Raw genomic sequence first — 112,637 nt, forward strand, 5'->3', positions numbered from 1 at the left:
TCCCGCAGATCCTGGCGGGCATCGCGAACGTCGCGTCGCGCGTCGCGCACGTCACGGCGGTCACCTTGACGCTGGGCGTTGCGAAGATCGCGCTGCGCCTTGTTCAATTCCTGCTGATCCTTGCGGATTTCGCGGGTCTGCGCCTGCGTGGCGGCCGGAACCATCATCGCGGCGATCAGGCCGGCGGCGAGAAATTTGCTCTTCATAATGCCATTCCTTTCAGTCGGTCAGGGGGAGGGGGATCTGCCCGATGACAAGGATGGATTTACGCGAGTCGATTTGAATTGTTCCGGAACGGTGCGTTTATTTTCAGGTCATTAGTGTCGCAATTTGTCGCGGTGATGCGGTGGCGTTGTGCAACATGCCGATGGAACTCCTCCGACGCAGCTTGCGCCCATGCGAAGGCAGGGCCCCATCACCCGAACTGTCGTGCCGGGAACGCCGCCGCGTAGAAACGGAGCGGCAGGAGAACGGCCCTTGCCTTCGCAGGGGCACAGCAGCTCCGAAGTTGCTTAAACCAGTTCGACCGCCACTGCGGTAGCTTCGCCGCCGCCGATGCACAGGCTGGCGATGCCGCGCGTCTTACCATGGCGTTGCAGCGCCGCGATCAGCGTCGTGATGATACGGGTGCCGCTGGCGCCGATCGGATGGCCCAGCGCGGTCGCGCCGCCGTGGACGTTGATCTTGTCGTGCGGGATGCCGAGGTCGTGCATCGCGAACATTGCGACGCAAGCGAACGCTTCATTGACCTCGAACAGGTCGACGTCGCCGATCGTCCAGCCCGCCTTGGCCAGCACCTTGTTGATCGCGCCGACGGGGGCAATCGTGAAATCCTTGGGCTCCTGCGCGTGCGCGGCGTGCGCGACGAGGCGGGCGACGGGCTTTGCGCCCTTCGCCTCGGCGACCGACTGGCGGGTCAATACCACCGCGGCGGCACCGTCCGAAATAGAGCTGCTCGTCGCGGCGGTGATCGTGCCGTCCTTGGCAAAGGCGGGCTTCAGCGTCGGGATTTTGTCGGGCATCGCCTTGCCGGGGGCTTCGTCGGTATCGACAACGATGTCGCCCTTGCGGCCCGCAATCGTCACCGGAGCGATTTCGGCGGCGAAGGCACCGTCGGTGATCGCGGCCTTGGCCCGGCTCAGTGAGGTCAGCGTGTAATCGTCCTGCGCCTGACGCGACAGCTGGTACGCATCGGCGGTATCCTGCGCAAAAGTCCCCATCGCGCGGCCCGCCTCATAGGCATCTTCCAGCCCGTCGAGAAACATATGGTCATAGGCGGTATCGTGCCCGATGCGCGCGCCGCCGCGATGCTTTTTGAGCAGATAGGGCGCGTTGGTCATCGATTCCATGCCGCCCGCGACGATCAGATCAACGCTGCCCGCGGCAAGCGCCTCGGCGCCCATGATGACGGTCTGCATGCCCGAACCGCACACCTTGTTGACGGTGGTCGCCTGCACCGACTTGGGCAGGCCCGCCTTGACCGCAGCCTGCCGCGCCGGTGCCTGGCCAAGCCCGGCGGGCAGGACGCAGCCCATATAGATGCGTTCGATATCGTCACCGGCGACGCCGGCGCGCTCGACCGCCGCCTTCACCGCGGTCGCGCCCAGATCGGTTGCGCTCGCGTCCGACAGGCTGCCCTGCATGCTGCCCATCGGGGTGCGGGCATAGGACAGGAAAACGACGGGATCGGTGGCGGTCATGGGACAAGACTCCGTAAGGGAAAACAGGATCGGCCGCCCGATTAGCGGAAATGCTGCAACTGCGAAAGGGGCTGAACCGAGATAAGCAGCCGGTTTCATCTTGCAACCCGCCGCGGCTCATGATCAAACACGCGCCATCACATCAGGGAGACGGGCAATGGCAACGGTCGCAAGCAATATCGCCGGGGAAACGCAGCGGATGAGCCAAGTGCTCGCCGCGCAAAAGGCGAGCTTTACCGCGGCGATGCCGGAGAGTCTTGCGGTGCGGACCGACCGCATCGACCGCGCCATCGCGCTGCTCGTCGACCATGCCGAGGATTTCGCCAAGGCGGTGAGCGAGGATTTCGGGCATCGCAGCCGCGAACAGACGCTGATGACCGACATCATGCCGTCGGTCAGCGCGCTCAAACATGCCAAAAAGCATATGGCGAGCTGGGCGAAGGGGGAGAAGCGCAAGCCGACCTTCCCGCTGGGGCTGCTCGGGGCCAAGGCCGAGGTAGTCTATCAGCCGAAGGGCGTCGTCGGCGTCGTCGCGCCGTGGAATTTCCCGGTCGGAATGGTGTTTGTGCCGATGGCGGGCATCCTCGCCGCGGGCAACCGCGCGATGATCAAGCCGTCGGAATTTACCGAGAATGTGTCGGCGCTGATCGCGCGGTTGGTCCCCGAATATTTCGACGAGACCGAAATGGCGGTGTTCACCGGCGACGCCGACGTCGGGGTCGCCTTCTCGAAACTCGCTTTCGACCATATGATCTTCACTGGCGCGACCAGCGTCGGGCGCCACATCATGCGCGCCGCGGCGGATAATCTGGTGCCGGTGACGCTGGAGTTGGGCGGCAAGTCGCCGACCTTTATCGGGCGCAGCGCGAACAAGGATCTGGTCGGACAGCGCGTTGCGCTGGGCAAGATGATGAACGCCGGGCAGATCTGCCTTGCCCCCGATTATCTGCTCGTCGCCGAGGATCAGGAGGGCGAGGTGATCGACAGCGTCACCAAGGGCGCGACCGCGCTCTATCCGACGCTCCTCGCCAACGACGACTACACATCGGTGGTCAACACGCGCAATTACGACCGCCTGCAATCCTATCTGACCGACGCGCGCGAGAAAGGCGCCGAGGTGATCGAGGTCAATCCGGGCGGTGAGGATTTCGCGAGCTCAAACGGCCACAAGATGCCGCTCCACATCGTGCGCAATCCCACCGACGACATGAAGGTGATGCAGGAGGAAATCTTCGGCCCGATTCTGCCGGTCAAGACCTACAAGACGATCGACGACGCGATCGACTATGTAAACGCCAACGACCGCCCGCTTGGCCTCTATTATTTCGGGCAGGACAAGAGCGAGGAGGACCGTGTGCTGACGCGGACGATCTCGGGCGGGGTGACGGTCAACGACGTCCTGTTCCACAATGCGATGGAGGATCTGCCGTTCGGCGGGGTCGGGCCGTCGGGGATGGGAAATTACCACGGCGTCGACGGGTTTCGCACGTTTAGCCATGCGCGCGCGGTGTATCGGCAGCCGAAGCTGGACGTCGCTGGGCTGGCGGGGTTCAAGCCGCCCTATGGCAAGGCGACGGCGAAGACGCTGGCGAAGGAATTGAAGAAGTAGAGACTATCCCGCGTCTCGTCATTGCGAGGAGCGAAGCGACGCGGCAATCCCCAGCCATCGGGATGCGCTAGCGCGATATCTGGAGATTGCTTCGCTTCGCTCGCAATGACGCGGTATTACGCAGTTGGCATCAATCCGCCCCGGCGATCTTGATGTCCTTGCCCAGCAACGTCTTCACATAGACCCGCTGCACCAGCACATAGACCACGACCGTCAGCGGCGCCGCCAGCAGCACGCCGAGGAAGCCGAACAGCACCCCCGCCGCGACCACCGCGAACAGTAGCACCGCGGGCGGCACGTCGACCGCCTGTTTCTGGATCATCGGTTGCAGGAAATTGCCCTGCAACTGCTGGATTACCAGGAACAGCACGAGCGTCCATAGCGCGGTGGCGGGCGAGACGGTGAAGGCGAGCAGCACTGCGGGGATGCCGGCAATGATGGGTCCGATCATCGGGATCACATCGAGCAGCCCGGCGATCAACCCCAGCCCGCCCGCGGCGGGCACGCCGAGCAGCGCCAGCCCGGCGCCGGTCAGCGCGGCGACGACGAGCGACGATACCGCTTGTCCGACCATCCAGCCCTTCAGCCCGCGCGCAGCGTCGTCGAGCGCCAGCGAAGCGGTCTTCTCGGCCTTGGCGGGCATCAGCAGCAACAGGCCGCGGCGATAGGTGGCGGGGTCGCTGGCGAGGAAGATCGCGGCGACCAGCACCAGCACGAAATCGGCGATGCCGCTGCCCGCCGCCAGCGCGTAGCCGCCCGCTTGCGACACAAGCTGCGATAGGTCGTTGCCGCCGACTTCGGCGAGGTCGCGCACCCGTTCGCCGAGGCCGTAACGGTCGAGGAATGCCTCCACGCCTTGTAAGGCGCGCGGCACCTGCTGGCGGATCGTGTCCACCTCATTCGCGAGCTGCGATCCGAACAGCACAAAGGCGCCGGTAAAGATGGCGATGATCCCGGCCACCGAGCCTGCAAGCGCGAAGCCCCGCCTCATGCCGGTACGACGCACGAGCCAGCTGGCGATGGCGTCAAAGATTGCGCCCATCACGATCGCGGCGAACACCAGCATGAAAAAGCGGGTGAGGGTGATCGCCAGCCACGCGACGGCGACGATCGCAATGACGATCAGCGCTGCCATCGCGATCCGGCCGGGGCCGAAAGGCGCGGCCGTGGGTGGCTGGACGCGGGCGGGCTTGGCGCCAGCGGTGCTGGATACGGGCGGGGTGAGGGCTGCCTTGCTCTTGTCGGTCATGGCACCGTCTTATGCACGATACTGCTTATCCACTAGACGAAATACATCTTTCTGTGGCAACGGCTGCCGCGCGGCGACCGAAAGCGGGGAATCACCATCCGCATCGGACGATGCCCACGGGCCCCTGTGGTGAAATTGGTAGACGCGCTCGACTCAAAATCGAGTTCCGCAAGGAGTGCTGGTTCGAGTCCGGCCAGGGGCACCATCATCCACAGAAATGTTTGATCGGCGTCGCCAGTGACGGCGTTGGCCGTCCCGCTTGGTTGCCTACGCCGCCGATTTCAGGAGTTCGGCCGTCCTATTCAGCCGATCCCGGATCCGCGTACTTAACACGGCGCCCATGGCTTGACCGGATGAGGACGAAAAACACGCCAATCTGGCGCTTAATGTCACCGCACTGGCGTCGTTAAAATGTGCAAATTGCAAGATTTATTCAGAGCTGGCCGCCATACAGGTAACGATATTCTGCGTCAGATAGTCAAGGTCACATTAACTACGCGCCGCAGAAGCATTGAATGGCAACGGTTTTTTTGATATTGGAGCCTTGGGTTGGTGTGCAAATTTTGCGACTTTTGGGACGACCGGCCAGCAGATGACGGCGTCGCCTCGACAGGACTGGCGGCATGACGCAGCGACATTTTTCCGTTCAGCCCGAAGACGACGGTGTTGGCGCGATCGGTCAGGACCGCCGCGGCGCCGACCGATATCGTACCGTTTGGCGGATCGCCAAGGTGATGCGGAACGGCGACGCCGGGCTGTGGCGGGTTCGCAACATGTCCGATCGCGGTATGATGCTTGCCGCCGACGTGCCGATCAGCGTCGGCGAGGCGCTGGAAATCGCGCTGTCGGACACTGTCGTCATCCGCGGCAAGGTCGTGTGGTCAGAGGGCGGACGCTGCGGCGTCGCATTCGACAAAGAGGTCGATGTTGCCGAGGTGCTCAAGCGATTGGCCGCAGAACAGCGCGCCACGGGTTATCGCCAACCGCGCCTGCCGGTGCATACGGTGGCAGAGGTCGTCACCGACGAGGGGTCGAGCCGGATCGAACTGGTCGACCTGTCGCAACATGGCGCTGGATTTGTCCACGACGGGCATTTTGAGGTCGGAAAAGAGCTTGATCTGGTGCTGGCCGGCGGCGTGAAACGCCGGGCGATCGTCCGCTGGTCGCGGGGCGAACGCGGCGGGTTTTGGCTGACGCAGCCGCTCGACCGTGCGGACCTGGAGAGCATCCGTCGCTTCGAGGGCTGACGCCGCGGTGCCGGATCAGACGTCCTCGACCAGCCGTCCGTAGAGCTGGGGCCGGCGGTCGCGGAAAAATCCCATCCCGGCGCGGTGCTTGGCAGCGCGGTCGAGGTCGATCGTTGCGATCAGCACGCCGGTTTCGCTGGCGCCAAACTCGTGGGTCAGATCGCCCCATTCGTCGCTGATAAAGCTGTGCCCATAGAAATGGGCGTCGCCCTCGGTGCCGATGCGATTGGCGGCGATCACCGGCATACAGTTCGACACCGCATGCCCCTGCATCGCGCGGCGCCACATCCGGCTGGTGTCGAGATCGGCGTCATAGGGCTCGCTGCCGATCGCGGTCGGATAGAAGAGCAATTCGGCACCCATCAGCGCCATTGCGCGCGCGCATTCGGGATACCATTGGTCCCAGCAGACGCCGATGCCGATCCGCGCCCCGAACACATCCCACACCTTGAAGCCGGTGTTGCCGGGGCGGAAATAATATTTTTCTTCATAGCCTGGACCATCGGGAATGTGGCTTTTGCGGTACGTCCCCATGATCGCCCCGTCGGGACCGATCATCGCGAGCGTATTGTAATAATGATGCCCTTCGCGCTCGAAAAAGCTGGTCGGAATCGCGACCTTCAGTTTCGCGGCGAGCGCCTGCATCGCGACGACGCTCGGGTGCTCGACGGTCGGACGCGCCGACGCGAACAGCGCTTCATCCTCGACCTGACAGAAATACGGGCCTTCGAACAATTCGGGCGGGAGGATGACCTGCGCGCCTTTCCCCGCCGCCTCCTCCACGAGCGCGGCGACGGCATCGATATTGGGCTGAACGGGGCCGGGCAGCGGAAGCTGCAATGCGGCGACGGTGATGGTGCGGGTCATGGATGCGCTATGCCGGAAGCTGCTGACTGGAGCAATGGAAGCTGCCGCCACCGCCGATGATGCCGAGCGCGGGGACGCCCACCGCACGGCGATCGGGGAACAGCGCGGCGAGCGCATCGATCGCCGCCTGATCGTTCGGGGCACCATAGGTCGGGACGACAACGACGCTGTTGCCGATATAGAAGTTCATATAGCTCGCCGCCGCGACCTCGCCGTCGATCTCGATCCGGCCGGGCGAGGGTAGGTCGACCACGTCGATGCCGCCAAATGCTGCGGCGCGGGCGCGGGCGTCGGCGTAGATGTGGGCGTTGGGATCGTCATTGCCGTCCGCGACGGGCAGCGCGAGGCGCCCTTCGCCGACGAAGCGCGCGAGATTGTCGACATGGCCGTCGGTATGGTCGCCGGCCAGTCCGCCACCGAGCCACAGCAGCCGGTCGATGCCGAGCGACTGGTGGAGGCGAGCCGCGATGTCCTCGCGCGTCAGCGTTGGATTGCGGTTGACGTTGAGCAGGCACTCCTCGGTCGTGACGCACAGGCCCGTGCCGTCGACGTCGATGCCGCCGCCTTCGAGCACCCAATCGAGGTGCTGCGTCGGCAGGTCCGCGTGCGCGGCAAGGATCGCGCCGATTTCCCGGTCGCCGGGCATCACGAACTTGTTGCCCCACCAGTTGAAGTCGAAATTGCGCGCCTCGCGCCTGGTGCCGGTGCCGACGATGATCGGCCCTGTGTCGCGCAGCCAGATATCGCCGAAGGGAGCGACGAGTAGCTGCACACCCTTATCGACGAGCGTCTCGGCAACGTCGGCGTTGGCATGATCACGCACGAGCAGATGCACCGTCTCGCCGCGTCCGCCGTCATGCACGGCGTTGGCAAAGGCCGCGACATCACGCCGCGCGGCGTCGATCTGCCCCGACCATTCGTCGGCAATATGGGGGAAGCCGATCCACACCGCCTCGTGCGGCGCCCATTCGGCGGGCATTTTCAGGGTCATGGGGTCTCGATCCTGCTCAGCATCGTCATTGCGAGGAGCCGAAGGCGACGCGGCAATCCAGCGCGGCCTAAACCGCTCTGGATTGCTTCGCTTCGCTCGCAATGACGATGCCTTATTTCGCAGCGCTGCGCGACTTGTCGCGGGCGGCGCGGAATTCGTCGCCTTCGACCCAGTTCGGCCACGCCTCGGTCATCGCCAGCATCCGGCCTGCGGCATAATAAAGGCGCAGGTCGGCCATCATCCCTTCCCAGTTGGTGATCGCCTCATATTCGTCGCCCGGCGCGTGATAGCGGTTCGTTTCATAATCCGCGGCGGCCTTCTCACCGGCTTCGATCCCGCCCTCGACCAGATCGTCGCCGCTGCCGAAATTGAACATCGGCACACCCAGCTTCGCAAAGCTGAAGTGATCCGAACGATAGTAGAAGCCCTTTTCGGGGGTCGGTTCGGGCTTGACCGTGCGGCCCGCCATCCTGGCGAGTTTTTCGACATAGGCGTCGAGCTCGGACTTGCCGCCGCCGACAACCACGATGTCCTTGGCCGGGCCGACCGAGTTGAGCGCGTCCATATTCACTCCGCCAACGGTCTGCGACAGCGGGAACACCGGGTTTTCGGCATAATATTTCGATCCGAGCAGCCCCGATTCCTCGGCGGTGACCGCCAGGAACACGATGCTGCGGTCGGGTGCGCCAACCTGCTTGAACGCTTGTGCCAGCGTCACGAGACCAGCGATGCCGGTCGCATTATCGACCGCGCCGTTGCAGATGTCGTCTCCATCGACGGGGGTACAGCGGCCCAAATGGTCCCAATGGCCGGTGTAAAGGACATATTCGTCAGGGCGCTTGGCCCCCGGCAGCACGCCGATAACGTTGCGCGACATTTTCTTCGAGATCTCATTGTCGAACGCGAGCGATGCTTTGACCCCGGTCAGCGCGACTGGCTTAAAGCCCTTCTTCTTCGCCGCATCGCGCAGCGCGTCGAAATCCTGTCCGGCGCTCGCGAACAATTCCTTCGCCTTGGGCAACTGGATCCAGCCGTTGGCGACGGTCTGGCTCGCGCCGCCGTCCTTGCTGTCGGCGAGATACTGCGTGCCCGTCCAGCTCGATTCGACGACGTTCCAGCCATAGGCCGCCGGTTCGGTGTCGTGGACGATCAGCGCCGCAGCGGCGCCCTGCCGCGCGGCTTCTTCATATTTGTAGGTCCAGCGACCATAATAGGTCATCGCGCGGCCGTTGAATTCGCCTTTGGCCTCGGCGGCCTGCCAGTCGGGGTCGTTGACCAGAATGACGACGGTCTTGCCCTTCACATCGAGCCCGGCATAATCGTTCCAGCCCTTTTCGGGGGCATTGATGCCATAGCCGACGAACACGACGTCGCTGTCCTTGACCGCGCTCTTGGGCTGGACGCGATAGCTGCCCGCGACATAGTCGGTGCCATATTGCAACGTCACCGGTGCCTTGCCGCCGGTGAAGGTCAGCGGGGTCGCGTTCTTCGCGGTGATCTCGACCAGCGGGACATCCTGCGTCCAGCTGCCGTTGTTGCCGGGTTCCAGTCCCGCTTCGGTGAATTTCTTGATCAGATAGGCAACGGTCTTTTCTTCACCGGCGGTGCCGGGCGCGCGGCCTTCATAGGCATCGAGCGACAGCTCCTTCGTGACTTCTTGCATCGTTGCGAGCGACAGTTCGGGAATTTCGACGTCGGGGATTGCGACCTGCGACGTGGCGTTCTTGTCGGACGCATTGCACGCGGCAACGGTCAACAGAAGCGCGAGCGCTGCGGTCGTTCGGGGAAAACGAAGCATGTCATATCCTTGGGGCTTGTTCGTGATGAACCGGCTTGTGCCAGCCGGGACGCGCGCATGCAAGAAGGGCGGCCCTTGCGGACCGCCCTTGATGAATTCGTTTCGGTGAAAACCGGATCAGCGCGAATAGAATTCGACGACCAGATTGGGTTCCATCTTCACCGGATAGGGCACTTCGTCGAGCGTTGGGACGCGGACGTAGGTCGTCTTGGTGCCATCGACGGCCAGATATTCGGGCAGGTCGCGCTCGGGCAGGCTCTGCGCTTCGGCGACCAGCGCCATTTCCTGTGCCTTCTTGCCCAGGGTGATTTCGTCACCCGGCTTCACCAGGCGGCTGGCGACGTTGCACTTCACACCGTTCACATAGACGTGACCATGGCTGACCAGCTGGCGGGCCGAGAAGATCGTCGGGGTGAACTTCGAGCGATAGACGACGGCGTCGAGGCGGCGTTCGAGCAGACCGATCAGGTTCTGACCGGTGTCGCCCTTCATGCGGCTGGCTTCGAAATAATTCTTCTTGAACTGCTTTTCGGTGATGTCGCCGTAATAGCCCTTCAGCTTCTGCTTCGCGCGCAGCTGGATGCCGAAGTCAGACACCTTGCCCTTGCGGCGCTGGCCGTGCTGGCCGGGGCCATATTCGCGGCGGTTGACCGGGCTTTTCGGGCGACCCCAGATGTTTTCGCCCATCCGGCGGTCGAGTTTATACTTGGCGCTCTGGCGCTTCGACATTGTTGTCTCCAATATGCTCTGGTGCCGAAGGATTTCGGCGGGTTCCCGGGTCGCACCATATGGGCCGAGCCATATGCGACCGCCGCTTCACCGGGGTGCGGGGTCCATTGCGAAGGCGCGCGGTTAGCCGGGGGGCGGTGCAAAGTCAAGCGCGCCGCATCGCTTGTGCACTGGTGCCTCGACAGCCCATGAAATTCCGCTAAACGCTCGCTCCATGACTGACATCAAACTCCCCGAACATTGTGAAACAATGATCGACGTGCGCGCCGGGGTCGACCACATCGACCGCGAACTTGTCGCACTGCTGGTGCGGCGATTTGCCTATATGGATGCCGCAGCGCGGATCAAAACCGACAAGGGCGCGGTGCGCAACGAGGCGCGCAAGGCGCAGGTGCTGGACAATGTTGCGCGCGAAGCCGAACTGGCAGGGCTACCGCCCGAGCGGGTAAAGGCAATATGGGATGAGCTGGTTGAGCAGTCGATCGCCTATGAAGGGGCGGCCTGGACGCGCATTCGCGCATAGCGCAAGGCCGGTTTGGCACCGCCTCCGCAGCCTTGGCTGCAACGGCGAGTCCGTTTACTTGGCGCCCTTCAGCTGTTGGCTGGTGGTATCGGCCTGACGGTCCCAGCTTTCCTGGGTGCGGCATTCCCGTTCGGGAAGACGGCTGCCTGTGTCGGCGATCCGGCGGCAGATCAGCTTGGGTTTGGTCTTTTCGGGCTTGGCAGCGGTCTCGGTAGTCGGCTGCGTAACGGGGGCTTCGGTCGTCGCTGCGGAAAGGGCCAGCGACATCATCAAGGTAAGCATGGACGATCGAACTCCAGGGAGGGGAAGCGCCTGTTATCGCGTCCGCGGCTTTCTGCCAAGAGCGGTGATGATCCCACGCATCATTCTGATATCATTATGCGACCAGCCGGTTTTGGTGAGCGTTGTGCGCAGCGTTCGGAGCGTCATCGTCCGGCGATCGGGTGGGAAGAAATAGCCGTTCGCATCAAGATCGCGGACGAGATGGTCGATCAGTCCTTCAAGCTCGCCATGCGGCGCGGGCGGATCGAGCGGCACCTCTGGCGGCTGCGCCAGCGCCCGGCCTTTTGACCATTCATAGGCGAGCAGAATCACCGCTTGCGCCAGGTTGAGCGATCCGAAATCGGGATTGATCGGAACGGTAACGATATTGTGCGCGAGCGCGACATCGTCGGTTTCCAGCCCTGAACGCTCGGCGCCGAAAATATAGGCCGAACGCGTATCACTGGCATGGACCTCCCGCGCAGCGGCCTCGGGGGTCAGCACGGGTTTGGTGACTCCGCGCTTGCGTACCGTCGTAGCATAAATGGTGGTGCAGTCCGCCACCGCATCGGCCAGCGTGTCAAAGACCGTCGCGTTCGCAAGCACGATGTCGGCGCCTGCGGCAGCAGGCCCGGCGTCCGGGTTGGGCCAACCGTCACGTGGCGCTACCAGGCGCAGGTCGGTCAGCGCAAAGTTCAGCATCGCCCGCGCCGCCTTGCCGATATTTTCGCCAAGCTGCGGACGGACGAGCACAATGACCGGAGGCGGGGCGGCCGCGCTCATTTTGCGGGCCGCGCTGCCTCGGTGATTGTCGAGGCGAACTCCTCGAAATCCTTGGCTTCGGTGAAGTCACGATAGACACTGGCGAAGCGGATATAGGCGACATTGTCGAAGCCCTTGAGTGCTTCCATCACCATCGCGCCGATCTGCTGCGCCTGGACTTCGTTATCGCCGGAGGTTTCGAGTTGACGCTGGATGCCCGACACCAGCCGCTCGATCCGCGCGCCGTCGATCGGTCGCTTGCGGCATGCGATCTGAACGCTGCGCATCAATTTTTCACGATCGAACGGCTCGCGGCCACCGCCGGCTTTCAAAACCGCGACTTCGCGCAACTGGATCCGTTCAAAGGTTGTGAAGCGCGCGCCGCAATCCTCGCACTGACGCCGGCGGCGGATCGCGGCGCCGTCCTCGGTCGGACGGCTGTCCTTCACCTGGCTGTCTTCATGTCCGCAATAGGGGCAACGCATCGGTCAGCGTTTCACCCGTGTGTAGAGCGCGATAGCGGCGCCAGCGAGCAGCCCGACGGGCCAGCTGATCACGGGCAGCACCGCCCCGGCAACCGCGCCGATGGCCCCGCCGGTCAGCACGGTGGGTGTCGAGGGATGCTTCATCCCCTCCTTACCCATCGCTTTGACCTCTTCGATCGTCAGTTCGACGAGCGTCGGCTCCTCGGGACTTTGCCGTGCCATGATCTCAACCCTGATAGATTGGGAAGCGCTCGCACAGCGCGCGGACGCGTTTGCGCACGTCAGCCTCGACATCGGCGTCACCATGCTCGCCCTTGTCGCGGAGTGCCTCAAGCACGTCGGCAACCATATCGCCGATTTCCTCGAACTCGGTGATGCCGAAACCGCGCGTGGTTCCTGCGGGCGAGCCGACGCGGATGCCGCTGGTCTTGACCGGCGGCAGCGGATCGAAGGGGATGCCGTTTTTGTTGCAGGTGATCGCCGAGCGCTCGAGCGCCTCGTCGGCATCGCGGCCGGTGACGCCGAGCGGGCGCAGGTCGATGAGGGCAAGGTGCGTATCGGTGCCGCCCGCGACGACGTCGGCACCGCGCGCTTTCAGCCGACCGGCCAGAGCCTGCGCGTTGGCGACAGTCGCTTTCGCATAGTCCTTGAAATCCGGGCGCAGCGCTTCGCCAAAGGCGACGGCTTTGGCGGCGATGACATGCATCAGCGGGCCGCCCTGTAGCCCCGGGAAGACCGCCGAGTTGATCCGCTTGGCGATCGCTTCGTCATTGGTCAGGATCATGCCGCCGCGCGGGCCGCGCAGCGTCTTGTGCGTCGTCGTGGTGACGACATGCGCGTGCGGGAGCGGCGAAGGGTGGACACCCCCGGCGACCAGCCCGGCGAAGTGCGCCATGTCGACCATCAGCAGCGCGCCGACATCATCGGCAATCGCCCGGAATCGCGCAAAGTCGAGTGTGCGCGGATAGGCCGAACCGCCCGCGATGATCAGGGCAGGGCGATGCTCCTTGGCCAGCGCCTCGACCTGGTCGAAATCGACGAGATGATCGTCAGCGCGCACGCCATATTGCACCGCGTTGAACCATTTGCCCGACATGGCGGGCGGGGCGCCGTGGGTCAGGTGGCCACCGGCGTCGAGGCTCATGCCCAGGATCGTCGCGCCGGGTTTGGTCAGCGCGAGCATCACCGCGCCGTTCGCCTGCGCCCCCGAATGCGGCTGGACGTTGGCATAGCCGCAGTCAAACAGCTGCTTGGCGCGGTCGATCGCCAGCGTTTCGACCTCGTCCGACGGAGCGCAGCCTTGATAATAGCGACGGCCCGGATAGCCTTCGGCATATTTGTTGGTGAAGACGCTGCCCTGCGCTTCGAGCACCGCCTTGCTGACGATATTCTCCGAGGCGATCAGTTCGATCTGATATTGCTCGCGTTCCAGCTCATGCTTCATCGCGGCCGCAACGGCGGGATCGACGGTGGCCACCCCGTCAACAAAATAACCGGCCGATTTGATAGGCTTGTCGAGCGTGTCTGTGGTCATCGGCTGGTCTCCAGTTGGGGCGGATTGGACAGTTTGTCGACGCGGCGCGCGTGGCGGTCGCCAGCGAAATCGGTGGTCAGAAAGGCGTCAAGGCACGCCTTGGCCATATCGATGCCAGTCAGGCGCGCGCCCATCGCGATGACGTTGGCGTTATTATGTTCGCGCGCCAGCTTGGCAGAAAGCGGTTCGGACACGAGTGCACAGCGCGCCGCGGGATTGCGGTTGACCGAGATCGAGATGCCGATTCCCGATCCGCACAGCGCGACGCCGCGTTCGGCGCGGCCCTCGGCGATCACCTGTCCCAGCGCATAGCCGAAATCGGGATAATCGACGCTGTCGGGGCCGTTGGTGCCGAGATCTTCGACCGCATGACCTTCGGCGCGCAGCCAGTCGGCGAGCAGCGCCTTCAGCTCATAGGCAGCATGGTCAGAGGCAATAGCGATGCGCATCGGCGCGGCTCCCGCAAGCTCAAGGGAATCGATGAGCGGCCTTTAGGCGAAGCGGCATGGATTGGCCATAAGCGAGGTGGCAAATTTGTGACGCGGCCGATAAAGCTGCGCCATGTCCGATACCGTCATATCCGTGCTGATGCTCACCGGGGTCGCCCTGACCGGCGGTGCTGCTTATGTCTTTCGCATGGGCGACAAGCGCCGCGCGCTGTTGATGCTGGTCGCGGCGCTCGTGATGTTCGCCAATGTCGCGGTGTGGCTGGTGCCCGTGAAATAATCGTCCCTGTGGCGAAGCCGCGGGGAGGTGGCAGCTCGCAGGGCTGACGGAGGGGCCATGGCGCACCGTCGTCGCCCCTCCACCATCGCCTGCGGCGACGGTCCCCCTCCCTATGGCTTCGCCACAGGGAGGATATTTGAATCAGCGGATCGGCGAATCCGGCGCCAGCCGCATATCCAGATAATTATCGAGCGACTTCATCAGCTGGTCGAGTTCATGCTCGAAGAAATGGTTCGCGCGCGGGATTTCGTCGTGATGGATCGTGATGCCCTTTTGGGTGCGCAGCTTGTCGACCAGCTTCTGCACCGCTGACGGCGGGACGATCTCGTCCTGCCCGCCCGCGACGATGATGCCCGACGAAGGGCAGGGGGCAAGGAAGCTGAAGTCATACATGTTGGCCGGCGGCGCGACCGACAGGAAACCACGGATTTCGGGGCGGCGCATCAGCAACTGCATACCGATCCACGCGCCAAAACTGAACCCTGCGACCCAGGTTGTCTGCGCCTCGGGATGGATCGACTGAACCCAGTCGAGCGCCGATGCGGCATCGGAAAGTTCGCCGATGCCATTGTCGAACGTGCCCTGGCTGCGCCCGACGCCGCGGAAGTTGAAGCGCAGCACCGCAAAGCCGCGCGCGACAAAGCTCTTGTACATCGCCTGCGTGATGCGGTCGTTCATTGTGCCGCCGCCCTGCGGATGCGGGTGCAGGATCATCGCAACCGGCGCGCGCGGGCGCGGCGGCGGCGAGAAACGGCCTTCGATACGGCCCTCGGGGCCGGGGAAAATCACGTCGGGCATGGAGGCACCTTTATGTCTTGAGGCTTGCCACCGATTCGCCGGACGGGCGGGGTGGCGGAGCGAAGATGGCGCCTATATAGAAAACGCGTAGCAACTTGCAACTTTTGCGAATCGCTCGCAACAAGGACGCTCTCGCGGAATGATTTATCTTGACTATCAAGCGACTACGCCGCTCGCTCTCGAAGCGCGCGAGGCGATGATGCGCTGGCTGGCCGGGCCGGGCGAAGGCGACGGTCTTGCGAATCCGTCGAGCACGCACAAGGCCGGCCGCGCCGCAGCGGCGGCAGTAGAGGTTGCGCGCGACCAGGTCGCAGCGTTGCTTCCCAAAGGCGGTCGGGTCTTTTTTACCTCGGGCGCGACCGAGGCGCTCAACTGGGCGCTGCTGCGCGGCGCTGAAGCGAAGCCGGGCGGCGTCGCGGGGCTCAGCATCGAACATGCGGCTTCGCTGCAATGTCTGGAGCGATTGCACGCCATGATTCTGCCGGTCGATGCCGCGGGTGTGGCGCTGTCCCCCGACCCCGCACTGATCCCCGAAAATGGCATCGTCGCAGCGATGCTGGTCAATAACGAGGTCGGGACGATCCAGCCGGTGGCCGAATACGCCGCCGCCGCGCATGCGAAGAACAGCTTGCTGCTCTGCGACGCGGTGCAGGGATTCGGGCGCGTCGCGATCCCCGAAGGCGCTGACCTGATCGCGATCTCGGCGCACAAGATTCACGGGCCGAAGGGTATCGGCGCGCTGTGGATCCGCGACGGCATCGACCTGCCGCCGCTGATGTTCGGCGGCGCGCAGGAACAAGGTATGCGCTCGGGCACCGTCTCGCCCGCGCTCTGTGCGGGTTTCGGTGCCGCCGCGGCGCTCGCGGCCGAGCGCTTCGACAGCGACGCCGCGCATGTCGAGCGGCTGTGGTCGCTGGCGCGCGACATGCTGCCCGAATGGACGATCAATGGCGCGGTCGACGCGCGCTACCACGGCAATCTCAACATCCGGCGCGAGGGCGTGAACGGCCTGCGCCTGATGTCCGACGCCCGCAACGTCGCCTTCTCGCTGGGAAGCGCCTGCGGAAGCGGGTCGGGCAAGGTCAGCCATGTGCTGCGCGCGATGGGGGTGAGCGAGGCCGACGCGCGCTCGTCGATCCGCCTTGGCTGGGGGCGTTATACGAGCGAGCAGGAATTACGCGACGGCCTTGAAGCGATCAAGGCTGCGGCACGGCTGCAAAGGGTCAATTGATGCGCGTCACTTTCGTTCACGCCGACGGCAAGGGGCGCACCGAGGCGGAGGCGGAACCGGGCAGCATCCTGCTCGACGTGGCGCAGGCTTATCTGATGCCGCTGGAGGGGACGTGCGAGGGTCAGATGGCCTGCTCGACCTGCCATGTCATTGTCGCCAAAGAGGATTTCGAGCGGTTGCCGCCCGCGACCGAGATGGAAGAGGATATGCTCGACCTCGCCGCCGGGGTGCGCCGGACAAGCCGCCTCGCGTGCCAGATATTGCTGACCGAGGCGATGGACGGGCTGACCGTGTGCATCCCGGGCGAAAGCCGAAATATGCAGGGGCCGCGCTGACCTCTATTTCGTCATTGCGAGCGAAGCGAAGCAATCCAGAGTGTGACAAGCCGCTCTGGATTGCTTCGCTTCGCTCGCAATGACGCGGACTGCGGCAGCTGACTTGCATTTCCCTTCATCCCCCGCCATATGCGCCGCGGAAGTCGGGCGGACGTGGTCTTCGCCAACCCGGTCAGGTCCGGAAGGAAGCAGCCGCAACGAATTCGCCGCGGGTCGTTCCGGCTTCCACCCATTTCCCCCTTCGACAAGAGCGCAGCCGCCCCCTAAGACGGGGCAATGAGCGATTCCGCCGATGACGAACCGACGATGCTTGGGATGGACCTGCCCGAGGTGAAGCCGCAGGCTTCCAGCGGCCCGTACCGCGTTCTCGCGCGCAAATATCGTCCGCAAACCTTCGCCGAACTCATCGGGCAGGATGCGATGGTGCGCACGCTTGGCAATGCGATCGCACGCGATCGTCTGGCGCACGCGTTTCTGATGACGGGTGTGCGCGGGGTCGGCAAGACGTCGACCGCGCGCCTGATCGCCAAGGCGCTCAACTGCATCGGTCCCGACGGGCAGGGCGGCCCGACGATCGATCCGTGCGGCGTCTGTGAACCTTGCCGCGCGATCACCGAGGGTCGCCATATCGACGTCATCGAAATGGACGCCGCGTCGAACACCGGCGTCGACGATGTGCGCGAGATTATCGAAGCGGTGCGCTATGCCGCGGTGTCGGCGCGCTACAAAATCTACATCATCGACGAAGTGCACATGTTGTCGCGTAACGCCTTCAACGCACTGCTGAAAACGCTGGAAGAGCCGCCGCCGCACGTCAAATTCCTGTTCGCGACGACCGAAGTGAACAAGGTACCGGTGACGGTACTGTCGCGCTGCCAGCGTTTCGACCTGCGCCGCATCACTCCCGATATGTTGTTCGCGCATTTCAGTTCGATTTTGCAGAAAGAGGGCGTCGAGGCCGAGGCGCCCGCGATCTGGCTGATCGCCAATGCTGCCGAAGGGTCGGTGCGCGACGGCCTGTCGATCCTCGACCAGGCGATCGCGCATGCCGACCTTGATGGCGGCGGAAAGATCGGTGCCGATCAGGTTCGCACGATGCTGGGACTGTCCGACCGGACGGCGATCACGCAGCTGCTTGCGACCATCCTGAATGGGGATGCGGGCGGCGCGATCGACCTAGCGCGCGCGCAATATGCGCTGGGGATCGAGCCCGTCGCGATGGTGCGGGGGCTGATGGACCTGACGCACGCCGTCACGCTGGCCAAGATTTCGCGCCACGACGATCCTGCGCTGGCGTCGACCGACCGCGAACGCATCGCCGAATGGGCACAGAAGCTGGGTTTTGCCCCGTTGAACCGGCTTTGGCAGCTGTTGCTGAAGGGGCACGACGAAGTGCTGCGCGCGAACAACCCGCTCGAGCATTTGGAAATGCTGCTGCTGCGGGTGATCTACGCCGCATCGATGCCCGATCCCGGCGAACTGGCGAAACTGCTGGAGTCTGGAAGGCTGCCGACACCGTCGCTGGCGATTCCGGCATCGGGAGACGGTGATGCACCGGTGGGCGCCATCGATGAATCACCGCCCGCCGAAGGTCCTGCTGCCGCCTCGCTCACGATCAGCCAGATCCACCACCTGCTCGAAACAAACGGTCATCACCGGCTGGCCGTCGATGTTTTCGATCATCTCCGGCTGGTGATGCTGGAGCCCGGGCAGATTGTCTATGCGCCGGTCCCGGCTCTCGCGGCGTCCTTTTCCCGCGAACTTGCGGACGCGCTGCTGACGGCAACCGGCAGTCGCTGGCAGGTGCGTGCAGGCGAGGGCGAAGCGCGCCCGAGCCTTGGCGAAGTGCGCGCGGCGACCGCTGCCGACCACGACGCGCGCATTCGCGAACTGCCGGTGGTGAAGGCTGCGCTCGCCGCCTTTCCCGACGCCAGCCTTGAAGAGCCCGCAGACAATCGCCATAAGTCCAATCCATGAAATCGATCGAAGAAATGATGAAGGCGGCGCAGGAAGCTGCCGCCACGGTGCAGGCGCAGATGCAGGAGGCGCAGGCGAAGCTCGACAGCGTCGAGGTCGAAGGCGTTTCGGGCGGCGGACTGGTAAAGATCAAGGCGTCGGCCAAGGGCCGGATCAAGGCGATCCACATCGACGACAGCCTGATGGTGCCCTCCGACAAGCAGATGCTCGAAGACCTGCTCGCGGCCGCGTTCAACGACGCGCGCGAGAAGGCCGATGCGGCGAGCAACGAGGAAATGGGCAAGATGACCAGCGGCCTGCCGCTGCCCCCGGGCTTCAAGCTGCCGTTTTGATTGATATCGTCGCCCCCGCGAAGGCGGGGGCCGCGGTCAGTTTACGCGGCGGTGCAGGATTGTCCCGACGGCGGCCGCGTTCAGAGGCGCGTGATTCTGAAACGCCCTCCGCGGGGGCGACGTTCTGTTCCCGTTTACCGCAGCAACATTGAATGCGCGCGAAGTTACGCCATATTAGCGATGAACACCCTATAAGAGGGGCAGTGCGTCCGGTCGTGGCGCCTGCCCAGGAGCCATGATGACGCAATCTTTTCCTCTGCTGCCGCTACGTGACATCGTCGTTTTTCCGCACATGATCGTGCCGCTTTTCGTCGGGCGCGACCGTTCGGTCGCTGCGCTGGAAACCGCGATGGAATCCGACAAGGAGATATTCCTCGTCGCGCAACTCGACCCGGGCGAGGACGATCCGCAGCGGGACGATCTGTACGACGTCGGCGTGATCGCCACCGTGCTCCAGCTTTTGAAGCTGCCCGACGGCACCGTTCGCGTGCTGGTTGAAGGCAAAGAGCGCGCGAAGCTGCTGGCTTTGACGGACGAAGGCAAGGCGGTGATGGCGAGCGTCAAGCCGGTGGCGGACACCGTCGACGACAGCGTCGATACTGCGGCGCTGATGCGTTCGGTGGTCGACCAGTTTGAAAATTACGCCAAACTCAACAAGAAGATGCCCGCCGAAACCGCGGTGCAGCTGTCGCAGATCGAGGATGCTTCGCGGCTCGCCGACTCGGTTGCGGGCAATCTCAATATCAAGGTTGCCGACAAGCAGGCTTTGCTGGTCGAAGACACGCCATCGAAACGGCTCGAGATGGTGTTCGCCTTCATGGAGGGCGAACTCGGCGTGTTGCAGGTCGAAAAGAAGATCCGCGGCCGCGTGAAGCGGCAGATGGAAAAGAGCCAGCGCGAATATTATCTGAACGAACAGCTGAAGGCGATCCAGCGCGAGCTGGGCAACGACAACGGCGAAGGCGGCGACGATCTGGCCGAATTGCAGATCAAGATCGACAGCCTGAAAATGTCGAAAGAGGCCAAGGCCAAGGCGCAGGCGGAAATGAAAAAGCTGCGCGCGATGGCACCGATGTCGGCCGAAGCGACGGTGGTGCGCAATTATCTCGACACGTTGATCGGCCTGCCGTGGGGCAAAAAGTCCAAGCTGAAAAAGGACATCGCCAAAGCGCAATCGATCCTCGACGACGACCATTATGCGCTGGAAAAGGTCAAGGACCGCATCGTCGAATATCTGGCGGTGCAGGCGCGCACCAACAAGCTGAAGGGGCCGATCCTGTGCCTCGTCGGTCCCCCGGGTGTGGGCAAGACCAGCTTGGGCAAGTCGATCGCCAAGGCGACCGGGCGCGAGTTTATCCGCCAGTCGCTGGGCGGGGTGCGCGACGAAGCCGAAATCCGGGGCCACCGCCGCACCTATATTGGCTCGCTGCCGGGCAAGATTGTCACCAATCTGAAAAAGGCGGGCACGATGAATCCGCTGTTCCTGCTCGACGAAATCGACAAGCTGGGTCAGGATTTCCGCGGTGATCCGGCGTCGGCGCTGCTCGAGGTGCTTGATCCCGAACAGAACGGCAAGTTTCAGGACCATTATCTGGAAATCGACGTCGATCTCAGCGACATCATGTTCGTGACGACGGCGAACTCGCTGAATCTGCCGCAGCCGCTTCTTGATCGTATGGAGATCATCCGGCTGGAGGGTTACACCGAGGACGAAAAGGTCGAGATCGCCAAGCGTCACCTGATCGCCAAGCAGATCGAGGCCCATGGCCTGAAGGAAGGCGAGTTCGAACTGACCGAGGACGGACTGCGCGACCTGATTCGTTTTTACACCCGCGAAGCAGGCGTCCGCACCCTCGAACGCGAAATCGCCCGGCTGGCGCGCAAGGCATTGCGCAAGATTCTGGAAGGCAAGGCCGAAAAGGTGTCGATCACACCCGAGAATCTCGCCGAATTTTCCGGTGTCCGGAAGTTCCGCCACGGTGTGTCCGATCGCGAGGACCAGGTCGGCGCGGTGACGGGTCTGGCGTGGACCGAGGTTGGCGGCGAATTGCTGACGATCGAGGCGGTCACGGCGTCGGGGAAGGGGCAGGTCAAGACCACCGGCAAGCTGGGCGAGGTGATGACCGAGTCGGTACAGGCGGCACTGTCCTTCGTGAAGGCTCGGGCACCTGCCTATGGGATCAAACCCAGCCTGTTCGCGCGCAAGGACATCCATATCCACTTGCCCGAAGGTGCAGTACCCAAGGATGGCCCGTCGGCCGGCATCGGTATGGTGACCGCCATGATATCGACCCTGACCGGCATTGCGGTGCGCAGGGATGTCGCGATGACCGGCGAAGTGACGCTGCGCGGCCGGGTGCTGGCGATCGGCGGACTGAAGGAAAAGCTGTTGGCCGCGCTCCGCGGCGGCATCACTACGGTGCTGATCCCGGAAGACAATGAAAAGGATTTGGTCGAGATCCCGGCGAATATCACGCGCGACCTGAAGATCATCCCGGTCAGTCACGTCGATCAGGTTTTGGCCGAGGCACTGGCCGGTCCCGTCGTTCCGATCGAGTGGACCGAGGCAGACGAGCTTGCCGCGTCGCCGCCATTGCATCCCGGAACCGATCCGGAAACCGCGATTCGACACTGAGCTTTGGCGACCGGCGACGGCGAATAGCCGGTTTTCGTCGCATATTCGGCGTTTAGTGGCGGTTTTCTTGCCTTTTTGCTTTGACAAGGCGGTGCCAAACGGCGTTAGTACCGCGCCATGGCGCGTCCATGAATCATTTTAGCAACCATAAACAGGGGTTCCTTAGGCATGAACAAGCAAGACCTGATCGCCGCCGTCGCTGACTCGAGCGGCCTGACCAAGGGTGATGCCAGCAAGGCTGTCGAAGCCGTGTTCGAAGCGATCACCGGCTCGCTCAAGAAGGGCGGAGAGGTCCGTCTCGTTGGTTTCGGTACCTTTGCCGTTTCGAAGCGCAAGGCATCGACCGGCCGCAATCCGCGCACTGGCGAAACGATGACGATCGCAGCGTCAAACCAGCCGAAGTTCAAGGCCGGCAAGGCGCTCAAGGACGCCGTCAACTGATCGACATGTCCTTTGGGCGATGAAATTTCAGGCCGTGGCGAAAAGCCGCGGCCTGATTTGCATCGGGCCGCCGGTTTCGACGAAATCGGCGTTGCAATCATCGCGGCAGCGGCTATGGACGTCCGGCTTTCGGGCGTCGGACGATCGACCGGTGCCGGGCGGGCGCGTAGCTCAGCGGTAGAGCACACCCTTCACACGGGTGGGGTCACAGGTTCAATCCCTGTCGCGCCCACCATGGCGGTCCCGGCCATGGCGACAAACATAACCCTGGCTGACCCGGCTATTCATCGCCTATTCAATGCCTGCGCATTAGAGAGACGGCCATGATCCGCATCCTGACCATCCCGCTTGTATCCGCATTGCTGCTGTCGGTAGCCGTGCCCGCGGCCGCGCGCGGCAATCGCGACCAGGACCATCTGCGCGAGGCAGCGGCGCAGGGGCAGGTGATTCCGCTCAACCGGCTGATTGCCGAAGTGCGCGCCCGCCCGCCTTATAACGAGATGAGCTATCTCGGCGGCCCGCAGTTCGATGCGGACCGGATGATCTATGCGCTGAAATTCATGGACGGCAACCAGGTGGTGGTGGTCTATGTCGACGCGCGCACCGGTCGCATCGTTGGCCGTAAACCCTGACCAATCTCCCGAAAGTCCGTTTCCGGTCCGCGCAACGACATTTTGCGATGATCGTCGGGACTTGATACACAGTTGAAAAATGCCACCGGGTTCGTCCGGTCGGCCACAGAAAGGCGCCTGAATGCGGATCCTGATTGTCGAAGACGAGCCCACGCTTGGGCCGCAGTTAAAGGCGACGCTGGAATCGAACGGCTATGCCGTCGATCTGGCGACCGATGGCGAGGACGGCCACTTTCTGGGGTCGACCGAAAATTACGACGCCGCGATTCTTGACCTCGGGCTGCCCGAAATCGACGGTTTGACCGTGCTCGACCGGTGGCGCCGGGAAAAGCGCAACTTTCCGGTGCTCGTGCTTACTGCGCGCGACAGCTGGTCGGACAAGGTTGCGGGACTTGATGCCGGCGCGGACGATTATCTGGCCAAGCCGTTTCAGACCGAGGAACTGATCGCCCGCCTGCGCGCGCTGATCCGCCGTGCCGCAGGCAACGCATCGAGCGAACTTACTGCGGGCAAAGTCCGCCTCGACACCCGCTCGGGGCGGGTTACGCTCGACGGCGAGGCGGTCAAGTTGACGGCGCAGGAATATAAGCTGCTGTCATATCTGCTCCACCACAAGGGCAAGGTGGTGTCGCGCACCGAGCTGATCGAGCATATTTACGATCAGGATTTCGACCGCGATTCCAACACGATTGAAGTTTTCGTGACGCGGATCCGCAAAAAGCTGGGTGCCGACATCATCACAACGATCCGCGGCCTCGGCTACCAGCTCGACGACCCGCAATAACCTATGGCCGATGCCGACGACGCCCCGGCGAACATGAAAGCGCCGGATGCGGCGACGGGGCGGCCTGCGGCGCTGACAAGCCGCATCACGGGTTCGCTGGCGCGGCGCATGATCGCCATCGCGGCGCTGTGGATTTCGGTGTTGCTGATCGGCGGCGGACTGGCGCTCGACCGGGTGCTGACGGGAGCGATCACGCGCAATTTCGACACCAGCCTCGAATATGTGCTGATCGCGATGATCCGTTCGTCGGAGATCGGGCCTGACGGCGAGGTACGGCTGGTCGAGCCGCTGGGCGATCAGCGTTTTCTGGAGCCTTACAGCGGCCTTTACTGGCAGATAAGCGGTGGCGGTCAGGAACCCTATCGTTCGCGTTCGCTGTGGGAACGCTCGCTGAAGGCGCCCGCGCCGCATGTCGACGATGACATTCACATTTATGACAGCAACCAGTTTCCCGACGAGGAGCTGCGGGTTCTCGAGCGCAACGTCATTCTGCCCGGGAGCAAGGTCAGTTGGCGCTACCAGATCGCCCAGTCGCGCGAAGCGCTCGATACCCAGGTCGGTGCGGTTCGCGCGACGCTGATCCCCAGCCTCGCGCTTCTTGGCCTCGGGCTGCTGATCCTGGCCGCGCTCCAGACCTTTTATGGCCTCTGGCCGCTGCGCCATATCCGGCGGGCGATTGCCGCCATGCGTGGTGGTGAAAACCGCCGCGTCGACGCGCCGTTGCCACTCGAAGTCCAGCCGATGGTTGACGAACTCAACGCGTTGCTGGCGCACAATGAAAAACAGGCGGAGGAGGCACGGCTCCACGCGGGCAATCTCGCCCATGCACTTAAAACGCCGCTCACGGTGCTGGTGAACAGTGCCACCGGGCAGGCCAATCCCCTTGCCGAAACGGTGCGGCGCGAAGCCGCGACGATGCAGCGGCAGGTCGAGCATCATCTGGCACGCGCGCGCGCCGTTGGGCGGCGCGGCGCAGCGCAGGCGCGCGCAACGGTGTGGGACAGCGTCGAAAGCGTTTCGCGCGCCGTCGGGCTGCTGTACCCGAATGTCCGGCTGGATGCGGAGGGCGACCGGCGACTGATCGCGCGGCTCGAGCGGCAGGACCTGGACGATCTGATCGGCAACTTGCTGGAAAACGCCGCCAAATACGGCGGAGGCAGCGTGTTTGTGACGGTGCAGCGCAGCGACCCGATGGCTGAAATCATCGTCGAAGACGACGGCCCGGGGATTTCGCCCGCCGATCGCACCCGCGTCATCGATCGGGGCGTCCGGCTCGACAGCGGCAAACCGGGAACCGGCCTCGGCCTGGCGATCGTGCGCGACGTCGCTGAAATTTATGGCGGCAGCATCGTGCTCGAAGAAAGCGAGGATCTGGGCGGGTTGTTGGTGCGGCTCCGGCTGCCGGCCGGGTAGGGCAGCGCTGGCCTTCTTATCTGTTGGCCGGCACAAATGCCATCGCGGCTCAGGCCGCGGTCACGTCCAATCCGCGTTGTACCGCGGGGCGCGCCAGGCCGGCGTCGAGCCAGCGACGAACATTTCCGAAGCGCGCGAACCGGACGATCTCGGCGGCTTCGTAAAAGCCGATCAGATTGCGGATCCAGCCGAGCAGCGAGATGTCGGCGATGCTGTAACCATCGTCGACGATCCATTCGCGTTCCGCCAGCCGTGCGTCGAGTACGCCGAGCAGCCGCGCCGATTCCGCCGCATAGCGATCGCGCGGGCGTTTGTCCTCATACTCCCGCCCGGCGAATTTGTGGAAGAAACCCAGCTGTCCGAACATCGGTCCGACGCCGCCCATCTGCCACATCACCCACTGGATCGTTTCATAGCGCGCTGCCGGGTCGGACGAGATCAGCTGGCCGGTCTTGTCGGCGAGATAGATCAGGATGGCGCCGGACTCGAAAAGCGCCAGCGGTTTGCCGTCGGGGCCGTCGGGGTCGTAGATCGCCGGGATCTTGCCGTTCGGGTTGAGCGCCAGAAATGCAGGGTCATGGCTTTCGTTCGCCATGATGTCGATGCGGTGCGGTTCGTAGGGGAGGCCGGTCTCCCCGAGCATGATGCCGACCTTGACCCCGTTCGGCGTCGGCGCGGAGAAAAGCTGGAGCCGATCCGGATATTGCGCCGGCCATTTGGCAAAGACGGGATGATTCATGGTCAGGCGTCCTGCTCGCGCTTGGCTTGCTGGTGATGGCGGATCACCTCGTCGATGATGAAGCGCAGGAACTTTTCGGTAAAATCGGGGTCCAGGTCGGCGTCGCGCGCCAGGCTGCGCAGCCGCTCGATCTGCCGCTCCTCGCGGCCGGGATCGGCAGGCGGCATGCCCTCGCGCGCCTTCAACTCGCCGACCGCCTTGGTCACCTTGAACCGTTCGGCGAGCATATAGACCAGCGCCGCGTCGATATTGTCGATGCTCTGGCGGTAATGGCTCAGTTGGTCGTCCATGCGCGGCTCCTCTCGTGCCCGGCACGCTTGGCACCGGGCGGGGGCGTCATGCAAGCCGAAAGTCATTGCAAAATCGCGGCCGCGCCGCCAAGGCTCGCCGCATCATGACTGCCGAAATCCACCAGCTCTACGGCGACCGGCCCCCCTCGCTCGACCCGATGATGGCGCTTGTCGCCGCCGATATGAACGAGGTGAATTCGGTCATTCTCGACCGTATGCAGTCCGAAGTGCCGCTGATCCCCGAACTTGCCGGCCATTTGATCGCGGGCGGCGGCAAACGGATGCGGCCGATGCTGACGCTCGCCTGCGGGCGCCTGCTCGACTATCCGGGCCGCCGTCATTGCAAGCTCGCCGCCGCGGTCGAATTCATCCACACCGCGACCCTCCTCCACGACGATGTCGTCGACAAATCGGACCTGCGCCGCGGGCGCAAGACCGCGAACCTTATCTGGGGCAATAGCGCGTCGGTACTGGTCGGCGATTTCCTGTTCAGCCGCGCGTTCGAGGTGATGGTCGAGGACGGATCGCTCAAGGTGCTCAAGATCCTGTCGCGTGCATCGGCGGTGATCGCCGAGGGAGAGGTCAACCAGCTGTCGGCGCAGCGCCGCATCGAAACGAGCGAAGACCAGTATCTCGCGATCATCAACGCCAAGACCGCCGAGCTGTTCGCTGCGGCGTGCAAGATCGCCGCAGTGGTGGCCGAACGTGACGAAGCGACCGAAGCCGCGCTCGACGCTTATGGCCGCAATTTGGGCATCGCGTTCCAGCTCGTCGACGATGCGATCGACTATGTCTCTGACGCCGAAACCATGGGCAAGGGGGTCGGCGACGACTTCCGCGACGGCAAGGTCACGCTGCCCGTCATTCTCGCCTATGCGCGCGGAACCGAGGCCGAGCGCGATTTCTGGAAACAAGCGATCGTCGGGCATCGGACGTCGGATGAAGACCTGGCCTATGCGACGACGTTGCTGCACCGGCACGACACGATCGCCGACACGCTCGCGCGTGCCCGCCACTACGGCCAGCGCGCGGTGGACGCGATCGGCGGCTTTCGCGCCAGTCAGGCGAAATCGGCATTGACCGAAGCGGTCGCGTTCGCGGTCGCGCGGGCTTATTGATTTCGGAAATCCCCGCGTAACGGGTTCCGGTCTTTCTCTTCGTGCCTTTGGGCCTTTGTGTGAGATTTTTCTGGTTTCACACAAAGGCACAAAGGCACGAAGAAGGGTAAAAGGGGAGCTGGCGAAATGGCGATGATGGGCCCAGCGGCGGCAAATCCAGATGCCTACATCGCTGCGCTTTCGGGATGGCAGCGCGAGCGCTGCGAAATGATGCGTACCGCGATCCTTGACGCCGCTCCCTTCGAAGAAGCAATCAAATGGGCCAACCTCGTCTTCATGGCGAACGGCCCGTGCATCCTGATCCGCGCTGAGGAACAGCGCGTCCTGCTCGGCTTCTGGCGCGGCAAGCGGCTGCGCAATCTTGAGCCGCGGATCAAGGCGAGCGGTAAATATGAACTCGGCAATCTGGTGTTGACCGAAGCAACCGGAGTCACCGCGGAAAAGGTCGCCCGCTTGGCCGTCGAGGCACATCGGCTCAACATCGAACTTGGCAACCCGGCGGCGCGCACCTGATGCACCCGCTGCCGATCGATCAGGTTCTGCCCGACATCATGGCAGCACTCGTGCTCAAACCCAATGCGGTGGTGGTGGCGCCGCCGGGGGCGGGCAAGACGACGCGCGTCGCGCCCGCCTTGCTGGCCCAGCCGTGGTGCAGCGGCACCGTCTGGCTGCTCTCGCCCCGCCGCCTCGCGGCGCGCGCCGCCGCCGAGCGGATTGCCGACGAGATGGGCGAGGCGGTTGGCGGCAAGGTCGGCTATGCGACGCGGCTCGACAGCAAGCAGTCCGGGGCGACGCGGCTGCTGGTGATGACCCCCGGGCTTTTCCGCAATCGCATCCTCGCCGATCCCGAACTCACCGGCATGTCGGCGGTGCTGTTCGACGAGGTCCATGAACGCAGCCTCGACGGCGATTTCGCGCTCGCGCTGGCGATCGATGCCCAGCAAGGGCTGCGCGACGACCTGAGGCTGATCGCGATGTCGGCGACGCTCGACGGCGCGCGCTTTGGCGCGCTGCTCGGCAACGCGCCGGTGGTGCGCAGCGAGGGCAAAATATTCCCGCTCGACCTGCGCCATATCGGCCGTCGCGCCGAGGATCGGCTCGAAGCGAGCGTGCTGGTTGCGGTGCGGCAGGCGATGGCGGATGAACCGGATGGCGACATGCTCGCTTTCCTGCCCGGCGCGGCCGACATCGAGCGCGCCGCGGCGGCGGTGGAGGCGGCCGGGTTGCCGCTCGTCGTCCACCGCCTCCACGGCCAGATTGACCCGGCGTTGCAGCGCAAGGCGCTCGTCCGCGACCCCGATGGCGGGCGCAAGCTGATCCTCGCGACGAGCATTGCCGAAACCAGCCTGACCATCGACGGGGTGCGCATTGTCATCGACGCGGGCCTGTCGCGGCGGCCGCGCTTCGACAAGGCGGCGGGGATTGCGCGGCTGGTCACCGAACGCGCCAGCCAGGCATCGGCAACCCAGCGCGCCGGACGTGCGGCGCGGCAGGGGCCGGGGGTAGCCTACCGGCTGTGGGAGGCGGCGGCGACCGCGGGGATGCCGCCGTTCGATCCGCCCGAAATCCACGAGAATGACCTGATGCCCGTGGTGCTCGACTGCGCCAGTTGGGGCATCATCGACCCGCGCCAATTGGGCTGGCTCGACCCGCCATCGCCCGCTGCCATCGCTGACGCGAAAGCGCGCTTGCAGGCGATCGGCGCGCTGGGCGAGGATGGGCGGATTACGGCGCACGGCAAGGCGCTTGCCGCGATCCCGTTGCCGGTGCCGCTCGCGCATATGCTGCTCGATGCGGCGCGCGCGGGGGAAGGGGAGATGGCCGGACGCCTCGCGGTGCTGCTCACCGAACCGGGGCTGGGCGGACGCGGCGTCGATGTCGAGGCGCGGCTCGGACGCTGGCGGGGGCAGCGCGGCGACCGCAGCGAAGGCGCGGTCCGGCTGGCACGGCGGCTGGCGAACATCGTCGACAAGCTGGCGGCGGGGACCGAGGACGTCGCACCGCGCTCGATCGGCGGCTGGATCGCCACGGCGTGGCCCGATCGCGTTGCGCGCCAGCGCGCGGGGCAGCGCGGCGAATATCTGAGCGTCGGCGGGCGCGCCTATCGCATCGACCCGGTCGAACCGCTTGCGGGCAGCGAATGGCTGGCAATCGCCGATGCCCAGGGCCATGCCGCCGGGGTCCGCATTCTCGCCGCGGCACCGGTCGAGCAGGCCGAGGTCGAGGCGATTTTTGCCGACCGCATCGTCGCCCACGCGGCGAGCAGCTATGACGCCGCCAGCGACCGCGTCGATCACCGCCGCGAACGGCGGCTTGGCGCGATCGCGCTGACCAGCGGGCAGGCGGGGCGCAGCGACAATGTCGAGGAGGACATCGCGCTGCGGCTGGCGGCGGTGCGCGACAAGGGGCTCGGGCTGATCGGCTGGGGACCGCTGTCGCATGCGCTGCGCCAGCGTGCCTCCTTCGCAGGCATAGACACGCTGTCGACCGGCGCGCTCGCCGACAGCCTCGACATCTGGCTGCCGCCGCTACTCACTGGCTGCCGCGGGCTGCGCGACATCGGTGACCGCAAGCTCGCCGATGCGCTGATGGCGCTGCTCGACTGGTCGGCGCGACAGCTGCTCGAAAAACATGCGCCCGCCGATTATGCGACCCCCGCGGGTAGCCGCCACCCGATCGACTACGGCGCCGATGGCGGGCCGACGGTTGCGGTGCGGGTGCAGGAACTATTCGGTCTGGCGCGTCACCCGACAATCGGCGACCCCCCGGTGCCGCTGATCCTCGCGCTGACCTCGCCCGCGCACCGCCCGATCCAGACGACGCGCGACCTCGTCAGCTTCTGGGGCGGCAGCTGGCACGACGTGGCGCGCGAGATGCGCGGCCGTTATCCCAAGCACAGCTGGCCCGACGATCCTGCCAATGCCCGTCCGACCCTGCTGACCAAGGCGGCACAGGCGCGGCGCGACGGCACCTGAGGTTGGCCCTTTTCGTCGCGCCACCAAACCGCTAAGGCGGCGGCAAGCCAATCAACACAGGACTGCCCCGATGAAAGCGCGTATCTTCCAGAAGCCCAAGAATGCGATGCAGTCGGGGCGTGCCGGAACCGAGCGCTGGAGCCTGGAATTTGCGCCTGCCGAAGCGCGGAAGCCCGATCCGCTGATGGGCTGGGCCGGCAGCGGCGACACGCGGCGCCAGATCCGGCTGGGCTTTGCCACCCAGGAAGAAGCGGTGGCTTATGCGGACCGCAATGGCATTGACGCCGACGTGGTCGCACCACCGGTGCGGAAGTTGAAGATCCAGGCTTACGCGGACAATTTCCGGTAAGACCTGACGCCTCGTCATTGCGAGCGAAGCGAAGCAATCCAGAGCGGTTTACTCACACTCTGGATTGCCGCGTCGCTTCGCTCCTTGCAATGACGACGCGTTGTTGTTCCGCGTTCGGTTTATTCCGCGTCCGGCTGCAACAGCTTGTGCAGATGCACGACCACATATTTCATTTCGGCATCGTCGACGGTGCGCTGCGCCGCGGCGCGCCATGCTTTTTCGGCGGTCTTGTAATCGGGGAACAGACCTACGACGTCGAGGTTGTGGAGGTCGACAAAGTCGGTGCCCTGCGGATCGCTGACACGACCACCGAACACGAGATGCAATTTGCTCATGGCTGCTTTCCTTGCGGGCTGGCGCTGGGGAGGGGAGAAGGCGCGGCCCCTAACAGCGCGGCGCCGCTACGGCAAGCCGGTCAATCGTCCTTGCGGCCCTTCGGCAGCAGCGAGCCGAGCAGCGCGCCGATCGCCACCGCGCCCGCAACCAGCGCCATCGGCTGCTTCTCGGCCACCTCTTTCAGCTTGCTGTTCGCGCGTTTCGCCTGAACCTTGCCCTTTTCATACACTTCGCCCGCGGCCTCGCGAGCGACGCCTGCCTGTTCGCTGGCCTTGGCCGCCAGGTCGCCGGTGGCCGCACGGGCTCGACCATAGCCGACCTGGATCCGCGCCTTTGCGGCCTCGGCGGTCAGTCGGGCATTTTCGGCGGTTTTCTCGGCAAGTTCACTCGCTTTTGCCCGTGCGTCGCTGGCGGTTTCACTGAACGGCTTCATCGTCATTCTCCACTGGTTCGCTATAGTCGCCGTCATCGGCGTCGGTTTCGTCGGCCGGGCGCACGCGATCGGTGATCGCATTCGCCAGTTCCTGAATTTTCCGCGTCAGCCGCGGTGCATGTTCCTTGATCGGCTCGCGCAGCAACCACGCCATCCCCGCCACCGCGGCGAGCGCGATGGGCAGGCGATTGTTGCGAAACTCCTGCCGCGCCGCAATGGCAACGTCGTCGATCTTTTCGCCGATCCGGTATTTTCCGCGCGACACCAGCGCGCCGGGCTTGAAAGCCGCTTTGGCGACATCCAGCCGCCGGTGCAGTTCGGCGCGCTGCAGCATCGACCGCCGCGCGGCGGCGATCAGGCGGTTACGTGTCCGCGGCATCGTCGAATCCTTCGCCCGTCAGATCGCGCCGCAGCGCGGTACGGATATCGCCATAGTGAACCTGTGCCCGCCACGCCGCGATCCCCGCAAACACAAGCAGCGCGCTGACCACGACCACCGTTGCAAGCACCGGCCCGATAAGCGGAGCCAGGGCCAGGATCGCCCCGAAGGCCAAAGCCAGCAGCGCGATGCCCAGCGCGGTCGCCGCTACGCCGCCCCAGATCGCCGCGCGGCTGGCGCCGTGCAGCGCCAGTTCGCCGCGCGCTTCGAGCAGCGCCAGTTCGGCCCGCGCCGTCGCCGACAAATTGTCGACGACGTCGCCGACAATTTTGTCGAGCGGCACCGGTGGCGGTTCCACCGGGTGCCCGTCGGGAGCATAGCCGTGGCTTATCCCGTCGAAATGACGCTCTTCGGACGCAGACGGGGTGTTTGGATCAACAGCGGGCAAGGCCTTGTCAATCGTTCGAGCCGCCCTTGAGCATCCGGGCGAGCACGAAACCGATCACGGTCGCGGCGCCAACCGCAATTGCCGGGTTCTTCTTGACCATATCCTTGGTCGACGCGGCAAGCTCGTCGAGATCCTTCTTGTCCAGCGTCGAGGCAAGCCCGGCCACGGTCGATGCCGCCGAACGGGCATAATCGCCATATTGCTTACCGAACTTGGTATCAACAGTACCCGCGCTGTCTTCGAGCAGCTTGGCGAGGCTGCCGACCGCTTCGGCGGCCTTGTCCTTGCCTTTGGTCGCGGCGTCGCGCGCCGATGCCGACGCCTGCTTTTTCAGCGCTGCCGCTTCTTCCTTCAGCGAAGCCGCCTTTTTCGACGCTTCGGCCTTGATCGTGTCGCGCGTCACCGCGATCTGGTCGCGGATCGGATGATCTTTCGCGTCCTTCACGCTTGCGGGCTTGCGCGCAGGCGCAGCTTTGGTCGCCGCGGCTTTCGCGGGCGCCTTCGGTCGCGGAGCGGCGACTTTCTTGGTCGCAGGAGTAGCGGCTTTGGCCATGGCGTTGTCCTCTTCTTCTTATGTCGGGCGCCGCACCGGCGAGCATCCCGTTGGTCCTGTCTGAATATATAGCAAGAGCAGGCCATTGGTTCCATAGTCCCGCAAAATTCCTATGCGTTATTGCGCTTCCGCTGCACCGCCGATAACAGGCGGGCGCCTTTCCCTACCGCCCTGCCGCCAGGGCTTTCAGCAGGACATCACCCATGACCGCCATCATCGACATCCACGGCCGCGAAATCCTCGACAGCCGTGGCAACCCCACCGTCGAAGTCGATGTGCTGCTGGAGGACGGCAGCTTCGGCCGCGCCGCGGTCCCCTCGGGCGCCTCGACCGGCGCGCACGAAGCGGTCGAACTGCGCGATGGCGACAAGAGCCGCTATCTGGGCAAAGGCGTGATCAAGGCGGTCGCCGCGGTCAATGGCGACATCGCCGACGCGCTGATCGGCCTCGATGCCGAGGACCAGCGCGAACTCGACATGACGATGATCGACCTCGACGGCACGCCAAACAAAAGCCGCCTCGGCGCCAACGCGATCCTCGGCGTCAGCCTTGCCGCCGCGAAAGCCGCGGCAGACGCGCGCGGCCTGCCACTCTATCGCTATGTCGGCGGCGTGTCGGCGCGTACCTTGCCGGTGCCGATGATGAACATCATCAACGGCGGCGAGCATGCCGACAATCCGATCGACGTGCAGGAATTCATGATCATGCCCGTCGGTGCCGGCAGCATCGCCGAAGCGGTGCGCTGGGGCAGCGAGATTTTCCACACGCTGAAGAAGGGTCTGTCGGCCAAGGGCCTCGCGACCGCAGTCGGCGACGAGGGCGGGTTCGCCCCGAACCTTGCCTCGACCCGCGCCGCGCTCGATTTCATCGCCGCCTCGGTCGATCAGGCGGGCTTCAAGCTCGGCACCGACGTTGTGCTCGCGCTCGATTGCGCGGCGACCGAATTCTTCAAGAACGGCAAGTACGAGATCAGTGGCGAGGGGCTGTCCTTGAGCCCCGAGCAGATGGCCGAATATCTCGCCGCGCTCGTCAACGACTATCCGATCAAGTCGATCGAAGACGGAATGAGCGAAGATGATTTCACGGGCTGGAAGGCGCTGACCGACCTCGTCGGCGACAAGTGCCAGCTCGTCGGCGACGATCTGTTCGTCACCAACCCACTGCGCTTGGAGCAGGGGATCAAGGACGGCCTCGCCAACTCGCTGCTCGTCAAGGTCAACCAGATCGGGACGCTGTCCGAAACGCTCGACGCGGTCGATATGGCGCACCGCGCGCGCTACACGGCGGTGATGTCGCACCGTTCGGGCGAGACCGAGGATTCGACGATCGCCGATCTCGCGGTCGCCACAAACTGCGGCCAGATCAAGACCGGCAGCCTCGCCCGCTCGGACCGGCTCGCGAAATACAACCAGCTGATCCGCATCGAGGAAGAGCTGGGCGATATGGCGCGCTATCCGGGGATGGCGATTTTCGGCTGACATTCGGAGGAGCGCTCTCCGACGAGGTCGTCAGTTGATGACGACGATCTCGTCGGGATTGTTCATCAGCGTCTTGGAAAACTCGCAGGCGCCGACGGGGTTCGCCTCTTGCTGGAGGACTTCGCGCAGCAACTGCTTCTGTATCGCCTCGATCTTCGGCCAATCCAGCTCTTCCTGCGCCAGCCATTGTCCGTTGGGCCGATAGGCGGCCACACGCGCAGGGATATAGCCGGTTAAAGTGGCCGGCCTGTATCGGATGTCCCATATCGAAGTGGAGAGAGAGCCCCTAGCGAACGTCACATTATTCTGCCCCCAGTCGCGATAGCTGCGCTCGGACGAGATGAGATCGACGGCAATCACCGGCGGATAATAGCTTCTCTTGCCCGACCTATAAGGGGAGCCTCGGTCGGGGCCGTTATACTGGCCCATAATCCGAAGTTCACCGAAGTTTGCGATGGAGAGCGGCGCCGAGCCCAGAAACCGCTCGGGATCATGATGGATGAACTCGGCAGTGAAACGCATATCATTGCCGAGGTCGCGATCGAGCATTCCAGAGCTTTCGCTGACGCGGATATTGTCTCGTCCATCTTTGATGCTGACAAAGCACTTGTATTGATGAACAAAATTGCCCGCCTTGCTTCCAATGGGCGAGCAGTTTTCGGCGAGGCGGTTCGACGCAAGGCTGGTGGTGACAATATGGTCCGCCGCCTTCCTGACGGGTTCGATCGCGGATAGGTTCTGCTTCAGCCCGGCGATATCGAGCGGTGCAGTCAGAAAAGTCGTTCGAAGCGTGCCGTCCCGTTCGTAGATCGTAACCTCGGTTGCGAGTTGCTTCGACAGGCCGGCAATTTTGATCAGCTCGGGTATCGGAAAGGCGAAGTTTCGATCCTTCGCGTCACGACTGATTAGCCGGGCAACCTCCTTGCCGTCATCGGCAATCAATCGGAGCTGCGCGTAGCGGCCCTCGATGGGATCGGGAACATCCTTCGATCCAAAGTGGATAGTGTAAGTCCCCGCTGGATGCGCGCTGCGGCTCGGTTCGGGTCGGAACTCGATTCTCAGGAAGCCCGTGGCATTGCCGGGCGCGCCTCGACTGAACTGAAGTATTTGTTCTTCCTTGACCCGGTTTCCGTCTCCGCGCACGTCCACCGTGGCCGTGACGCCAACATGTAAGGTCCGGCCGTGCGAGACTTCGCACCGGTAAACTGTCGCTTCGGGGGCGGGGCCGGGAGGCGCGGCAATCGCGGGTGGCGGCACGAGGATGATTGATGCCGACGCTGCAATGGCTTTTAGCTTGCTAACTTCTGCCTCCGTCGCCATGCTCGCTATTGCCGAAGTAGCGCGCAGGCAACTAATAATTCCTCTTTTCTCATCTGGGCCGGCACGTCCCCTTCGTCCCGCCGCAATATCGCGGAAATCCTTAGCTGACGCCTTGACGCCGCGAATCAACTCTGATTCAAGGGCCGCAATGACGCAGCGCCATAAATTCCGCAAATCGATGAAACGGGCCGTCGGTCCCGCGGTCGCGGTGATCGCGGTGCTGGCGATGATCGGTTACATCATCTTCGGGCCGACCGGGCTTTATGCCTGGGGCGATTATAGCCAGTCGGTCGAGAAGAAGCGGGTCGTGCTGAGCGAGCTGGCCAAGAAGGAAGGCGAGCTCCAGAACCGCGTCAACCTGCTCGACCGGCGGCGCGTCGATCCCGACCTGGCCGAGGAATATGTGCGCGAGAAGCTGGGCGCCTATCACCCCGACGAGGTGATCATCCCGCTGGAGCCTGCGGCGAAATAATTCCCGATTGCGTCATTGCGAGCGCAGCGAAGCAATCCAGATTTGCGCACACCGCTCTGGATTGCTTCGCTGCGCTCGCAATGACGGTTTATGGCGCGGCCATGCTGCATTCGTAATCCCATTGCTTCTGCGTCGACCGAGACGTTGCCAACTCCGCTTTGCCTCTCCTATAGGGAGCCTTGCCGTAACGGCTAAATCAAAGGAAACCTCCCTTGGCCAAAGCACCCGCGCGCAAACCCGCCGCGCCGAAAAAGACCGCATCGACCCCGGCGCCCGCCTCCAACCGCGAAGGCCCGCGCGAACCCGTCCCCTATGACGCGACCCCGGCCGAGCTGGAAAAATTCTATCGCGAGATGCTGCTGATCCGCCGCTTCGAGGAAAAGGCGGGGCAGCTTTACGGGCTCGGTCTCATCGGCGGTTTCTGCCACCTCTATATCGGTCAGGAAGCCGTTGCGGTGGGCCTGCAATCGGCGCTCGACGGCGACAAGGACAGCGTCATCACCGGATATCGCGACCACGGCCACATGCTCGCTTACGGCATCGACCCAAAGGTCATCATGGCCGAGCTGACGGGGCGCCAGGCCGGCATCTCGAAGGGCAAGGGCGGTTCGATGCACATGTTCAGCGTCGAGCATAAGTTCTATGGCGGCCACGGCATCGTCGGCGCGCAGGTGTCACTCGGCACCGGGCTTGCCTTCGCGCACAAATACCGCGGCGACGGCGGCGTGGCGATGGCCTATTTCGGCGACGGCGCCGCGAACCAGGGGCAGGTGTACGAAAGCTTCAACATGGCCGAGCTGTGGAAGCTGCCGATCATCTTCGTGATCGAAAACAACCAGTACGCCATGGGCACATCGGTCAACCGCGCCTCGGCCGAGGACCAGCTGTATCGCCGCGGCGAAAGCTTCCGCATTCCGGGCATGCAGGTCGACGGCATGGACGTGCTCGCGGTGCGCGGCGCCGCCGAGGCGGCGCTCGAATGGGTGCGCGCGGGCAAGGGGCCGGTGCTGATGGAGCTCAAAACCTATCGCTACCGCGGCCACTCGATGTCCGACCCCGCCAAATATCGCAGCCGCGAGGAAGTGCAGGCGGTGCGCGACAAGTCGGACGCGATCGAGCATCTCAAGAAGCTGATGCAGGATGCCGGAATCGGCGAGGACAAGATCAAGGATATCGACAAGGAAATCCGTGCGATCGTCGCGGAATCGGCCGATTTTGCCGAAAACGCCCCCGAACCCGAATTGCCTGAACTTTATACCGACGTGCTGGTGGAGCAATATTGAGATGGCCATCGAATTGAAGATGCCGGCGCTGTCGCCGACGATGGAAGAAGGCACGCTCGCCAAGTGGCTCGTCAAGGAAGGCGACACGGTGAAGTCGGGCGACATCCTGGCCGAGATCGAAACCGACAAGGCGACGATGGAATTCGAAGCGATCGACGAGGGCACGATCGGCCAGATTCTCGTCGCCGAAGGCACCGACAATGTGAAGGTCGGCACCGTGATCGCGACGATCACGGGCGAGGGGGAGGAGGCAGCGGCGCCTGCACCTGCGTCCGCTCCGGCCGAAGAGCCCAAGGCCGAAGCACCGGCCCCGGCGCCCGCACCCGCTGCCGAGAAGCCAGTCGCGACCGAGCGCGCTTCCGACCCCGCGATTCCCGAAGGCACGGCAATGGTCAAGCTGACCGTCCGCGAAGCCTTGCGCGACGCAATGGCCGAGGAAATGCGCGCCGACGACCGCGTGTTCGTGATGGGCGAGGAAGTCGCGGAATATCAGGGCGCGTACAAGGTCACCCAAGGGCTGCTCCAGGAATTCGGCCCGCAACGCGTCGTCGATACCCCGATCACCGAATATGGCTTTGCCGGACTTGGGGCGGGCGCCGCGATGGGCGGTCTCCGTCCGGTGATCGAGTTCATGACGTTCAACTTCGCGATGCAGGCGATCGACCACATCATCAACTCGGCGGCCAAGACCAATTATATGTCGGGCGGCCAGATGCGCTGCCCGATTGTGTTTCGCGGCCCCAACGGCGCTGCCAGCCGCGTCGCCGCGCAGCACAGCCAGAATTTTGCGCCCTGGTATGCGAGCGTCCCGGGCTTGATCGTGATCTCGCCCTATGACGCCGCCGACGCCAAGGGATTGCTCAAGGCCGCGATCCGCAGCGAGGATCCGGTCGTGTTCCTCGAGAACGAGCTGCTCTATGGCCGTAGCTTCGAGGTTCCCGACCTGCAGGACCATGTCTTGCCGATCGGCAAGGCGCGGATCATGCGCGAAGGGAGCGACGTGACCGTTGTCAGCTATTCGATCGGCGTCGGGCTCGCGCTTGAAGCTGCCGACCAGCTGGCGGGCGAGGGGATCGACGCCGAAGTTATCGATCTGCGCACCCTGCGTCCGCTCGATACGGCGACGGTGCTCGCCAGCCTGAAAAAGACCAATCATCTGGTGGTCGTCGAGGAAGGTTGGCCGGTCTGCTCGATCGCCAGCGAACTCGCGATGGTCGCGATGGAGCAGGGCTTCGACGATCTCGACGCGCCGGTGATGCGCGTGTGTAACGAGGATGTGCCGCTGCCCTATGCCGCCAATCTGGAGAAGGCGGCGCTGATCGATGTGCCGCGGGTTGTCGCGGCGGTGAAGGCGGTGCGTAATCGCGGCTGACCTCACTCGTCATTGCGAGGAGCGAAGCGACGAAGCAATCCAGAGTAGCGTAAACCCGCTCTGGACTGCTCCGCTTCGCTCGTGATGACGAGGCTCTGGTGAAAGCGCCCCGACGATGGATGACGCTGCTCGAGAAATTTCAATTTACCCCGACATCCGCGACCCGCGCGTCATGGTCGCTGTCCCGCGCCCGCAGCGCGCCGCGATAGCGGCGCTGTGGGCGCTTGCCGAACGCTTGACCAAATTGCTCTACGATGCGCGCGAACCGCTGATCGGCCAGATCAAGCTCGCCTGGTGGCGCGACATGGCCGCGATGCTGACGCGCGATCCCGATGGGTTGCCCAAAGGCGAACCCTTGCTCGCCGAGCTGACCGCGACATGGGCCGGGCAGCGCGGGCTCGATTCGCTCGTCGATGCCGCCGAAGCGGTGCTGCTCGCCGATGACGCGGCGGCACAGCAAATCGCCGCGGCCGCGTTCGGCGATGCGCTGTTCGCGCTGTCGGGCGGGCAGGGCAAGAGCGGCGCGCGGTGGGGGCTGGTGTGGGGCGCCGGGCTTCAGCAGGGCGCCGCCGACGCGCGCGACTATTTTGCCGCGGCGCGTCGTCTGCCGCCACCCGCGCGTCGATCGTTTAATCGAAACAAGGCCCTGCTGATGCTCGACCGCTGGGCCGCAGCCATCGCGCAAAACGACGGCGAACGGCGCTGGCGCAGCGAGGGATTGCTGCTGCTGCGGATCGGCCTGATCGGCCGCTGACGACAAAAAATGTCGCGGGGGTAGAAAATCGGTGCCCGAACATCTATCTTGTGCGGTACAAAATAGGGTCGCAGGGGACATTTGATGTTCAACGGGCTGATCGCCTATCTCGATTCGATCAAGGCGCGCGACCCTGCGCCGCGATCGCGTTGGGAAATTCTTCTCTACCCGGGCCTTGTTGCGGTGGGCATGCACCGCATCGCGCATTGGCTGTTCGAGGCGCGGTTGTTTTTCCTCGCGCGCTTCGTCAATCATCTGTCGCGCTGGCTGACCGCGATCGACATTCATCCGGGCGCGAAGATCGGCCGCCACCTGTTCATCGACCACGGTTTTACCGTGATCGGCGAAACCGCCGAGATCGGCGACAATGTCACCATCTATCAATGCGTCACCTTGGGCGGGACCGATCCTGCCAATGGCATCGCGGGCAAGCGCCACCCGACGCTGGCCGACGATGTCATCGTCGGATCGGGCGCGCAGATCCTCGGCCCGATCACGGTCAACCCGCGCGCGCGCATCGGCGCCAATGCGGTGGTGACAAAGGACGTCCCGGAGGGCGCGGTGATGGTCGGCATCCCGGCGCGCTCGACCCTGGTCGACGCCGCCGAATATGCCCGCGAATTTGTGCCCTATGGGACGTGCAACGAGACGTTCGATCCCGCGACGCAAAAGGTCGAACTGCTCCAGTGCCAGCTCGAACAGATGCAGAAACAGCTCGCGGCGCTGATCGCCGAGCGCGATGCCGCGGGTGAAGATGAAGCGGGCGAAGACGAAGCGCCGCGGCGCAAGGGGAGCCGGAAAAGCGCCTGATGGGTACGGTAACGCCCTTGCCGTTCGCGAACAGGGCCATTTCGCAGCAGACCGGTTTTGAACGCCCCGAGTTGATGCGCATCCTGGACCTCTACGGCCGTATGGTCGCGGCGGGGCATTGGCGCGATTATGCGATGGATTTCCACCGCGATGCCGCGATCTTCTCGGCCTTTCGCCGCGCTGCCGAGCGCCCCGAATATCGCATCGAAAAACGCCCCGCCTTGCGGAGCCGCCAGGGCATGTGGGCCTTGGTCTCCGAAGCCGGGGCGATCTTGAAGCGCGGGGACGAGCTCGCGAACGTGCTCGCCCCCGTCGAACGCAAGCTTATGAAGCTGGTTGGGGACTGACGACCCGCGTCGTCGCGGGCAGCTGGTTCGCCAGATTGTCGGGCAGCATCCCCACCACGACCGCCCGCGCATTCTGCCAGAAAGCCGAGAGCAGCAGCAACGCCGACCCGATCACGAAGGCCGTGAGCGCGACATTGAGCTCGACCGCACCGAATTCGCGGAACAGCTGGGTCAGCGCGAACAGCACATAGGCGAGGGCGGACACCAGCAGCGCGCGGCGGTCGATCGCCAGTGCGATCAGCCCGAACAGCACATAGATGCCGACGACCATCACCGCGGCCCCGCTACCGATGTCGCTGCCGTCCGTGACGCCGAGCAGGTGGAAGATCGGATGCGCGATCATCGGTGCGGCGAGCAGGTGGAGCCAGAAGGCGACGTCGCTGCGCCGCGTCTGGCGCACCCGGTCGCTGCGGTCCCACCACATGGCGAGCGCGAAGACACCGATGCCAGCAGTCAGCACCAGCGACATGACCAGCGCTTCGGGGCGCTGCGGCATGCCGGTGATCGACAGCACCAGCGCGACCGCGGTCGCGGCCAGTGCGGCGGTGCCGGCGGCAACGGTGATCGGGACCATGAACCGCTTCCAATGCGCCCAGGTCGCGGCGGCCGTCACCAGCGCCATGACGCCGACGATGATCGCACCGACGGTCTCGCCCGGATCGCGCCCAAAGATCGCCTCGCCATGTTCGACCATAAAGCCGACCATCGTCGCGAACACGCCGCCGGAGAATGCGAGCACCAGCACGATGCTGGGCAATGCCATACGGCGTTTGCGAGTGAAATATTCGGCGAGGAACCACGCCGACAAAGCGACGAATGCGCCGCCGAGCGCGGTGTGGATGGATGCGCCGATCCAGCCGACTGCCATCAGCAGAATCACCGCCGCAATGCTGACGAAAATATCGTTGAAACCGGTGATCAGGCGGAACGATTCTTCATCCGCCGCGGGGGCCGAACGGACCGACGCGATATGCGACCGGAATGCCGTCGCGGCCTCCGGCGTCAGAACCTTCGCGTCGACCGCGGCTTGCAGGTCGCTTTCACTATACATCGGGGTCGTCCTTGTTAGACCGATCCCCTTGCCCCGAAGCGCTTTTTAGCAGAAGTGTATTGGTGATGCAATACGATAAGTCAGGCGAAAATTTGGGCGGAGGTCAGGCGATGCTTCTGTGCGTCCGTAATCCGCTTCACAAGCAGATAGGCGAGTGGATAAAGGAAGAAACCTGCGGCTGTGGCGAGGGCATCGACTTCCAAACTCGCGCGAATATCTTCGGGGGTTTCGGCGCGAAGGCTGAGCCGGAAAGAAATATTGCCCGCGATGCTCACGACCAGCCATGCCGCCCACCACGCCCTCAACAGCCAGTTGCCTTCATCGATAACATTGACGCCGCGGCCGTTGCTGGCGTTGTAGATTTGCCGCATCGCACCATAGGGTTTGAACAAGTTTGCGATCGGGATGAACAGCCATCCCACAGCCCACCCAGGGGTATAATCGAACCCCTCCGTTTGGGCCGCAACGATGTTCGCTGCTGCGCGGTATATCCACATGCCAAATAAGATGTAGGTGGCTAGCAGCAGCAAAAGATAGCCTATGCCAGTCAGCGCGTAGAGCATCTCCGCCTGCGAGAACTGCTCGCTCTCAAGGCTTATCACCCCATTGAGTTCGGCGATCTGTCCGGCCAGCGTCGCGACGCTGATTAGCGCCCCGCCGATCAGCAGCGCCTGCAAGATCTTTCCCCGCCGTTGCAGAAGCTCGATACCGCTGCTCATATCCATTTCCGCCATATCATCCCCCCGCATAGAGACGCCGCCCCGGCGCTCCTATGCAGCAAGATGTATGAGTTTCACCCCAGCGCCATCAATGCCTTCATCACATTCATCGACTGTTCGCTGCCCGATTGCGGGACGGTCTCACCATTGCGGTCGATGATCTTCTCCCACGCCGCGGCGACACCCTCGGGGGTGCGCTCGCCTTCGGGCAGCGCGACGCCGGGGGTCATGGTGACATAAGCGGCATGGAACGCGCCCGCACCCGCGCCGACGATCATGTTGGTCGGCGCATCCTCGCTGACCAGATACAGCGCGGCGGGGACGACATTCTCCGGCGTGAACTTCTCGAACAATTCGGCCGGGAAGATGTCTTCGGTCATCCGCGTCCCCGCGACCGGCGCGATCGTGTTGCAGCGGATGTTGTACTTGGCGCCTTCCAGGTGCAGCGTCTTGGTCAGCCCCGCCAAGCCGAGCTTGGCCGCGCCATAATTGGCCTGCCCGAAATTGCCGTAGAGTCCGGTCGACGACGCGGTCATCAGGATGCGGCCATAGGCCTGCTCGCGCATCAGGTCCCAGCATGCCTTGGTGACGTTGGCGCTGCCCGACACATGCACCTTCAGCACCAGGTCGAAATCGGCGGGTTCCATCTTGGCAAAGCTCTTGTCGCGCAGGATCCCGGCGTTGTTGATCAGGACGTGGACGCCGCCCCATTCTTCCTTTGCCTTGGCGACCATTTCGACCATCTGCCCATATTCGGTGACGCTGCCGCCGTTCGGCATCGCGGTGCCGCCGGCGGCGCGAATTTCCTCGACCACCTGCAACGCGGCGTCCGAATGGCCGGTGCCGTCGCGCGATCCGCCCAGATCGTTGACCACGACTTTCGCCCCGCGCCGCGCGAGTTCGAGTGCATAGGCACGGCCCAGGCCGCCGCCGGCGCCGGTCACAATAGCAACGCGCCCGTCAAATTTGATCGTCATGTTGGTCTCCCGAAGAGAGGGCGGCCCCGCAAAAGGTTGCCCGAAAAAACTGACACGTCCTTAGCCTTTCGCGTGCCTCTGACAAGGGGCGAGCGAAAAGCTGCGGGTGAAACAAAAATGTCATGATAGTGACGCGTATCTGTCATTTATGCGTCATAACAGCGCCACCAGATTGTCACCCTGTCCAACGGAGCAATTCCTTCATGCGCCACGCCCTGACCGCTGCTTTGCTGGCGACGTCGATGTTTAGTCTGCCCGCCGCCGCGCATGCGCAGGCGATGACGGCTGAAGAAGCGGCGCAGCTCCGGGCCGAACTGGCGGCGCTGAAGGCGCAGGTCCAGATGCTCGAAACGCGGCTTGACGCGGCGACCACGCCGCCAACACCCGCTCCGGTGTCAACGCCCTCGGTAGCCGCGAAGCCCGCCACCGAAATCGGCTGGAAGGGCGCCCCGGAGATCAAGGCCGCCGATGGCTGGAGCTTCAAACCGCGCGGACGTGTGCAGGTCGATCTGGCCGGGATCGACACACCCGCCGGGGTGACCGGTGTCCGCGGCGGAACCGCCATCGAATTTCGCCGTGTCTATCTGGGCGTCGACGGCAAGATTCCGGGCGGCTTTGCCTATCGCGTCGAGGCTGATCTGGCCAATGGCGAGGTCGAACTGACCGACGTTTATCTAAGCTATGGCAGGGGTCCGGTCACTGTCACCGCCGGGCAAATCAAACCCTTTTGGGGGCTCGATGACATGACGAGCGACCTGTTCACCAGCTTCATGGAACGCGCCGCGTTCGTCCAGGCGTTCGGGTTCGAGCGTCGTGTCGGCCTGTCGGCGCAGTACAAGGGCAAGGCGCTGTTGCTGCAGGGCGGGGTGTTCGGCGACAATGCCGCCGACCTGACCGACAGCAACCACAGCCTCAGCATCGACGGTCGCGCGGTGTTCATGCCGAAACTCGGCGATACGCAGTTGCATCTGGGGGGATCGGTTCATTGGCGTGATCCCCATGACCCAGCGGCGCTGGGTCGCTACCGGGCACGACCATTCATCCACACGACCGACGTCCGGCTGGTCGATACCGGCCTGCTCGATGTCGCGAGCGAGCTTGGAACAGGCGCCGAGGGCGCCGTCCTTGCCGGTCCTTTTCACGCTGCCGGCGAAGCCTATTGGCATCGCGTGCGGCGGATCGGGGGGACGACGCCGACATTCTTCGGCGGCTATGCCGAACTGGGCATGGTGCTGACGTTGGGCGATGCCCGCGGCTACAAGGATGGTGCCTTTGACCGGCTGAAGCCGTCGCGGCCGATTACCGCCGGAGGGCCGGGAGCGTTCGAAATCAACGCACGTTATGACCACCTCGACCTCAACAGCGCCGGTATTCGCGGCGGGCGGCAACAGGCTGCGCTGATCGGGCTGGTCTGGGCGCCGATCGAATATATCCGCATCACCGCGAACTACGGCAAGCTGTGGATCGACGACGCCCGCATCGCGACGACGACGGGGGAGCGGGATTATACCGCGGATACATTTGGGCTGCGGACACAGATCGATTTCTGATCAAGGCGACGGCTTTGGGGTGGGGAGCTGGAGTTGCCGATCCTCCCCATCGACTTGCGATGGGGAGGTGGCAGCCCGCAGGGCTGACGGAGGGGTCGAGCGCGCAGCGTTCGCTCACGCTCGCGGCCCCTCCACCACCGCTTCGCGGCGGTCCCCCTCCCCATCGCAAGTCGATGGGGAGGATATTATGTCCACAATTGGTCGTCATCTGCCATTCGCCGCTTCCGCCTTCGCCGCACCGGAACCGGTACAGAAATATGCTTCCTTCGCAGCAGGATGGGCTTAAGGGCGTAACGGCAATTCTCGCCCGTCGGCCAGCGGCATCGACGCGCGTCCGGTCGGCCAGATGGAGTCCTGCATTGATCCGAAGCCTTTTGTGCGGCGCCCTTGCGGGCATGGTGCTGGCAAGCTGTTCCGACACTGCCAACGGGCAAGCCGCAGTTTCCACGACTCCCTCGGTCGCTGTCCAGCGCGGCGAGGGATTGCCCTATGAAGTGTCCGACACCCAGGTGTGGGATGTCCCCGACCCTGTTTCGGGACGGGATTATCAGGTGTTTGTCGCGTTACCGCCGTCCTACGCCCAGGCGCCGGAGCGCCGTTATCCCGTGCTCTACGTCACCGATGCCGACTATGCCTTTCCTCTGATCAAGCAGATCGCCCGACGCCTGAACGTCGAGCGCCCTACGCTCGAAGAATTCATCCTCGTCGGCCTGTCCTACGCGAAGGGGGAGGGCGGCGCGCAAAGCCGGCGACGCGACTATACGCCGACGTCAAACGGGCCCAGCACCGCTCCCAAAGACGCGGTCCATGGACAATCGGTCGCCTACACCGCCTATGTCCGCGATCAGGTGCTGCCATTTGTTGCGGGACGATATCGGACCGATGAAGGACGCCGCCTTTTTCTCGGCCACTCCTATGGCGCGCTTCTGGGCAGCGAGATATTGTTCAGCCAGCCGCGTCTGTTTGACGGATATATCCTGGGCAGCCCGTCTTTCTGGTACGATCGCCACCATATGGCAGCACGCGAAAAAGCCTATGCCGCCAAGCACAAGGACTTGTCCGCGCGCGTCTACATGTACATCGGCGAATATGAGGAAATGCGGCCGGGCGATCCGCGCTATGCCAAGGACGTCAATATGGTGACCGACACCCGCAACATGGATCAGGCGCTGCGGTCGCGCAAATATCCGTCTTTGCGCATGGAGGTCGAGGTGCTGAACGGCGAAGATCATTTCACCGTCGCGCCGCGCGGCTTCACCCGCGGGTTGAAATATCTGCTGCCCGCCAAGGCGAAGTGACGGCCCGCGGGATCAGCTGCTTTTCCCCGCGTCCAGCGCATAGCCCGCCGACCGCACGGTGCGGATGATGTCGCTCGTCCCCGGCAGGTTGATCGCCTTGCGCAGCCGCCGGATATGAACGTCGACGGTGCGCAGTTCGATATCGCTGTCCTGGCCCCAGACACTGTCGAGCAGTTGCCCGCGCGAGAACACGCGACCGGGATGTTCCATGAAATGGCGCAGCAGACGAAACTCGGTCGGTCCCATGTTCACCGTCTGGCCGTTCCGGATCACCTTGTGCGCGACCGAATCGAGCTCGATGTCGGCATAGCTCAGCAATTCGCCCGCGAGCGCGGGACGCAGGCGGCGGAGCACCGCCGATACGCGCGCGACCAGCTCGCGCGGGCTGAATGGTTTGGTGACATAATCGTCGGCGCCGGTTTCGAGACCGCGGATGCGGTCCTCTTCCTCGCCGCGCGCGGTCAGCATGATGATAGGGACGTTGGCCGATTTCGGATTGCGGCGCAGGCGGCGGCACACTTCGATGCCGGGCAGGCTTTCGATCATCCAGTCGAGCAGGACGATGTCGGGGACGCGCTCCTCGACCAGCACCAGCGCCTGTTCGCCGTCGGGCGTTTGCCGGACCGAAAAACCCTCGCGTGCGAAATGCCAGACGATGAGTTCGGCGATCGCCTCGTCATCCTCGATCAGCAGCAGGTCGGGCTGCGGCATCAGCCTTGCTCCTTCTCCGCCGCGGCGCTTTCTTCGGGGGTTTCCCCGCGCTCGCGCTCCTCCATATGCTCGCCGGTGACGACATAATAGACCATCTCGGCGATGTTGGTCGCATGATCGCCCATGCGTTCCAGGTTCTTGGCGACGAACAGCAAGTGCGCGCTTTCCGAAATATATTTCGGATTCTCCATCATGAAAGTGACGAGCGTGCGAAAGATGCTGTTGTAGAAATCGTCGACATTCTTGTCGCGGACGGTGACCCGCACCGCGAGCTCGGCGTCGCGCGCCGCAAAGCTGTCGAGCGCGTCATGCACCAGTTCGGCGACATTCGACGACATCGACATCAGCAGCGGGATCGCCTCGATCGACCGTGTCTGGTCCATCAGCGCGACGCGCTTGGCGATGTTCTTGGCATAATCGCCGATGCGCTCGACGACCGACACGATCTTCAGCGCCGCGATCATTTCGCGCAGATCGTCGGCCATCGGCGCGCGAAGGGCGATCGTCTGCACCGCCAACTGCTCGACTTCGCTTTCCAGCGCGTCGATCTTCTTGTCGTCACGCACGACCTGCGCCGCGAGGTCGAGGTCGCCCTGTTTCAGCGCGGTCATCGCCTGCAGCAACGCCTGTTCGGCGCGGCCACCCATCTCGCTGATCAAGCCGCGCAGGCGGTTGAGGTCCTCGTCGAAGGCTTTGACCGTATGATCGTTCGTTAATGCCATCACTGTCGTCCTGTTGCGCTACGGATCAGCCGTAGCGGCCGGTGATATAGTCCTTGGTGCGTTCCTGCTTCGGGTTGGTGAAGATATCGGTGGTCTTGCCATATTCGACCAGCGTCCCGAGGTGGAAAAAGGCGGTGCGCTGCGACACGCGGGCCGCCTGTTGCATATTGTGGGTGACGATCACGATCGCATATTTGCCCCGCAGTTCGTGGATCAGCTCCTCGATCTTCGCCGTCGCGATCGGGTCGAGCGCCGAGCAGGGCTCGTCCATCAGGATCACTTCGGGGTCGACCGCGATCGCGCGCGCGATGCACAGGCGCTGCTGCTGACCGCCCGACAGCGCGGTGCCGCTTTCCTGGAGCCGGTCCTTGACCTCGTCCCAAAGGCCGGCGCGGACCAGCGCGCGTTCGACGATGACGTCGAGGTCGGCCTTTGAAGGCGCGAGGCCGTGGATGCGCGGACCGTAACCGACATTGTCATAGATCGACTTGGGAAAGGGGTTCGGTTTCTGGAACACCATGCCGACGCGTGCGCGTAGCTGCACGACGTCCATCGACGGCGCGTAGATGTCTTCGCCGTCCAGCTCGATGCGCCCCGTCACCTTCGCGCTGGCGACCGTATCGTTCATGCGGTTGAGCGAGCGCAGAAAGGTCGACTTGCCGCAGCCCGACGGGCCGATGAAGGCGGTGACGAGGTCGGTGCCGACGTCGATCGACACGTCGTTGATCGCCTGCTTCTCGCCATAAAAGACGTTGACGCCCTGCGCCCGCATCTTGGGGTCGGCGATGAAAAGATCGTCTTGGGTCATTCAGGTCACCAGCGTTTTTCGAATTTGTTGCGAAGATAGATCGCAAAGGCGTTCATCGACAGCAGCACGATAAGCAGCACGATGATCGCGGCGGAGGTTTTCTCGACAAAGCCGCGGTCGACTTCATCCGACCAGAGGAAGATCTGCATCGGCAGCACGGTCGAGGGCGAACAGATGCCGCCCGGCACGTCGCCGATAAAGGCGCGCATCCCGATCAGCAGCAGCGGCGCCGTCTCGCCCAGCGCGCGCGCCATGCCGATGATCGTGCCGGTCAGGATGCCGGGGAGGGCGAGCGGCAGGACGTGGTGGAACACGACCTGCACCGGGCTGGCGCCGACGCCCAGCGCCGCGTCGCGGATCGACGGCGGCACCGATTTGATCGCGTTGCGGCTCGCGATCACGATCACCGGCATCGTCATCAGCGCCAGGGTCAAGCCGCCGACGAGCGGGCTCGCCTGACAGATGCCGAACCAGTTGATGAACACCGCCAGCGCGAGCAAGCCAAAGATGATCGACGGCACCGCGGCGAGGTTGTTGATCGACACCTCGATCAAATCGGTCCAGCGGTTCTTCGCCGCATATTCCTCGAGATACAGCGCCGCGAGCACCCCGGTGGGGAAGGCGATCAGGAAGGCGATGAAGATCGTCAGCACCGATCCCTTGAGCGCCCCCCAGATGCCCGCGACCGCAGGATCGGTCGCATCGGCGTTGCGGAAGAACGGCCAGTGGATGCCGGTCGACAGCTTGCCGTCCTTCTCCAGCGCATCGACCCGCGCGCCCAGTTCGCCACGCGAACCTTCCTTCGCCATGATATCCACCGCGCTGGCGGCGGGCAGCTTGAACACCGTTTCACCGTCGAGCAGCGCCGGATCGTCCTTGATCGCGCTGCGCACTTCCTTCCACGCATTCTCGGAAATCAGCGCCGACCCGCCGTCGCCCAGCGCCTCGTCGGCGGCAAAGGCGACGATGTCGGCCAGCCCCGCATTGGCGATCACCTGGTCGGCGTCGGCATCGCCCAGCCGCGCCTTGTCGATCGTCAGCGGCATCGCCTTGAAATCGATCGGCACCGCGACATTGGTATAGGTGAAACCGCGCGCGCCGTTGCCAACCATCACGAACAGCAGGAACGCCAGGAACGCGCCCGACAGCAGCACCGCGCCCAGCCCGATGAACTTGAACCGGCGTTCGGCGGCATAGCGGCCCGCGATGCGTTTCTGCATCGCCGCGGCTTTCCAGTCGGTGGGGGCAGTTTCCCTATTCATAAGCTTCGCGATACTTTTTCACGATCCGCAGCGCGGCGATGTTGAGCAGCAGGGTGACGATGAACAGCACCAGCCCCAGCGCAAAGGCGGCGAGCGTCTTGGCGCTGTCGAATTCCTGGTCGCCGGTCAGCAGCTTGACGATCTGCGCGGTCACCGTGGTGACGCTGGCAAAGGGGTTGGCGGTCAGGTTCGCCGACAGGCCGGCGGCCATCACCACAATCATCGTCTCGCCGATCGCGCGGCTGACCGCGAGCAGGATGCCGCCCATCACGCCCGGAAGCGCGGCGGGGATCAGCACCTGGCGGATCGTCTCGTTCGGGGTCGCGCCCAGCGCCAGCGATCCGTCGCGCATCGCCTGCGGCACCGCGTTGATGCTGTCGTCGGCCATCGACGACACGAACGGGATGATCATCACCCCCATCACGATGCCCGCCGCCAGCGCGCTTTCGGTCGAGGCGTTGGGAATGCCCAGCATCACCGCAAATTCGCGCAGCGCCGGGGCGACGGTCAGCGCGGCGAAATAGCCATAGACGACGGTCGGCACCCCGGCCAGAATCTCCAGGATCGGCTTGACCCAGCGGCGCACGACCGGCGCGGCATATTGGGTCAGGTACACCGCGGTCATCATCCCGATCGGAATCGCGACGATCATCGCGATGATCGCGCCGATCAGCACCGTCCCCCAGAACAGCGGGATGCCGCCAAAGGTATCGGGCTGCGGCGCCCCGCTTTGCGGCGCCCACGTCGTGCCGAACAGCAGTTCGAGCGGCGACACCAGCTGGAAAAAGCGGATCGATTCAAAGAGTAGCGACAGCACGATGCCGAAGGTCGTCAGGATCGCGACGAGCGACGCCACCAGCAGCACCGCCATCACGATCCGCTCGACGCGCGTTCGCGCCCTGAAATCGGGCTTGATCCGGGTAAAGGCGTAAAGCCCGCCCGCCAGCGCCAGCGCCAGCATCGCGGCGATGCCGATCCACGCATATTTGTGCGCCGCCGCCGCATAGGGTTCGACCAGCGGCGCCGCGGCGGGCAGCCGCACCGCCTCCTGCTTGCCCTGCGCGACGCTGCGCGCATCGGACAGGATCGCCCCGCGCTCGAACCCGAATTCGGGCAAGTTCTCGGCCGCCGGGCTCGCCAGCACCTCGTTCGTGATCAGCCCCGGCGACACCGACGACCACACCGCCAGGAACAGCGCCGCGGGGGCGAACAGCCACAGCGCGACGTACCAGCCATGATATTGCGGCCGCGAATGCAGCTTGGTCCCCGATCGCCCCGCGAGCAGGTTCGACCGCTGCCGGCCGGCAATCCAGCCGATCAGCGCAAGGCCGGCGATCAGGAGCAACAGGGCGGCGGCGTTGAAGGTCACATGGTCCTCATCTTGCGGTGCGCCGCGGGTGCGCTGAAAAACCGTAGCCCTGAGCCTGTCGAAGGGCGCCTGTCGATCAGGCGCTTTCCTGCGAGGCGCCCTTCGACAAGCTCAGGGCTACGGTACATTTGCAACAGCCTTTGCACAGCGAGCGTGGCAATTTGGTGACGCGAAAAACCGGTGACCGGCGCAGGCCGCAACCCGCACCGGTCACCAGCGGGGGGAAACTTACTTCAGCTCGGCACCGTTCAGCGCGGTCATGCCGGTGCCGTTCGCCTTCGCCGTCGCCGCGACCGCGGCGGGCGACACGATCAGCCCCTTGGCATTCAGATAACCGCCTTCGCCCGCGCCTTTCAGGAACTCGGCGACATATTCGGCCAGCCCCGGAACGACGCCGACATGCGCCTTTTTGATATAGATATACAGCGGGCGCGACCCCGGATAGCTGCCGTCGGCGATCGCCGCATAGCTCGGCGCGACGCCCTGCACCGGCACGCCCTTGATCTTGCCCATGTTGGCATCAAGATAGCTGAAACCGAAAATGCCCAGGCTGGTCGGGTTCTTGTCGAGCTTCGAGATGATCAGGTTGTCATTCTCGCCCTGCTCGACATAATAGGGCGAACCGCGCAGCGTGGTGCAGGTCGCCTCGTGCTTGTCCTTGTCGCTGTCCTTCAACGCCTTCATTTGCGGGTTGGCGTCGCAACCCTTGGCCAGGATCAGCTCCTTGAACGCGTCGTACGTGCCGCTGGTCGACGGCGGGCCGAACACCGAAATCGCCACCGCGGGCAGCGCCGGGTTGACGTCTTTCCACGTCTTGGCGGTGTTGGGCTGGCCATAGGGGTTCGCGGCCAGCGCCTTATACACATCTTCTTCGGTCAGCTGGAACCCGGGGCCGCGCGTCGCTTCGCCCAGCGCGATGCCGTCGATGCCGATCTGCACTTCGACGATGTCCTTGACGCCGTTCGCGACGCAGGTGTCGAATTCGGCCTTCTTCATCCGGCGCGACGCGTTGGCGATGTCGGGGGTGTCGCCGCCGACGCCCGAACAGAAACGTTCAAAGCCGCCGCCGGTGCCGGTGCTGTCGATCTTCGGCGTCTTGTTGCCCGTCGCTTCGGCGAACTTCTCACCGACCGCGGTGGCAAAGGGATAGACCGTCGACGATCCGACCGCGCTGATATAATCGCGCGCGCCACCACCCGACGAAGCCTGATCCTGACAGGCGGAAAGCGCCAGCGCGCACACGGCGGCGCCAACGACGCCAAGGGTGCGGGGCGCGAATTTCTGAGCCATGGAAAATCCTGTTGATGGGGGTCGTTACCGAACCAAGCCACCACCCCCGCGGCGACTCGCTGAGCGCCATTTGGGGGTTTTGTGTGACGTGTTTGTGACAGCGAGTGTCATGGAAGTGTCATCACGAACCAGCTCTTGCATATTGCCGCTTGACTATAACTGCTTAGGTTTCACTATGGCAAAATACGCGTGGAGCGTTAGTCGGCGCTGGAAAATTACTATGCAAGGCGGACTCGCAAGGTCCGCCTGCCTTGCAACGATAGGTTCGTTTGCTCTGCAGCGATCCCCTGACTCACCAGTGCCGACGACGCCCCGCGTATACTGTCCCGCTTGTTCCTAACTCTGCATTGATATCGGGCTCATGGTACAACGATCCGACGATTCAGAACGAATGTAAAATGCCAAGCTTTGTAATGGGGTGGCGTGCGGCCCGAAAATTTTATCTTCGGTTTGGTCTAAACGAGATACGTGCGCCAAGTTACTATTCTATTACGAGCATGTACTGATACCGATTAGAACTTGTAGACACTTTTATTGATGATCCTCATAACCGGCCACGTCATCCTCACCCCCGAGCATCGCGAGCGCATGATCGCGCGCGGCGCCGCGCATAGCGCGCGGTCGCGCGGCGAGGCGGGGTGTCTGGCGCATAACTGCCATATCCCTCGACTTCGCTCGGGACAGTCGGACTAAAGTCGCCTCGTCTTTGTCGAGGAGTGGGCGGATATGGCCGCGGTGCGCGCCCACTTCGCGGTCCCCGCATCGGGCGCCTTCGTCGCCGAAATGCGCGCCCTCTCGCCGCAGCCGCCGGTGATGCGGGTTTTCTTGGGCGAAGATGTGACGGCGCGGGTGGTGGGATAAGGGGGTCTCACGCAAAGGCGCGAAGGCGCGAAGAAGAAAGAATTTATCTCACACAAAGACACAAAGAGGGCGGTTTGGGCAGGGGGGCTGTGGGCCTGTCCGGTGTATCATCATATGGCCGGACGAAGTCCGGCAAGACAATCAGCGACCTTCGATCATCATGCGATGCTGCCGTCCACGCCGCCCTCTTTGTGTCTTTGTGTGAGCCCTTCTTTCTTCCTTCTTCGCGCCTCTTCGCGACCCTCAGGGCAGGCTGGATCCGGGGCGCAGCATCGCGACCGGGCACCCCGATAGACACGCCGCGTGCGCGCTCGACTTCCCGTGTCTCGACTTCGCTCGACACGAACGGGAATGAGGGGGCGGCGTTACGAAGAAAAGGAGGCCGACGCCGCTACTTCAACATCGGCGCCAGATACTGCCCCGTAAAGCTCCGCGGGTTCTTCGCGACCTGCTCCGGCGTCCCCGCCGCGACAATCTCGCCGCCCTTCACCCCGCCTTCGGGGCCGAGGTCGAGGATATAATCGGCGGTCTTGATGACATCCAGATTATGCTCGATCACGATCACGCTGTTGCCCTGTTCGACCAGTTGCTGGAGCACTTCGAGCAGCTTGCGGACATCTTCGAAATGCAGGCCGGTGGTCGGTTCGTCGAGGATGTAGAGCGTCTGCCCGGTCGAGCGGCGCGACAATTCCTTGGCCAGCTTCACCCGCTGCGCCTCGCCGCCCGACAAGGTCGTCGCCTGCTGCCCGACCTTGATATAACCAAGCCCGACGCGGACCAGCATCGCCATTTTCTCGCGGATCGAGGGCACCGCCTTGAAGAACTCGGTCGCATCCTCGACCGTCATGTCGAGCACGTCGGCGATGCTGTGGCCCTTGAACTTCACCTCCAGCGTTTCGCGGTTGTAGCGTTTGCCGTGGCACGTCTCGCACGTCACATAGACGTCGGGCAGGAAGTGCATCTCGATCTTGATCAGTCCGTCGCCGGTGCAGGTTTCGCAGCGCCCGCCCTTGACGTTGAAGCTGAAGCGCCCCGGTTTGTACCCGCGCGCCTGGCTTTCGGGCAGCCCGGCGAACCAGTCGCGGATGATCGTGAAGGCGCCCGTATAAGTAGCGGGGTTGCTGCGCGGGGTGCGGCCGATCGGCGACTGGTCGATGTCGATCACCTTGTCGCAATGCTCCAGCCCCTTCAGGCTGTCGTGCGGCCCCGCGATCATCCGCGCGCCGTTGAGCACCCGCGCCGCGCTGGCATAGAGCGTGTCGATGATCAGGCTCGACTTGCCGCTGCCCGACAGGCCGGTGACGCAGGTGAAGGTGCCGAGCGGGATCTTCGCGGTCACATTGTTCAGGTTGTTGGCGCGCGCGCCCTTGAGCACCAGGTCGAAGCCATTGCCCTTGCGGCGGTGCTTCGGGATTTCGATGCGCTTGGTGCCGTTGAGATAGGCCGCGGTCAGGCTCTTCTCGCTCTTGAGCACCTCTTCGAGCGTGCCTTCGGCAACGATCTCGCCGCCGTGCAGCCCCGCGCCCGGTCCCATGTCGACGACATAATCGGCATGGCGGATCGCATCCTCGTCATGCTCGACAACAATCACCGTGTTGCCAAGGTCGCGGAGGCGTTTGAGCGTTGCGAGCAACCGGTCGTTGTCGCGCTGGTGAAGCCCGATACTGGGTTCGTCGAGGACGTAGAGCACGCCCGAGAGGCCCGAGCCGATTTGCGAGGCGAGGCGGATGCGCTGGCTCTCGCCGCCGCTGAGCGTGCCGCTGGTGCGGTTGAGGTTGAGGTAATCGAGCCCGACATTGTTGAGGAAGCCGAGGCGTTCGTTGATTTCCTTCAGGATCGCCTTGGCGATCTGGCGCTGGGTGTCGTTGAGCTTTTCCTCCAGCGTCCCGAACCATGCGAGCGCGTCGGCAACCGAGCGCTGCGCCGACATGCTGATGTCCTCACCCGCGATCTTCACCGCGAGCGGCTCGGGGCGCAGGCGGGCGCCATGGCACGTCTCGCACGGCTGCGGCGTCTGATATTTGCTCAGCTCCTCGCGCATCCACGCGCTTTCGGTCTGGAGCAGGCGGCGGTTGAGGTTGCCGATGACGCCCTCGAACGCCTTGTGCGTCGTATAGCTCCGCCGCCCGTCCTTGAAGGTCAGCTCGACGGGCTTGCCGCCGCTGCCGTAAAGGATGATCAGTTGCACCTCGCCGGCCAGATCCTGCCAGGGCGTCGTCAGGTCGAAGCCATAGGCTTTGCCGAGGCTTTCGAGCACCTGCATATAATAAGGCGAGGGCGGGTTCGATTTCGCCCACGGCACGACCGCGCCCTTCTTCAGGGATAGCGCATGATTGGGAACGACGAGGTCCGGGTCGAACTCCTGCCGCTCACCAAGCCCGTCGCACGCGGGGCAGGCGCCCTGCGGCGCGTTGAAGCTGAACAATCGCGGCTCGATCTCGGCGATCGTGAAGCCGCTGACCGGGCAGGAGAATTTCTCGCTAAAGATCAGGCGATTGGCCGGAATGCCTGCGCCCTTCATCGCACCGCCGCTGTCCTCGCCTTCGCGCCCCGGGACCGGCCCATCGGCTAGATCCACATAGGCGAGACCATCGGCGAGTTTCAGCGCGGTCTCGAAACTGTCGGCCAGCCGTGTGCCGAGCCCTTCGCGCACCGCGATGCGATCGACGACGACTTCGATGTCATGCTTGTACTTCTTGTCGAGCGCCGGCGCCTCACCAATCTCGTAAAACTCGCCGTCGATGCGGACGCGGGTGAAGCCGTCCTTCTGCCACTGCGCGAGTTCCTTCTTATACTCACCCTTGCGCCCGCGCACGACGGGCGCGAGCAGATAGGCGCGGGTGCCTTCGGGCAATTGCATCACGCGATCGACCATCTGGCTGACCGTTTGTGCGGCAATCGGCTCACCGGTGGTCGGCGAATAAGGCACCCCGACGCGCGCCCACAGCAGGCGCATATAGTCGTAGATTTCGGTCACCGTGGCGACGGTGGAGCGCGGGTTGCGCGACGTCGTCTTCTGCTCGATGCTGATCGCTGGCGACAGCCCGTCGATATGCTCGACATCGGGCTTTTGCATCATTTCCAGGAACTGGCGCGCGTAGGCGGAGAGCGATTCCACGTACCGCCGCTGCCCCTCGGCATAGATGGTGTCGAACGCGAGCGAGGATTTTCCGCTGCCCGACAGGCCGGTAATGACGACCAGCGCATCGCGCGGCAGATCGACGTCGACGCCCTTCAGATTATGTTCGCGCGCACCGCGCACCGAAATGTGGGTCAGACTCATAGGAGGGGTATGTTCCAGATTTGTTCTTGGGGCGCAAGGGGCGCGATGCCGGTAGATAGGGGCATCGATGCGCACCCACAATGGCGCAATCTGGTGCGAGGATGCGTCGAGCGAGCGCTTGTCCCGTCGGACCGAATGGGCTCGGGGTGGGTTGCTATCCGGACCGGTCGCAATTTTCCACCAACTCGCCGGGGCTTTCGACCAGCGGTGGGCGCGGCGGTTGATCTCGCGCCGGTGTAGCGAAAGAATGACCGGATAACGTCTGCAACGGTTTTTTTGCGCGGCACGACCGGCATCCAGCCGGACTTCGGGAAATCCCGGGACCCCTTTTCCGGGACCGGGCGGGGGCGGCGGCGTGCCGTCCCCGTACTCGATCGGTCGCGTTCGTGGCATGGGCGCTTTAATGCCAGTCATTGCCCCGCAATTTTCAGTTTCGGCGCGCGATCGGGAACGCAGTCCGCCGATGCGCGTTTGCAACGCCGGACAGTTCGACAGCAGGAGAAACAGGATGAGCAAGATGATGGCAGTCGCTGCGACGGCATTTTTCCTGGCATCGGCGGCGCCCGCGGTCGCGCTGCAGCATAGCGACACCGACACTCCGTCGCCCACGGCCGCGCAAAAAAAGCTGCCCGATGGCACGACGGCGGAGGAGCGCGCCAATACGGCGCGGCTCAATGCCGCGCAGTCAGCCCGGGCCCGCGCCGAAAATGTGACCTATGAGCAGGAAGTGTCCGCCGCCGCGCAGCAGGTTGCTCATGACCAGGCAGAGTTCGCCGAGGAAACCGCGGCCTATGAGGCGGAAAAGGCGCGGGTCGCCGCGATGTCGGCAGAAGAACGGATGCGCTGGGAAGCCGACGTTGCCGCGTGCAAAGCCGGCGATACCAGCCGCTGTGCGGCACCGATTCCGCAGCGACCGTAGCCGTCGCTATTCATCCCCGGTCTGGCGGGGCGTATCGTCGATGACTTGCAACCACCGTTCCGGAACTTCGGCGGGCGGCGCAGGGGGGTCGGCGTCCGGAAAGCGCCCGCCATAACGATAGTCATCGGTGGCCTCCGGCGGGTTGGCGTCGGCATCTACATACCCAAGCTCGCGGAACTCGTGCGTCATGCGCCGCTCGCGGTTGGCCCGCATACGTGCCGCAACGCCATAGCTGTCGGGGCAGCCAGGACAGGGCTCGGCGCTGCTTGCGGGCGGAACCGCGGCGTCGGGGTTGGCACTCAGGCTGGAAAAGGGGGTGGGCTCGGTCAACACGCCGGGTCGCAAGCCGCCGGTTGCCAGACTGCCCAATGCCAAGCCAAGGAAGACCCCGGCAAGCGCCAGCAGCAGCAAGCGCACCGCCTTGGCCGCCGTAGCATCCCGACTCGCGCGCGGTAACGATTTGCGTCGCCTCGCCATGCTGCACAAGGCCACGCCCGCAACATTGTTGCAAGTCCGTCGGCCATTCGTCGACGCATCAAGGTCTTTTGTCCGACCAGTCGATGGGGATTCCAGATCGGTCGAACCGCACATGAATTTTGGCTGCGGGTGGCGCATTTCAGCAGTGCGGGATGCGGAGCGCCGGTCTCCCCGGTCCGGTTCCTCGTATCCCGCATCATCCCCCAAAAAAGGACTCCCCCATGGCGAAACATTCTTTGATCCTGATCGGCGCATCGGTCGCCGGTGCAACTTTGGCAGTTCCAGCCGTCGCGGAAGAGCGCGACGACCTGCGCAGCGTCGTCGTCCGCTATCATGACCTCAACCTTGCCAGCGGCGAGGGCCGCGAACGCCTGAACACGCGCGTCAAGGTGGCGGTGCAACAGGTTTGCAACAGCCGTCCGAGCAGCCGGCCGACGCTGCTCGAACGCAGCCGGTCGCAGAAGTGCGAAGCGGAAACGATGGCAGAGGCCGAGGTCAAGCTGGCCGGCCTTTTGAACGGCGGCGGCGGCACCCAGCTCGCCGATCGCGGACAGCCCATAGTGATTTCTGCACCCTGACCGCCGTTCACCGGTCAGTCGAAGGCGATCATGCCCCGTGCATGATCGCCTTTACGTCGTGAAGATAGGTGCGCCCGATACGGTGCGTGCCGCCGTCGCCCAGGTCGACGCTCCACGCGCCGTCGCCATGATGCTTCAACCCGACGATCCCGTCGCGGCGGACCATTTTCGACCGGTGGATGCGAATGAACTGGTCGGGATTCATCCGCGCTTCCAGCGATTTGATCGTTTGATGGATCAACCAGCTGCGCGCGCCCACATGCAATCGCATATAGTCGCGTTCCGCTTCGATCAGATCGACCTGCGCCGCATCGACGCGCAGCATTTCGCCGCGGTTCTGGACCCAGAACTCGCTGATCCACTTGCTTTTGTGGTTCTGTACGCGTTCGGTCGCGCGCCATTCGCGCACGCGCGTCAGCGCACGGGCAAGGCGTTCGGGGGACACTGGCTTCAACAGATAATCGACCGCCGCGACGTCGAAAGCGGCGACGGCATATTGGTCGAAGGCGGTGACAAAGATGACCGCCGGCGGATTGTCGAGCCGGTCGATCGCCGCCGCCACTTCCAAGCCGTTCAGATCGGGCATCGCGATATCGCACAGCACAAGATCGGGGGCGAGCGCGTCGACCATGCGTAGCGCCGATGCGCCGTCGCTGGCGGTGCCGACGAGCGACACCCCGTCCTGCTGCCCGGTCAGGATCTGCAGCCGTTCGATGGCGAGCGGTTCATCGTCGACGATCAGGGTTCGCAAGGTCTGCATCATGATCAGCAAGCCACTTTCGCAAGCGGGAGCCACAGCGACACAACGAAGCCCCCGTCATCGGACGGCCCCCATTCGCATCCTGCCGCGGGGCCGTAACGGGTCAACAGTCGTTCGCGCACATTGCCCAATCCCAAACCGGTTCCGGAGGCAGGGACGGGCGCTTTCGGATCGATGTCATTTTCGATGCGCAGTACCAGCAGGCCATATTCGGCGCTGGCGGTCAACCGGACGGCGATCGTGCCCTTGCTGGGCGCGACGCCATATTTGATCGCATTTTCGATGATCGGTTGCAAAATCAGCACCGGAACGCAGGCGTGTTTGAGCTCGTCGGGCATGTCGACCTCGACCTGCAAACGGTCAGGAAAGCGCGTCTGTTCGATGTCGAGATAAAGCCGCTGGAGCGCGATTTCCTCGTCGAGACTGACCAGCTGTTCGGGATCGACCGCCAGGCTCGAGCGCAGGAACGACGACAGGTTCATGATCATCGTCTCGGCCTCGCTCTTCGATCCTTTCAGCACGAGCGTCGACAGCGAGTTGAGCGTGTTGAACAGGAAATGCGGGTTCACCTGATAATGCAGCGCGCGCAGCTGGGCATTTTTGGCTTCCAGCCGGAAATGATTGGCGCGTCGTTCGACCGCGCGCATTTCGTTCGCATAGCCGAAGGCGACATAGAGTGCCGCCCATACTGCAAAGAAGAAATACCAGCGGATCGAGCTGTCGAGGATCAGGATCGTTTCCCACGAGCCCGGAAATTTCGCCTGCATTTCCGTAATGATCCGCGTCGCTTCGGCGACCGGGAACCAATAATAAAAGACGAGCAGGTTGACCGAGGCATAGACGATCACCAGCGGGACCGCCGCGCCCAGCGCTGCGGCAAGGCGGGCGCCGAAACTCTGTGGCTGGGCGCGTTGCAGCAACTGGTACAGCACAAAGGTACATAAAATACCGGCCACGACGACGATTGCGCGGCGCCAGACGGCAGAAAGCGGTTCGGCGACGCCGGTCAGCATCGCAAGTCCCGTCGTGATCAGGAAATAGATCACCCACATCGCGATGATCGAACCGATCGCAACCCGCGGATTGACGCGCGCGTCGGAGGCGCGCCAATCGGGCGCCGCCGCCAGCATTTTTGCGCGCTGGTCGCGCAGCGCGTCTTTGCGAAGGGTCATGTTCATTGCGCCTGCTTTAGCGCCAAAACCGGCCCAAAGGCTAGCAGAGCGCGGGCCGCCAGTCGAATCCCCGGGCGCTTTGGTCGAAAGCCGCGGCGTTGGCCGTTACCCCAGCCGGGCGAGCGCAGCGGTGAGGCGGTCGGCTTCGGCCTCTTTCGCGGCATGATCGGCGCGCGCCTTTTCGACCGCTTCGGGTTTGGCGCGTTCGACGAACGAGGGGTTGTTGAGCCGCCCGACGAGCCCGTCGCGTTCCTTGACCGCGGCGGCGAGCGCCTTGCTCAGGCGGTCGCGTTCGGCGGCGATGTCGATGACGCCTTCCAGCGGGAGGGTGATCGTCTCACCCTCGACAACGAGCTGCGCCGAGGCACCCGCGGGGGCGGGATCGAAACTGATGGCTTCGAGGCGCGCGAGGCGGTCGAGCTGCGCGGCGAGCTTGTCGGTGCGGGTCTTGAGCGAGGCGGGGAAGTGCGCGGTCAGGCGCGCGCCGGGGGGCAGGCCGAGTTCGGCCTTGGCGGCGCGGAGTTCGCTGACCAGCTTGATGAGCCAATCGATGTCGGCGCTTGCTTCCGTATCGCGATCGGCCTTCGGTTCCGGCCATTTGGCGGTGATTAGCGGATAGTCGGCGCGATCCCCCAATCCCGTCCACAGCTCCTCGGTGATAAACGGCATGAAGGGGTGGAGCATGACGAGGATCTGGTCGAGCACCCAGCCGGCGACGGCCTTGGTCTCGTCGTCGATCGCGCCCTTGATCAGCTCCAGATACCAGTCGCAGAAACGATCCCATGCGAAGCTGTAGATCGCGTTCGCGGCCTCGTCGAAGCGATAGGCGGCGAAGGCGGTTTCCATCGCGGCGACGGTCGCGGCGACTTCGCCGATGATCCACCGGTTGACCGGCAGCGTGGCGGCAGGGGCTTCGAGGGTGGTCGAGGCTGAAATGCCATTGGCTTCGCAGAAACGCGCCGCGTTCCACAGTTTGGTCGCGAAGTTGCGGTAGCCCGCAAGGCGCGCGTCATCCATCTTGATGTCGCGGCCCTGGCTTTCCATCGCGGCCATGAAGAAGCGCAGCGCGTCGGCGCCATATTGGTCGATCAGCCCGAGCGGATCGACGACATTGCCCTTCGACTTCGACATTTTCTGTCCGTCGGGCGCGCGGACGAGGCCGTGGAGATAGAGCGTCTTCCATGGGACATCACCCATGAACTCCATGCCCTGCATCGCCATACGCGCGTCCCAGAAGAACAAGATGTCGAAGCCGGAGATGAGGACGTCGTTAGGGTAGTGGCGTTTGACGAGGTCGGCGTCGTCGGGCCAGCCGAGGGTGGCGAACGGCCAGAGTGCGGAGGAGAACCATGTGTCAAGGACGTCGGGGTCGCGCCAAAGAACCGCCGAGTCTCCAGGTCTGCTTGCTTCCATCCAGACACGGGGCGCTTGTACCCCGTCATCCGCAAAATGCACGTCGGATTGGTCAACGCCGTAATATTCTGCTGCGATGGCTCTCGCTTCCTCTTCGGTTTCGGCAACGAAAACCGGGCTGGTTGCCGTTGAGCGGTCCCAGACTAGCCCAGAGGTGTCCTTCGTTGGTCCATACCAAGCCGGAATCCGGTGGCCCCACCACAACTGACGCGAAACGCACCAGGGCTGAATATTCTCCATCCAGTTGAAGAAGGTTTTTTCCCACGTCTTGGGGACGATGTTGATGCGGCCGTCGCGCACCGCCGCCATCGGCGGCTGCGCGAGCGTTTCGGCGTCGACATACCATTGGTCGGTCAGCCAGGGTTCGATCACCACGCCGCCGCGGTCGCCGAACGGGGTCTGGATCGTCCGCGGCTCGGCGTCGTGCGCGTTGCCGTCCTTGTCGATGTGGGGGATCAGGAAGCCCGCTTCCTTCATCCGCGCCACGACCAATTCGCGCGCGCCGTCGATGCCGTCCCGCTTGAAGCGGTGGAGGCCGAGATATTCGTCCGGGACCAGCCCGTCGCTGGTCTGGATGACGTTCGCGTCGCCGTCGAGCATGTTGAGCATCTCGGCGGGCTTGAACCCCGCGCGCTTGCCAACCTCGAAGTCGTTGAAATCATGTCCCGGGGTGATCTTTACCGCACCCGAACCCAGCTCGGGATCGGCATGTTCGTCGGCGACGATTGGCACGCGGCGACCGGTGATCGGCAACTCGACGAATTTGCCGATCACGCTCTTGTAGCGCGCATCATCGGGGTGCACGGCGACCGCCATGTCGGCGAGCATCGTTTCGGGGCGCGTCGTCGCGACTTCGATATAATCGCGTGCCCCCAAAGGATTATTGGCGTCCAGCGTCACGCCGTCGGCGAGCGGATATTTGAAGTGCCAGAAGCCGCCTTGGATCTCGTGCGTCTCGACCTCGAGGTCGGAAATCGCGGTCTTGAGCTTCGGGTCCCAGTTCACGAGGCGCTTGTCGCGGTAGATCAGCCCCTTTTTGTGCAGGTCGACGAACACCTTGACGACCGCCCGCGTGAAATGCGGATCCATCGTGAACTGTTCGCGCGACCAGTCCATCGAGCAGCCGAGACGGCGGAGCTGGCCGGTGATCTGGCCGCCGCTTTCCGCCTTCCACTGCCACACCTTGTCGATGAAGTCTTCGCGGCTGTAATTGGTGCGCTTGTCCTGCCGCGCCTCCAGCTGGCGCTCGACCACCATCTGCGTCGCGATGCCGGCATGGTCCATCCCGACGACCCATAAGGCATCCTTGCCGCGCAACCGTTCGTAACGGATCAGCACGTCCTGCAAGGTGTTGTCGAGCGCATGGCCGATGTGCAGCGCGCCGGTGACGTTCGGCGGCGGGTTGACGATCGTGAACGGCGTGGCGTCGGGGCGGTGCGGGCGAAACAGCCCGCGGCTTTCCCAAGCGTGAGCCCATTTCGCCTCGATTGCGGCGGGATCGAATGTTTTGTCCATCGGCATAATGCGGCGCGCTTTGCCAGCCATGGTGCGGCGCGGCAAGGGGGAACCCATGAGTTTCCGTTCGCATCGAGCGAAGTCGAGATGCCCATCGTCGGCGCGCGCCTTCGGGGTGTCTCGACTTCGCTCGACACGAACGGGATTGAGAGGCTTTTATTTCTTCAAATGCCGACCCAGCCAGCCGAACACCGCCTGATACCATTGGACGCTGTTCTGGCCCTTCAGGATCCAGTGGTTCTCGTCGGGGAAGACCAGCAATTCGCCCTCGACACCCTGCCGCTGCAACGCGTGGAAGGCCGCGAGGCTCTGGCTGTACGGAATGCGGAAATCCTTTTCGCCGTGAATCACCAGCATTGGAGTTTTCCACTTGGTGACATGGTTCACCGGATTCCACTTTTCGGCATCGGTGCGCTCCCACCAGGGGCCGCCATGGTCCCATTCGTCGAACCAGGTTTCCTCGGTCTCGAAGGCCATCGCGCGCAGGTCGAACACCCCGGCGTGGTTCACCAGGCATTTGAACCCGTCGGGCCAGTTGCCCGCGATCCAGTTCATCATGTAACCGCCATAGGAGCCGCCGAGCGCGCAGGCGTTGGCGGTGTCGATCGCGGCGTCCTGCTTGCCCGCGGCGGCGAGCCCCAGCTTCAGGTCTTCGAGCGGTTTGCCGCCCCAGTCGCGATTGATGCTGTCGGTGAAGGCTTGCCCGTAACCCGTCGAGCCGTGGAAATCGATCGACACCGCGGCATAGCCCGGCGCCGAAAACAGCCGCGGGTTCCAGCGCGTCGACCAGCTGTTGCCGAAACTGCCCTGCGGCCCGCCGTGGACCAGAAAGGCGACGGGCAGCTTGCCCGCGCTATTGGCGGGTTTGACGATCTGCCCCCACACCGTTTCGCCGTTGGCGCCGGCGAATTTCAGCCGGTCGACCTTGACCGGATCGATGTCGGCCAGCTGCGCCCGGTTGACGTCGGTCAACCGCGTAACCTTGCCCTTGGCATCGCGCGTCCACAGGTCGGTCGGCACCGCCACGCTGTTGCGCGAATAGAGCAATGCGCCGCCGGGAAGCGGGGTGACATCGTTGATATTGCCTTCCCATTGTTCGGTCGTCGCCTTCAGCTTTTCGACCTTGCCGCTGTTCACATCGACGCGGAAAACGGGATGGTCGAGCACGTCCTGCGCGGTGACATACAGCGCCTTGCCGTCGGGCGCCCAGGCGATCGAGCCGACCGACCGGTCCCAGGCTTCGGTCAGCTTTTTCGTTTCGCCGCTCGCCAGATTGCGCAGCATCAGCACCTGCCGATCGGCTTCGTAACCGGGGCGCGCCATCGCGGCATAGGCCAGCCATTTGCCGTCGGGCGACGGCGTCGGCAGCGTGTCGGTCGCCTGATTGTCGGCGGTCAAATTGACCGGCATCATGCGGCTGTCGACCAGCCAGCTGTAAATGTCGAGGTTGGTCGACCGCGGCTCGTCCTTGTCGGCCTTGCGCAGGGTGAAAAACACCGTGCGGCTGTCGGCGCCCCATGCGAGTTCCTCGCCCCCGCCAAAGGGTTTCGATGGGCTGTCGCCGGTCAGCCCGGCATCGATCGCGCGCGGCGTGGTCGCCTTTCCGCCGTCCAGGTCAAAGACGAACGGGCGGCTGTAGGTGCCGGGGGTTTCCCAGCTGTCCCAGTGGCGCACGAAGCCGACGTCATTCTTGTAATGACGGCCCGTCCCCGGGCCGGGCAGCTCGCCCTTGTCCTGCGCGTCGCAGCCAAAATCGGTGCATTCGCGTGCGATATCGCCCCAGGCGAGCAGTTTGGTCCCGTCGGGCGAAATCTTGAATCCCGACACGTCGGCTTTTGTATCGGTCACTTGCGCCGCGCCGCCGCCCACCTTGGGATCGACGCGCCAGATCTGGCTCTTGCCGCTGGCGTTCGAGAGGAAATAGAGGTTGCCGTCGGGGTGAAAGGCGGGGGCGCTCTCGTTCTTTTCGGGCACGTCGGCGACGCGCACCGGTGCGGCGTTCTTCGCATGGCGATCGACAAGCCACAGACCGGTCGAGCGCTTGTAGCTGCCTTGCGCGGTCTCGGTCATCTGATAGGCGATCCAGCGGCCGTCGGGTGACGCCGTTGGTGCGGCAACTCGGTTGAGTGTCGCCAAGTCCACCTCGGTCATCGGGCGGGCAAGGGCAGGGCTGGACAGGGCGGCAGCAAGCGCGATGGCGCTGGTCAGGATGTGGTTTCGCATGAAAGCGGTTTAGCGGGGCGGGGGCGCGGTTCAAGCCTGTTCGTCGACCGCCGGTGCAGGATGGCCACTTCGGGGTGGGGAGCTGCCGGACGAATAGCGCCACGCCCTCCCCTTCAGGGGAGGGCAGCGAGACTTACGAACTTGTTCGTTAGTCGCAGCGGGTGGGGTCCATCGGCCTTGCGCAAGGCCGATGGACCCCACCCCAACCCCTCCCCTGAAGGGGAGGGGCTTTATATGTCCGCAACCGGCCGCTACCGGACGACAACGCCGCCTTTCATCACATGGTCGATCTTTTCGAGCACGGTGATGTCGGCGAGCGGGTCGGCCTTTACCGCGACCAGATCGGCAAACCGGCCCGGCACGATGGCACCGATGTCGTCCCGGCCCATCGCTTCGGCGGCGTGGCCGGTCGCCGACTGGATCGCCTGCATCGGCGTCATGCCGAAACGCACCATGTTGCGGAACTGGCGGCCGTTGAGGCCATGCGGATAGACGCCCGCATCGGTTGCATAGCCGATGTTGACGCCGAGCTCGACCGCGCGGCGAAAGGCGGCGCGCTGGGTGTCGGTCGTCTCGCGGTTCTTGCGCAGATATTCCTCGGGCCACCCTTCGCGCGTGCCCTCCTCGTCGATATAGGTACCGTTATATATGTCCATCGACAGCCAGGTGCCGCGCGCTTTCGCCATTTGCAGCGCTTCTTCGTCGGCAATGCTGGCATGTTCGATGCTGTCGACCCCGGCGCGGATCGCGTTCTTGATCCCCTCTGCACCGTGGGCGTGGGCGGTCACCCGCTTGCCGCGGGCGTGGGCGACTTCGACCACCGCGCGCAGCATATCCTCGCTCATCTCGACCGCGCCCGGTTCGGTGCCGATCGCGAGCACCGCGCCGGTGGCGATCGTCTTGATGAAGTCGGCCCCGTTGTCGAGCAGGAACGCCGCTTTCTGCGCCGCCTCGTCGGGCGTTGCCGCGACGCCGAGGCGCATGTCGGTGGGCAACTCGTCGTTCGGCACGACGCCGTTCAGTTCGCCGCCGCCCCTCGGCACCGTGATATAGGCGCCCGCCACCCACATCCGCGGTCCCGGTACATCGCCGCGGTCGATCGCGTTGCGCAGCGTCACATCGGTCAGGCCGCGATAGGTGCCGACGTCGCGCACGCTGGTAAAGCCCGCGTCGAGCGTGACGCGGGCATTGCGCGCGCCGACGAGCGCGGTTTCGGCGGGCGACGCCTTGATCGGCGCCGCCAGATCGGCGCTCTGGCCAAGATCGGCGAGGTGGGTGTGCAGGTCGATCAGCCCGGGCAGGACGGTAAAGGCGGACCAGTCGAGCCGCCTGGCGCCCGCGGGCGTCGCGCCGCACGGCTCGACCGCCTTGATCCGTTCGGCGTCGATCGTGATGCACTGGCCGGTGCGGACGTCGTTGGTGACGCCGTCGATCAGCCGCCCGGTCTCGACATACAGCGTCTCTGCCGCCACGGGCGTCGCGGCAAGGGCCGCCGCCAACGCCGCGATCAGATGGCGACGTCGAACGTATTGCACTGGCGCGGATCCCCCGTCTGAAGGCCGCGGCGCAGCCAGCTCATGCGCTGTTCGCTGGTGCCGTGGGTAAAGCTTTCGGGCATCGGGCGCTGGCCTGCCGCGCGCATCAGCGTATCGTCGCCGATCGCGCTGGCGGCGCGCATCGCCTCTTCCATGTCGCCCGGCTCCATCACCGGCTGGCCCGCACTGTTGCGCGCGCGGGAGGCCCAGACCCCGGCGTAGCAATCGGCCTGGAGCTCCATGCGGACCTGCAGCTGGTTGCCCTCGGCCTGCGAGCTGCGCGCCTGCGCCTGGCGGACCTGGTTCGAAATGCCGCTGATCGTCTGGATATGATGGCCGACCTCGTGCGCGACCACATATGCCTGCGCCGCATCGCCCGCGGCGCCGAAGCGCTGTTCGAGTTCGCGGAAAAAGCTAGTGTCGAGATAGACGCCCTGATCGGCAGGACAATAGAAGGGGCCCATCGCGGCTTGCGCGGCGCCGCAGCCCGACTGGTTGCGGTCGGTAAAGAAGTTGAGCGTCGGCCGCTGGTAGCCGCTGATCAGGTTGCCCCACACCTGGTGCGTCGATCCGAACACGTTGCACGCAAAACGCTCGGCAGCCGTATCGCAGGCAACATTGGCGCCGCCGCGGCTGTCGGCCATCGGATCGCTGGTGCTGCCGCCCATGCTCAGCATGTTGGCGCCGGGACCGAGCACGAAAAAGGCGAGCGCGCCGAGCAGCAGGATCGTCCCGCAACCCATCTTGCGGCCAAGCAGCATGGGCAGGAAGCCGATCAGCAATCCGCCAAGACCGCCGCCTCCACCCCCACCAAATCCGCCGCCGCCGCGGCCCAAGTCGCGAATATCGTCGCCGGGATCATAATCGTCGAGGCGCATCGGGCTTCTCCAGCGGCAGTGGTCGTTCGCGACGACTGTTACAGCAGCACCGGGCAATTGGAAGGGGCTTCGTCGCCGACAAGTCATTGCAAAGCCGCGTGTTGCGGTGCACAAATCGTGCATTCGCAACCAAGGATCGCGATTCCATGCCTCGTCGCGCCGCTCGTGCCGCCCTGCCGCTTCCCGACCTCGTCGTGCTGGTCCTCCAGGGCGGCGGCGCGCTCGGCGCATTCCAGGCGGGCGTATATGAAGCGCTGATCGAACTGGGTATCGAATTCGACTGGGTCGCGGGGATTTCGATCGGCGCGGTCAATGCCGCGATCATTGCCGGAAACGAGCGCGATCAGGCGGTCGGCAAGATGCGCCAGTTCTGGGAGGGCGTTTCGTCGGCGCTTCCTTCGCTGCCGGTCCCCGACACCGATTGGGCGCGCGAATGGTCGCACATGGCGGCGGCGGGGCAGGTGATGGCGTACGGGGTGCCGGGCTTTTTCACGCCGCGCTTTCCGCCCCCGGCCTGCGCCGAGCGGCAGACGCCCGGGGCTGTCAGTTTTTACGATAGCGCGCCGCTCGCCGCGACGCTCGACCGGCTGGTCGACTGGGACCGCGTGAACCATGGCAAGGTGCGGCTGTCGGTCGGCGCGGTGGCGGTCGAAACAGGCAACTTTCGCTATTTCGACACGACGACCGACGCCATAGACGCGCGGCACATATTGGCGTCGGGCGCGCTGCCGCCCGGCCTGCCGCCGGTCGAGATCGACGGGCATTGGTATTGGGACGGCGGTCTGGTGTCGAACACCCCGCTCGAACATGTCGTAGCGGCGGCACATGACGATATGCTGGTGTTCCAGGTCGACCTGTTCCCCGCTCGCGGGACACGGCCGCACGATCTGGAAGAAGCCTGGTCGCGCGAGAAGGACATCCGCTATTCCAGCCGCACCCGGCGAATTTCGGACGGGCTCGTCCGGCGCCGCAAGGAGCATCGGCTGATCGACCGGATGCTCGCTAAACTGCCCGACGAATATGCCGATCTACCCGAGGTCAAGGCCGTGCGACGGATGGTCGATTGCAAGGCGCTCAACGTGGTCCAGCTGATTCACGAACCGCCTCCCTGGCAAACCGGCGCGCGCGATTTCGAATTTTCGCGCTCGACGATGGAGATCAACTGGGCGCTCGGTCGCGATGCGGTCGAGGCGGCGATGAAAGACGGCCACCTGCTCGCCGAAAGCATCGCCGAGGGCCGATCCGACAGTTTTGCCGTGCATTCGGGCGGCCTTAAGCCCAAGAACCAAACCGACATTCGCTGATACGCCCCTCAGAAAGGACAAAGATATGCACCTGAAAGGCAAAACCGCGCTCGTTACCGGATCGACTTCGGGCATTGGCCTGGGCATCGCCAAGGCGCTGGCGGGTGCGGGCGCGAATCTGATCATCAACGGCTTTGGCGACGCGACGGCGATCGAGGCGGAACGCGCCGGGCTGGAGCAGCTGAGCGGAGGCAAGGCGACTTACGATGCCGCCGACCTGACCAAGGTCGAGGCGATTGCCGAGATGTTTGCGCGCGCCGATGCAGAAATGGGCGGGGTCGATATCCTGGTGAACAATGCGGGGACGCAGTTCGTGTCGCCTGTCGAGGATTTTCCGGTCGAAAAATGGGACCTGATCCTGGCGCTGAACCTGACGTCGGCGTTCCACACTATCCGGCACGCGGTTCCCGGGATGCGCAAAAAGGGGTGGGGAAGGATCATCGGCACGGCATCGGCGCACTCGCTTGTCGCCTCGCCGTTCAAATCGGCCTATGTCGCGGCGAAGCACGGGCTGGTCGGGCTGACCAAGACCGTGGCGCTGGAAGTCGCCGATGCCGGAATCACCGCCAACTGCATCAGTCCCGGCTATGTGTGGACCCCGCTGGTCGAAGGACAGATTCCCGACACGATGAAGGCGCGGGGGATGACGCGCGAACAGGTCATCAACGACGTTCTGCTCGCGGGTCAGCCGACCAAGCAGTTCGTGACCGTCGAACAGGTGGCTGCAATGGCGTTGTTCCTGACCCGCGACGAGGCGGCGAACATCACCGGCGCGAACCTGAGCGTCGACGGCGGCTGGACCGCGGCCTAAGCCTTGAGCATTCTCCTTTCCCCTCCTAAGGTTAATGCAACCGGACCAGGGGAGAGACGGAGAATGAGGGGTCGCACCAGATATCTATTCGCCCTTATGTTGGGGGCGAGCGTCGGGGCATGCCAGACGGTGCCGAAAGTGCCGCCGTCGGCCGCCGACCAACCGGCGGCGGGCAGCTGGCGCGCAACAGCGACGGGGCAGGACCAGGAACGCATTCGCAGCTGGTACAGCAGCTGGCAGGGGGCGCTTGCCGATGCGCGTGCAAAAGGCCATGGCGCAGAAATCGACCGCGAAGGTGTGCTGTTGCAGCCGATGGCCGCGCTGCCCAATCCGCATCTGCCGGCGGGCGATTATCGCTGCCGCACGATCAAGGTCGGCGCGCAGGGGCGCGGTACGCTGGGCTACATCGCCTATGGCTGGTTCCGGTGCCGGGTGGCGCAGGAACAGGGGCTGTCGAGCCTGACCAAGCTCACCGGATCGCAGCGGCCCGTCGGGCTGATCTTTCCCGACAATCTGACGCGCCAGATTTTCCTTGGCACGCTGGAACTCGGCGACGAGAAAATGGCGGTCAATTATGGCAGCGACCGGATGCGCGACATGGCGGGGCTGGTCGAACGGATCGGCGACAACCGGTGGCGGCTGGTTCTGCCCGCACCGGCATATGAATCGCTGCTCGACGTGATTGAGCTGGTGCCCGCGGGCTGAATGCAGGGGTAAGCGAATGAGAATAGTCTGGACAGGATTTGCCGCATTGGCGCTTGCCCTACCCGCCATGGCGCAAACGCTTGGCAGCGAGGTGCAGAAGCAGATGCCGTCGCTGATGAAAATCTACGACGACCTGCATGCAAATCCCGAGCTCAGCTTCATGGAAGTGCGCTCGGCGGGCATATTGGCGGCTGAGGCGCGCAAGCTGGGGTTCGAGGTCACAGAAAAGGTCGGCGGGACCGGCGTTGTCGCGGTGATGAAGAACGGTCCGGGGCCGGTCGTGATGGTGCGCGCCGACATGGACGGCCTGCCGGTGACCGAACAGACCGGGCTGCCCGGCGCGTCAAAGGTGCGCGTAACCACTGCCGAAGGGGTCGAAACCGGGGTGATGCACGCCTGCGGCCACGACACGCACATGACCGCCTGGGTGGGCGTCGCGCGGCTGATGGCAGCCAACAAGGCGAACTGGTCGGGGACACTGGTGATGATCGGCCAGCCCGCCGAGGAACGCGGCGCGGGCGCCCGGATGATGCTGGAGGACGGGCTCTATACCCGCTTCCCCAAGCCGCAATATGTGCTGGCTTTCCACGACGCGGCGCAATTCCCCGCCGGGATGATCGGCTATACACCGGGCTATGCGCTGGCCAATGTCGACAGCGTCGATATCCTGGTCAAGGGCGTCGGCGGCCACGGCGCCTATCCGCATACCACCAAGGATCCGGTCGTTCTCGCCAGCCGCATCGTGACGACGCTGCAAACGCTCGTTTCGCGCGAGATCAGCCCGCTCGACAGCGCGGTGGTGACGGTCGGCAGCTTTCACGCCGGCGCCAAGCACAATATCATTTCGGACGAGGCGCGGCTGCAACTGACCGTGCGCAGTTATACCGACGAAGTGCGCAATCATTTGCTGGACGGCATCGCGCGCGTGGCGAAGGGCGAGGCGATCGCAGCGGGCATGCCCGAAGACAAGATGCCGGTGGTCACGGTGCAAAAAGACGAGTTTACCCCTTCGACCTTCAACACGCCCGACTTTACCGAGGAAATGGCCGCCTATCTGAAAACCAGCTTTGGCGACCAGCGCGTGGCCCAGATTCCGCCGGTGATGGGGGGCGAGGATTTCGGCCGTTTTTCGCGCGACGACAAGGACATCAAGAGCCTGATTATCTGGGTCGGCGGGGTGCCGCAGGCGGAATATGACGCCGCCAGGAAAGAAGGGCGGACGCTGCCGAGCCTGCACTCGCCCTTCTGGGCGCCCGACGCGCCCGCAGTGATCTCGACCGCCACCGAGGCGCTGACGGCGATGACCATGAAGCTGATGGCAAAGGAATAGTACCCACCCCGCTAGCTGCTGAAGCTATGAGGGAAAAGCACAGACGGGAAAAGCGGGTGGGTGGTCAGGCCCACCCGCACCTTTGCTTACAGGCCGTCGAGCCCCTTGCTCACCAGCACATTGACCGCGACACGCCGGTTCTGTGCCTTGCCTTCGGCCGTATCGTTGCTGGCCGCTGGGTCGGCCTTGGCCATGCCGGTCGGGGTCAACATACGATAGGGCTTCCAGCCGCACGCTTGTTGCAGATGATTGACCACGCTACCCGCGCGTTTTTCGCTTAGCAGCTGATTGACTTCGTCCGGACCTGTCGAATCGGTGTAGCCGATGACGAGCAACAACGCGTTGTCGATCCCTTCCGCTTGGCTGGCGGTGGCGCACAGTTCGGCCTTGGCCTGCGCCGACAGTACCGCCTTGCCAGTGTCGAAATTCACATTGGTCGTGCTTTTGATGTTATATTTATCGATGTCGCCCATCCGTCCGCGCAGCGCCTCGGTCGCCGCGGTCTGTTCGGCAAAGCGCTGGTCGGTGCCGGCGCGAATCATCGAAGCGGTCTTCAGATCTTTATTCTTGAGTTCGATCTCGCTCGCGACGAGCTCTTCGCCGCCCTGCAGTGTGGCGATCGTCACCGGCAGGCCGTTGAGCAGCGCGTCGGCGCCCAGCTTGCTGCTGTTCAGGCCCAGAAAGCCGCCGCTGCTCTTGATCTTGGTGGTGTCGGTCACGGCGACGATGACGTTGCTCCCGTCAGCGGTTGTCACTTGCACGCGCTCGCCCTGACGCGCCGAAATAATGCCTTCGACTTCCGGCCCCTTGGTCAGTTCGGCGGGGGAGGTGCCGTAGACCGTGGTCATGACCTCGCCGTCGCTTTGGTCTTGTGCCTGCATCGCAAAGCCGGTGGTTGCAGGGGCCGCCAATAGCGCGGCCAGCAACAACATGCGGGGACGTGTGGAAATTTTACGCATAAGCCTACTCCTCGAACGAGCCGCCCCCGCGTGTTCGCGCCGCCATTTCTTCCACAAGCCATGTTCCGGCAAGACGGGATTGCTTGCCGCGCCGATATTTGGAGCGAAATGTGCGGCCAATTGAGGACGGCGTCCGGCTACCTTGATCGTGCGAACGACGAAGCGACCGCGGCGGGCGACCAGCCGAAACGGCAGGCGGCAGGATTTTTTCCGGCGACGCGCGCGCGGCCCTTGAAATGGCGCGGGAGGTTTCCCATTGTCGGAATTGTGCGGGCCGGGCCCCTCTGGCGTCGGCGGGATTTTTCCCGCCACGTGATGTCGGACCGCATCGGGTGACACCGATGCTTTGGGCCCACCTCCCCCCTAAACCCTGGGTCCGGCATCGGCGTCACCTGCTTGATTTTCAATCAGGAGGCCCGTTTACATGACGCTTAATCCCAATCTTTATCGGCTGACCCTGCTGCATCGCCAGCTGGACGAGGCGGCGCGGCGCGAGGCGCGGCGGCGCGGGGCCGACCCGTTTCGCCTGCTGCGGCTGAAAACACTGAAGCTGGCGGTCAAGCGCCGCTTGGCGGCGCTGTCGCTGCGTCCGGCGCTCACGCGCTAATTCCTTCTAATCAAGACCGGAAGCGTCGTCCCGCCGGGGCGGCGCCTTCTGGCGTACACCAGGGACAATCACCATGGAATTTCTGTTTGCCGACTGGCTGGGCACCCCGGCCTGGTTCTGGCTGGCTTTTATCACGCTGGTCGTGGCGCTCACCGCCTTTGACCTTGGCATCCTGAACAAGGAAAACAAGGAGATGGGGGTTGGCGAAAGCCTCAAGCTTTCGGCCTTCTACATCGCCATCGCGCTCGCGTTCGGGGCTTGGGTCTGGGCAGCGAAAGGCGACGAGGCCGGGCTTCAATATTACACCGGCTTTTTCATCGAAAAAGCGCTGTCGATCGACAATATCTTTGTCATCTCGCTGATCTTCACGACCTTCGCAATCCCGCCGCGTTACCAGTATCGCGCGCTCTTGTGGGGCATCGTCGCGGTGATCGTGCTCCGCGGAATCATGATCGCGGGCGGCGCGGCGCTGGTCAGCGAATATGGCTGGCTGCTCTATATCTTTGCTGCCTTTTTGATCTTTACCGGGGTGAAGATGCTGTTCGCCAGCGAAAAGCCGATGGACGTTGCGGGCAACCCGGTTGTGAAATGGCTGTCGCGCCACATCCCGATTACCAACGATCTGCATGGCGAGAAATTCTTCGTCCGCGTGCCCGACAGCAACACGGGCAAGCTGGTGCTGGCGGCAACGCCGCTGTTCCTCGCGCTTGTCGTCATCAACTTGGCCGACCTGGTTTTCGCGGTCGACAGCGTGCCGGCAATCTTTGCGATCACCACCGATACGTTCATCGTCTATACGTCGAACATCATGGCGATCCTGGGGCTGCGCGCGCTGTATTTCGCGCTGTCGGCGATGGTGCATCGCTTCCATTACCTGAAATATGCGCTCGCGCTGGTGCTGGTGTTCATCGGGTCGAAGATATTCGTCGCCGATTTCATCCTGGGCGGCGACAAATTTCCGCCGCTGGTGAGCTTGGGCGTCACCGTCGCGCTGATCGCGGGCGGGGTGATCTGGTCGCTGGTCAAGACGCGCGAAGAGGACGCGGCGCTGCCGCAATGAAAATGTCCGCCGGAGGCCTTGCGGCTTCCGACGGACAGGCTTTCCTCCCCAGGAAAGCTCGGTAGGCGCGGGGGGTGCAACGGGTCCCCCGCGCCAAACTCGGGTCAGGCGGCGAACTGGTTCATCGTATTGTCCTTGCCCGCGGCTTTCAGCGCGGCTTCGCCGGCGAAATATTCCTTGTGGTCGTCGCCGATGTCGCTGCCCGACATGTTCTGGTGCTTGACGCAGGCGATGCCCTGGCGGATCTCGGCGCGCTGGACGCCCTTGACGTACCCCAGCATCGCTTCGTCGCCGAAATATTCCTTAGCGAGATTGTCCGTCGACAGTGCCGCGGTGTGATAGGTTGGCAGGGTGATCAGGTGGTGGAAAATGCCCGCCCGCTTCGCCGCGTCGCGCTGGAAGGTGCGGATGCGGTTGTCGGCTTCTTCGCCGAGCGGGGTCGCGTCATAATCGACGCTCATCAACTTGGCGCGGTCATAGGCGCTGACGTCCTTGCCCTCGGCCTGCCACGCGTCGAACACCTGCTGACGGAAGTTCAGCGTCCAGTTGAAGCTCGGCGAATTATTGTACGCGAGCTTCGCATTGGGGAAGACCTCGCGGATACGGTCGACCATGCCGGCAATCTGTTCGATGTGCGGCTTTTCGGTTTCGATCCACAGCAGGTCGGCGCCATTTTCGAGACTGGCGATGCAGTCCATCACGCATCGGTCCTCGCCGGTTCCGGCGCGGAACTGATAGAGGTTCGAGGGCAGACGCTTCGGGCGCATCAGCTTGCCATCGCGGTTGATCAGCACGTCGCCGGGGTTGCCGGCGCCGTCGACCTCTTCGCAATCGAGGAAGCTGTTATAGCGGTCGCCGAGATCGCCGGGTTCCTTCGAGAAGGCGATCTGCTTGGTCAGGCCCGCGCCGAGACTGTCGGTGCGCGTGACGATGACGCCGTCCTCGACGCCGAGTTCCATGAAGGCGTAGCGGCAGGCGCGGATCTTCGCGATGAAATCCTCGTGCGGCACGGTGACCTTGCCGTCCTGATGACCGCACTGCTTTTCGTCCGAGACCTGATTTTCGATCTGCAGCGCGCAAGCGCCGGCTTCGATCATCTTCTTGGCGAGCAGGTACGTCGCCTCGGCATTGCCGAAGCCCGCGTCGATGTCGGCGATGATCGGCACGACATGGGTTTCATGATTGTCGATCGCCGACTGGATCTGCTTCGCCTTGAGTTCATCCCCCTCGGCGCGCGCGGCGTCGAGGTCGCGGAACAGCATGCCGAGTTCGCGCGCGTCGGCCTGACGCAGGAAGGTGTAGATTTCCTCGATCAGCGCCGGAACGCTGGTCTTTTCGTGCATCGACTGATCGGGCAGCGGGCCGAATTCGCTGCGCAGCGCGGCGATCATCCAGCCCGAGAGATAGATGTAGCGGCCCTTGACGGTGCCGAAATGCTTCTTGATCGAGATCATCTTCTGCTGCGCGATAAAGCCGTGCCAGCAGCCCAAGGACTGGGTGTAGTTCGCCGGGTCGGCGTCATAGGCGGCCATGTCGGCGCGCATGATGCGCGCGGTGTAGCGGGCGACGTCGAGGCCGGTCTTGAATTTGTTCTGGGCGCGCATGCGGGCGACGCTTTCGCCGCTGATGCCGTCCCATGTGCCGTCGTAGTCGCGGATGAGGCGGCCTGCCTGTGCCATGTCTTCCTGATAACCCATCGTCTGTATCCTTGAGAGGAGGTGATGGGTCGATGTTGGCGAAGGTGCCGCGGAAAGTGAAAAGCTTTGTCAATAATAATTGTGAATTATGGCCTATCGGTGTAAAATGGCGTGTAAAGTAGTAAAGAAGGTTACAAGCGATGGCAGAGCGACGGGTGTTTGCGGGGCCGGCGGTGCGCAAGGTGCGGCGCGAGGCGGGGATGACGCAGGCGGCGATGGCCGAGGCGCTGGATATTTCGCCAAGCTACCTCAACCTGATCGAGCATGGCCAGCGACCGCTCAGCGCCACCGTGATCGTCAAGCTGGCCGAGCGGTTCGGGTTCGATGCGGCGACGCTGGGCATAGATGCGGTGCCGGGCGGGGCAGCAGGGCTGCGGAGGCGGCTGTCGGATGCGCGTTTTGCCGATCTCGGGATTGGCGCGCAGGAGATCGAGGAGTGGCTGGCGACCGCGCCGACGACCGCCGCGGCCTTTGCCCGCCTGTACGATGCGGCGCCCGAAGCGGGCGCGGCTTTACAGGAGGAAGCGCCCGAAGTTGCCGCGGTGCGCCGCGCGATCGAGAAATGGCGCAACCATTTTGCCGATCTCGACGCGAAGGCCGAGGAACTGGCCGACGAACTGCGGCTGGCGGGCGGCGATCTTTATGGCACGATTTCCGAGCGTTTGCGCACCCGGCATCAGCTGGGCATCCGCATCCTGCCGTCGGACGTGATGCCCGATCGCCTTCGCTGGCTCGACTGGCACGCGCGGCAACTTATGCTGAGCGAATTGCTGCGCCCCGCGTCGCGCACCTTTCAGGCGGCGGCGACGCTGGCGCAAATCGAGGCGAAGGCCGAGATCGACGCGCTCGTCGCGGGCGCCGAATTTGCCGAGAGCGCGGCGGCGCGCCTGTTCGAGCGGCATCTGGTCCATTATTTCGCCGCAGCATTGATGATGCCGTACAGCCGGTTCCTGCGCGCCTGCGATGCGACGGGCTACGACCTGCTGCTGCTCCAGCGGCGCTTCGGCGCGGGCTATGAGCAGGTCGCGCACCGGCTGACGACGTTGCAGCGCGTCGGTGCGCGCGGGCTGCCCTTCTTCATGCTACGCATCGATCGCGCGGGGCAGGGGAGCAAACGCTATGCCGGAGCAAGCCAGTCGCCGCTGGTTGACAGCGACACGCGCTGTCCGCTGTGGGGCGTCCACGAAGCCTTTGCGCGGCCCGGCGAAGTGATCGCTGACCTAGTCGAGCTGGAGGATGGGTCGCGGTGGTTCACGCAAAGCCGCAGCATCGCAGCACCGGGCGCAACCGGCAGCGGCACCCCCGCGCGGTTCGCCGTGTGCGTCGGGGTCGATGCAAAGGTCGCCGCACCCTTGATCGCGGCGCGCGGCATCGACCTGATGCGATCGCCCGCGACGCCGATCGGGCTAGGGTGCCGTCGCTGTACGCGCACCGGATGTGTGCAGCGATCGATGCCGCCGCTGGGCCGCCCGCTGCGATTCAGGGACGGCGAGCGCGGGGTGAGCGCGTTCGATTTTGCGGGGGATTGATGAACACGGTCGTACCGACGGCATCGCCACCCCCAATTGCGACATGTTCTGTAATTGTCTTCGTATCGCGGAGTAGCCAAGGGCGCGCCGAATTTGCCAATAGTTCTAAAACGCAAATGATTACGGTCGTTAAGCGAAGATGGCCTGCGCCATATGGGACCGAAATTGATGCTGCTCCACCTGAAACCTGAAGAGGTTGAAATCGGCATGTTCGTCGACGCGTTCGACGGACGCTGGATCGATCATCCCTTTTGGCGTAGCCGGTTCCTGGTCGAGACCGAGGATCAGCTGGCGCGGATCCGGTTGTCGGGGGTAAGGGCGGTGATCGTCGATCGTAGTCGCAGCCGGCTCGCGCACCAAGCCGACGCCGCCCCCTTGGCTGCCGACCGGCGCAAGGCGGCGCCCGGCATGGGGCCGCCCTGGCGCGGGGTCGAGCGGCGGCGGGCACGGATTTTCGCGCCACTGGCCGGCGAACGGCCGACGCGTCCGGTCAGTTACGCCCAAGAACGCCGCCGCGCCGAACGCATCATCGCCAAATCGAAGCAGGCGGTGATCGAGCTGTTTGGCGCCGCACGGATGGGGGGCGCGGTCGACACGCGGCGGATGGCATCGCTGGCCGAAGCGGTCGGGAAATCGATCACCCGCCAGTCGCGCGCGATGATCGATCTGGTGCGGCTGAAGCAGAAGGACGAATATACCTATCTCCATTCGGTCGCGGTTTGCGCGCTGATGATTAACTTCGCCCGCCACCTGAAGCTGGACGAGGCCGAGGTGCAGGCACTGGGGGTGGCGGGACTGCTCCACGATGTCGGCAAGGTTGCGATCGTCGATGCAGTGCTTTTCAAGCCGGGCAGGCTGACGAGCTGCGAACGCCGCGCGGTCGAGGCTCACCCCCAAGCCGGCCATGTCTTTCTGTTGCAATCGGAGGACATTCCGGCGGCGGCGTTGGAGGTATGCCTGCGTCATCATGAAAAGATGGATGGCACTGGATACCCCGGTGGACTGAGCGGCGACGGACTGTCGCTCTATGTCCGCATGGGCGCGATTTGCGACGTGTATGACGCGGTGACTTCGGACCGCCCATACAAGGACGCGTGGACGCCGTGCGAGGCGCTGACCGCGATGCAGGGGTGGGAGGGGCATTTCGACCGCCAGCTGCTCGAGCAGTTTGCCGACAGCCTGGGTTTTTTCCCCGTCGGCACGCTGGTGACGCTGTCCAACGGGATGCTAGGAATCGTAACGGGCAGCGCGGGCAAGGACGGCGAGGCCATGATGGTGCGGGTGTTTTTTGACTGCGGCCTGCTGACCGAAGTGCCGCCCTTCGATTGCGAGATCGCGCCGACGACCCGCGACCTGCGCATTATCGGGCGCACCAGTCACACGCTTTGGCGCTTCGCCGATTGGTCCCGGACCGTCGACCGTCTAATTGCGGCGGGCCCGTCCCCGACGCCGGCGCATCCAGCTGCCCGCGGATCGGTGGCTTAGAGCAGATAACCGATCGCATTGCCGAAATTGTGGAGCAGCACCGGCAGCAACAGGCTGCGCGTGCGCAGCACCAGCCATATGGCGAGCAGCGAGGGGATAGCGGTCAGTGCCATGATGACCGGATCGAACGAAAAGCTGCCGTCCGAATAGCCGAAGGCGTGGGCAAGGCCGAACATGACGCACGACAGGATCGCGCCCCAGTGCCAGTCGACGCCCAGAAAGCGGACGCGCCCGGCAAAGGCCTGCGCCAGCGCGAACAGCAGAATGCCGCGATAAAAGGGTTCTTCCTCGAACCCCGGCATGGTGAGCTGGAAGGCGACCGCCTCGGCATCGGGGGCGTCGCCCGGAAACGCCAGCGCCAGCGCGGCAAAGAAGGCGCAATAGAGGAGGGCAACGGGGATCGCGGCCTTGAGACTTCCCGGTTCCTGACGCAGCGTCAGCCCGACGCGGCGCCAGCCGAAGGCGGGCAGCGCGGCGATGGCGAGCGTCGCGAGCAGCGCGAGAGCCTTGCCTTCCCAATTCCAGTCGCTGTCGGCGAGGACGCGGGGGATCAGGCCATAGCCGCGGGTGAGCAACAGGTCGTTGACGAACACCAATGCGGCGGCAACGAGCAGCCAGCGCAGCGAAAAGCGATCGCGCCGGATCAGCCCGAGTGCGGTCCCTGCCACGAGCAGGATCGCAACGATCGCGATGATGGCGATCAAACCGTTCATGATATTCCCCCGACGATGCGGCGCGGCCTAGGACAGGGGGCAGGCTGGATCAAATGCCGCGACGTACCAGTGCTTGCCCGGCGATGCCGCAAATTATTCCGCGCGCGCCTTTGCGGCGGCCCGGACATCCTGGGCGCGGGCCAGCGGCATGACCAGGATATCGTCGCCGTCGACGATCACCGCGATGTCATCCATGCCGACCAATGCCACCCGCTTGCCGCCCGCGCGGACGAGATTGCCGTGGCTGTCGTGCAGGAAAGCGTCGCCGGTGATGGCGTTGCCGTCAGCGTCCTTGGCTGCGAGGCCGTGAACCGCCTGCCAGCTGCCGAGGTCCGACCAGCCCATCGATGCGGGGACCACCGCGACGCGATCATCCTTTTCCATTACCGCATAGTCGATCGAGTCCGCGGGCGCCTGCGCAAAATGCCCGGCGTCGGCGTAGAGCGCGTCGTCGTCGATCCGTCCCGCCGCCGCCGCGCGGTCGGCGGCTTCGAAAATGGCGCGGCAATGGGTCAGCATGGCGTCGCGCATCCGTCCGGCGCGGAACAGGAAAATGCCGGCATTCCAGCTGTAGCCGCCCGCCGCGAGCATCGCCTGTGCATCGGCGAGGGGCGGCTTTTCGATGAAGCGGTCGACGGCAAAGCCGTCCTCGCCAAGGGGAGCGCCGCTGGCGATATAGCCGAAACCCGTCTCGGGCGCGTCGGGGGTGATGCCGAAGGTGACGATCCAGTCGTGCCGCGCCAGCCGCGCGCCGCGGGCGACCGCCGCGTGAAAGGCGGGAAGGTCTGCGATGACATGGTCGCTGGGCATCACCAGCAGCAGCGTATCGGCGTCGGCGCGCGCAACGGCCAGCGCAATGGCGGCCGCCGTGTTGCGCGGCACCGGTTCGACCAGCAGCGCAGCCTGTCCCGAACCCAGTTGATCGCGCACCGTTTCGACATGCGCTTCGCCACAGAGAATCAACGGCGGCAGGAAGGCGTCGCCCGCAGGTGTTCGGGCCAGCGTTTGCTGGAACAGGCTTTCTTCGCCGGTGAGCGGCAGGAATTGCTTGGCGCGGGTGCCGCGCGATTCGGGCCACAGCCGCGTTCCGGCGCCGCCGCAGAGGATCACGGGTTGAATCAATTCGGTCATGGCGCTGGTCTATCCGCTATGATCGCGGGGGTCATCCCCGGTTGCGCGATGATGAGTGTAAAATTAACCGACAGTTGACGCCTCGGCTGTAGTATCGCGGCAACGAAAGGCGCTGCATTTTTCATGTTCCGGCTGTTCAAACATTATGTGCCGCACGCCGTGGTCTGGCTGGCGCTGCTCGAATTTTTCGCGCTGCTCGGATCGGCCGAGGCGGCGTGGCATCTTTATGCCCATCAGGCCGGTTTCGACGCCGGGCCGCTGGCCGATCGCGGGTTGCCGCTGGCGACCTTTGCGGTGGCCAATTCGCTCGCGATGATGGCGACCGGCATGTACGGCAACGAGGGGCTGCGCTCGATGCGGTTCGCCACCGCGCGCCTGCTGGCGGCGATTTCACTCGGCGTGATCTTTCTGTCGGTGCTGGGTTTCCTGTTGCCGACGGCGACGCTGTGGCGCGCCAACAGCCTTTACGCGATGGTGCTGGCGATCGCGGCGCTGTTCGTCATCCGGCTGGTGCTGACCCAGTCGGCGGGGACAGAGGCGTTTCGCCGCCGCATTCTGGTGCTGGGCGCGGGGCCGCGTGCGGCGCGGCTGGCGGCGCTCGCCGAGCAGCCGGGAAGCGGGCTGGAGGTCGTGGGGTTTGTCGCGATGAGCGACACCGAGAAAACTGTTGGTCACGCGGTACGGCGTGAAGCGATCGCCAACCTGTCGGACCATGTCGTTGCGCTGCGGGCCGGCGAGGTCGTGCTGGCGCTGGAGGAACGGCGCAACGCGCTGCCGCTGAACGACCTGCTCCGCGTCAAGACGACGGGGGTGCATGTCAACGATATCGCGAGCTTTATCGAACGCGAGACCGGACGCGTCGATCTGGCGACGACCAATCCCAGCGGGCTGATTTTTTCCGACGGTTTTTCGGCGGGGCAGCGCATATCCAAGGTGGGCAAACGGCTGTTCGACATCGCCGCCAGCCTGATCGTGCTGATCGTCGGACTGCCGTTGATCCTGGTCGCCGGGATCGCCGTGATCCTCGACAGCCGCGGGCCGGTTTTTTACCGTCAGCCGCGCGTCGGGCTGTTCGGTGAACCCTATGACATCTACAAAATCCGGTCGATGCGCACCGATGCCGAGGCAGAGGGCAAGGCGGTGTGGGCGAGCGAGAATGATCCGCGCGTCACCCGCGTCGGGCGGATCATCCGGACGCTCCGGATCGACGAACTGCCGCAGCTGTGGTGCGTGCTGAAGGGCGAGATGAGCTTTGTCGGGCCGCGACCCGAGCGGCCGAGTTTTGTCGAGGAACTGGAAAAACAGCTGCCCTATTATGCCGAGCGGCATATGGTGAAGCCGGGGCTGACCGGCTGGGCGCAGATCAATTACCCCTATGGCGCGTCGGTCGAGGATGCGCGGGTCAAGCTGGAATATGACCTGTATTACGCCAAAAATTATTCACCCTTCCTCGACTTGCTGATCCTGCTCCAGACGGTGCGCGTCGTGCTGTGGCCCGACGGAGCCCGCTGAAGTGCTGGCCCGCCTGTCCGAAATCCTGTCGGTGCTCGCGCTCGTCGGCTTTGCGGTCGCGACGCTGTGGCTGATCGCGCGTCCGCGGGCGCGGATGGCGGCGCTGATGCCCGCGCCGCGGATGCTGACGCTTGTTGCCGCGGCGACGGCCGTCTGGTGCGCGGCACTGGCGCTGGCCGGGCCGGGATCGTCGGCGGCGCTGGTCGTGCAGGGGCTGCGCGATCTGGCGATGCTCGGCTGGCTCGGCGCGACCTTTTGGTCGCCTGCCGCGCCGATGACGCGGCCGCTGCGATTGATCGTGCGGATGCTGGCGACGATATGCGCGCTGACGCTGGTGCTGGGCGCAGTGGCGCATCTGGCCGACCGTACCGCCGCCGAGGCCTGGATGGCGCCAACACTGACGCTGGCCGCGATGGTGGTCGCGATCGGCGGCCTGCTGATCGTCGACAGCGGGGTGCGCCATGCCGGCGCGGCGCTGCGGATGCCGGTGATGGCGGTGGCCGGCGGTTTTGCCATGCTGTGGGCCTATGAAGTCAATGTCCAGCTGATCGGGGCGCTGACCGGCAAGACGGCATCGACGCTGATCGCGTTGCTGCCCGCGGTCGTGCTGCTGACGCTGCCGACTTATGTCGTCGCGGCGATGGACATTGGACGCGAACGGATGCGGCTGTCGCGCACCGCCGCGACGCGGACGCTGATCTTGATCGGCGGTGCCGCCTACCTGATCGTCATCGGACTGACTGGCGCGATCGCTCGGCTGGTCGGGGGTGATTATGCCGCATTTGCTCAAGGCGCGTCGCTGGTCGTCGCGCTGGGCGCTGGCGGGCTGCTGATCGTCTCGGCGCGGGTGCGCGCGTGGTTGTCGGTGGTGATCTCGAAGCATTTTTTCGAGCATCGCTACGATTATCGCGCCGAGTGGATGCGCTTTACCGCGACGCTGGCGCAGGGCGGCGATGTCGAGGACGGCGACGGGCGCAACCTGCATCGCCGCGTCGCCAAGGCGATGGCCGAACTGACCGGCAGCCCCGGGGCGCTGCTGATGCTGCCGGGGGCCGCGGGGGCTTTTCGCGTCGCCGAACACTGGCACTGGCCGGTCGATGCCGAGGCGGAGGATGCGACGCTGTCGGTGCGGTCGGCGTTCATGTTGCAGGAAACGCGGCATATCGTCGAACTGGATGCCGAACGGCGCAGCGGTCAGGGCGGCCCGGAGAGCCGCGATCTGGCGATCCCCGCCTGGCTGATCGCCGACCAGCGCGCGTGGGTGATCGTGCCGATCCTGCATTTTCAAAAGATGATCGCGGTCGCCATCTTGCAACGGCCGCCGGTGTCGCGTGCGCTCGATTGGGAAGATCTCGACGTCCTGCGCATCGCCGGGCAGCAGGCGGCGAGCTATCTCGCCGAATCGCAAAGCCAGGAAGCCTTGTCGGAAGCGCGGCGGTTCGACGAATTCAACCGCCGCTTTGCCTTCATCATGCACGATATCAAGAATCTGGCGAGCCAGATCGGCCTCCTGGCGCGCAACGCCGAACGCCATGCCGATAATCCTGAATTTCGCGCCGACATGACGCAGACGTTGAAGGTATCTGCCGGGCGCCTCTCCGACCTGCTCGTCCGTCTGGCGCCGCGCGAGCGCGGAGCGGCGGCCGAGCCATCGAAACTGCTGATCGAACCGATCCTGGCGGAGATTGCGGACGAAATGCGGGCGCGGCGCGCCCTGTTCGTCGGGTGCCAGACCGGCCTGCTGGCATGGGCGGATGCGGCGTCGGTGCGGCAGATTGTCCAGCATCTGGTGACGAACGCGATCGACGCATCGGCGCCCGATACTCCGGTGCAGTTGGTTGCGGTTGCCGAACATGGCCGGGTCCGGATCGACGTGATCGACCAGGGGTGCGGCATGACGCGCAGCTTTATCCGCGAGGAACTGTTCAAGCCCTTTGTGTCGACGAAGGATGGCGGCTTCGGCCTCGGCGCGTTCGAGGCGTTGCAGGTCGCCCAGGCCATGGGCGGCACGATCGAGGTCGACAGCGAACCGGGCAAGGGCAGCAGCTTTACCGTCTGGTTGCCGCTCGCCGATGCCCGTGCCGACAGCGGCGGCGAACCCATGATGAAGAAAGTGGTTGCGAAATGAGCGAGGGCAGCACGGCGGTCCGCACCCTGTTGGTGGTGGAGGACGATCCGGGGCTGCAGGCGCAGCTCAAATGGGCGTATGACGACTATCGCGTGCTGATCGCGGGCGACCATGATGCGGCCATCGACATGTTGCGCGCCGAGGAGCCCGATGTCGTGACACTCGACCTGGGACTGCCACCCGATCCCGACGGGACGCGCGAGGGGTTCCGGACATTGAGCGCGATCCTGGAGGCGAAGCCCGATACCAAGGTCATCGTCGTGTCCGGCCATGGCGAGCGCGCCAGCGCGCTGGCGGCGATCGCGAGCGGCGCGTGGGATTTTTACCAGAAGCCGATCGACATCGAGACATTGGGGCTGATCGTCGCACGCGCCTTTCACGTCCGCGAACTCGAGGTCGAAAATGCCCGGCTGGCGCAGCAGGGAAGCGGCGACAATCGCGTGCTGGGCGGGATGATAACCGGCGCGCCCGAAATGCTGAAGGTCGCGCGAACGATCGAGCGGGTCGCGAACCTGGATGTCAGTGTCATGCTGCTGGGTGCGAGCGGGACCGGCAAGGAATTGCTGGCGCGCGGGTTGCACGAAGCCAGCGGGCGGCGCGACGGCGCGTTCGTCGCGATCAACTGCGCCGCGATCCCCGAAAATCTGCTGGAAAGCGAATTGTTCGGGCATGAGAAGGGCGCGTTCACCGGCGCGGTAAAGACGACCGAGGGCAAAATCGAACTGGCACATGGCGGCACCTTGTTCCTCGACGAAGTCGGCGACATTCCTTTGCCGTTGCAGGTCAAATTGCTGCGCTTTTTGCAGGAGCGGACGATCGAGCGGATCGGCGGGCGCAAGGCGATTGCGGTCGATACGCGGATCGTCTGCGCGACGCACCGCGATCTCGACGCGATGATCGCCGAGCAGAGCTTTCGCGACGATCTTTATTACCGGCTGGCCGAGATGGTGGTGAAGATCCCGTCGCTGGCGGAACGGCCGGGGGATGCGGTGCTGCTGGCGCGGCATTTTCTGCATCAGTACGCCCCGACGATGAACCCGGCGGTGCGCGGCTTTTCCCCCGACGCGTTGCAGGCGATCGACGAAGGCCGCTGGCCTGGCAACGTCCGCGAGCTGGAAAACCGGATCAAACGCGCGGTCATCATGGCCGACGGCAAGCTGGTGACGAAAGACGACCTTGATCTGGCGCGTGGCGGGAACGGCGAGGGTGATGAAGCGTGGCTCAATCTGCGCAGCGCGCGCGAGGCAGCCGACCGCGTCGCGATCCGCCGCGCGATGACGCAGAGCGAGGGCAATATCTCCGCCGCCGCCAAGCTGCTGGGGATCAGCCGACCGACGTTGTACGATCTGCTCAAGCAGTATCGGATGCAGGTCTGAATGAAACCGCGCCGCGCCCGGACCGCCGTCGTGCTGGCGCTTGCCTTGCTGGCCGGGTGCGGCGGCGGGCACGGTGATACGCCGCGACAGGCGCTTGAGGAAAGACGCGGCGCATTGCTCGCTGCGATTGCCGCCAACCCACGGCTGATCGCCGAACGCATCGAACTGGCGCGGGTCGCCATCCGCCTGGGCGATGGCATCGGCGCAGAGGCGGCCGTGAAGGGCGCTCTGGCCGCGGGGGGCAACGAGGCCGCATTGCGCCCGTTGCTCGCCCGTGCTTATGCCATGCAGGGGCAGGGGCAGCGCGCCTTTGACGTGATCGACGCGGGCCCCATCATTCCCGAAATGATCGGCGAGGCGGCGTGGGTTGCGGGCGATGTCCATCTGTCCAACGGCGATCTGGACGCGGCGCGCGACGCCTATGATCGCGCCGTGCGCGACCTGCCACGCAATTCAGCGCTGTGGGTCGATGTCGCCAGATTTCGTGATGCCAATGCCGATACCGCCGGCGCCCGCGACGCGGTGGATTATGCCATCGAGCTCGACAAGGCGAATAGCGCCGCGCTGGCGTACAAGGCGAACCTGATCCGCACCAAGGACGGGCTGACGGCATCGCTGCCCTGGTACGACCGGGCGCTTGCCGCCGACCCCGACAATGCCGACGCGTTGATCGAGCAGGCCGCGACGCTGGGCGATCTGGGGCGTTATCGCGACATGCTCCGCGCGCTGCGTCATGCCGCGACGATCACGCCGCGCGATCCGCGGCTATTCTATCTTCAGGCGGTGCTGGCGGCGCGCGCCGACAATTTCCGGTTGGCGCGCAGCCTGTTGCAGCGGACACGCGGAGCGATGGACGACGTGCCGGCTTTCCTGCTGCTCAACGCGGTCGTGGAACTGCAATTGGGCGGGGAGGCGCTGGCGGCGACGTGGGGCGACCGGCTGCTTGTCGATCAGCCCAATAATTTCGCGGCGCGGCGGCTGGTGGCAGCGGCAAACTGGGCCGATGGCGATGCCGATGGCGCGATAGAGGCACTGGTGCCGATCGTCGACCGGCCCGACGCCGACAACTGGTCGTTGCTTTTGGCGGCGCGGGCGGCGAGCGAACTCGGGCGACACGGCGAGGCCGCCGACTATCTGGTGCGCGCCGCATCGCTGACCCGCGGCGAGGCGGTGCCGTTTGCGACGAACCGGGATTATATGGTGTTGACGCAGGCGGCCGACGCCCAGCCGCTCAATCCGGCAGTGGCGATCCCCGCGATCGCCGCCGACATCATACGCGGCAACAGCGACCGTGCGGTGGCCCGTGCCACCCGGCTGCGCGACGCCAATCGCGGCGTTGCCGACGCCCATATCCTGCTTGGCGACGCCGCGCTGGCCGACGGGCGTTTCGACCTCGCGGTACAAGCCTATCGCACCGCGCGCGACCTGGATGCGGGCGAGCGCACGACGTTACGGCTGGCCAATGCCTTGTTCCGGGCGGGCGACGTGGCAGGGTCGGGCGCCGCTATTCTGGCGCTGCGCGACAGCCAGCCTTCGAGCATCGCCGCCGACCGGCTGGCGGGCCATCTGGCGATGGACCTCGATCGTTGGGACGAAGCCATCGGCCATTTCAACCGCGTCAGGGCGCGGATCGGCGATCGCGATGTCGTGGTTCTGCGCGAACTGGCGCGGGCATCGGCGGCCAAGGGTGACGACACGCGCGCGCTCGCGCTGATCGACCGCGCTTACCGGTTGCAGCCGCTGAATGCCGAGATCATGCGATTTTATGCCGACTTGCTTGCCAAGCGCGGCAACCGGCAGGCAGCGGATGATTTGCGCGACAAGGCGGCGCAGGTGGGGCGGTAGGAGGTTGGCGGATTTCCGCCGAGGCAAAAAAGTCGGCTTCCTGCCCCAAAACGGACAGAACGTCAGGCGTCGGTCAAATCCAGCAAGGTGCGCGCGTTCAGACCGATGCGGCGCATCTGGTCCGCGACAGGGGGCCACACATTGGTCAGGAAATCCTCGCGCATCAGCGTGCGCAGCCTTTCAGTGGCGCCGTCCGCGACGAACATGCCGACACCGCGTTTGACCGTGACGAGCCCTTCGTCCTGAAATGTCTGATAGGCCTTTGCGACGGTAAGCGGGTTGGCCCCCTCTTCGGCGGCAAGGCTGCGCACTGACGGCAGCATGTCGCCGTCGCGATAGGTGCCATCGAGAATCGCGTTGGCGATGACATCGCGAAGGCGCTGGTAAACGGGCTTGGACTGATCGAGCATGCCGCCTTAATGCCATAAGACAGCAGCACAGTCAAATGCGGGTTATTACAAGGCCGCCTGCTACAGCGAAACTAAATTACCCAATGTCGGACCACCTCGTCATATTCGGGGCGCGGCCGTTCTTCGAGCGGCTTGGCGGCGGTGCCGAGGAAGAAATAGCCGACGATCGTGTCGCCTTCGCCCGCACCGAACGCCGCCGCGACGTCGGGGCTGTAGGCGGCCCAGCCGGTGAGCCAGCTGCCGACGAAGCCATGCGCGTGGGCGGCGTGGAGCAGGTTCATGCCGACCGCGCCCGCCGACATCTGTTGTTCCCAGACCGGAATCTTGGCGTCCTTGACCGGCGTCGAGAGAAGGACGAGCAGCGTCGGTGCCTGATGCGCGAATTGGTCGAGCGCGGACAGGTCCATGCCTGCGGCGCCGGGGTTCTCCTTGACCCACGCCCGTTTGAGCAGCGCCGCAAAAGCCGCGCGCTGGTCGTCGGCGACGGTGACGATGCGCCAGGGGGCAAGCTTGCCATGGTCGGGGGTGCGCAGCGCAAGGGCGATGATGTCGCGTAACTCGGCGGCACCGGGGCCGGGAGCGACCATGTCGCGCGCCTTGCCCGAACGGCGGGTGGCGAGATGGGCGAGGAGCGAGGAATTGTCGTTGAACATGGTCGCCATGTGGCGCCTTGCGATGGCTGACGCAAGTGTTGCGAGCGGTTCGCAATAAAAATTGTCTGTGCGGACCGGGCCGGTAGATAAGGTTTCACGCGCAATTAGATTCTTCCCTTACGCAATTTTCGCGTTAGGTTGCCGCACAACCGGGCCGCATCGACGGCACCCAAAGCCAACAATATCCAGGGAAAAGTCGCACATGACCAAAGCCTATGCCCAGCCGGGAGACGCCGCAGGTACCTTCCTCGGCCATCCCAAGGGGCTGTTCGTCCTGTTTTTCGCCGAGATGTGGGAGCGTTTTTCCTATTACGGGATGCGCGCCCTCCTGATCTTTTATCTCACCAAGCACTGGCTGTTTTCGGACGGGGAATCGGGCATTATCTATGGTGCCTATACCGCGCTGGTTTACATCACCCCGGTGCTCGGCGGCTATCTGGCGGACAAATGGCTGGGACAAAGAAAGGCGGTACTGTACGGCGCCGTCCTGCTGACCTTCGGCCATTTCATCATGGGGTTCGAGGGCGACGGCGGGCAGGATCCGGCTAGCCTGAACATCTTCTGGCTGGCGCTCGCCTTCATCATCGTGGGGTCGGGCTTCCTGAAAGCCAATATCTCGGTGATCGTCGGCCAGCTGTATCCGCGCACCGATGTGCGCCGCGACGGCGCTTACACGATCTTTTACATGGGGATTAATCTGGGCGCGTTCCTGGGTTCGCTGCTCTGCGGCTATCTCGGCGAAACCTATGGCTGGGCCTATGGTTTCGGCGCCGCCGGTTTCGGGATGCTGCTCGGCCTGATCGTGTTTATCTGGGGCAAGCCGCTGCTGCTCGGCCGCGGCGAAGCGCCCGATCCGGCCAAGCTGGCCGCGCCCGTGATGGGGATCAAGCTGGAATGGCTGCTTTACCTGGTCGGCTTGGTCGCCGTTGGCGTTTGCTGGTGGATGGTGCAGAACCAGGCGATCGTCGGCACGCTGCTGGGCGTCGCCGGGGCCATATTGGTGGCCTATGTTATCTTTACCGCCGTCGTGAAACTGCCACGCGAAGACCGCGACCGCATCTTTGCCGCGATGTTCCTGATCTTGGGGTCGATCCTGTTCTGGGCCTTGTTCGAGCAGGCGGGTTCGTCGCTGAACCTGTTCACCGATCGTTATGTCGATCGCGCCGGCGTGCCCGCATCGGTGTTCCAGTCGCTCAATGCCGGATACATCGTTCTGCTGGCGCCGCTGTTCGCCGCTCTGTGGACGTGGCTCGGTCGCCGCAATATGGAGCCGTCGGCACCGGCCAAATTCGGCCTGGCCATGCTTCAGCTCGGACTGGGCTTCCTCGTCCTCAAATGGGGTGCGGAAGCCGCCGGGATCGGCAATGCGACGCCGGTGCTGTTCATCTTCCTGATCTACCTCTTGCACACGACCGGCGAACTTTGCCTGTCGCCGGTCGGGCTCAGCGCAATGAACCGGTTGGCGCCCGCGCACATGGCGAGCCTCATCATGGGAACGTGGTTCTTTGCTTCGGCTACCGGCAATTTCGCAGCAGGCTTGATCGCCGCCGCGACCGGCTCGGAACGCGCGAGCGGTGAGGGTGCGGGCAAGACGCTGGTGCTCGACGTCTATCAGACCATCGGCCTTTGGGCGATCGGCTTTGGCGTGCTGGTGATCCTCGTGTCGCCGCTCATCAAGAAACTGATGCACCTCGACACGCTGAGCGACGCCGACGAACTGGCGGGGCAGGGCGAGATCGGCGAACCGCAGGCCGCTGGCGTTCATCCGCAGACCAAGGGAGCGTAAGCGATGATCCCCGGTATCAAAGGCAGCCTGCTGGCGGCTGTGTCGCTGGCGCTGGTCGGCTGCGCCGCGAGCGACGGCAAGCCGCAGACGGCAAGCGCACAGCCCGCGGCGGAAAAATCCGCCAAGTTCAACAAGGATCCCTATCCGTCGACCTATCGGCCCTATGCCGGGCGGCCGACCGCGGTGCGCGGCGTCACGATCTTTGACGGCGAAGGCGGGCGGATCGACAATGGCGTCGTGCTGTTCGCGGACGGCAAGGTCGAGGCGGTCGGCGGCGGCGATACCGCGATTCCGGCGGGCTATGATGTTGTCGACGGCAGCGGTAAATTCGTCACGCCGGGGATCATCGATATTCACAGCCATTTGGGCGATTATCCCTCGCCCGGCGTCGAAGCGCATTCGGACGGCAATGAAGCGACGTCGCCGACCACGCCCGAAGTGTGGTCGGAACATAGTGTGTGGCCGCAGGATCCGGGGTTCAGCCGCGCATTGGCGAATGGCGGCGTGACGTCGCTGTTGGTGTTGCCGGGCAGCGCAAACCTGATGGGCGGGCGGTCGGTGACGCTGAAGAACGTGCCATCGCGCACGGTGCAGGGCATGAAATTCCCCGGCGCGCCCTATGGCCTGAAAATGGCATGCGGCGAAAATCCGAAGCGCGTTTATGGCGGCAAGGGCCGCGCGCCGTCGACCCGCATGGGCAATTTCGCCGTTAATCGCGCAACGTGGCAGAAAGCCGCCGCCTACAAGAAAAAGATGGACGAGGGCAAAGCCGTCGACCGCGACCTGGCGATGGAAACGCTCGCCGGGGTGCTGGCGGGCGAAATCCTGATCCACAACCACTGCTACCGCGCCGACGAAATGGCGCTGGTGATCGATATGTCGAAGGAATTCGGCTATAAAGTGTCAACCTTTCACCACGCGGTCGAAAGCTACAAGATCGCCGATCTGCTGGCCAAAGAGGGCATTTGTTCGGCGATGTGGGCCGACTGGTGGGGCTTCAAGATGGAAGCCTATGACAGCGTGAACGAGAATGTTCCGCTCGTCCATAACGCCGGTGCCTGCGCGATCGTTCATTCGGACGATGCCAACCAGATCCAGCGGCTCAACCAGGAAGCGGCGAAAGCGCTGAAGGCCGGGCGCCGCATGGGTATCAACGTCAGCGACGAGGTCGCGTGGACCTGGCTGTCACACAACCCGGCCAAGGCGCTGGGGATCGGCGACCGGACAGGCAGCCTGAAAGCGGGCAAGATGGCCGATGTCGTGCTGTGGAACGGTAATCCGTTCAGCGCCTATACGCGGCCCGAAAAGGTCTGGATCGACGGCGCGCTGATGTTCGACGCGATGGACCCGAAACGGCGCCCGGTGAGCGATTTCGAACTGGGCCAGCCGGGTGAGGGAGATGTGAAATGATGAATCTCCTGAACGCCATCTCGCACCTCCGTTCGTCCCGAGCGAAGTCGAGGGACGCGAAGGCAGGCGCAGACGTGTCTCGACTTCGCTCGACACGAACGGGGTTGGGGGGCGCGCTGGTTGCAGCCCTGGCGCTGGCCGCACCCGCGGCCGCCCAAGATATCGCGATCACCAACGCCAAACTCGTTATCGGCGACGGCAGCGCGCCGGTCGAGGGCAGCACCGTTGTCGTACGCGGCGGCAAGGTGGTTGCCGCAGGCGCCGGGGTGGCCGTGCCCGCCGGGGTCGAACGCATCGATGCCGGGGGACGCTGGGTCACGCCGGGCATCGTCGCTGCATTCAGCCGCGTCGGGCTGGTCGAGGTCGATGCGGTGGGCGGCACCAATGATCGCAATGCCCCGCGCACCCGCTTTGCGGCGGGGCTCGATATCGCGCCTGCGCTCAACCCGATGGGATCGCCGGTCGCGGTGAACCGCGCGTCGGGCATCACCCGCGCGATCGTCGCTCCGGGCGGCAGCAGCAATTTGTTTGCCGGGCAGGGCGCGGTCGTCGATCTGGGCGACGACATGGACATGGTGACCAAGCCCCGCGCGCTGCAATTTGTCGCGTTCGGCGAGGACGGATCGGCCAAGGCGGGAGGCAGCCGCGCGGCGACCTTCCTGTTGTTCCGCGAACAATTGCTGGCGGCGCGCAGCTATGCGCGGAACCCCGCGGCGCTCGCCGAATGGGGCAATGACGCGATGCTCCAGCGCGCCGACGCCGATGCGCTGGTGCGCGTGATCGACGGGACGACGCCGTTGTTCGTGCGCGTCGATCGCGCCGCCGACATCGTCAATGTGCTGAAGTTGCGGCAGGAGTTTCCGGCGTTGAAGCTGGTGCTCGTCGGTGCGACCGAGGGCTGGCTGGTAGCACGCGAGATTGCGGCGGCGCGGGTGCCGGTGCTGGTGTCGCCGCTGACCGACCTGCCAGGCACGTTCGAGCAGCTGGGCGCGACGCAATCGAACGCGGGACGGCTGAAGGCTGCCGGCGTCGATGTATCCGTCGGGGTGTTCGATGACGATGACGCGCACAAGATGGGCTATGCGACGCAATATGCGGGCAATCTGGTCGCGCTGACCCGCCTGCCGGGTGCCAGCGGGATGAGCTGGGACCAGGCCTTTGCCGCCCTGACCAGCGCCCCCGCGCGCGCGGTGGGGATGGAGGGCAGCATCGGATCGCTGCGCCCGGGCCGCGTCGGTGACGTTGTGATCTGGGACAATGATCCGCTTGAACTCGGCAGCCGCCCGACCGCGATCTGGATCGACGGCAAGGCGCAATCGCTGACGACGCGGCAGGACCGCCTGCGCGACCGTTATGCGACGCCGGGCGAGGGTGCGTTGCCCAAGGCTTATGATCGGTAGGTCCTGACCCGTCATCCCGGCTTTCGCGGGGATGACGATCATGGGGCGGCGCGGCGAAATGTGCTAGGGCCGAGTGGTGTAGGCAGGAGAGAGGCGTTTCCATGCAACCGATGTCGCTGTTGATCACCACCTGCGCGCTGTTCGTCGGGTCACACCTCGTGCTGTCGCACCCACTCCGTCACGGGCTCGCCAGTCGATTGGGCGAGCGGGGGTTCCAGATCGTCTATTCGATCGTCGCCATCGCCACCTTCATCATGCTGGTTCAGGCGTGGCGTGGCGTCCCGCCCGAACCGCCGCTTTGGGCGGTCGGCGACGGGCTGTGGACCGTGGCGTCTGTCATTGTGCTGTTCGCGAGCGTGCTGTTCATGGGGTCGTTGATCGGCAATCCGGCGCTGCCCGCGCCGAGCGCCGCCGCCGCCGCCCAGAGCGCGCCGCGCGGGGTATTTGCGATCACTCGCCACCCGATGATGTGGGCCTTTGCGCTATGGGCCTTTGCCCATGTGCTGGTGATGCCGACCAACGCGCAAATCGTCCTGTCGGCGACAATCCTGTTCCTCGCGCTGGTTGGATCGGCGGGGCAGGACGTCAAAAAGGCACGGTTGATGGGCGATGCCTGGCGGCATTGGGCGGCGCGGACAAGCTTTGTCCCCTTTGCCCGGCAGGTCAGCGGCGCCACGCCGTGGGGGGATACCATCCCGCGCCCGCACGCATTGTTCGGCGGTATCGTGCTGTGGCTGGTCGCCACCTGGGCCCACGGCGCGCTGGGCTATATGGTCGCGGGCATCTGGCGCTGGGTGGGATGAACGCCGACGTCCACGCTTCCGATCTGGCGCTGCGGTTGCTCGGGCGTCCCTATGACGACCTCGATGCCGAGGAGTGCCGCGTTATTGGGGCGATCGCCGCGCATCAACCGACCAGCCGCGATGCGGCCGATATCGACGACGCCGCGGCGAGTTTCGGCGCGCGCTTGTCCGATCGCGTCGCCGCGGTTGGCGGGTCGTGGGGCTTCATCATCCTCTTCACTCTGGTGCTGCTCGGCTGGATGCTGCTCAATTCGGAAGTGCTGGCGCGCTGGGGGATGGCGTTCGATCCATACCCGTTCATTTTCCTGAACCTGATGCTGTCGACCCTGGCCGCGGTGCAGGCGCCGATCATCATGATGAGCCAGAATCGTGCCGCGGCGAAAGACCGCATGGCGGCGAGTCTCGACTATGAGATCAACCTGCGCGCCGAGCTGGAGATCATGCGGCTGCATCACAAGATCGATGCGATTGGCGCCGATATCGGCGCAATGAAAGACAAGAATTCCTAGGCATTCGGGAATGGCTGGTTAAGCTGTCCGTGCCATGACCACCGACCTTGTCTTTTGTGGCCGCGACGCCGAACTGGCGATGCTGGCCGAATGCTGGCAGCGCGCTGCCGATGTCGACAACCCCCAGCCACAACTGGTGGTCCTGCCCGCCGAACCCGGAGTCGGGAAAACCCGGCTGGCGCTCGAGTTTCTGGCGCGGCAGGTCGCGGCACAGCCGGGCGACAACGCCTATTGGCCTGCCGACGCAAGGCTCGCTGACGGGCGTTTGCGGCTGAATATCCCGGCCGAGGAATGCCGGTTTGACCGGCCGATTCCGTTTCTGTGGTGGGGCATTGCGGCGCAGGCCGAGGGCGGCGACAGCGTCGCGCTCCACGACCGGTTCCTGGCGCCGCATCTGGTCGCAATGTCGATGCGCGCGCGCATGGCGGGGACCGGCTTGTCGCTTGCGAAAATCTGGGGTGCCGCCGGCGCTGATGCGCTGGCGAGCGCATTGCAGGTCGATTCGGTGCTGTCGATCGGCGGTGCTTTCCTTGAATCGGTGAAGCTGCTGCATGGCGAGATGGGGCGCGGCGCGACACAGGCGCTGGCGGGCGATACGCTGGTCAAGAACCGCGTCGATGCACTGCTCGCCGACCTGGAGCAGGTGCTCAATCCTGCGGCGCGGCTTGGCTATGCGCGTGTCCCGGCGATCATCCTGATCGACGATGCCCAATTTGCCGCCGCCGATGCCGGGCTGCTCCGCTTTATCGAGCGTCTGACCCATGCGGCGATGACGCAGCGCTGGCCGGTGATGATTTTGATGACCCACTGGCACACCGAGTGGACGCTCGACGCCGAACGCGGCGGTCGGTCGGTGGCGACGCTGGTCCACCATGCACGCTATGGTGGCAGCGACGAGCCCGGACCGATTTCGGGCACGCCGGGCGGATATCTCAACAGCGAAAATTACCGCGAGATTCGGCTGGCCAAGCTTGACGACCTCGACCCGGCGCTGGGTGCCGCCTTGCCCGGGCTGCCTGTCGAACAGCGGCGGGCGTTGCTCGACGCCGTCGACGGCAACCCGCGGTTTCTGGAACAGGTCATCGCCTATCTGCGCGGCGAACCGCGACTGTTCGATGATTTCGATCCGGCGCGTGCGCTGACCGAGGAAGGACTGGCCGAGGCGCTGTCGCGGTCGCAGCGCGTCCACGAGGTGGTGCTGGCACGGCTGACATCGCCACAGGTCGCGCCGGAAGTGCGCGAGGCGCTGGCGCTGGCGAGCGTACAGGGCATGCGCGTCGTGCGCGAAGTGGTCGAGGCGGCCGGACAGGCGCTGCTCGGCCATGATTTGAGCGAGCCGCTGCTGCGCGGGCAGAATCCGTTCAGCGTGATGGCGTTCGAGGCCGACAGCAAGGTCGGCCAGTTCACCGAGCGATTGTTCCTGCAGGCGGCGGGCCAGCTCCGGCGGAACATCAAGGGGCTGCATGACGAGGAGGCGGTGAAAGCGGCGTTGATGCCGGGTCTTCGGCAGGCGATAGCCAGCGAGACGCTGGAAAGTGCCCGGGCTGGATCAATCGCATCCGCGGTGGCGCTGCACCTCTATGGCGACTTGTCCGATCCGGAGCAGCGTAGCATCGTCGTGCTGGCCGCGGCGGTACGCCTGTTGGCGCTCGAAGAACCTACCGAAATTTGCGAGGTGCTCGATCGTCTCCGCGAAGCGATTGAGGCGGCGGGCGATGCAGGGGCGATGCGACAACTGCTGTTGGCAGTGCCGCATCGCGCGATGACTTTTGCCGCCCGACAAGCCTTGATGATGGACCGCATGAGTGATTGTTCGTTGTTCACTGACTTGATGGTCTTGGACGATATTGAGGAGACGAGCATTGATGGCGACATGGCAGGACGGGCTGCCAGTTGGCTGATGACTCGCGGCCACCTTCGCGAACGCGTTGGCGAATGGGAGTCCGCGCATTCGGACATGTCCCGTGCCATGCCGTTGTTCCTCCAGGCGATAGACCAGACCGGGTCCCTTGAAGCGGTCAACGGCGTCGGCCTTCTGCTTCGCAGAAGGGTGCAAGGCGCTGCGCAGCAGGGCAATTTTGATCGGGTGACTGCGGACATTGACGGTCTGCTGTCATTCTACAAGACTTTGGTTGATCGCGGGATACTTGCGGCCGACCAGGGGCGTCGCGGGGCTGGTGCCACATATGATCTTTACGGGCATGTTCTGCGTCAATCTGGGCGTGGCATCGAAGCCGACGCAGCTTTTGCAGTCACAGAGGATATCACTCGTACGCTTGCCGCATCTGGAAGCTTGGAAGACCGGCGAAATCTGGCAGCACTATTGAATACCAAGGCGGACGGATTGCTGATCAAGAAGAATATCGACGCGGCGCGCGCGAGCAGCCACGAAAGCATTCAGATCATGCGCGGGCTCATTGCGACGGCGCCCCGGGTCGAATGGGTACGTGATTTGGCTTATTCGCTAACGATGCGCGCACGCGTCGAGCAGGCCGCGGGTTCCGACGGCTTGGCCGAAATGCAGGAAGCGTTGAACCTTCTGCAGCAGGTCCAAGCGCGCTGGGACACCGACACATCGCGGGCGGATGTCGCGTCCGGGCTTCGTAACGTGGTGCAGGCAGCGACCCTATTTGCAATACGCGAAAATGATGCAGGCGAGGCGGCGTTGGGAGGCCATTCAGGTGCGTTGGCTTTTGGGTTGTTCCGGCGAGCGACGGGGGCATTGATTCCCTACATCGACGAGGAAATTTCGAACAAGGCTGTTGAAATCCTATACACTAGCGCGTTGCAGGCGTTGATGTTGGCACCCCATGTCAATCCGCCGCCGGGTGATGGCGAAATGAGGCCGTTGCTGAGCGATGGGTTCGTGGTCGCGGTCGCTTTGCTTCGTCGCGGCTACCCGACGGCTAGCGCATCGGTCGCGGAAGCAGGAGAAGAATGCGCTAAATTTTACGGCGACGACGCAGCAAAGGCGCGATTTGCCGAAGTGCGGGCCGTCGCGCGCGACCGCGAAAATATGGACAGTAATTGACCTAAAGCCGCACCATCCGCATTCCCATTTCGCCGTAGCGGGGGCCGCTGGTGCCGCCCTTTGGCGCCGCAGCGTCGATCGCGGCGAGGTCGTCGGCGGTCAGCGTCACATCGGCGGCGCCGACGCTGTCCTCCATCGTTGCGCGGCGTTTGGTGCCGGGGATGGGGACGATGTCGTCGCCCTGTGCGAGCAGCCACGCGAGCGCGATCTGCGCTTTCGAAACACCATGCTTGTCCGCTACCGCGCCGATCGCATCGACGATCGCGAGGTTGGCGGGCAGGTTTTCGTCAGAATAGCGCGGGTCGTTGCGGCGCCAGTCGTTCTCGGGCAATTCGTCGCGGCTGCGCACCGCGCCCGCGAGGAAGCCGCGGCCGAGCGGTGAATAGGGGACGAAACCGATGCCGTTTTCGCGGCAGACGCCCAGGATCTCGTCCTCGACATCGCGTTCCCAGATCGAATATTCGCTTTGCAGCGCGGTGATCGGCGCGGCCTTGGCGGCGCGGCGCAGCGTGTCGGGGCCGGCTTCGGACAGCGCGATGTGGCGGACCTTGCCCTCATGGACCAACTCCATCATCCCGCCGACGACCTCCTCGATCGGGATCGCGGGATCGACGCGATGCTGATAGAACAGGTCGATCGTGTCGATACCGAGCCGCTGGAGCGAGCCTTCGCAGCTGCGCCGCGCATTTTCGGGCGAGCCATCGACCCCCACAATCTGATTGCCGTCGAATTTGAAGCCGAATTTGGTCGCGATGACCAGTCCGTCGCGCTTGCCCTTGATCGCGGCGCCGAGCAGTTCTTCGTTGCTGAACGGGCCATAGATTTGCGCAGTGTCGAAAAAGGCGACGCCCATGTCGATCGCGCGGTGGATCGTGGCGGTCGATTCGTCGAGATCGGCGGCTTCGCCATAAAGGATGTTGCCGCCCTTGATCATCGGCATGCAGCCGATACCGATGGCCGACACTTCGAGACCGTGACCGAGATTGCGATATTTCATGGCGTCTCTCCTGTGGGTTCGGGTTCTTCGACCCCGTCGGCGGCAAATTTGGTCGCGGCGACATCGCCGACGACATTGCCGAGGGTGCGGAAAATATCGGGGAAGGTTTCGACCGCGACGAGCAGGCCGAGCGGCGCGACGGGGACGCCCATCGACACCGCGATCGGGGCGATCGAGGTGACGAAGCTGATCGAACCGGGCAGGCTGACCGAGCTCAATGCCGCGGCCATTGCCACCGCGAGCCCGACCGCCATCTCCCACGGACTCAGTTCGATGCCGAACAGCCACGCGACATAGATGACGACCGCCAGGTTCATCGCCGGGCTGGTGAAACGGAACAGCGCGACTGCGAGCGGCAGCACGACGTCGGCTTTTTTGGGATCGACGCCGAGCTCTTCGGACGATTTGAGCATCGCGGGCAGGCTGGCCAGCGAGCTTTGGGTGCTGATTGCGACCGCCATCGTCGGCACCATCGCACGCACGAAGCGCGGCAGCGGGATGCCGACGACGAGCCAGGCGAGCAGCAGGCCGAGGATTAGGCAGCTCACGCCAATCCCCATCAGGATCAGGACATAATGGATGAGCCCGCCGAACGCGGCGAACCCGGCCTTGACCGCGAGTGCATAGCCGAGCGCGAAGACCCCGATCGGGGCGAGCGCGAGCACCCAGCCGATGACGATCAGCATCGCATCGCCGAGCGCTTTAAAAAAGCCCGACAGCGTCGCGCGCTGCGGCGGTTCCAGCTTGGTTATCGCAAAGGCAAAGATGGTGGTGAAGATGATCAGCGGAAGGATCGCCGTCTCGGCGGCTGCGGCAATGGGATTGGTCGGGATCAGCGAGAGCAGGAAGTCGCCGAACGTCGGCGACGGGGCGGCATCGGTCGAGCCCCCCAATCCGCTGCGGAGTGCATCGGCGGCGCCGGTGGACAGCGGAAAGAGTTCGAGCAGCAACGGTGTCACCAGCAGCGACATCAATCCGGTAAGGAATATGGCCCCGAGAAAGGTCATCACGGCGCGGAACGCCAGCTTGCCCGCGCGTGCCGCGTCGGCGGTCGCGGTGATACCGGTGATCAGCAGCGCGACGACGAGCGGGACGATCGTCATCTTGAGCGCATTGAGCCACAAAATGCCGATGGGTTCGATAAATGGCAGCGAGGCGTTGCCAGCGCCCGGCGCAACCAGTTCGGTCGCAACCCCCAGCAGCATTCCGGCGACGAGCGCCGAGAGAATGATCCATGCCGATTTCAAGCGATATTCTCCCGGTGAAATTTCTGGCCAGCTTGCCAAGCAAATGAGGGTGACTTAGGGCCATCCCATGGAAGTCGGGGCAGGCTTTGGTCGCCCACTTGGCTTAAGTAGCAGAGGGTACATGCGCAAGTTTTTCGGAACCGACGGGATTCGCGGGCTGACGAACCAGATCCCGATGACGGTCGAGGTCGCGATGCGCGTCGGCATGGCGGCGGGCGCGCACTTCCTGCGCGGCGACCACAAGCATCGCGTCGTGATCGGCAAGGACACGCGTCTGTCGGGCTATATGCTCGAAAACGCGCTGGTCGCAGGCTTCACCAGCGTCGGCATGGACGTGGTGCAGGTTGGCCCGATGCCAACCCCGGCAATCGCGATGCTGACGCGGTCGATGCGTGCCGACCTTGGCGTGATGCTGTCGGCGAGCCACAATCCTTACTATGATAACGGGATCAAGCTGTTCGGCCCCGACGGTTATAAATTGTCCGACGAGGACGAGGCGCAGATCGAATTGTTGCTCGCGCAGAATCCGCCGCTGGCCGACCCGGCGCATATCGGCCGCGCCAAGCGGATCGAGGATGCGCGCGGGCGTTATATCCACGCGGTGAAACAGAGCCTGCCCGAATCGGCGCGGCTCGACGGGCTGCGCATCGTGCTCGATTGCGCCAATGGCGCCGCGTACAACAGCGCGCCGACGGTGTTCTGGGAACTGGGCGCCGATGTGGTGGCGATCGGGACCAGCCCGAACGGCATCAATATCAACGACAAATGCGGTTCGACCGCGCCTGCGTTGCTCCAGGAAACGGTGGTTGCGAGCGGCGCCGACATCGGCATCGCCCTCGACGGCGACGCCGACCGGCTGATTGTGGTCGATGAAAAAGGCAAGATTGTCGACGGCGACCAGATCATGGGGCTGATCGGCGCGAGCTGGGCACGGCAGGGGCGGCTGAAAGGCGGCGGCGTCGTCGCGACGGTGATGTCGAACCTCGGGCTCGAACGCTTTCTGGAAGGCGAAGGGCTCCGGCTCGAGCGGACCAAGGTCGGCGACCGCTATGTGCTTGAGCGGATGAAGGAAGGCGGCTTCAACGTCGGCGGCGAGCAATCGGGGCATATGATCCTGTCCGACTATGCGACGACCGGCGACGGCACCTTGGCCGGGTTGCAGGTGCTGGCCGAGCTCGTCGCGTCGGGTAAGCCGGCGAGCGAATTGCTGCACCAGTTCGACCCCGTGCCGCAGCTGCTGAAGAATGTGCGCTATGCGGGCGGTGCGCCATTGGACGACACGCAGGTGCAGGCGGCAATCGCCGAGGGCGAGGCGATGCTCGCCGGGCGCGGACGGCTGGTGATCCGTCCGTCGGGCACCGAACCGCTGATTCGCGTCATGGCCGAAGGCGATGACGCCGGGCAGGTCGAGCATGTCGTCGACATGATTTGCGATGCGGTGCGCGCCGCGACCGCATAAGCCGAAAATTCATCAGAACCGAAAGAGACACATCATGCTTGAAATGCGACCCGATTGCGAAAAATGCGGCAAGGATTTGCCCGCGAACATGCACGGCGCCTTCATCTGTTCGATGGAGTGCACCTTCTGCGCCAATTGCGCCGACCGTCTGGACGAACAATGCCCCAATTGCGGCGGCGATCTGCTCGACCGACCGCTGCGCGAAGGCGCGATCCTGGCGAAATATCCGGGTTCGACGGTGCGGAAATACAAGGTTTGACTGCACGCGTCCTGATCATCGCCGGGTCGGATAGCGGCGGCGGCGCGGGGATTCAGGCCGATATCAAGACGGTCACGATGCTGGGCGGTCATGCGATGACCGCGATTACTGCGATCACGGCGCAGAACACGTTCGGCGTGCAGGGCGTCCATCCGGTGCCGACCGCCATGGTGTTGGCCCAGATCGACAGCGTGGCGTTCGACATCGGCGTCGATGCGGTGAAGATCGGGATGATCGGCAGCGCCGAGACCGCGGCGGCGGTCGCGGCGCGGCTGACCCAGCCCGATCTGGCGCAGGCCGCGGTCGTGTTCGACCCGGTGATGGTGGCGACGAGCGGATCGGTGCTGGCCGACGCGGCGACGATCGACGCGTTCCGCGCCTTGCTGAACCGCGCGATGGTCGCGACGCCGAACCTGCCCGAATTGGAAGCGCTGGGCGGCGAAGATGCGGTGCTGGCGCATGGCTGTTCGCTGCTGATCAAGGGCGGCCATGCCGAGGGCGAAACGGTGGTCGACCGCTTGCTCGAAACCGGCGAGGGCGAGGTCGCGCGCTGGGAAGCGCCGCGGATCGACACGCGGCATAGCCATGGCACCGGCTGCACATTGGCGAGCGCAATCGCGACCGGGTTGGCGCAAGGCATGCCGCTGGAGCCCGCGATTGCACGGGCGCGCGATTTCGTGCGGTTGTCGTTGCTCGATGCGCCGGGGCTGGGGTCAGGGCATGGCCCGATGGGGCAGCAATTCGTTCGCAACGACGGACTGTTCACCGGCCCCGCGCTGAATCAGATAACGCTGCCGACGAGTGATTATGCGGCGTCGGTCGCCTTCTACAAGCAGATGGGACTGACGCAGATCGTCGATAGCGCCGACAATGGCTATGCGCGGTTTGAGGCGACGAACGGTGTGACGCTGTCGATCCATGTTGGTGACGGTGTAGCGGGCGGGGCGACGACCTATCTGGAAAGCGGCGCGCTCGATGCGTGGGTTGCCTATCTCGCGCGGCGCGGGGTGCGGTTCGAGCAGATGCCGCAGGATGAGTCATGGGGCTGGCGCGAGGCGCGGCTCACTGATCCGGCGGGGAACCGATTGTGTCTGTATCAGGCGGGGGAGTATCGCAGGTATCCGCCGTGGCGGGCGTAGCATTGGCCGCCACCATTTTGTCCCGTTCGTGTCGAGCGAAGTCGAGACACGTTGAGCTTGTGCTGGCCTTCGCGTGTCTCGACTTCGCTCGACACGAACGGAAATTGGGGTTCGGTTTGCTGAGAGGCGGTCGATGATCGTCGGCGTTGACGAAGCGGGGCGCGGGCCGCTTGCCGGTCCCGTTGTCGCCGCGGCGGTGATCCTGTGTCCCGACGGCATCCCGGGTCTCGACGACAGCAAGAAACTCTCCGCCAAACGCCGCGCCGAACTGGAGGCGCAGATCAAGGCGCATTGCCGCTGGGGGATTGGCGAAGCGAGCGTTGAGGAAATCGACCGCATCAATATCCTGCAGGCGACGATGCTCGCGATGACCCGCGCGGTCGAGGCGCTGGGGATCGAGCCGACCGAGGTACTGGTCGATGGCAACCGCCTGCCGCGCTGGCGCTATGCTGCGCGCGCGATCGTCGGCGGCGATGCGCTGCACCCGTGCATTTCGGCGGCGAGCATCATCGCCAAGGAACATCGCGACCGGTTCATGGTCGCGGCGGCGCGCGATTTCCCCGGCTTTGGCTGGGAGCGCAATATGGGCTATGGTACCGCCCAGCATCTCGCGGCGCTGCGCCAATTTGGCCCGACGCCGCTTCACCGGACCAGTTTTGCCCCGGTCGCACAGATGCAACTGGTCTGACGGGCAGGAGCGCGCGATGAGCAAGGGATTCACGGCCGACGATGTGTCGGCCCAGACCGGCCGCACCTTCCTGGTCACCGGTGCCAATGCCGGGATCGGTTTCGAAACCAGCCGTGTTTTGGCGGCGCGCGGCGCGCATGTGGTGCTCGCGTGCCGCGACGCGGTCCGCGCCGAGGCAGCAATAGACCGCATCCGCGCCGATACACCAAATGCCGACCTGTCGTTCCAGCCGCTCGATCTTGCCGATCTCGATCAGGTGCGCGAGGCCGCCGCGGCGGTGCTGGCGGGGCCGCGGATCGATGTGCTGATCAACAACGCTGGGGTGATGATCCCCCCGAAAACCCTGACCAAGCAAGGCTTCGAGCTGCAATTCGGGGTCAATCATCTCGGCACCTTTGCCTTCACCGGGCTGGTGCACGGGCATGTCGAGGATCGCATCGTCATCACCGCCAGTCTGGCGCACAAGGGCGGCGCGATCGATTTCAGCGATCTTTCCGCGGCGCGCAGCTACCATAAGCTGCCGCGGTATCAGATGAGCAAGTTGGCGAACCTGCTCAATATGTTCGAGCTGGACCGTCGGCTGGGCGCCGCGGGGCGTGCGACGCAGGCGATCGGGTGCCATCCAGGGGTCGCGATCACCGAGCTGACGCGGCACCTGCCGTTTCCGCTGCGCGGCATGACGCCGCTGGCGACGCCCTTTTTCAACAGCGCGGCGCAGGGCGCCTGGCCGACCTTGCAGGCCGCGACCGGCGCGCATGTGCAGGGCGGCGATTATCTGGGCCCGCAGGGGCTGGGCGAAGTTTCGGGGCGATCGGGTCCGGCGCGCGCGACGCGGGCGGCGCGCGATCCGAAGCTGGCGCGCGAGTTATGGGAACGGTCGGTCGAGCTGACGGGGGTTGATCCGGGGATTTGATCCTCCCTGTCGCGTAGCGATGGGGAGGGGGACCGCGCCCGTAGGGCGTGGTGGAGGGGCAGCGACGGTGGTGCCAAAGCCCCTCCGTCAGCCCTGCGGGCTGCCACCTCCCCATGACTTCGTCACAGGGAGGATTAAGTCGAACTTTTTCCATCACTGAGTCCTCCCCGCCACACCACCACCCGTTGAGTCCGCGAGTCGCGCGGGACTCCATATGCTGTGTCAGACTCGTTTCGTTCTTACTGCGTTAACCAGTTAGTGACGCGGAATCCCTAGGATTCTGCGCTTGACGGCGGACTCCGCCGGACTCATCAAGGCCTTCTTTGGATGCGCAGCAGGGGCGAGACATGGGTGTGATGGAACGGGTGAAGACCCCGGCGGCAAAGCAGCGGGCGGCTAAGTCCGCGCCCGTCGAGCTGCCGCTCGACAGCATCCTGCAGGGCGATTGCGTCGAAATGATGCGCTCGCTGCCCGCCGCGTCGGTCGACATGATCTTTGCGGATCCGCCGTACAACCTCCAGCTTGGCGGTGACCTGCACCGTCCCGACGGCAGTCAGGTCGATGCGGTCAACGATGAATGGGACAAGTTCGACAGCCTCGCGACCTATGACCGCTTTACCCATGCGTGGCTGAAAGAAGCCAAACGCATCCTGAAGCCCGGCGGCAGCATCTGGGTGATTGGCAGCTATCACAATATCTTCCGCGTCGGCGCGGCGCTGCAGGATCAGGGCTATTGGATCCTGAACGACATCGTGTGGCGGAAAGCGAACCCGATGCCCAATTTCAAGGGCACCCGCTTTACCAACGCGCATGAGACGCTGATCTGGGCGTCGATGGGCGAAAAGGCGCGCTACACCTTCAATTATCGCGCGATGAAGACGCTCAACGATGAGCTTCAGATGCGCAGCGACTGGCTGATCCCGATCTGCGGCGGGCAGGAACGGCTGAAGAAGGGCGGCACGAAGGTTCACCCGACGCAGAAGCCCGAGGCGTTGCTCTATCGCATCCTGCTCGCCTGCTCGAACCCCGGCGACGTGATCCTCGATCCGTTTTTCGGCACCGGGACGACCGGCGCAGTCGCGAAGCGGCTGGGGCGGCATTTTATCGGCATCGAGCGCGAGGACGATTATATCGCCGCGGCGAGGGAGCGCATCGAAATGGCGCTGCCGCTCGACGAGAGCGCGGTGAAAACGATGATGGCGCCGCAGGCGGCGACGCGCGTTGCGTTCGGGACGCTGGTTGAAGGCGGGCTGATCGCGCCGGGAACGGTGCTGACCGACGCCAAGCGGCGCTGGAAAGCCAAGGTGCGCGTCGACGGCAGCCTCGATTGCGAAGGCCAGCCCGCGGGATCGATCCACAAGGTCGGCGCCGGGGTGCAGGGCGCGCCGAGCTGCAACGGCTGGACCTTCTGGCACGTCGATAATGGCAAGGAATTGCGCGTGATCGACGCGGTGCGGCAGGATTGGTTGCTGGCCAACGAGGCGTAACATCACAGCGTCATTGCGAGCGAAGCGAAGCAATCCAGGGCGGTTTGCGCTACTCTGGATTGCTTCGCTTCGCTCGCAATGACGGATAAGGGGATAGGCCATGTTCCAACCGCTAACCAAACCCGACCTCGGCGCGGCGTCTGCGACCGCCAAAATTTATTGCCGCCCGACCTGCTTCGTCGACCGGCCGCACGAGCTCGACGACAATTGCCTGCGGATCGCCGACACGATGGTCTGGTTCGCCGCGTGGCACATCAGCCTGCGCGACGGTGCCAGCGTCAAAGCGGCGATCGTGACGGTCGCCGAATGGAACGATTGGATTGCCTCGATACCCGATGCGCTGGCGCAGGCAGCCATCGCACAGCGCGCTGGAGTGATGCGACCACGAGCGGCGTTGCGGCTCGGCGAGCGCGCGGTGCGGCTGAACGAGCCGCAATTGATCGGCATCCTCAACGTCACACCCGACAGCTTTTCGGACGGCGACAAGCATGTCGATGCCGCTGCGGCGATCGATGCGGGCTTTGCGATGGCCAGCGCGGGCGCCGCAATTATCGATGTCGGCGGCGAATCGACCCGCCCCGGCGCGCCGCTGGTCTGGGACGGCGACGAGATCAAGCGCGTCGAAGGCGTCGTCGCGGCGCTGGCGAAGGGCGGGGTCGCCGTGTCGATCGACACCCGCAAGGCCGCGGTTATGGAGGCGGCGCTCGCTGCGGGCGCGCGGATCGTCAACGATGTGTCGGCGCTGCGCTATGACGACCGCGCGATGGAGGTTGTGCTGGCCGCGGGCTGTCCGGTGGTGTTGATGCACGCGCCGTCGGCCAAGAGTGATCCGCACGAGGGCGGTGGTTATGCCCATGTCCTGTTCGACGTTTACGATATGCTTGCCGAGCGCGTCGCCGCATGTATTGCGGCGGGGATCGATCCGGCGAGGATTATCGTCGATCCGGGGCTGGGCTTCGGCAAGGGGGTCGCCGACAATCTGGCGCTGATCAACGGGCTGGCGCTGTTCCATACGCTCGGCTGCCCGATCCTGTTCGGCGCGAGCCGCAAGCGGATGATCGGCGCGCTCGATAACGAGGCTCCCGCCGACCAGCGGCTCGGCGGCACCGTCGCGCTACATTATCAGGCGGCGGCGCTGGGCGCGCAATTGCTGCGCGTCCATGACATTGCCGAAAGCCGTCAGGCGCTGCGTATATGGCGCGGGCTACGCGACGCGGCGCTCACAGGCTGAGGCGAGCCGAGGCAACCCCCGCGATTGTACTGCGTATCTTCAAGGAACGGCCGCTGTTCCGGCGCGCCCGCTCCAAGGAGAATTTCATGCAGCTTCCCCATGGTACCCATGTCGCCGTCGCCGACGGCAATCGCTTTGTCCTGTTCCGCAATGATGGCGACGAGGCCGTCATCAATCTGGTTGATGCCGCCAGCCCCGAGGTCGAGACGACCAATCGCAGCGGGGCCAATCCGGAAGTACGCGATCTCGACGAGCGCGGCCATGCCGCCGGCGTAGCGGCCATGCTCAACAAACAGGTGCTCGACAACGATATCGAGAAGCTGCTGATTATCGCCGACCCCAACACATTGGGGGTCATGCGTAGCCATTATCATAGCGAACTGGCGAAACGGCTGGTGGGCGAACTGCCCAAGACGCTGACCAACGCGGATACCGCGGCGATCGAGAAAGCCATTACCGCCGCCTGAACGTCGGGCGCGCTTCATGCTGCCGTTTGTGCGCCCCGAGGCGGAACAGCCGCGCACCTATAAACTGTAGCCACCGTCGCTGGTCAGCACGCTGCCGGTGATGGTGGCGGCGGCATCGGACAACAGGAACAGGATCTGCGACGCGATCTCGTCGGGCGTCGCATAACGGCCGAGCGGTGTCGCCATTTTTGCCATCGCCGCCATTGCGGCGTCGCGCGAGCCTTCGCTCGTGACCAAGTCGGCGAAAAAGGGCATTTCATCCCAGATCGGGGTGTCGACGCCCCCCGGCGCGATGGCGTTGACGCGGATGCCGTGCGGTGCGCCCTCTTTGGCGGCGATTTTGGACAGCTGGATCAGAGCCGCCTTGGAAGCGCCATAGGCGCCGACGCCGGGTTCGGCCTTGATGCCCGCAATCGATGCGGTGGTGACGATTGCGCCGCCGCCACCGCGCGCGGTCATGGCGCGCATCGCGGCCTGCAAACTCAACATCGCGCCGTCAAGATTGACCGCCAGCAAGCGCCGCCAAGCCTGGAACTCGATATCGACGATCGGCGCCGCATCGCTGACCCCGGCGTTGACCACCGCGAGATCGACTTCGGCAAGGTCGTCAGCGCGTCTCTGCCACATGTCGGGGTCCGCGACGTCGTCGCCGCGGCTGCGGTCGATGCCGATCACCGTAGCGCCGGCGGCGCGCAACGCGTTCGCGGCCGCAAGCCCGATACCCGAGGCGTCGCCTGTAACGAGCGCGGTTCTGCCGGAAAAATCGAAAGTCATCGCCGCGACCTAAGGCCGTCAGGCGGCGGTGTCGATCCCGAGATCGCTGAGCTTGCGATAGAGTGTCGAACGACCGATGCCGAGGCGGCGGGCGACTTCGCTCATCCGGCCGCGGTAATGGCCGATCGCAAGGCGGATGACGTCGGCCTCGATCTCCTCAAGCGGCCGCAAATTGCCGTCGGGGAGGTACAGAGTGACGCCGATGGCCTCGCCGTTGATCGCAATCTCGCCTTCGCCGCTCGGGCTCCCGCCGCCGAGCGTGGCTTCGATCGCGCGGAAGTCGGCGCTGGTCAGCACATCGGTCTTGCTTTCGACCGCGGCGCGGAACAGCACGTCCTGCAACTGGCGGACGTTGCCCGGCCAGGCATAGGCGGCGAGCAGGCGCAGCGCGTCGTCGGTTATGCCGATCGGTCCCATGCCCGGGAGGCCGCCGATACGGGCCAGCAAGTGACGGGCAAGCGGGCCGACGTCGCCACGCCGTTCGGACAGCGCGGGCAGGGTGAATTGCGCACTCGACAGCGCGTAGAACAGGTCTTCGCGGAAATGCCCCGCCTCGATCAGCTTGTCGAGCGGGCTGGCGCTGGTCGCGATGATGCGCACATCGACGCTCTGGCGTATGGTCCCGCCGATCATCTGGACTTCGCCGCTGTTCAGGAATTCGACCAGCTTTGCCTGGGTTTCAAGTGGAATACATTCGACATGGTCGATGATGATGCTGCCGCCGTCGGCCTGGACCAGCCGCCCGACCTGCCGGTCGAACGCACCGGCAAAGGCGCCGCGTTCATGACCAAACAGCCCCGACCCGATCAGGCCCGGTGAAACCGCCGAGCAATCGACCATGACCAGCGCGCCACGTGCGCGGGGGCTGGCGCTGTGGATCGCGCGGGCAAAGACTTCCTTGCCGGTGCCGGGACGTCCGTTAATCATCACCGGTACGCGGGCGCGGGCAGCCTTGGCGGCGATCGCCAGCGCGCTGCGGAAATTGGGGCTCGATCCGATGATTTCCTCGAAGGCAAGCGGCGCGCGGAGTTTTTCGGTCAGCGGACGCAGTTCGCCCTGCGGACCGCCCGTCGAGGCGGCGCGATCGAGCGCTTCGAGCAGGCGGTCGGGCGCGATCGGCTTTTGGACAAAATCACTGGCTCCCGCGCGCATCGCGGCGACCGCTACCTCGACGCCGTTGCGCATGGTGATGACGATCAGCGGCAGCGCAGGGCGCCAGCGGCGCAGTTCGGCGACGAATTCGGCCATGTCCATGCCCGGCGCGCCCTGGTCGACGAGCACCGCGTCGAGCGCCATGCCCTCCTGCGTGCCGAGCTTGGCAAGCGCGGTGTCGGTGTCGCCTGCAATGATGCTGCGCCAGCCGCCGCGCGACACCAGCGCCGACAAAAAGCGCTGCTGCGCCTGTTCGCTGTCGACGATCATCACTGTTCGCGTGTCGCGCGTGCTTGCCATCGTTTTCGAATCTGTCCCTGGTCGGCGCTCTCGTGCCGGTTTACCCGCTCAATCGCTGTGATGTAGCCCACACCGGTAAAAGGGCGATTAAGGGCGTCCGATATTTGCCCCGGCGAGCCACAGCTGCCCAAAGCGCCACTTGAGCATGGGCAATAGCGTGGCTAAGACCGGCGCGAAGGCCGATTCTGGCCGGGCAACGCGTGTCCGGCGAACAGAAACGGCGGCTGAAGGGGAAAGAGCCATGGCGGAACAGGAAATGAAGGCGGCCAACGAAACCTATTCGGGTTTCCTGAGCCTGCTGAAAGTCGGATCGATCATCACCGCGATCGTGACCGTTTTCGTCGTCCTTCTCATTGCGTCCTGATTTGGACGATATGCGCATCGCCGTCCTGAGGGAGCTCGCCCCCGGCGAGACCCGCGTCGCCGCGACCCCCGAAACCGTGAAGAAATTCATTGGCTTGGGCGCCGAAGTTGCCGTCGAATCGGGCGCGGGGGAGGCGGCGTCGGTGGCCGACGCCGACTATGCCGCCGCGGGCGCGAGTGTCGGCGATCGTGCCGCGACGTTGAAGGGCGCGAACATCATCCTCGCCATCCAGGGGCCGGACCCCGCCAGCCTGAAAGGCTTTGCCGACGGCGCCTGGCTGGCCGCGGGACTCAATCCGTTCGGCGAGCGCACGCGGGTCGACGACTATGCGAAGCTGGGGCTCGAAGCGCTGGCGATGGAATTCATGCCGCGCATCACGCGCGCGCAGTCGATGGACATCTTGTCGAGCCAGGCGAATCTCGCGGGTTACAAAGCGGTGTTGATGGCGGCGAACGCCTATGGCCGGGCGTTCCCGATGATGATGACTGCCGCGGGCACGGTCAGCGCCGCCAAGGCGTTTATCATGGGCGTCGGCGTTGCCGGGCTGCAAGCGATCGCCACCGCACGGCGCCTCGGCGCGCAGGTGAGCGCGACCGACGTACGCGCGGCGACCAAGGAACAGATTTTGTCGCTCGGCGCCAAACCGATCTTTGTCGAGAGTGTCGCAGGGATCGAGGGCGAGGGCGCGGGCGGCTATGCCACCGAAATGTCCGACGAATATAAGGCGGCGCAGGCCGAACTCGTCTCGTCGCATATCGCCAAGCAAGACATCGTCATCACCACCGCGCTGATCCCCGGCCGCCCCGCGCCGCGACTGATTTCGGACGCGCAACTCGCGACGATGCGGACCGGCAGCGTCATTGTCGACATGGCGGCCGAAAGCGGCGGCAATGTCGAGGGATCGGTATCGGGCGAGGCGAAACGCATCCACGGTGTCACCGTGATCGGCGCGAGCAACATCGCGGCGCTGATGCCCGCCGACACCAGCGCGCTGTTCAGCCGCAACCTGTTCAATTTCCTCTCGGCCTTTTGGGACAAGGACGCGGGCAAGCCGGTGCTCGACGAGGAAATCGGCAATGCGATCCGCCTGACGCAGGGCGGCAAGGTCGTGAACGAGCGGCTTTTGGGCTAACCCTTGAACCGCCTATTGCCTTGCCTCGGACTTTTGCTGCTTGGGTATCCCGAACATTCACTGGCGAGTCAGGAGAGTGAATATCAGGTGGATTGGGTAATCGAGGGGCCGGGCGTTGAGAATGGACGCTGGGTCGCGCCTCGAGATTCAATATTCCGAGCAAAACTTGTTCCGAGCCAATTGTTTGAAGCGGTCGAGGATGTAACCTCGACCGACGGAAAGCCGCTGATCCCTGCAAAAATGCAGCTTGTCAGGATGGCGTCTTCAAAACCGATGATCTGCACTTTAGTGGCGGGAGCGGACGACACTCTGTCGTTCAAGAACCGAGTGTGCCTACTAGACAGCAATGCAGATGGCAGTTTCGAGAGCTATTTTCTCAAAGGCCTCGGTAGGGCTGATTTTACGACCGATCGAATGTGGTTCGCCATGAACAGTAGGATTCCGAAAAACCAATCGAGGACCGGTGTAGTTGATGTTCGCGAAATCGACAAATCCCTGCTTTCGACGAAGCCGGAAATCTTGTTGAATTATGACGAGGTCCGGGATTCTACCCGAAAGATATTGCTTAGTGCCCGTGTCGAGGGATTCGGGCCGTTTATCTCGTCCTGCGATGCCCATTTTGAGAAAAACAGTGACACTAAATTATCGACGAAGTGCGGTTTTCCGGGGGCAACGGTGATACCGGTGGATCGTAACGGGGAATCGATAAAGTTTCGTATTCTTCCTAATGAAACCGCCACCCGTTTGCGTTTTAGTGCATCGTTCGGGATCGTTGATCGAAAAATCACAGGTTTCTATTTTTTCTGATTTTTCGGAGGGCCGTGCCGTTGTGCCCACCTGCCTTTCTTGTGAAACCTTCATGTCGCAGTATGCGTTGTTATACCGGTACTCCGTGAGTTTCGGTGAACTCGCGATCGTAGCGTTCAAGGAGATTTTTTATGAACCGCG

General features: G+C 64.4%; 108 protein-coding genes, 2 tRNA genes and 1 other RNA gene (2 of these 111 cut by a window edge). 62 read left to right on the plus strand and 49 right to left on the minus strand.

The genetic code is table 11. The annotated features are described in order from the left end of the window. Positions 1-206: the 5' end (the start) of a hypothetical protein gene (locus IR187_RS00555; RefSeq protein ID WP_194952766.1), read on the minus strand. 259 nt of this gene lie to the left of the window's left edge; only the first 206 of its 465 coding nucleotides appear in the window; its start codon is at positions 204-206; its stop codon lies beyond the left edge, outside the window. A gap of 306 nt (positions 207-512) precedes the next feature. Further along, on the minus strand, positions 513-1,700 hold the full coding sequence (locus tag IR187_RS00560; RefSeq protein ID WP_194952767.1) for an acetyl-CoA C-acyltransferase: 1,188 nt from the start codon (positions 1,698-1,700) through the stop codon (positions 513-515). A 157-nt stretch (positions 1,701-1,857) separates the two neighbouring features. Here IR187_RS00560 and IR187_RS00565 point away from each other — a divergent pair, with 157 nt between their 5' ends. Further along, positions 1,858-3,309 carry a coniferyl aldehyde dehydrogenase gene (locus IR187_RS00565; RefSeq protein ID WP_194952768.1) on the plus strand — a complete coding sequence of 484 codons (1,452 nt, stop codon included), beginning with the start codon at positions 1,858-1,860 and terminating at the stop codon, positions 3,307-3,309. 130 nt (positions 3,310-3,439) lie between these two features. Here IR187_RS00565 and IR187_RS00570 read toward each other — a convergent pair whose 3' ends face one another. Further along, positions 3,440-4,558, minus strand: coding sequence for an AI-2E family transporter (locus IR187_RS00570; protein WP_194952769.1), 1,119 nt, complete (start codon positions 4,556-4,558; stop codon positions 3,440-3,442). A gap of 120 nt (positions 4,559-4,678) precedes the next feature. Between IR187_RS00570 and IR187_RS00575 the strand changes: the two genes are divergently transcribed. After that, positions 4,679-4,763: transfer RNA gene (locus tag IR187_RS00575), tRNA-Leu, on the plus strand. A 418-nt stretch (positions 4,764-5,181) separates the two neighbouring features. Continuing rightward, positions 5,182-5,805 carry a PilZ domain-containing protein gene (locus IR187_RS00580; RefSeq protein WP_194952770.1) on the plus strand — a complete coding sequence of 208 codons (624 nt, stop codon included), beginning with the start codon at positions 5,182-5,184 and terminating at the stop codon, positions 5,803-5,805. A 15-nt stretch (positions 5,806-5,820) separates the two neighbouring features. Here IR187_RS00580 and aguB read toward each other — a convergent pair whose 3' ends face one another. The 4 genes from aguB to rpsD form a co-directional block, all read right to left on the minus strand. Next, on the minus strand, positions 5,821-6,672 hold the full coding sequence (gene aguB / locus IR187_RS00585) for an N-carbamoylputrescine amidase (protein WP_194952771.1): 852 nt from the start codon (positions 6,670-6,672) through the stop codon (positions 5,821-5,823). 7 nt (positions 6,673-6,679) lie between these two features. After that, positions 6,680-7,663 carry an agmatine deiminase family protein gene (locus IR187_RS00590; RefSeq protein WP_194952772.1) on the minus strand — a complete coding sequence of 328 codons (984 nt, stop codon included), beginning with the start codon at positions 7,661-7,663 and terminating at the stop codon, positions 6,680-6,682. A 112-nt stretch (positions 7,664-7,775) separates the two neighbouring features. Beyond that, positions 7,776-9,461 carry a M28 family metallopeptidase gene (locus IR187_RS00595; RefSeq protein WP_194952773.1) on the minus strand — a complete coding sequence of 562 codons (1,686 nt, stop codon included), beginning with the start codon at positions 9,459-9,461 and terminating at the stop codon, positions 7,776-7,778. Positions 9,462-9,578: 117 nt separating this feature from the next. Then, positions 9,579-10,190, minus strand: a complete 612-nt coding sequence (gene rpsD, locus IR187_RS00600) for a 30S ribosomal protein S4 (protein WP_120215975.1) — start codon at positions 10,188-10,190, stop codon at positions 9,579-9,581. 214 nt (positions 10,191-10,404) lie between these two features. Here rpsD and IR187_RS00605 point away from each other — a divergent pair, with 214 nt between their 5' ends. Beyond that, positions 10,405-10,713, plus strand: coding sequence for a chorismate mutase (locus IR187_RS00605; protein ID WP_194952774.1), 309 nt, complete (start codon positions 10,405-10,407; stop codon positions 10,711-10,713). Positions 10,714-10,767: 54 nt separating this feature from the next. On the opposite strand, the gene IR187_RS00610 is transcribed toward IR187_RS00605, so the two are convergent. From IR187_RS00610 to rpiB, 6 genes are read right to left on the minus strand one after another with little or no spacing between them, the layout of a single operon-like run. After that, on the minus strand, positions 10,768-10,995 hold the full coding sequence (locus IR187_RS00610) for a hypothetical protein (protein WP_228765425.1): 228 nt from the start codon (positions 10,993-10,995) through the stop codon (positions 10,768-10,770). Between the two features lie 33 nt (positions 10,996-11,028). Beyond that, positions 11,029-11,757, minus strand: a complete 729-nt coding sequence (locus tag IR187_RS00615; RefSeq protein ID WP_194952776.1) for an RNA methyltransferase — start codon at positions 11,755-11,757, stop codon at positions 11,029-11,031. Further along, positions 11,754-12,221, minus strand: coding sequence for a transcriptional regulator NrdR (gene nrdR / locus IR187_RS00620; protein WP_194952777.1), 468 nt, complete (start codon positions 12,219-12,221; stop codon positions 11,754-11,756). The genes IR187_RS00615 and nrdR overlap by 4 nt, the downstream gene beginning before the upstream one ends. Before the next feature lie 3 nt (positions 12,222-12,224). After that, the gene (locus IR187_RS00625; protein WP_194952778.1) at positions 12,225-12,443 is read right to left on the minus strand and encodes a hypothetical protein; all 219 of its coding nucleotides are present in this window, start codon (positions 12,441-12,443) and stop codon (positions 12,225-12,227) included. Between the two features lie 4 nt (positions 12,444-12,447). After that, a complete protein-coding gene (glyA, locus tag IR187_RS00630) occupies positions 12,448-13,755 on the minus strand; it encodes a serine hydroxymethyltransferase (RefSeq protein WP_194952779.1) in 1,308 nt (435 codons plus the stop codon). After that, on the minus strand, positions 13,752-14,204 hold the full coding sequence (gene rpiB, locus IR187_RS00635) for a ribose 5-phosphate isomerase B (protein ID WP_194952780.1): 453 nt from the start codon (positions 14,202-14,204) through the stop codon (positions 13,752-13,754). Before rpiB ends, glyA begins: the two co-directional genes overlap by 4 nt. A 112-nt stretch (positions 14,205-14,316) precedes the next feature. On the opposite strand from rpiB, the gene IR187_RS00640 reads away from it, so the two are divergent. After that, complete coding sequence (locus tag IR187_RS00640) at positions 14,317-14,481, plus strand: hypothetical protein (RefSeq protein ID WP_194952781.1); 165 nt, start codon at positions 14,317-14,319, stop codon at positions 14,479-14,481. Between the two features lie 141 nt (positions 14,482-14,622). On the opposite strand, the gene IR187_RS00645 is transcribed toward IR187_RS00640, so the two are convergent. Next, complete coding sequence (locus IR187_RS00645) at positions 14,623-15,279, minus strand: alpha/beta hydrolase (protein ID WP_194952782.1); 657 nt, start codon at positions 15,277-15,279, stop codon at positions 14,623-14,625. 139 nt (positions 15,280-15,418) lie between these two features. On the opposite strand from IR187_RS00645, the gene IR187_RS00650 reads away from it, so the two are divergent. The 11 genes from IR187_RS00650 (at position 15,419) to IR187_RS00700 (ending at position 25,059) form a co-directional block, all read left to right on the plus strand. Beyond that, positions 15,419-16,510: a cysteine desulfurase family protein gene (locus IR187_RS00650; RefSeq protein ID WP_194952783.1), complete on the plus strand. Its 1,092-nt coding sequence runs from the start codon at positions 15,419-15,421 to the stop codon at positions 16,508-16,510. Next, positions 16,507-16,845, plus strand: coding sequence for a 2Fe-2S iron-sulfur cluster-binding protein (locus tag IR187_RS00655; RefSeq protein WP_194952784.1), 339 nt, complete (start codon positions 16,507-16,509; stop codon positions 16,843-16,845). Before IR187_RS00650 ends, IR187_RS00655 begins: the two co-directional genes overlap by 4 nt. Before the next feature lie 135 nt (positions 16,846-16,980). Further along, positions 16,981-17,078: signal recognition particle sRNA small type (gene ffs, locus IR187_RS00660), an RNA gene on the plus strand. Between the two features lie 43 nt (positions 17,079-17,121). Beyond that, positions 17,122-18,822, plus strand: a complete 1,701-nt coding sequence (locus IR187_RS00665) for a DNA polymerase III subunit gamma/tau (protein WP_194952785.1) — start codon at positions 17,122-17,124, stop codon at positions 18,820-18,822. After that, on the plus strand, positions 18,819-19,154 hold the full coding sequence (locus IR187_RS00670; RefSeq protein WP_194952786.1) for a YbaB/EbfC family nucleoid-associated protein: 336 nt from the start codon (positions 18,819-18,821) through the stop codon (positions 19,152-19,154). The genes IR187_RS00665 and IR187_RS00670 overlap by 4 nt, the downstream gene beginning before the upstream one ends. Positions 19,155-19,392: 238 nt before the next feature. Further along, a complete protein-coding gene (lon, locus tag IR187_RS00675; protein WP_194952787.1) occupies positions 19,393-21,789 on the plus strand; it encodes an endopeptidase La in 2,397 nt (798 codons plus the stop codon). Positions 21,790-21,957: 168 nt separating this feature from the next. Next, positions 21,958-22,230, plus strand: a complete 273-nt coding sequence (locus IR187_RS00680; RefSeq protein ID WP_088441614.1) for an HU family DNA-binding protein — start codon at positions 21,958-21,960, stop codon at positions 22,228-22,230. Positions 22,231-22,390: 160 nt separating this feature from the next. Continuing rightward, positions 22,391-22,465 (plus strand) — tRNA-Val (locus IR187_RS00685). A gap of 88 nt (positions 22,466-22,553) precedes the next feature. Continuing rightward, entirely contained in the window at positions 22,554-22,862 is a 309-nt protein-coding gene (locus IR187_RS00690) for a hypothetical protein (RefSeq protein WP_194952788.1), read from the plus strand. Between the two features lie 121 nt (positions 22,863-22,983). Beyond that, positions 22,984-23,646, plus strand: a complete 663-nt coding sequence (locus IR187_RS00695; RefSeq protein WP_194952789.1) for a response regulator transcription factor — start codon at positions 22,984-22,986, stop codon at positions 23,644-23,646. Positions 23,647-23,754: 108 nt separating this feature from the next. Continuing rightward, positions 23,755-25,059: a sensor histidine kinase gene (locus tag IR187_RS00700; RefSeq protein WP_194953021.1), complete on the plus strand. Its 1,305-nt coding sequence runs from the start codon at positions 23,755-23,757 to the stop codon at positions 25,057-25,059. Between the two features lie 49 nt (positions 25,060-25,108). Here the strand turns inward: IR187_RS00700 and IR187_RS00705 are convergent, their stop codons facing one another. Both IR187_RS00705 and IR187_RS00710 read right to left on the minus strand, forming a co-directional pair. Further along, positions 25,109-25,798 carry a glutathione S-transferase N-terminal domain-containing protein gene (locus tag IR187_RS00705; protein ID WP_228765426.1) on the minus strand — a complete coding sequence of 230 codons (690 nt, stop codon included), beginning with the start codon at positions 25,796-25,798 and terminating at the stop codon, positions 25,109-25,111. Positions 25,799-25,800: 2 nt separating this feature from the next. Then, positions 25,801-26,088, minus strand: a complete 288-nt coding sequence (locus tag IR187_RS00710) for a chorismate mutase (RefSeq protein WP_194953023.1) — start codon at positions 26,086-26,088, stop codon at positions 25,801-25,803. 104 nt (positions 26,089-26,192) lie between these two features. Here IR187_RS00710 and IR187_RS00715 point away from each other — a divergent pair, with 104 nt between their 5' ends. The 4 genes from IR187_RS00715 to IR187_RS00730 all read left to right on the plus strand — a co-directional run bounded on the left by IR187_RS00715 (position 26,193) and on the right by IR187_RS00730 (position 30,530). Further along, positions 26,193-27,206 (plus strand): polyprenyl synthetase family protein, encoded by a 1,014-nt coding sequence (locus IR187_RS00715; RefSeq protein ID WP_194952790.1) that lies wholly within the window; start codon positions 26,193-26,195, stop codon positions 27,204-27,206. 126 nt (positions 27,207-27,332) lie between these two features. Next, a complete protein-coding gene (locus IR187_RS00720) occupies positions 27,333-27,719 on the plus strand; it encodes a DUF1801 domain-containing protein (RefSeq protein ID WP_228765427.1) in 387 nt (128 codons plus the stop codon). Further along, positions 27,719-30,181 carry an ATP-dependent helicase HrpB gene (gene hrpB / locus IR187_RS00725; RefSeq protein WP_194952791.1) on the plus strand — a complete coding sequence of 821 codons (2,463 nt, stop codon included), beginning with the start codon at positions 27,719-27,721 and terminating at the stop codon, positions 30,179-30,181. Before IR187_RS00720 ends, hrpB begins: the two co-directional genes overlap by 1 nt. Positions 30,182-30,251: 70 nt before the next feature. Continuing rightward, positions 30,252-30,530, plus strand: a complete 279-nt coding sequence (locus tag IR187_RS00730) for an ETC complex I subunit (protein ID WP_194952792.1) — start codon at positions 30,252-30,254, stop codon at positions 30,528-30,530. 119 nt (positions 30,531-30,649) lie between these two features. On the opposite strand, the gene IR187_RS00735 is transcribed toward IR187_RS00730, so the two are convergent. From IR187_RS00735 to IR187_RS00755, 5 genes are all read right to left on the minus strand, one after another. Then, complete coding sequence (locus IR187_RS00735; protein WP_194952793.1) at positions 30,650-30,865, minus strand: DUF4170 domain-containing protein; 216 nt, start codon at positions 30,863-30,865, stop codon at positions 30,650-30,652. Between the two features lie 80 nt (positions 30,866-30,945). Further along, positions 30,946-31,299 carry a hypothetical protein gene (locus IR187_RS00740; protein WP_194952794.1) on the minus strand — a complete coding sequence of 118 codons (354 nt, stop codon included), beginning with the start codon at positions 31,297-31,299 and terminating at the stop codon, positions 30,946-30,948. Beyond that, a complete protein-coding gene (locus IR187_RS00745) occupies positions 31,283-31,678 on the minus strand; it encodes a hypothetical protein (protein ID WP_194952795.1) in 396 nt (131 codons plus the stop codon). Before IR187_RS00745 ends, IR187_RS00740 begins: the two co-directional genes overlap by 17 nt. After that, positions 31,662-32,126 carry a phage holin family protein gene (locus IR187_RS00750; protein ID WP_194952796.1) on the minus strand — a complete coding sequence of 155 codons (465 nt, stop codon included), beginning with the start codon at positions 32,124-32,126 and terminating at the stop codon, positions 31,662-31,664. The genes IR187_RS00745 and IR187_RS00750 overlap by 17 nt, the downstream gene beginning before the upstream one ends. 7 nt (positions 32,127-32,133) lie before the next feature. After that, positions 32,134-32,679, minus strand: coding sequence for a hypothetical protein (locus IR187_RS00755; protein ID WP_194952797.1), 546 nt, complete (start codon positions 32,677-32,679; stop codon positions 32,134-32,136). Positions 32,680-32,882: 203 nt separating this feature from the next. Here IR187_RS00755 and eno point away from each other — a divergent pair, with 203 nt between their 5' ends. Beyond that, positions 32,883-34,157, plus strand: a complete 1,275-nt coding sequence (eno, locus tag IR187_RS00760; RefSeq protein WP_194952798.1) for a phosphopyruvate hydratase — start codon at positions 32,883-32,885, stop codon at positions 34,155-34,157. Positions 34,158-34,187: 30 nt separating this feature from the next. Here eno and IR187_RS00765 read toward each other — a convergent pair whose 3' ends face one another. Continuing rightward, positions 34,188-35,606, minus strand: coding sequence for a hypothetical protein (locus IR187_RS00765; RefSeq protein WP_194952799.1), 1,419 nt, complete (start codon positions 35,604-35,606; stop codon positions 34,188-34,190). Between the two features lie 19 nt (positions 35,607-35,625). On the opposite strand from IR187_RS00765, the gene IR187_RS00770 reads away from it, so the two are divergent. The 6 genes from IR187_RS00770 to IR187_RS00795 all read left to right on the plus strand — a co-directional run bounded on the left by IR187_RS00770 (position 35,626) and on the right by IR187_RS00795 (position 40,515). After that, the gene (locus IR187_RS00770) at positions 35,626-35,949 is read left to right on the plus strand and encodes an FtsB family cell division protein (RefSeq protein ID WP_194952800.1); all 324 of its coding nucleotides are present in this window, start codon (positions 35,626-35,628) and stop codon (positions 35,947-35,949) included. A gap of 212 nt (positions 35,950-36,161) precedes the next feature. After that, the gene (gene pdhA / locus IR187_RS00775; protein ID WP_194952801.1) at positions 36,162-37,232 is read left to right on the plus strand and encodes a pyruvate dehydrogenase (acetyl-transferring) E1 component subunit alpha; all 1,071 of its coding nucleotides are present in this window, start codon (positions 36,162-36,164) and stop codon (positions 37,230-37,232) included. Between the two features lies 1 nt (position 37,233). Beyond that, on the plus strand, positions 37,234-38,604 hold the full coding sequence (locus IR187_RS00780) for a pyruvate dehydrogenase complex E1 component subunit beta (RefSeq protein ID WP_194952802.1): 1,371 nt from the start codon (positions 37,234-37,236) through the stop codon (positions 38,602-38,604). A gap of 172 nt (positions 38,605-38,776) precedes the next feature. Beyond that, the gene (locus tag IR187_RS00785) at positions 38,777-39,358 is read left to right on the plus strand and encodes a hypothetical protein (RefSeq protein WP_228765428.1); all 582 of its coding nucleotides are present in this window, start codon (positions 38,777-38,779) and stop codon (positions 39,356-39,358) included. Positions 39,359-39,442: 84 nt separating this feature from the next. Beyond that, positions 39,443-40,168, plus strand: coding sequence for a serine O-acetyltransferase EpsC (gene epsC, locus IR187_RS00790; protein WP_194952804.1), 726 nt, complete (start codon positions 39,443-39,445; stop codon positions 40,166-40,168). After that, complete coding sequence (locus IR187_RS00795) at positions 40,168-40,515, plus strand: DUF2794 domain-containing protein (protein ID WP_088441631.1); 348 nt, start codon at positions 40,168-40,170, stop codon at positions 40,513-40,515. Before epsC ends, IR187_RS00795 begins: the two co-directional genes overlap by 1 nt. Here IR187_RS00795 and IR187_RS00800 read toward each other — a convergent pair. The 3 genes from IR187_RS00800 to IR187_RS00810 all read right to left on the minus strand — a co-directional run bounded on the left by IR187_RS00800 (position 40,493) and on the right by IR187_RS00810 (position 43,262). Beyond that, complete coding sequence (locus IR187_RS00800; RefSeq protein ID WP_194952805.1) at positions 40,493-41,566, minus strand: hypothetical protein; 1,074 nt, start codon at positions 41,564-41,566, stop codon at positions 40,493-40,495. The two genes, IR187_RS00795 and IR187_RS00800, sit on opposite strands and share 23 nt — an antisense overlap. A gap of 80 nt (positions 41,567-41,646) precedes the next feature. Continuing rightward, entirely contained in the window at positions 41,647-42,300 is a 654-nt protein-coding gene (locus tag IR187_RS00805) for a DUF4328 domain-containing protein (RefSeq protein ID WP_194952806.1), read from the minus strand. Between the two features lie 59 nt (positions 42,301-42,359). Beyond that, positions 42,360-43,262 carry an SDR family oxidoreductase gene (locus IR187_RS00810; RefSeq protein ID WP_194952807.1) on the minus strand — a complete coding sequence of 301 codons (903 nt, stop codon included), beginning with the start codon at positions 43,260-43,262 and terminating at the stop codon, positions 42,360-42,362. Between the two features lie 203 nt (positions 43,263-43,465). Here IR187_RS00810 and IR187_RS00815 point away from each other — a divergent pair, with 203 nt between their 5' ends. Next, complete coding sequence (locus tag IR187_RS00815) at positions 43,466-44,812, plus strand: OprO/OprP family phosphate-selective porin (protein ID WP_194952808.1); 1,347 nt, start codon at positions 43,466-43,468, stop codon at positions 44,810-44,812. Between the two features lie 359 nt (positions 44,813-45,171). Next, positions 45,172-46,110: an alpha/beta hydrolase gene (locus tag IR187_RS00820; protein WP_228765429.1), complete on the plus strand. Its 939-nt coding sequence runs from the start codon at positions 45,172-45,174 to the stop codon at positions 46,108-46,110. A 12-nt stretch (positions 46,111-46,122) separates the two neighbouring features. Here the strand turns inward: IR187_RS00820 and phoB are convergent, their stop codons facing one another. From phoB to IR187_RS00850, 6 genes are all read right to left on the minus strand, one after another. Next, a complete protein-coding gene (phoB, locus tag IR187_RS00825; protein ID WP_194952809.1) occupies positions 46,123-46,821 on the minus strand; it encodes a phosphate regulon transcriptional regulator PhoB in 699 nt (232 codons plus the stop codon). After that, complete coding sequence (gene phoU / locus IR187_RS00830) at positions 46,821-47,543, minus strand: phosphate signaling complex protein PhoU (protein ID WP_194952810.1); 723 nt, start codon at positions 47,541-47,543, stop codon at positions 46,821-46,823. The genes phoB and phoU overlap by 1 nt, the downstream gene beginning before the upstream one ends. Positions 47,544-47,568: 25 nt before the next feature. Then, complete coding sequence (pstB, locus tag IR187_RS00835; RefSeq protein ID WP_194952811.1) at positions 47,569-48,351, minus strand: phosphate ABC transporter ATP-binding protein PstB; 783 nt, start codon at positions 48,349-48,351, stop codon at positions 47,569-47,571. A gap of 5 nt (positions 48,352-48,356) precedes the next feature. Continuing rightward, positions 48,357-49,613 (minus strand): phosphate ABC transporter permease PstA, encoded by a 1,257-nt coding sequence (pstA, locus tag IR187_RS00840; RefSeq protein ID WP_194952812.1) that lies wholly within the window; start codon positions 49,611-49,613, stop codon positions 48,357-48,359. Beyond that, a complete protein-coding gene (pstC, locus tag IR187_RS00845; protein ID WP_194952813.1) occupies positions 49,606-50,982 on the minus strand; it encodes a phosphate ABC transporter permease subunit PstC in 1,377 nt (458 codons plus the stop codon). Before pstC ends, pstA begins: the two co-directional genes overlap by 8 nt. A gap of 228 nt (positions 50,983-51,210) precedes the next feature. Continuing rightward, the gene (locus IR187_RS00850; RefSeq protein WP_194952814.1) at positions 51,211-52,272 is read right to left on the minus strand and encodes a substrate-binding domain-containing protein; all 1,062 of its coding nucleotides are present in this window, start codon (positions 52,270-52,272) and stop codon (positions 51,211-51,213) included. 726 nt (positions 52,273-52,998) lie between these two features. Between IR187_RS00850 and IR187_RS16930 the strand changes: the two genes are divergently transcribed. Next, positions 52,999-53,133, plus strand: a complete 135-nt coding sequence (locus IR187_RS16930) for a hypothetical protein (protein WP_267463742.1) — start codon at positions 52,999-53,001, stop codon at positions 53,131-53,133. A 391-nt stretch (positions 53,134-53,524) separates the two neighbouring features. On the opposite strand, the gene uvrA is transcribed toward IR187_RS16930, so the two are convergent. Beyond that, positions 53,525-56,416, minus strand: coding sequence for an excinuclease ABC subunit UvrA (uvrA, locus tag IR187_RS00860; RefSeq protein WP_194952815.1), 2,892 nt, complete (start codon positions 56,414-56,416; stop codon positions 53,525-53,527). A 508-nt stretch (positions 56,417-56,924) separates the two neighbouring features. Here uvrA and IR187_RS00865 point away from each other — a divergent pair. Next, positions 56,925-57,335: a hypothetical protein gene (locus IR187_RS00865; RefSeq protein WP_194952816.1), complete on the plus strand. Its 411-nt coding sequence runs from the start codon at positions 56,925-56,927 to the stop codon at positions 57,333-57,335. Positions 57,336-57,341: 6 nt separating this feature from the next. Here the strand turns inward: IR187_RS00865 and IR187_RS00870 are convergent, their stop codons facing one another. Beyond that, on the minus strand, positions 57,342-57,746 hold the full coding sequence (locus IR187_RS00870; protein WP_194952817.1) for a hypothetical protein: 405 nt from the start codon (positions 57,744-57,746) through the stop codon (positions 57,342-57,344). Positions 57,747-58,033: 287 nt separating this feature from the next. Between IR187_RS00870 and IR187_RS00875 the strand changes: the two genes are divergently transcribed. Continuing rightward, positions 58,034-58,390 carry a UrcA family protein gene (locus tag IR187_RS00875; RefSeq protein ID WP_194952818.1) on the plus strand — a complete coding sequence of 119 codons (357 nt, stop codon included), beginning with the start codon at positions 58,034-58,036 and terminating at the stop codon, positions 58,388-58,390. A 28-nt stretch (positions 58,391-58,418) separates the two neighbouring features. Here the strand turns inward: IR187_RS00875 and IR187_RS00880 are convergent, their stop codons facing one another. The 6 genes from IR187_RS00880 to ypfJ all read right to left on the minus strand — a co-directional run bounded on the left by IR187_RS00880 (position 58,419) and on the right by ypfJ (position 67,886). After that, positions 58,419-59,153, minus strand: a complete 735-nt coding sequence (locus tag IR187_RS00880) for a LytR/AlgR family response regulator transcription factor (protein WP_194952819.1) — start codon at positions 59,151-59,153, stop codon at positions 58,419-58,421. A gap of 2 nt (positions 59,154-59,155) precedes the next feature. After that, complete coding sequence (locus IR187_RS00885) at positions 59,156-60,322, minus strand: sensor histidine kinase (RefSeq protein WP_228765430.1); 1,167 nt, start codon at positions 60,320-60,322, stop codon at positions 59,156-59,158. A 105-nt stretch (positions 60,323-60,427) separates the two neighbouring features. Next, positions 60,428-63,256, minus strand: coding sequence for a valine--tRNA ligase (locus IR187_RS00890; RefSeq protein WP_194952821.1), 2,829 nt, complete (start codon positions 63,254-63,256; stop codon positions 60,428-60,430). A gap of 150 nt (positions 63,257-63,406) precedes the next feature. Continuing rightward, the gene (locus tag IR187_RS00895) at positions 63,407-65,473 is read right to left on the minus strand and encodes an alpha/beta hydrolase family protein (protein ID WP_194952822.1); all 2,067 of its coding nucleotides are present in this window, start codon (positions 65,471-65,473) and stop codon (positions 63,407-63,409) included. A 251-nt stretch (positions 65,474-65,724) separates the two neighbouring features. Beyond that, positions 65,725-67,008: a metal-dependent hydrolase family protein gene (locus tag IR187_RS00900; protein WP_194952823.1), complete on the minus strand. Its 1,284-nt coding sequence runs from the start codon at positions 67,006-67,008 to the stop codon at positions 65,725-65,727. Beyond that, the gene (gene ypfJ, locus IR187_RS00905) at positions 66,981-67,886 is read right to left on the minus strand and encodes a KPN_02809 family neutral zinc metallopeptidase (RefSeq protein WP_194952824.1); all 906 of its coding nucleotides are present in this window, start codon (positions 67,884-67,886) and stop codon (positions 66,981-66,983) included. The genes IR187_RS00900 and ypfJ overlap by 28 nt, the downstream gene beginning before the upstream one ends. 146 nt (positions 67,887-68,032) lie before the next feature. Here ypfJ and IR187_RS00910 point away from each other — a divergent pair, with 146 nt between their 5' ends. The 4 genes from IR187_RS00910 to IR187_RS00925 all read left to right on the plus strand — a co-directional run bounded on the left by IR187_RS00910 (position 68,033) and on the right by IR187_RS00925 (position 72,036). Then, the gene (locus IR187_RS00910; protein ID WP_194952825.1) at positions 68,033-69,190 is read left to right on the plus strand and encodes a patatin-like phospholipase family protein; all 1,158 of its coding nucleotides are present in this window, start codon (positions 68,033-68,035) and stop codon (positions 69,188-69,190) included. Positions 69,191-69,215: 25 nt separating this feature from the next. Beyond that, positions 69,216-70,001, plus strand: coding sequence for a 3-hydroxybutyrate dehydrogenase (locus IR187_RS00915; protein ID WP_194952826.1), 786 nt, complete (start codon positions 69,216-69,218; stop codon positions 69,999-70,001). A 96-nt stretch (positions 70,002-70,097) separates the two neighbouring features. Beyond that, a complete protein-coding gene (locus IR187_RS00920) occupies positions 70,098-70,706 on the plus strand; it encodes a DUF4893 domain-containing protein (protein WP_228765431.1) in 609 nt (202 codons plus the stop codon). Positions 70,707-70,722: 16 nt separating this feature from the next. After that, a complete protein-coding gene (locus IR187_RS00925) occupies positions 70,723-72,036 on the plus strand; it encodes an amidohydrolase (protein ID WP_194952828.1) in 1,314 nt (437 codons plus the stop codon). Positions 72,037-72,122: 86 nt separating this feature from the next. On the opposite strand, the gene IR187_RS00930 is transcribed toward IR187_RS00925, so the two are convergent. Then, positions 72,123-72,995, minus strand: coding sequence for an OmpA family protein (locus IR187_RS00930; RefSeq protein WP_194953026.1), 873 nt, complete (start codon positions 72,993-72,995; stop codon positions 72,123-72,125). Between the two features lie 424 nt (positions 72,996-73,419). On the opposite strand from IR187_RS00930, the gene IR187_RS00935 reads away from it, so the two are divergent. Both IR187_RS00935 and IR187_RS00940 read left to right on the plus strand, forming a co-directional pair. Continuing rightward, complete coding sequence (locus IR187_RS00935; RefSeq protein ID WP_194952829.1) at positions 73,420-73,602, plus strand: hypothetical protein; 183 nt, start codon at positions 73,420-73,422, stop codon at positions 73,600-73,602. A 73-nt stretch (positions 73,603-73,675) separates the two neighbouring features. After that, positions 73,676-74,662 (plus strand): TerC family protein, encoded by a 987-nt coding sequence (locus IR187_RS00940; protein ID WP_194952830.1) that lies wholly within the window; start codon positions 73,676-73,678, stop codon positions 74,660-74,662. A 104-nt stretch (positions 74,663-74,766) separates the two neighbouring features. Here the strand turns inward: IR187_RS00940 and IR187_RS00945 are convergent, their stop codons facing one another. Further along, entirely contained in the window at positions 74,767-76,359 is a 1,593-nt protein-coding gene (locus IR187_RS00945; protein ID WP_194952831.1) for an isocitrate lyase, read from the minus strand. A gap of 140 nt (positions 76,360-76,499) precedes the next feature. Here IR187_RS00945 and IR187_RS00950 point away from each other — a divergent pair, with 140 nt between their 5' ends. Continuing rightward, positions 76,500-77,888, plus strand: a complete 1,389-nt coding sequence (locus tag IR187_RS00950; protein ID WP_194952832.1) for a helix-turn-helix domain-containing protein — start codon at positions 76,500-76,502, stop codon at positions 77,886-77,888. A 153-nt stretch (positions 77,889-78,041) separates the two neighbouring features. Further along, positions 78,042-79,373, plus strand: a complete 1,332-nt coding sequence (locus tag IR187_RS00955) for an HD-GYP domain-containing protein (RefSeq protein ID WP_194952833.1) — start codon at positions 78,042-78,044, stop codon at positions 79,371-79,373. On the opposite strand, the gene IR187_RS00960 is transcribed toward IR187_RS00955, so the two are convergent. Both IR187_RS00960 and IR187_RS00965 read right to left on the minus strand, forming a co-directional pair. Then, a complete protein-coding gene (locus tag IR187_RS00960) occupies positions 79,370-80,086 on the minus strand; it encodes a CPBP family intramembrane glutamic endopeptidase, BDIM_20840 family (RefSeq protein ID WP_194952834.1) in 717 nt (238 codons plus the stop codon). The genes IR187_RS00955 and IR187_RS00960 overlap by 4 nt on opposite strands. Positions 80,087-80,179: 93 nt before the next feature. Next, a complete protein-coding gene (locus tag IR187_RS00965; RefSeq protein WP_194952835.1) occupies positions 80,180-81,217 on the minus strand; it encodes a mannose-1-phosphate guanylyltransferase in 1,038 nt (345 codons plus the stop codon). A 123-nt stretch (positions 81,218-81,340) separates the two neighbouring features. Between IR187_RS00965 and IR187_RS00970 the strand changes: the two genes are divergently transcribed. Genes IR187_RS00970 through IR187_RS00985 form a run of 4 tightly spaced genes read left to right on the plus strand, consistent with a single transcriptional unit; the run spans position 81,341 to position 88,078 of the window. After that, positions 81,341-82,729, plus strand: a complete 1,389-nt coding sequence (locus IR187_RS00970; protein ID WP_194952836.1) for a TIGR03013 family XrtA/PEP-CTERM system glycosyltransferase — start codon at positions 81,341-81,343, stop codon at positions 82,727-82,729. A 1-nt stretch (position 82,730) separates the two neighbouring features. Beyond that, complete coding sequence (prsK, locus tag IR187_RS00975; RefSeq protein ID WP_194952837.1) at positions 82,731-84,857, plus strand: XrtA/PEP-CTERM system histidine kinase PrsK; 2,127 nt, start codon at positions 82,731-82,733, stop codon at positions 84,855-84,857. Then, complete coding sequence (prsR, locus tag IR187_RS00980) at positions 84,854-86,233, plus strand: PEP-CTERM-box response regulator transcription factor (RefSeq protein WP_194952838.1); 1,380 nt, start codon at positions 84,854-84,856, stop codon at positions 86,231-86,233. Before prsK ends, prsR begins: the two co-directional genes overlap by 4 nt. Further along, complete coding sequence (locus IR187_RS00985; RefSeq protein ID WP_194952839.1) at positions 86,234-88,078, plus strand: tetratricopeptide repeat protein; 1,845 nt, start codon at positions 86,234-86,236, stop codon at positions 88,076-88,078. Between the two features lie 62 nt (positions 88,079-88,140). Here the strand turns inward: IR187_RS00985 and IR187_RS00990 are convergent, their stop codons facing one another. Both IR187_RS00990 and IR187_RS00995 read right to left on the minus strand, forming a co-directional pair. Beyond that, a complete protein-coding gene (locus IR187_RS00990) occupies positions 88,141-88,488 on the minus strand; it encodes a GntR family transcriptional regulator (RefSeq protein WP_194952840.1) in 348 nt (115 codons plus the stop codon). Between the two features lie 71 nt (positions 88,489-88,559). Next, on the minus strand, positions 88,560-89,141 hold the full coding sequence (locus tag IR187_RS00995; protein ID WP_194953027.1) for a nitroreductase family protein: 582 nt from the start codon (positions 89,139-89,141) through the stop codon (positions 88,560-88,562). 202 nt (positions 89,142-89,343) lie between these two features. Here IR187_RS00995 and IR187_RS01000 point away from each other — a divergent pair, with 202 nt between their 5' ends. From IR187_RS01000 to IR187_RS01025, 6 genes are all read left to right on the plus strand, one after another. After that, positions 89,344-90,927: a peptide MFS transporter gene (locus IR187_RS01000; protein ID WP_194952841.1), complete on the plus strand. Its 1,584-nt coding sequence runs from the start codon at positions 89,344-89,346 to the stop codon at positions 90,925-90,927. A 3-nt stretch (positions 90,928-90,930) separates the two neighbouring features. Beyond that, the gene (locus IR187_RS01005; RefSeq protein ID WP_194952842.1) at positions 90,931-92,337 is read left to right on the plus strand and encodes an amidohydrolase; all 1,407 of its coding nucleotides are present in this window, start codon (positions 90,931-90,933) and stop codon (positions 92,335-92,337) included. A 74-nt stretch (positions 92,338-92,411) separates the two neighbouring features. Then, on the plus strand, positions 92,412-93,737 hold the full coding sequence (locus tag IR187_RS01010; protein ID WP_407699057.1) for an amidohydrolase family protein: 1,326 nt from the start codon (positions 92,412-92,414) through the stop codon (positions 93,735-93,737). A 101-nt stretch (positions 93,738-93,838) separates the two neighbouring features. After that, positions 93,839-94,540, plus strand: coding sequence for an NnrU family protein (locus tag IR187_RS01015; RefSeq protein ID WP_194952843.1), 702 nt, complete (start codon positions 93,839-93,841; stop codon positions 94,538-94,540). After that, entirely contained in the window at positions 94,537-95,049 is a 513-nt protein-coding gene (locus IR187_RS01020; RefSeq protein WP_194952844.1) for a DUF1003 domain-containing protein, read from the plus strand. The genes IR187_RS01015 and IR187_RS01020 overlap by 4 nt, the downstream gene beginning before the upstream one ends. A gap of 34 nt (positions 95,050-95,083) precedes the next feature. Then, positions 95,084-98,080: an ATP-binding protein gene (locus IR187_RS01025; RefSeq protein WP_194952845.1), complete on the plus strand. Its 2,997-nt coding sequence runs from the start codon at positions 95,084-95,086 to the stop codon at positions 98,078-98,080. 1 nt (position 98,081) lies between these two features. Here IR187_RS01025 and IR187_RS01030 read toward each other — a convergent pair whose 3' ends face one another. Beyond that, positions 98,082-99,077: an aldo/keto reductase gene (locus tag IR187_RS01030; RefSeq protein ID WP_194952846.1), complete on the minus strand. Its 996-nt coding sequence runs from the start codon at positions 99,075-99,077 to the stop codon at positions 98,082-98,084. Continuing rightward, complete coding sequence (locus tag IR187_RS01035; protein WP_194952847.1) at positions 99,074-100,324, minus strand: dicarboxylate/amino acid:cation symporter; 1,251 nt, start codon at positions 100,322-100,324, stop codon at positions 99,074-99,076. Before IR187_RS01035 ends, IR187_RS01030 begins: the two co-directional genes overlap by 4 nt. Before the next feature lie 121 nt (positions 100,325-100,445). Between IR187_RS01035 and glmM the strand changes: the two genes are divergently transcribed. The 8 genes from glmM (at position 100,446) to IR187_RS01075 (ending at position 107,967) form a co-directional block, all read left to right on the plus strand. Continuing rightward, positions 100,446-101,783, plus strand: coding sequence for a phosphoglucosamine mutase (glmM, locus tag IR187_RS01040; protein WP_194952848.1), 1,338 nt, complete (start codon positions 100,446-100,448; stop codon positions 101,781-101,783). Between the two features lie 34 nt (positions 101,784-101,817). Further along, a complete protein-coding gene (locus IR187_RS01045; RefSeq protein ID WP_194952849.1) occupies positions 101,818-102,042 on the plus strand; it encodes a DUF1272 domain-containing protein in 225 nt (74 codons plus the stop codon). Continuing rightward, positions 102,039-103,181, plus strand: coding sequence for a bifunctional hydroxymethylpyrimidine kinase/phosphomethylpyrimidine kinase (gene thiD, locus IR187_RS01050; RefSeq protein ID WP_194952850.1), 1,143 nt, complete (start codon positions 102,039-102,041; stop codon positions 103,179-103,181). The genes IR187_RS01045 and thiD overlap by 4 nt, the downstream gene beginning before the upstream one ends. 133 nt (positions 103,182-103,314) lie before the next feature. Beyond that, positions 103,315-103,869, plus strand: coding sequence for a ribonuclease HII (locus IR187_RS01055; RefSeq protein ID WP_194952851.1), 555 nt, complete (start codon positions 103,315-103,317; stop codon positions 103,867-103,869). Between the two features lie 16 nt (positions 103,870-103,885). Next, on the plus strand, positions 103,886-104,782 hold the full coding sequence (locus IR187_RS01060; protein ID WP_194952852.1) for an oxidoreductase: 897 nt from the start codon (positions 103,886-103,888) through the stop codon (positions 104,780-104,782). A 347-nt stretch (positions 104,783-105,129) separates the two neighbouring features. Beyond that, positions 105,130-106,269, plus strand: coding sequence for a site-specific DNA-methyltransferase (locus IR187_RS01065; RefSeq protein WP_194952853.1), 1,140 nt, complete (start codon positions 105,130-105,132; stop codon positions 106,267-106,269). Positions 106,270-106,369: 100 nt separating this feature from the next. Then, positions 106,370-107,500 carry a dihydropteroate synthase gene (gene folP / locus IR187_RS01070; RefSeq protein ID WP_194952854.1) on the plus strand — a complete coding sequence of 377 codons (1,131 nt, stop codon included), beginning with the start codon at positions 106,370-106,372 and terminating at the stop codon, positions 107,498-107,500. A gap of 86 nt (positions 107,501-107,586) precedes the next feature. Continuing rightward, entirely contained in the window at positions 107,587-107,967 is a 381-nt protein-coding gene (locus tag IR187_RS01075) for a host attachment family protein (protein ID WP_194952855.1), read from the plus strand. A 57-nt stretch (positions 107,968-108,024) separates the two neighbouring features. On the opposite strand, the gene IR187_RS01080 is transcribed toward IR187_RS01075, so the two are convergent. Together IR187_RS01080 and IR187_RS01085 are read right to left on the minus strand one after the other, a co-directional pair. After that, the gene (locus IR187_RS01080; RefSeq protein ID WP_194952856.1) at positions 108,025-108,741 is read right to left on the minus strand and encodes an SDR family NAD(P)-dependent oxidoreductase; all 717 of its coding nucleotides are present in this window, start codon (positions 108,739-108,741) and stop codon (positions 108,025-108,027) included. Between the two features lie 18 nt (positions 108,742-108,759). Next, positions 108,760-110,193 carry a sigma-54-dependent transcriptional regulator gene (locus IR187_RS01085; protein ID WP_194952857.1) on the minus strand — a complete coding sequence of 478 codons (1,434 nt, stop codon included), beginning with the start codon at positions 110,191-110,193 and terminating at the stop codon, positions 108,760-108,762. 139 nt (positions 110,194-110,332) lie between these two features. Here IR187_RS01085 and IR187_RS16675 point away from each other — a divergent pair, with 139 nt between their 5' ends. The 4 genes from IR187_RS16675 to IR187_RS01105 form a co-directional block, all read left to right on the plus strand. Next, positions 110,333-110,557: a hypothetical protein gene (locus IR187_RS16675; protein ID WP_228765433.1), complete on the plus strand. Its 225-nt coding sequence runs from the start codon at positions 110,333-110,335 to the stop codon at positions 110,555-110,557. Between the two features lie 10 nt (positions 110,558-110,567). Beyond that, positions 110,568-111,689, plus strand: a complete 1,122-nt coding sequence (locus IR187_RS01095) for an NAD(P) transhydrogenase subunit alpha (RefSeq protein WP_194952858.1) — start codon at positions 110,568-110,570, stop codon at positions 111,687-111,689. Positions 111,690-111,722: 33 nt separating this feature from the next. Continuing rightward, a complete protein-coding gene (locus IR187_RS01100) occupies positions 111,723-112,496 on the plus strand; it encodes a hypothetical protein (RefSeq protein WP_194952859.1) in 774 nt (257 codons plus the stop codon). Positions 112,497-112,627: 131 nt separating this feature from the next. Continuing rightward, positions 112,628-112,637 carry the start of a fasciclin domain-containing protein gene (locus tag IR187_RS01105; RefSeq protein ID WP_194952860.1) on the plus strand. 614 nt of this gene lie beyond the right edge of the window, so the window shows 10 of its 624 coding nt (coding positions 1-10); the start codon lies at positions 112,628-112,630; its stop codon lies beyond the right edge, outside the window.

Source organism: Sphingopyxis solisilvae, assembly GCF_015475875.1.
In the GTDB taxonomy this organism is placed as follows: domain Bacteria; phylum Pseudomonadota; class Alphaproteobacteria; order Sphingomonadales; family Sphingomonadaceae; genus Sphingopyxis; species Sphingopyxis solisilvae.

What these genes read in the sequence shown, in the direction of transcription:
- IR187_RS00560 (WP_194952767.1), bottom strand. Translation starts at nt 1,700, where the DNA reads ATGACCGCCACCGATCCCGTCGTTTTCCTGTCCTATGCCCGCACCCCG.
- IR187_RS00565 (WP_194952768.1), top strand. Translation starts at nt 1,858, where the DNA reads ATGGCAACGGTCGCAAGCAATATCGCCGGGGAAACGCAGCGGATGAGC.
- IR187_RS00570 (WP_194952769.1), bottom strand. Translation starts at nt 4,558, where the DNA reads ATGACCGACAAGAGCAAGGCAGCCCTCACCCCGCCCGTATCCAGCACC.
- IR187_RS00580 (WP_194952770.1), top strand. Translation starts at nt 5,182, where the DNA reads ATGACGCAGCGACATTTTTCCGTTCAGCCCGAAGACGACGGTGTTGGC.
- aguB (WP_194952771.1), bottom strand. Translation starts at nt 6,672, where the DNA reads ATGACCCGCACCATCACCGTCGCCGCATTGCAGCTTCCGCTGCCCGGC.
- IR187_RS00590 (WP_194952772.1), bottom strand. Translation starts at nt 7,663, where the DNA reads ATGACCCTGAAAATGCCCGCCGAATGGGCGCCGCACGAGGCGGTGTGG.
- IR187_RS00595 (WP_194952773.1), bottom strand. Translation starts at nt 9,461, where the DNA reads ATGCTTCGTTTTCCCCGAACGACCGCAGCGCTCGCGCTTCTGTTGACC.
- rpsD (WP_120215975.1), bottom strand. Translation starts at nt 10,190, where the DNA reads ATGTCGAAGCGCCAGAGCGCCAAGTATAAACTCGACCGCCGGATGGGC.
- IR187_RS00605 (WP_194952774.1), top strand. Translation starts at nt 10,405, where the DNA reads ATGACTGACATCAAACTCCCCGAACATTGTGAAACAATGATCGACGTG.
- IR187_RS00610 (WP_228765425.1), bottom strand. Translation starts at nt 10,995, where the DNA reads ATGCTTACCTTGATGATGTCGCTGGCCCTTTCCGCAGCGACGACCGAA.
- IR187_RS00615 (WP_194952776.1), bottom strand. Translation starts at nt 11,757, where the DNA reads ATGAGCGCGGCCGCCCCGCCTCCGGTCATTGTGCTCGTCCGTCCGCAG.
- nrdR (WP_194952777.1), bottom strand. Translation starts at nt 12,221, where the DNA reads ATGCGTTGCCCCTATTGCGGACATGAAGACAGCCAGGTGAAGGACAGC.
- IR187_RS00625 (WP_194952778.1), bottom strand. Translation starts at nt 12,443, where the DNA reads ATGGCACGGCAAAGTCCCGAGGAGCCGACGCTCGTCGAACTGACGATC.
- glyA (WP_194952779.1), bottom strand. Translation starts at nt 13,755, where the DNA reads ATGACCACAGACACGCTCGACAAGCCTATCAAATCGGCCGGTTATTTT.
- rpiB (WP_194952780.1), bottom strand. Translation starts at nt 14,204, where the DNA reads ATGCGCATCGCTATTGCCTCTGACCATGCTGCCTATGAGCTGAAGGCG.
- IR187_RS00640 (WP_194952781.1), top strand. Translation starts at nt 14,317, where the DNA reads ATGTCCGATACCGTCATATCCGTGCTGATGCTCACCGGGGTCGCCCTG.
- IR187_RS00645 (WP_194952782.1), bottom strand. Translation starts at nt 15,279, where the DNA reads ATGCCCGACGTGATTTTCCCCGGCCCCGAGGGCCGTATCGAAGGCCGT.
- IR187_RS00650 (WP_194952783.1), top strand. Translation starts at nt 15,419, where the DNA reads ATGATTTATCTTGACTATCAAGCGACTACGCCGCTCGCTCTCGAAGCG.
- IR187_RS00665 (WP_194952785.1), top strand. Translation starts at nt 17,122, where the DNA reads ATGAGCGATTCCGCCGATGACGAACCGACGATGCTTGGGATGGACCTG.
- IR187_RS00670 (WP_194952786.1), top strand. Translation starts at nt 18,819, where the DNA reads ATGAAATCGATCGAAGAAATGATGAAGGCGGCGCAGGAAGCTGCCGCC.
- lon (WP_194952787.1), top strand. Translation starts at nt 19,393, where the DNA reads ATGACGCAATCTTTTCCTCTGCTGCCGCTACGTGACATCGTCGTTTTT.
- IR187_RS00680 (WP_088441614.1), top strand. Translation starts at nt 21,958, where the DNA reads ATGAACAAGCAAGACCTGATCGCCGCCGTCGCTGACTCGAGCGGCCTG.
- IR187_RS00690 (WP_194952788.1), top strand. Translation starts at nt 22,554, where the DNA reads ATGATCCGCATCCTGACCATCCCGCTTGTATCCGCATTGCTGCTGTCG.
- IR187_RS00695 (WP_194952789.1), top strand. Translation starts at nt 22,984, where the DNA reads ATGCGGATCCTGATTGTCGAAGACGAGCCCACGCTTGGGCCGCAGTTA.
- IR187_RS00700 (WP_194953021.1), top strand. Translation starts at nt 23,755, where the DNA reads ATGATCGCCATCGCGGCGCTGTGGATTTCGGTGTTGCTGATCGGCGGC.
- IR187_RS00705 (WP_228765426.1), bottom strand. Translation starts at nt 25,798, where the DNA reads ATGAATCATCCCGTCTTTGCCAAATGGCCGGCGCAATATCCGGATCGG.
- IR187_RS00710 (WP_194953023.1), bottom strand. Translation starts at nt 26,088, where the DNA reads ATGGACGACCAACTGAGCCATTACCGCCAGAGCATCGACAATATCGAC.
- IR187_RS00715 (WP_194952790.1), top strand. Translation starts at nt 26,193, where the DNA reads ATGACTGCCGAAATCCACCAGCTCTACGGCGACCGGCCCCCCTCGCTC.
- IR187_RS00720 (WP_228765427.1), top strand. Translation starts at nt 27,333, where the DNA reads ATGGCGATGATGGGCCCAGCGGCGGCAAATCCAGATGCCTACATCGCT.
- hrpB (WP_194952791.1), top strand. Translation starts at nt 27,719, where the DNA reads ATGCACCCGCTGCCGATCGATCAGGTTCTGCCCGACATCATGGCAGCA.
- IR187_RS00730 (WP_194952792.1), top strand. Translation starts at nt 30,252, where the DNA reads ATGAAAGCGCGTATCTTCCAGAAGCCCAAGAATGCGATGCAGTCGGGG.
- IR187_RS00735 (WP_194952793.1), bottom strand. Translation starts at nt 30,865, where the DNA reads ATGAGCAAATTGCATCTCGTGTTCGGTGGTCGTGTCAGCGATCCGCAG.
- IR187_RS00740 (WP_194952794.1), bottom strand. Translation starts at nt 31,299, where the DNA reads ATGAAGCCGTTCAGTGAAACCGCCAGCGACGCACGGGCAAAAGCGAGT.
- IR187_RS00745 (WP_194952795.1), bottom strand. Translation starts at nt 31,678, where the DNA reads ATGCCGCGGACACGTAACCGCCTGATCGCCGCCGCGCGGCGGTCGATG.
- IR187_RS00755 (WP_194952797.1), bottom strand. Translation starts at nt 32,679, where the DNA reads ATGGCCAAAGCCGCTACTCCTGCGACCAAGAAAGTCGCCGCTCCGCGA.
- eno (WP_194952798.1), top strand. Translation starts at nt 32,883, where the DNA reads ATGACCGCCATCATCGACATCCACGGCCGCGAAATCCTCGACAGCCGT.
- IR187_RS00770 (WP_194952800.1), top strand. Translation starts at nt 35,626, where the DNA reads ATGACGCAGCGCCATAAATTCCGCAAATCGATGAAACGGGCCGTCGGT.
- IR187_RS00780 (WP_194952802.1), top strand. Translation starts at nt 37,234, where the DNA reads ATGGCCATCGAATTGAAGATGCCGGCGCTGTCGCCGACGATGGAAGAA.
- IR187_RS00785 (WP_228765428.1), top strand. Translation starts at nt 38,777, where the DNA reads ATGGTCGCTGTCCCGCGCCCGCAGCGCGCCGCGATAGCGGCGCTGTGG.
- epsC (WP_194952804.1), top strand. Translation starts at nt 39,443, where the DNA reads ATGTTCAACGGGCTGATCGCCTATCTCGATTCGATCAAGGCGCGCGAC.
- IR187_RS00795 (WP_088441631.1), top strand. Translation starts at nt 40,168, where the DNA reads ATGGGTACGGTAACGCCCTTGCCGTTCGCGAACAGGGCCATTTCGCAG.
- IR187_RS00800 (WP_194952805.1), bottom strand. Translation starts at nt 41,566, where the DNA reads ATGTATAGTGAAAGCGACCTGCAAGCCGCGGTCGACGCGAAGGTTCTG.
- IR187_RS00805 (WP_194952806.1), bottom strand. Translation starts at nt 42,300, where the DNA reads ATGGCGGAAATGGATATGAGCAGCGGTATCGAGCTTCTGCAACGGCGG.
- IR187_RS00810 (WP_194952807.1), bottom strand. Translation starts at nt 43,262, where the DNA reads ATGACGATCAAATTTGACGGGCGCGTTGCTATTGTGACCGGCGCCGGC.
- IR187_RS00815 (WP_194952808.1), top strand. Translation starts at nt 43,466, where the DNA reads ATGCGCCACGCCCTGACCGCTGCTTTGCTGGCGACGTCGATGTTTAGT.
- phoB (WP_194952809.1), bottom strand. Translation starts at nt 46,821, where the DNA reads ATGCCGCAGCCCGACCTGCTGCTGATCGAGGATGACGAGGCGATCGCC.
- phoU (WP_194952810.1), bottom strand. Translation starts at nt 47,543, where the DNA reads ATGGCATTAACGAACGATCATACGGTCAAAGCCTTCGACGAGGACCTC.
- pstB (WP_194952811.1), bottom strand. Translation starts at nt 48,351, where the DNA reads ATGACCCAAGACGATCTTTTCATCGCCGACCCCAAGATGCGGGCGCAG.
- pstA (WP_194952812.1), bottom strand. Translation starts at nt 49,613, where the DNA reads ATGAATAGGGAAACTGCCCCCACCGACTGGAAAGCCGCGGCGATGCAG.
- IR187_RS00850 (WP_194952814.1), bottom strand. Translation starts at nt 52,272, where the DNA reads ATGGCTCAGAAATTCGCGCCCCGCACCCTTGGCGTCGTTGGCGCCGCC.
- IR187_RS16930 (WP_267463742.1), top strand. Translation starts at nt 52,999, where the DNA reads ATGGCCGCGGTGCGCGCCCACTTCGCGGTCCCCGCATCGGGCGCCTTC.
- uvrA (WP_194952815.1), bottom strand. Translation starts at nt 56,416, where the DNA reads ATGAGTCTGACCCACATTTCGGTGCGCGGTGCGCGCGAACATAATCTG.
- IR187_RS00865 (WP_194952816.1), top strand. Translation starts at nt 56,925, where the DNA reads ATGAGCAAGATGATGGCAGTCGCTGCGACGGCATTTTTCCTGGCATCG.
- IR187_RS00875 (WP_194952818.1), top strand. Translation starts at nt 58,034, where the DNA reads ATGGCGAAACATTCTTTGATCCTGATCGGCGCATCGGTCGCCGGTGCA.
- IR187_RS00880 (WP_194952819.1), bottom strand. Translation starts at nt 59,153, where the DNA reads ATGATGCAGACCTTGCGAACCCTGATCGTCGACGATGAACCGCTCGCC.
- IR187_RS00885 (WP_228765430.1), bottom strand. Translation starts at nt 60,322, where the DNA reads ATGACCCTTCGCAAAGACGCGCTGCGCGACCAGCGCGCAAAAATGCTG.
- IR187_RS00890 (WP_194952821.1), bottom strand. Translation starts at nt 63,256, where the DNA reads ATGCCGATGGACAAAACATTCGATCCCGCCGCAATCGAGGCGAAATGG.
- IR187_RS00895 (WP_194952822.1), bottom strand. Translation starts at nt 65,473, where the DNA reads ATGCGAAACCACATCCTGACCAGCGCCATCGCGCTTGCTGCCGCCCTG.
- ypfJ (WP_194952824.1), bottom strand. Translation starts at nt 67,886, where the DNA reads ATGCGCCTCGACGATTATGATCCCGGCGACGATATTCGCGACTTGGGC.
- IR187_RS00910 (WP_194952825.1), top strand. Translation starts at nt 68,033, where the DNA reads ATGCCTCGTCGCGCCGCTCGTGCCGCCCTGCCGCTTCCCGACCTCGTC.
- IR187_RS00915 (WP_194952826.1), top strand. Translation starts at nt 69,216, where the DNA reads ATGCACCTGAAAGGCAAAACCGCGCTCGTTACCGGATCGACTTCGGGC.
- IR187_RS00920 (WP_228765431.1), top strand. Translation starts at nt 70,098, where the DNA reads ATGTTGGGGGCGAGCGTCGGGGCATGCCAGACGGTGCCGAAAGTGCCG.
- IR187_RS00925 (WP_194952828.1), top strand. Translation starts at nt 70,723, where the DNA reads ATGAGAATAGTCTGGACAGGATTTGCCGCATTGGCGCTTGCCCTACCC.
- IR187_RS00930 (WP_194953026.1), bottom strand. Translation starts at nt 72,995, where the DNA reads ATGCGTAAAATTTCCACACGTCCCCGCATGTTGTTGCTGGCCGCGCTA.
- IR187_RS00935 (WP_194952829.1), top strand. Translation starts at nt 73,420, where the DNA reads ATGACGCTTAATCCCAATCTTTATCGGCTGACCCTGCTGCATCGCCAG.
- IR187_RS00940 (WP_194952830.1), top strand. Translation starts at nt 73,676, where the DNA reads ATGGAATTTCTGTTTGCCGACTGGCTGGGCACCCCGGCCTGGTTCTGG.
- IR187_RS00945 (WP_194952831.1), bottom strand. Translation starts at nt 76,359, where the DNA reads ATGGGTTATCAGGAAGACATGGCACAGGCAGGCCGCCTCATCCGCGAC.
- IR187_RS00950 (WP_194952832.1), top strand. Translation starts at nt 76,500, where the DNA reads ATGGCAGAGCGACGGGTGTTTGCGGGGCCGGCGGTGCGCAAGGTGCGG.
- IR187_RS00955 (WP_194952833.1), top strand. Translation starts at nt 78,042, where the DNA reads ATGGGACCGAAATTGATGCTGCTCCACCTGAAACCTGAAGAGGTTGAA.
- IR187_RS00960 (WP_194952834.1), bottom strand. Translation starts at nt 80,086, where the DNA reads ATGAACGGTTTGATCGCCATCATCGCGATCGTTGCGATCCTGCTCGTG.
- IR187_RS00965 (WP_194952835.1), bottom strand. Translation starts at nt 81,217, where the DNA reads ATGACCGAATTGATTCAACCCGTGATCCTCTGCGGCGGCGCCGGAACG.
- IR187_RS00970 (WP_194952836.1), top strand. Translation starts at nt 81,341, where the DNA reads ATGTTCCGGCTGTTCAAACATTATGTGCCGCACGCCGTGGTCTGGCTG.
- prsR (WP_194952838.1), top strand. Translation starts at nt 84,854, where the DNA reads ATGAGCGAGGGCAGCACGGCGGTCCGCACCCTGTTGGTGGTGGAGGAC.
- IR187_RS00985 (WP_194952839.1), top strand. Translation starts at nt 86,234, where the DNA reads ATGAAACCGCGCCGCGCCCGGACCGCCGTCGTGCTGGCGCTTGCCTTG.
- IR187_RS00990 (WP_194952840.1), bottom strand. Translation starts at nt 88,488, where the DNA reads ATGCTCGATCAGTCCAAGCCCGTTTACCAGCGCCTTCGCGATGTCATC.
- IR187_RS00995 (WP_194953027.1), bottom strand. Translation starts at nt 89,141, where the DNA reads ATGTTCAACGACAATTCCTCGCTCCTCGCCCATCTCGCCACCCGCCGT.
- IR187_RS01000 (WP_194952841.1), top strand. Translation starts at nt 89,344, where the DNA reads ATGACCAAAGCCTATGCCCAGCCGGGAGACGCCGCAGGTACCTTCCTC.
- IR187_RS01005 (WP_194952842.1), top strand. Translation starts at nt 90,931, where the DNA reads ATGATCCCCGGTATCAAAGGCAGCCTGCTGGCGGCTGTGTCGCTGGCG.
- IR187_RS01015 (WP_194952843.1), top strand. Translation starts at nt 93,839, where the DNA reads ATGCAACCGATGTCGCTGTTGATCACCACCTGCGCGCTGTTCGTCGGG.
- IR187_RS01020 (WP_194952844.1), top strand. Translation starts at nt 94,537, where the DNA reads ATGAACGCCGACGTCCACGCTTCCGATCTGGCGCTGCGGTTGCTCGGG.
- IR187_RS01025 (WP_194952845.1), top strand. Translation starts at nt 95,084, where the DNA reads ATGACCACCGACCTTGTCTTTTGTGGCCGCGACGCCGAACTGGCGATG.
- IR187_RS01030 (WP_194952846.1), bottom strand. Translation starts at nt 99,077, where the DNA reads ATGAAATATCGCAATCTCGGTCACGGTCTCGAAGTGTCGGCCATCGGT.
- glmM (WP_194952848.1), top strand. Translation starts at nt 100,446, where the DNA reads ATGCGCAAGTTTTTCGGAACCGACGGGATTCGCGGGCTGACGAACCAG.
- IR187_RS01045 (WP_194952849.1), top strand. Translation starts at nt 101,818, where the DNA reads ATGCTTGAAATGCGACCCGATTGCGAAAAATGCGGCAAGGATTTGCCC.
- IR187_RS01055 (WP_194952851.1), top strand. Translation starts at nt 103,315, where the DNA reads ATGATCGTCGGCGTTGACGAAGCGGGGCGCGGGCCGCTTGCCGGTCCC.
- IR187_RS01060 (WP_194952852.1), top strand. Translation starts at nt 103,886, where the DNA reads ATGAGCAAGGGATTCACGGCCGACGATGTGTCGGCCCAGACCGGCCGC.
- IR187_RS01065 (WP_194952853.1), top strand. Translation starts at nt 105,130, where the DNA reads ATGGGTGTGATGGAACGGGTGAAGACCCCGGCGGCAAAGCAGCGGGCG.
- folP (WP_194952854.1), top strand. Translation starts at nt 106,370, where the DNA reads ATGTTCCAACCGCTAACCAAACCCGACCTCGGCGCGGCGTCTGCGACC.
- IR187_RS01075 (WP_194952855.1), top strand. Translation starts at nt 107,587, where the DNA reads ATGCAGCTTCCCCATGGTACCCATGTCGCCGTCGCCGACGGCAATCGC.
- IR187_RS01080 (WP_194952856.1), bottom strand. Translation starts at nt 108,741, where the DNA reads ATGACTTTCGATTTTTCCGGCAGAACCGCGCTCGTTACAGGCGACGCC.
- IR187_RS01085 (WP_194952857.1), bottom strand. Translation starts at nt 110,193, where the DNA reads ATGGCAAGCACGCGCGACACGCGAACAGTGATGATCGTCGACAGCGAA.
- IR187_RS01095 (WP_194952858.1), top strand. Translation starts at nt 110,568, where the DNA reads ATGCGCATCGCCGTCCTGAGGGAGCTCGCCCCCGGCGAGACCCGCGTC.